Below are 115,343 nucleotides of genomic sequence, written 5' to 3'. Positions count from 1 at the left end.
TACGCACAAGTGCGGCACGGTGTGGACCGGCCACGTGTCGGCCTGCTCACCATCGGCGCCGAGCCGGGGAAGGGCAACAAGCTGATCCGTCGCGCCCATGAGCTGCTGACCGCGGCGCCCCCCGGCATCGAGTTCGTCGGCAACATCGAGGGCGACGATCTGCTGGGGGGCAAGGTCGACGTGGTCGTCACCGACGGCTTCACCGGGAACGTCGCGCTCAAGACCATCGAGGGCTCCGTGCGTCTGGCGCTCGCCGAGGTCGAGGCGGCGATCGGTTCGAGCCGGCGGGCCAGGATGGGCGCCGCGATGCAGCGCCGCCCGCTGCGTGAACTGCGGGACCGGCTCGACTCCGGTACGTACGGCGGCGGCGTGCTGCTGGGCCTGAACGGCACCGTGGTGATCGCGCACGGGGCCTCGAACGCCAAGGCCATCACCTCGGCGTGCGTCCTCGCGCACGACCTCGTACGGGGGAACATCGTCGAGCGCATCCGCGAGCAGGTCGCCGCCGCCCGCCCGCCGCGGTTCGGCCGCAGGCACGGCGACCGTGATCACCCGGCCCCGGAGCGCGACGAGCCGCCGTCCGCCGACTGATCCCGAAGGCATGGGGCCGTGCCGGGGGCTCATATGTTTGGGCGGCCGGCCCGTACCGCCGATAACCTTGGACCATGTCCGATCCGCAACTCGTTCTCGCCGCCCGTGTCCAGGCCGCGCTCGCCGCCGCCTTCGGACCGGAGTACGCGGACACCGACCCGGTCATCCGGCCCTCGCAGTTCGCCGACTTCCAGGCCAATGTGGCCCTGCCCCTGGCCAAGCGCCTGGGCCGAAAGCCGCGCGACGTGGCCGGCGAGATCGTGGCCAGGCTCGACGTCGCGGACCTGTGCACGGCGATCGAGGTCAGCGGGCCCGGCTTCGTCAACCTGACCCTCAGCGAGGAGTGGATCGCGGCGCAGGCCCAGATCATGCACGGCGACGAGCGGCTGGCCGTCCCGGTGACCGACGACCCCCACAAGGTCGTCGTCGAGTACTCCTCGCCCAACGTGGCCAAGGAGATGCATGTAGGGCATCTGCGCACCACGATCGTCGGGGACGCGATCGCGCGGATCCTGGAGTTCCTGGGCCACCCGGTGGTGCGTGACAACCACCTCGGCGACTGGGGCACCCCGTTCGGCATGCTGATCGAGCATCTGCTCGACGTCGGCGAGCACTCGGCCGAGGCCAGGCTGCTGGAGACGGATCCGAACTCGTTCTACCAGGCGGCCCGCGTGAAGTTCGACACCGAGCCCGCGTTCGCCGAACGCGCCAGGGAACGGGTCGTACGGCTCCAGGCCGGCGACGCCGACACCCTGCGGCACTGGCAGGAACTGGTCGATCTGTCCAAGGAGTACCTCCACCGGATCTACGGGCGGCTCGGCGTCAGCCTCACCGACGAGGACATCCGCGGTGAGAGCTTCTACAACCACCTGCTCGCCGCCACGGCGGCGGAACTCCAGGACAAGGGCATCGCAGTGATCAGCGATGGCGCGCTGTGCGCGTTCCCGCCCGGATTCACCGGCCGGGAGGGCGAACCGCTGCCCGTGATCATCCGCAAGCGGGACGGCGGCTACAACTACTCGACCACCGACCTCGCCACGATCCGGTACCGGGCCGACGACCTCAAGATCGACCGGGCGATCTACGTGGTCGGCGCGTCGCAGGGCCTCCATTTCCAGATGGTGTTCGCGGTCGCCCGGATGGCCGGGTGGGTCCCCGAGGACATGCGGCTGGAGCACGCCCAGATCGGCAACGTGCTCGGCACCGACGGCAAGATCCTGCGGACCCGCGCCGGCGGCACGATCAAGCTCAGCGAGCTGATCGACGAGGCCGTCGAACGCGCCGGCCAGGAGTTCGACAAGATCGAGCATGACGAGCCGTTCGACGAGCGCACCAGGCAGGCGATCGTCGAGGCGGTCGGTGTCGGGGCGGTGAAGTACGCCGACCTCTCGGTCGCCCTGGACAGCGAGTACGTCTTCGACTTCGACCGGATGATCTCGTTCAAGGGCAACACGGGTCCGTATCTGCAGTACGCCACCGCGCGGATCAGGTCGATCTTCCGCAAGGGCGGCGTGGACCCGCAGGACACACCGGGCCCCATCGCCCTCGGCACCGCGGCCGAGCGCGCGCTGGCGCTCCGGCTGCTCGGCTTCGGCGGAGCCGTCGCGCTCGCCGGCGAGACGGCCGAGCCGCACCGCCTGTGCGCCTACGTCTTCGAGCTGGCGTCCGCCTTCACCACGTTCTACGAGAACTGCCCCGTGCTGAAGGACGACGTCGAGCCCGCCGTGCGCGCATCACGCCTCGCCCTGTGCGCGCTGACGCTGAGGACCCTGGTCAAGGGCCTCGATCTCCTCGGCGTCACCGCACCGGATCGTATGTAGCCGCGCTCATCGCGGTGTCGTTCGGCGCCGGTCCTGGCCTCCCCTTCCTGATCCGGTTCCGAGCCCGGTCCCCGGGCTCACTCATGGTCGGTCATGCTCGACGAGGCCCGAGAGAAAGCCGCCGTTCTCGCCGGCCGACTGACTCGCGCGCACATTCGCGGGCCGGTCCGTCGAAGAGCCGGGTGCCATCGAGCCGCCGGGACGTTCCATGGCGCCCCTGGACTCGGCCGGCATCGGCCTGGCGGTGGTGCTCTCGGTTCCGCGCTCGGCCGCCTTGGCCTTCGGCGACGGCCTCGCCGGCGTCCTGGTCTTGGCGGCCGGTTTCGCCGGCGCGGTGGCCTTGGAGCGTCCGGCGGTGGCGGTCGTGCGCTTGGCGGTCGTCTTGGCCGCACCGGTCGTCTTCCGACCCGTGGTGGCCGTCGCCCGCTTCGGCGCGGTCTTCGCCGTCGCTGTCGTCCTCGACCGCCCGGCGGCCGCCGACGTGCGCTTGGCGGTCGTCTTGGCCGCACCGGTCGTCTTCCGCGCGGCGGTGGCCGTCGCCCGCTTCGGCGCGGTCGCCGACGTGCGCTTGGCCGCCGTCTTCGCGGCACCGGTCACCTTCCGTGCGGCGGTGGCCGTCGTTCGCGTTCCCGACGGCCTAGTGGCCGCGGCGGTCTTCGCTCGCCCGGTCGCCTTCGGTCGCGCGGCCGCCTTCGCCCTTGAAGTGATCTGGGTTGTGGCGGTCGGCTTGCGACGGGTGGCCGCCGCCGTCGTCCGCGTTCTCCTGCGTGCGGCCGGTTTCCGCGCCGTCGTCGATCTGGCCCGTGGGGCCCTCTCGACCGAGATCTCGGGCTTGGCCGCTCGCATCGCCGACGCCAGCGAGTTCAAGGCCCTGGCCGTGGCGGTCATGGCCTTGGTCGCCGTCGTCATCACGGTCATGGCGACGTTCATCGTCCGCTCGGACGACGCCACGTTGCCCATGGCCGACATGGCCTTCGAGGCCACGGACGTGGCCTTCTTCGGCACCTCTCTGACCGCCTCGACCGGTGGCATGGCCTCGGCCTTCCTGGCCGCGGTCCTCGCCCGGGTCGCCGTGGCGGTCCTCGCCCGTGCGGTGGTGCTCCTCGCCCGTGCCGTGGTGCTCCTCGTGCGCGCCGTGGTGCTCTTCTTGCGGGCCGTGGTGCCCCCCGTGCGCGCCGTCGTGGCGGTGCGCCCGGTCGACCTCGCTGCCGAGGTTCTTCGGCTCGGAGCCTTTTTAGCCGTGGATTGCCTCGTCGTGGCCTTCTTGGCAGCCGCCTTGCCGGCTGCTCCGGCGCTGGCCGAAGTTCTCCTCGCGGCCGTGCTCTTCGTGCGACTCGCTGCCGTCGTTCGACCGGCGGTCGCCGACATACCTGTTTTGGTAGCCACTGATCTCCCCCCCGTGACGATCAGTTACGGGGACATCTATTCCACAGTTGGGGACTATCTACACACCGTGGTCTTCTGCGTCTTTCCACGTGAGGCACAGATTCGGCACCACGTAACCCCCGGGTGCCGCCCTGAGCCCCACGCCCGCATCGGGTCCCCGGACTGGCCAGTTAATCCTTATCTTTTTCCACCATATGCTGGCATCCTTGGGCACGTGAGTGTGCGCGTCGTCAGCCCCATGCTCATCGGCCGATCCCCTGAACTCCAACGCCTCGGCGAGGCGCTCGCCCGCGCGCCGAGCGCGGTGCTGGTCGGCGGTGAGGCCGGTGTCGGGAAGACCCGGCTGATCCGGGAGTTCGGTGACCGCGCCCAGTCCGCCGGGGCGCGGGTGCTGCTCGGCGCATGTCTCGAACTGGGCGCCGACGGTCTGCCGTTCGCGCCGTTCACCACGGTGCTGCGGGGACTCGTACGCGAGATGGGGGCCGACGGCGTCACCGCGCTGCTGCCCGACTCGGCGGCGAGCGGGCTGGCCAGGCTGCTGCCCGACTTCGGCGAACCGGAGCCCGACGCGACCAGCGGAGAGGCACGAGCCCGGCTGTTCGAGGTGGTCCTGACCCTGCTGGAGGGGCTGGCCGAGGACACGCCGACCGTTCTCGTCATCGAGGACGCCCACTGGGCCGACCGGTCCACCCGCGATCTGCTCACCTTCCTGATCCGCAACCTCGACGGCGCCGCCGCTCTGCTCCTGGTCGTCACCTACCGTTCCGACGAACTGCACCGCTCTCATCCGCTGCGCCCCCTGCTGGCCGGGTTGGAACGCGTCGACCGGGTCGACCGGGTCGAGCTCTCGCGGCTCAGCCGGCGCGAGGTCGCCGATCTGGTGCACGGAATACTCGATCACGAACCTTCGGCGCAGCTCGTCGAGCAGGTCTACACGCGCAGCGAGGGCAACCCGCTGTTCGTGGAGGTGCTGCTGAACTCCGAGGACGGCGGCCCGGCCGGTGAACTGCCCGAGTCGCTGCGCGATCTGCTGCTGGCCGGCGTGCGGCGGCTGCCGGAGGACGCGCAGGAACTGCTCCGCGTGGCGAGCGGCGGGGGCGACCACATCGAGCACGCCCTGCTCGCGGCCGTGTCCGGGCTCGACGCCGCCGCACTGGACCGGACGCTGCGGCCGGCCGTCGCGGCGAACGTTCTCGTCGTCGAGGGGGATCGGTACGCGTTCCGGCACGCCCTGATCCGCGAGGCCGTGCAGGACGATCTGCTGCCCGGCGAGCACAGCCGGCTGCACGCCCGCTACGCGGAGGCGCTGGAGGGCAATCCGACGCTGCTGCCGGCCAGGAGGCTCGCGGTCGAGCTGGCCCATCACTGGTATCGCTCGCACGACGCCACCTGGGCCCTCATCAGCGCCTGGCGGGCGGCGGGCGAGGCCCGGAAGGCGGCCGCCTACGCCGAGGCCCTGGAGATGTTCTCACGCGTGCTGGAGCTGTGGGACCGGGTGCCCGGAGCGGCCGAGCACATCGGCCGCGAACTGGGCGAAGTGCTGGAGGACAGCGTCTCGGCGGCGGACCTCGCGGGGGACGGCGAGCGCGGGATCAAACTCGCCACCGCGGCGCTCAAGGAGATCGGCGACCCGGTCCGGGCGGCCGGGCTGCTCGAACAGCGCGGCCGTATGTCGCTGAGCCTCAACCGGGCCGAGGGGCTCGAGGACCTGCGCGAGGCGATCCGGCTGATCCCCGCCCGGCCGCCCAGCGTGGTCCGCGCGCGGGCGCTGGCCAGCCTGGCCGAGAAGACCTACAAGTTCGCCGTCTCGGATGAGGCGGGCCGCATCGCCGAAGAGGCCGCCCTGGCGGCCCGCGAGGCCGGTGACGCCGCCGCGGAGGTGAGCGCCCTGCTCACCCTGATCTACCTGGACGAAGAGGCGGACGACGAGAAAATGCTCGCCCGCCTGGACGATGTCGCCCTACTGGCCGAACGGGCGCGGTCCTACCGCCCGGTGCTGCGGGTGGCCGTCAACCGGTCTCATCTCCTCGAGGGGATGGGCCGGCACCAAGAGGCCATCGAGGTGGCCCGGCTCGGTGTCGAGAAGGCGCGTCACCATGGGCTGGCCCGGGTCGCGGGCACCGGGCTGGCGATCAACCTCGCCGACCCGCTGGTGTCGGTCGGCCGCTGGGACGAGGCCCTGGCCGTGATCGAGCACACCCTCGAGCAGGGCCCGGCGCCGAACCCCCGAGACTACCTGCGGCAACTGGCCGCAGAGATCGCGCTCGCCCGAGGCGATCTCGACAGGGCCGACGCGGCACTCGCGGCGGTGTCGAACCCGGCCGCGCGCGGCGCCGGCCCCCGTGCGGAGAATCACTTCTACACCGCCCGGCTCGAGGCGGAGCTCCACCTCGCGCGCGGGAATCCGCACGAGGCGATCTCGGCCGTCCAGCCAGTGATCGCGAATCCCGGTCTGGTGGACGACGGCCGGTACGCATGGCCGGCCCTCGTCGCCGGCGCGCGCGCGTGCACGGAGGCCCGCGACGCGGATGCCTTCGCGGCCATCGAGGCGCGTGCCGCGGGGCTGGCCGCGCGCGGCCCGGTCCAGCGGGCCCACCGGCTGGCCTTCGCGGCGGAGGCCGCCGAGTTCCGCCGTACCCCGTCGCGCTCCGCCTGGGACGCCGCCGCGGACGCGTGGGAGGCCCTCGGCCACCCCTATCGGCTCGCGTGGGCCCTGACCCGGGCCGCCGAGGCCGCCGCGGCGGAAGGGCACCGGGACGGTCTGGCGCCCCGGCTGCGCCGGGCCGCCGAGCTGGCCGACGGGCTCGCCGCCCACCCCCTGCTGAAGCGGATCGACGAGGTGTCGCGGCGCACGCGCCTCAACGTCACCGCGGGTCCCGCCGACGCCGCCCCGCTCGGCCTGACGCCACGTGAGCTCGAAGTGCTCCGCCTCGTGGCCGACGGGCGCAGCAACCGCGACATCGCCGAGACGCTCTTCATCTCGGTCAAGACGGCGAGCGTGCACGTCTCCAACATCCTGAGCAAGCTCAACGTCGGCGCACGCGGCGAGGCGGCGGCGACCGCGCACCGCCTGCGGCTCTTCGAGCCGGACACCGCACAAGATCGGCGAAGACGGGTGGCCAGCGGGAAGACCCCGGCCACGAAGCAGGCCCCGGCCACCGGGCGAGGCACGACTAAGACCCCGCACAAGACCTAGATAGGGCATCTGCCCGAAGCGGCACCGGTGGCCTTAGGGCGACCCTGGTGTGAGGTTGCCGCCGAGGATCGGGTGCCCGAGATGACCGAGGTACTGGACGACATGAACCCCAGCGTGGTGAGCCCCGTGTTCGTGGGGCGAACCGCCGAACTCGCCATGCTGACCGACCTCTACACGGCGGTCCGCCAAGGAGCACCGGCGGCGGTGCTGCTCGGAGGCGAGGCCGGGGTCGGCAAGACCCGGCTGGTGAACGAGTTCGTCGACCTGGTCGGCTCCGCCGACGGCTCTGACGGCTCGGATGACGGTGCGCACGCGACCGCCCGCGTCATCGTCGGCGGCTGTCTCTGGCTGAGCTCGGCGGGCCTGCCCTACGCACCTTTCACGGCCATGCTCCGCCAGCTCGTACGCGATATCGGCCTCGATGAGATCGCCGCCCTCATGCCGGGTGGCACCACCCGTGATCTGGCCAGGCTTCTGCCCGGATTCGGCGAGATCGCCGCCGAGCCCGACGCCGAGACCGGGCGGGTGCGGTTGTTCGAGCAGATGCTCACCCTGCTGGAGCGGCTCGCCGAGCGGGCACCGCTCGTTCTCGTGATCGAGGACGCGCACTGGGCCGACCGGTCCACGCGCGACCTCCTCACGTTCTTGATCCGCAATCTGCGGCACGGCCCCGTAATGCTCCTGGTCACCTACCGGTCGGACGATCTGCACCGCGCGCACCCGCTGCGGCCGATGCTGGCCGAGCTGGGCCGGGTCGGCGGCGTCGTGGGGCTCGACCTCCCTCGCCTCGCCCGGGGCGAGGTGGCCGCGCAGCTCGGCGGAATCCTCGGCCGCCCGGCCGAGCCCGGCCTGGTCGAAGCGGTCTACGGTCGTAGCGAGGGGATTCCGCTGTTCGTCGAGGCGACCGCCGGGTGCGCGGGCGATCCGGGCGGCGGGGTGCCCGAGTCCCTGCGCGATCTGCTCCTCGCCGGAGTGCAGCGGTTGCCGGAGGAGACTCAGGAGCTGCTGCGTACGGCCAGCGCGGGCGGAGAGCGCGTCGGGCACGAGCTGCTCGCCGCGGTGTCGGGCCTGGACGACCGGGCGCTGACCGCCGCCCTGCGCCCGGCCGTCGACGGCAACGTGCTGGTCGCCGGCACCGACGGCTACACGTTCCGGCACGCCTTGATCCGCGAGGCCGTCCACGAGGACCTGCTGCCCGGCGAACACAGCCGCACGCACCGCAGATTCGCCGAGGTCATCGAGACGGAGCCGGGCATGGCCGCGACCCGTGACGCCGCCGTCACCCTCGCCCAGCACTGGTACGCCGCGCACGACAACGAACGCGCCCTGCTCGCGGCCTGGCGGGCCGCCGCCGCTCTGGCGGCCTCGCTGGCGTACGCGGAGCAGGTCGAGATGCTCGGACGGGTCCTCGAACTGTGGGACCGCGTCCCGAACACGGCCGAACTCGTCGGCAGCGACCAGGTGGACGTGCTCTTGCTCACGGCCGAGGCGGCCACCGCGTGCGGCGAGGTCGAGCGCGGCCTGGCCATGGTCCGGGCGGCGCTCGCCGAACTCGATGAGGAGCGCGACCCTGAGCGGGTGGCCCTGCTGCTGACCTGCCGCGCGCGTCTGCGCGGCTACAAGGGGATGCTCCCGGAGCAGCTACAGGACCTGCGGAAGGCCGAGCGGCTCGCCGCGGGGCCGACCCTGGCCCGGGCCACGGTGCTGGCCCGGCTCATCTGCCAGCTTCTGCTGCGCGGTCTCGACGAGGAGTGCCAGGCGTTCAGCGCGGAGTCCCTGTCGCTGGCACGACGGCTCGGCGACCGGACGATCGCGGTCGACGCCATCGTGACGCTCGCCACGATCGCCGCCGGCGAGGGCGGCGGCGACATCGAGGAGAACCTGCGGGATCTGTACGAGGCCCATGCCGAGGCCAAGGAGCTCGGCTCCGACTTTCTCGTGCTGCGAAGCCTCATCAACATCTCCCACATGCTCGAGAGCGCGGGCCGCCATGACCTCGCGATCGAGGCCGCCCGCGAGGGATTCGAGCTGACTCAGCGGGTCGGCCGGGCCCGCATACAGGGACCCTTCCTGGCCGGCAACCTCGCGGAGTCGCTGATCTCGGCGGGGCGCTGGACCGAGGCCGACCAGGTCCTCCAGAAGGGCCTGGAGCTCGATCCCGCGGTCTCCCTGTCCGGCTACCTGCTGTTGGCGGTCGGCACCCTCGCTCTCGCCCGCGGTGAGATGGCGGCCGTGGCGGACGCGATGCGGGCGATGCCCGCGTCGTTCACCTCCGACCACGCCATCCCGCAGGACGGGCTGCCGTACATTCGGCTGCTCATCGACTGGCGGCTCGCCGAGGGTGACATCGCGGCGGCACTGGACCGGGTGCATCATGCCGTCTCGACCCTGGACCTCACCGTGCGTCCGCGGTTCTCATGGCCGGTCCTAGTCTCGGCCATGAGGGCCTGTGCCGAGGTGGCGACCGACGCCGACACGGTCCGTGACGACGCCCTGCTCGTACGCGCGACCGTGCTGCGCACGGAGTTGCGCGGGCTCGCCGACCGCCTCTCGGCGAGCGGGCGGGCGATGGCGGCCTACGCCACGACGTTCGCCGCCGAGTCCGCCCGCGCCGCCGGCATGCTCGACCGTACGGCCTGGGACGCGGCCGCGGGCGCCTGGGAGGACCTCGGCGATCCGTACCCGTTCGCGTGTGCGCTGGTCCGGGCCGCCGAGGCCGCCGCGGGCGACGGCGACCGCGAGGGCGCGGCCGGACGGCTGCGCCGCGCGGCCGAGGTGGCCGACCGGCTGGGAGCCGTACCGCTGCGCGGGCAGATCGACCACCTGGCGCGGCGCGCGAGGATCTCGCTGACGGACCGGTCACCGGCACCGGACTCGTCGGCCGGACTGACGCCCCGGGAACGCGAGGTGCTGCGGCTGGTGGCCGAGGGCCGGAGCAACCGGCAGATCGCCGACGAGCTTTTCATCTCGGCCAAGACGGCGAGCGTCCACGTCTCGAACATCCTCGGCAAGCTGGGCGTGGCGGGCCGCGGCGAGGCCGCCGCCGTGGCGCACCGGCTTCAGCTCTTCGACTGAGGGCCACCCCCACGTGGTGACCTGGACGCCGGTGACCGGACGTCGGTGACCGGACGCCGGTGGACGGACGTCGGCCACGGGGAGCCCGGGACGGGGATTCGGTGGCAGGAGCCTCCCCTCCCACGCTCCCGCCACCGAACCGGTCGGCCGCACGGGTGCTGGGGGCCTGCGTCCGGCGGGGCGATCGACGCGGCACGTATGCCGCCTCTGGTCGCCGGCACCGGCCGGTGACCCGTGTGGCCACTCCGAAGTCTCGGCCCGCGGACATGCCGCCGGCATCGGGACGATGCCCGATGCGGCTACCTATCTTTCCGCTGGTGGCGTGGCCGGCCGCCGTGCTCAGCGCTCAGCCGGGTACGCGAGCGACGCAGAAGACCGTCTGGCCGAACGGGGGCTTGATCACCCGCTCGATCGCCCGCGTGGTCGGGATCACCGTACGGTCGTAGATCTTGACCAGCCTGGGGTCGGGGTATCCGGCGCCGCCGCGCCGGACGGCCAGCCACCACGCGATGCCGCCGAGGAAGTTGATCGGCTTGAGCACGCCGGGTTCGAGCCCGGCGGCCCGGACCGACGCCTCGAGGGTCTTCGGGGTGTAGCGGGTGACGTGACCGACCTTGCGGTCGAAGTCGCCGTAAAGCTGCATATAGCCGGGCACCCAGATCACGATGCGCCCGCCGGGCTCCACGATGGACGCCAGGTCCTTGAGCGCCTGGACGTCGTCCTTGATGTGCTCAAGGACGTTCATCATGACGACGGTGTCGACCTTGCGCTTGATCTTGATTTCCGCGGGCAGCGCGAGGTCGAGCACCTCGACCTCGTCGTCGGTTCCGTAGCGCTTGCGCAGCTCACCGACACAGTACGGGTCGTTGTCGCTGACCACGAGGTAGTCGAGCCGCCCGGCGAACTGCTCCGAGAAGTGCCCGAGGCCCGAGCCGACCTCGAGCAGGGACCGGCCGACGTGCGGGGCCACCATGTCGTACTCGTACTGCCGGTAGTTGCGGGCCTCATCACCACCGAGATGGTTCTCCAGCGCCCCTTCGCCGGCCGCCGGCTGCACGACGTCCCCGGCGGCCGGCTGGATGCTCTCGCCCTCGCTCGCGGTGGGGGTGGTCGGCGGGCGGCTGCCCAGAAGCTTGACGAGGCTACGGGCGACAAGGTTCTTCTTCGGTGGTGACTGCATACGTTCCGCTCGCTGGAGTGCGCTCTTCGGACTGCTGAGAGGGTGTGGCCGTCTGCCGACGCGGCCAGGCATCGGGCAAGACTATCGGGAGCCGGGACCGCTGAAGCAACGCCGGTCGATCGGCGCCGCTTCCATCACACCCCATCCCGGGTTTCGCCCAGGTGACAGGCGAGTCGCCGCGGCCGGGAGTTCCTAGTCCCTCGAAGGTAAGGATTTCATATCGTGAGAGACAGTGTCCGCTGAATGCGGGCCGCCGACGCGCGCATCCTGTGCAACGACGCCTCTATCTTCGGCAACCTGCTCGTACGGCACGAGACCGCGAGCGTTCCCACCACGGTTCCCGAGGCGTCGATGACCGGAACCGCCGCGCAGCCCGTACCGATCGCGTACTCCTCGCGGTCGAGAGAGTGCCCCGGGGACAACCGCAGCCGCCGGACCAGTTCGCGCGGATCGGTGATCGTGTTGGGCGTCAGCTCGACCAGGGGGTGCCTGGCGAGATAGTCCTGGCGAGCCTGGTCGTCGAGGTGGGCCAGCACGCACTTGCCGATCGCGGTCGCGTGCGCCGCCTCGTCGAAGCCGACCCACAGATCGACGCGAGGGGTCCGTGGACCGTCGGCGATGTCGATGACGCGGATCTCGCCGTCCTCGTGCAGCCCGAAGTACGACGCCATCCCCAGTTCGTCACGCAGAGCGGTCAGGGTCGGCCGGATGCGGGTCAGCAGCACCTGTGGGCGACTCTGGCCGTGCAGTGCCTCGAGCCGGTCCCCCAGCACCCACAGACCGTCCTCCAGCCGGTTGGCATAGCCCTCGTACGCGAGGGTGCGGAGCAGGTGATAGGTGGTCGCGAGCGGCAGCCTCGCCTCACGGGCGAGTTGTTTGGCGGGCGCGCCACCGGGGTGCGAGGCCACGGCCTCCATCAGATGCAGCGCTCGTCGCACCGAGGCGATCAACGTGGGTTTGCGACCCTCTTCCATCACGCACAGGGAAGCCCTGCGGCCGGGCCCGGTCAAGCCCTTTGCGGATAATGGTCACGAGGACATCACGAACCGTGGCGCGCGACGCCGAATTCGTACGCTACCCACGGGTATAACTCACGCGAAACTTACTGGAGCATGCGACACCCCGCAGGAGGAGTCGACATGAATCAAGAGAGCGCCCACGTCGACGAACGCACCGCCCGCAAGGTCGCCGAGGAGGCACGCGAGACCGAGTGGCGGCGGCCCAGCTTCGGCAAGCAGCTCTTCCTGGGCGACTTCCGGCTGGATCTGATCCACCCGCACCCCGGATCGGACGACGAGGCGCGCCGCAGGGGCGAGGAGTTCCTCACCCGGCTGCGGGAGTTCTGCGCGACCAAGATCGACCCGATCGCCATCGAGCGCGACGCGCGCATCCCCGACGACGTCGTCGGCGGCCTCAAGGAACTCGGCGCCTTCGGCATGAAGATCCCCGAGGAGTACGGCGGGCTCGGCCTCACGCACTTCTACTACAACCGCGCCCTCATGCTCGCCGGCTCGGTCAGCGCGGCGCTGGGCGCGATGCTGTCCGCCCACCAGTCGATCGGCGTGCCGCAACCGATCAACCTGTTCGGTACCCCGGAGCAGAAACGCGCCTTCCTGCCCCGCTGCACGAAGGAGATCAGCGCGTTCCTGCTCACCGAGCCGGACGTCGGATCCGACCCGGCGCGGCTGCACGCGACGGCGGTGCCTTCTCCCGACGGCGGCGAGTACGTGCTGAACGGCGTCAAGCTGTGGACGACCAACGGCGTGGTGGCCGACCTGCTCGTCGTCATGGCCCGGGTGCCCGCTTCGGAGGGCCACCGGGGCGGGATCTCGGCGTTCGTCGTCGAGGCCGACGCGCCCGGCATCACCGTCGAGAACCGCAACGCCTTCATGGGGCTCCGGGGCATCGAGAACGGCGTCACCCGGTTCCACGACGTACGGGTGCCCGCCGCCAACCTCATCGGCAGGGAGGGCGCCGGTCTCAAGATCGCCCTCACCACGCTGAACACCGGGCGGCTGGCACTGCCCGCCTTCTGCGCGGCGGCGGCCAAGTGGTCGACCAAGATCGCGCGCGAGTGGTCCAAGGCGCGGGTGCAGTGGGGCCATCCGATCGGGAAGCACGAGGCGATCGCCAAGAAGCTCTCGTTCATCGCCGCGACCTCCTACGCCCTGGAGGCGATGGTCGACCTGTCCAGCCAGCTCGCCGACGACGAGCGCAACGACATCCGCATCGAGGCGGCACTGGCCAAGCTGTACGCCTCCGAGATGGCCTGCCGGATCGCCGACGAGATGGTGCAGGTGCGCGGCGGGCGCGGCTACGAGACCGCGGAGTCACTGGCGGCCCGGGGCGAGCGCGGCGTACCCGCCGAGCAGCTCCTGCGCGATCTGCGCATCAACCGGATCTTCGAGGGGTCTTCGGAGATCATGCGGCTGCTCATCGCCCGTGAGGCGGTCGACACCCATCTGTCCGTTGCGGGCGACCTCATCGATCCCGAGGCCACCAGGCAGCAGAAGACGCACGCCGTCGCCAAGGCCGGCGGGTTCTACGCCAAGTGGCTCCCGACCCTGGTGGTCGGCGCCGGCCAGCGACCCGGGGCCTACGCGGACTTCGGCCCGCTCGCCGGTCACCTTCGCTACGCCGAGCGCGCCTCTCGCAAGCTGGCCCGATCGATCTTCTACGCGGCGAGCCGGTGGCAGGGACGGCTGGAGCGCAAACAGGGCTTCCTCGGCCGGATGGTCGACATCGGCGCCGAGCTCTTCGCGATCAGCGCCGTGTGCGTACGCGCCGCCAAGGACGCCGCCGAGGACCCGACGCGAGCGCGCTCGGTGTACGAACTGGCCGACGTGTTCTGCCGGCAGGCTCGGACCCGGGCCGAGGAGCTCTTCGACGGGCTCTGGCGCAACACCGACGCGATCGACGTCCGGTTGGCCGAGCGGCTGCTGAACGGCAATTATGCGTGGGCGGAGGAGGGTGTGCTCGACCCGTCGATCCCCGGGCCCTGGATCGCCGACGTGGAGCCGGGACCGGCGGAGCGAAAGGACGTGCACCGCACCATCGGCTGAAGGGTGAGCATGTACGAGACCATCGTCTACGAGGTCGGGGACCGGATCGCGCACATCACGCTGAACCGGCCGGAGGCCCGCAACGCGCTGAACGACGTCATGATCGAAGAGCTGCTCGACGCGTTCGGCCGGGCCAAGGCCGACGACGAGGTACGGGTGATCGTCCTCACCGGCGTCGGCGATCGGGCCTTCTGCGCCGGGGCCGACCTCGGCGGCGCCGACCGGGCACGGCGCGCGGGCCGCTCGATCGCGGGGGTGGACGGCACCGGCCGCTCGATCGCGGGAGTGGACGCGCAGGACACGGGCGCCCCCACGGGTGACGGCGCGGACGGGCCCGCCCCCGCCACCGGTGCCATTCGCGCCAGCGCGCCGTACCGGCTGTTCACCGCCTTCCCGCGCCTCGGCAAGCCGATCATCGCGCGGCTGGCCGGGCACGCCATCGCCGGCGGGCTCGGCCTCGCCGCGTCCTGCGACCTCGTGATCGCCGCCGAGGACGTCAAGCTCGGCACTCCCGAGGTCAACGTCGGCCTCTGGCCGATGATGATCATGGCGATCATCAACCGCAACGTCGCACCCAAGCAGGCGTTCAAGCTGTACTACACCGGTCAGACGATCAGTGCGCGGGAGGGCGTCCAGGTCGGGCTGGTCACCGAGGCGGTACCCCGCGACCGGCTCGACGCGCGAGTGGACGAACTCGCGCGGACCATCGCGGCGAAGAGCCCGGTGGGGTTGCGGCACGGCCGGGACGCGTTCTTCGCCATCGACGGGCTGCCCTTCGACGACCAGATCGCCCACCTGCTCGGCCAGCTCGTCGTGGTCGGTGCGACCGAGGACGCCAAAGAGGGCATCACCGCCTTCCTCGAGAAGCGGTCACCCGAGTTCACCGGCCGCTGAGCGACCACCGGCGGCCCGGGCACGTACGCCCCGGCGAGCGGCCCGCCCGGCCCGGGTCAGTCGCGTCCGCGGGCGTAGTGGCGGCGTGCCTTCGTTCGGTTGCCGCAGCGGCGCATCGAGCACCACTGGCGATTGCGGGCGGGTGAGCGGTCGACGAACCGGACACCGCAGTCGTCGGCCGCGCACACCCGCAGCCGGGCGAGCTCGCCATCGGTGAGCAGGCCGATCGCGTCCACCGCGATACCGGCCAGCGCCGTGGGCACGGCCGCCGCCGCGTTGCGCGTGAGCACCGGCCGTCCGTGCGCGTCCAGGCCGAGTGACGGCGCCAGGGAGGCCCCGGACGCCATCGCGTTGATCGTCGCCACCGCGCCCGCCGGCACGGGCCGCTCCTCGATGACCGCGAACGCGGCCGTGTCGACGGCGGCGCGCAGTTCGCGGGCCGAGAGAAGATCACGCTCGGTGGCCCGGACCGGTGCCGACACCTGTCCGGCCGCCATCGGCCCGGCCTTCGCCGGTCCGGCCCCCGACAGGCCGGCCGCCGCCAGCCAGGCCGACAGATCCGCAGAGGTCCGCAGCGTCTCGCGACCACCGGACATCCGATCGCGCAACGTGTTCAGCAGATCGACGGCCGGCCGGCCGCCGTCCCAGATCCAGCCTTCGGACATCTTGCGCGCTCCCTTCACTAACCAGATCATAGGGTTTAGGTACCTAACCGTCTGAAGGGGTTAGAGATGGCGATCGCGCGTGTGAACGGAATCCGGATGTACTACCACGTGGCAGGTGAAGGACCACTGATCGTGCTTCTGCACGGCTGGCCGCAGACCGGTCACTGCTGGCGGCACCTGATGGGACCGCTGAGCGAGAACCACACCGTGGTGGCACCCGATTTGCGCGGGTACGGCCGTACCGACAAACCCGCCGGCGGGTACGACAAGCGCACGATGGCCGACGACGTGCACCGGCTGGTGGGCTCTCTCGGGTTCGGCTCAGCGACCGTGATCGGCCATGACCGGGGCGCCCGGGTCGCGCACCGCTGGGCCCTCGACCACCCCGGCGACGTGGAGCGGCTCGTCGTCATGGACATCATCCCGACCCGGGAGATGTGGCGCCGGATGGACGCGGACCTGGCCCAGCGCACCTGGCACTGGCTGTTCCATCTGCAACCGGACCTGCCGGAGCTCATCGATATCGGCGCCTACGTGCGTCACATGATCCGGCAGTGGGCGCACATCCCACTGCCGGACGAGGACGTCGAGGAGTACGTACGGGCGTTCTCGGCGGTGGGCGCGGCACGGGCCGGCTTCGCCGACTACCGCGCGGCGTTCGCGGGCGACGCCGAACACGACGAAGACGACGCGGGGCGCCGGCTGACGATGCCGGTGCGGGTCCTCTGGGGAGAGCACAGCTTCCTGCAGACCCTCGACCCGGTGGCGATCTGGCGCGACTACGCCGAGGACGTGACCGGGACGGTGATCGAGGACTGCGGGCACTTCCTCGCCGAGGAGCAGCCCGCCAGGGTCCTCGAAGAACTCGCCCTTCCCGCCCGGCGAGGGGTCAGACGCGTTCGATGATGGTGGCGTTGGCCTGGCCGCCGCCCTCGCACATCGTCTGCAGGCCGTACCGGCCGCCGGTGCGCTCCAGCTCGTGCACCAGCTTGGTCATGAGCACCCCACCGGTGGCGCCGAGCGGGTGGCCGAGCGCAATCGCGCCGCCGTTCGGGTTGGTCTTCTCCAGCGAGGCGCCGGTCTCGCGTGACCACGCAAGCGGCACCGGGGCGAAGGCCTCGTTGACCTCGAAGACATCGATGTCGTCGATGGACAGCCCGGAGCGCTTCAGCGCCTTCTCAGTCGCCGGGATCGGGCCGGTCAGCATGTAGACCGGGTCCGAGCCGCACACCGAGAGCGTGTGGATGCGCGCCCGTGGGGTGAGGTTGTGCTGCTTGACGGCCTCCTCGGAGGCGATGAGCAGTGCCGAGGCGCCGACCGAGATCTGCGAGGCCACCGCCGCGGTGATCTCCCAGCCGTCGCGCAGTGCCTGGAGACCGGCCATCTTCTCCAGCGAGGTGTCGGCGCGTGCGCCCTCGTCCTTGACCAGCCCGGCCAGGGGTGCGATCTCGCGATCGAAGTATCCGGCCTCGATGGCCTTGACCGCGCGCCGGTGGCTCTCCAGCGCGAAGGCCTCCAGGTCACCGCGCTTGAACCCCCACTTCTCGCACATGAGCTGCGCCCCGCGGAACTGGGAGACCTCCTGCTTGCCGTACCGCTCGGCCCACCCTTCACCCCACGGGAGACCGGTGTTCGGCGCGACGGAGGCGCCCATCGGGACCATGGCCATGTTCTCGACGCCGGCGGCCACGACGAGGTCCTGCGTACCGGACAGCACCGCCTGAGCGGCGAAGTGGATGGACTGCTGGGACGAGCCGCACTGCCGGTCGATGGTGACACCGGGCACGTTCTCGGGCAGGCCCGCGGACAGCCACGCGGTGCGGGCGATGTCGAGGGTCTGCGCACCCACCTGCATGACGCAGCCCATGATCACGTCTTCCACGGCCGCCGGGTCGACCCCCGTACGGTTCACGAGCTCCTTGAGCACATGAGCGCCGAGGTCGGCGGAGTGAACGTCTTTGAGGGCGCCCTTCTTGGTGCCCACGGGGGTACGGACCGCACCGACGATGTATGCCTCGGCCACAGCGCCTCCAAGTCGAGGTAGGTTTTCCGTGCGAGAAACCGAGCGGGATTCGGTCAGTACGAGGTTACCCCGATCCGGCCGGAAATCCGTATGACCCTCCTCTCTCCGGCATCGCCGGGCACGCGCGAGGATCCGGCGGCCCGCTCACGTGGCCAGTGATGCCCTGCCGGTCGGGAGCAGGTCGGCGTCGTCCCACAGGGACTCCCGGGACAGCCGGACGAGCAACTCCAGCAGTTCGGGACAGTCCTCGGGCGACCAGTCCGCCAGTAGCCGGACCAGCACCTCCCGCATCGACTCGTGCAATCGTTCCGTGACCACCTTCCCCGCATCGGTGATCAGAAGATCGGCGTCGCCATGGCTGACCAGGCCTTCGGCGATGAGCCGATTGACGTACGGGCGCCCCTCGTCCACCGTCTCGCCGGCCCACTCGGCGAGTGCGGTGGGTGAGACGGCCCCGAGCCGTTCGATGCGGCACAGCATCCACAGGCTGGACGGAGGGCAGTCGACGCCGATCTGCGCGCCGAGGTCGCGATACACCTCCCGCACCGCCTGCCGGGCCTCCGGGTCATTGCGGAGCAGCCGGAAGATCATGCGTTCGATCTCGCTCCGCGATGAGCAACCGGTCGGTGCGCCACCGAGGCAGTGACCGAGATCGGAACCCTGCATCGTGACACGCGCCGACACTTCGCGCAGGATGAGCGCGAGGAGCACCCCGGCCAGCACGACGGGAATGGCGACCTCGAACATCGTGTGGAACGACCGGGCATAGGCGTCGATGAACTCCCCTCGCTGGGCCGGCGGCAACCGGCGGAGCGCCGTCGGGTCGTGCTGGATCGACTCCGGGTTGAAGCCCACCGGCAGCGTGGCGCCGCTCAGCGCCTCGGCCACCCGGAGGTTCAGCCGGTGGCTGAAGATCGCGTTGAAGATCGTGATGCCCATCAGCGCGCCGATGGACCGCAGCAACGTCACGCCGGAGGTCGCCACCCCCAGGTCGCGATAGTCGACCGCGTTCTGTACCGCCATCACCGGCACCTGGACGGCCAGACCGAGCCCGATCCCCAGCATGCAGAGGGAAAGGGCCATCTCGAACGTCGACGTCGTCGTGCTCACCCCGGAGAGCAGGATCAGCGCCATCGTCGTGATCAGCATTCCGGCGACCAGGTAGACGCGGTACCGGCCGCTCGCACCGATCAGGTAGCCGGTCAGGACCGAGAACGCGAGCAGGGGCAATACCAGCGGAAGCAGATGGACCCCGGAGATCGTGGCGGATGCTCCGCTCACGGCCTGCAGCAGGGCCGGCAGGTACGTGATGCTGCCGAACAACACGAAGCCCACGACGAAGTCGATCGCACCGCCGACGACGAAGACCGGGTTGCGGAACAGCCGCGGAGGCAGAGCGGGCTCCCGCATGCGGCGCTCGGTGAACCACCAGGCCAGCGTCATCACCACGCCGGCCGAGCCGGTCAGGAGCACCCGGTAGTCGGACCAGTGGTAGCGCACCAGGCCGAGGACCGTCAGCAGGATGAGGCACATCGCGACGGCCAGCAACGCCATGCCCATGTAGTTGACGGAACGTCGCTCGCGCTCGGGCCGCTCCGGTAGCACGATCGCGAGCGTGGTGAGGATCACCACGCAGATCGGCAGGTTGACAAGGAAGATCCACCGCCACGACAACTGGTCGGTGAAGAACCCTCCGAACACCGGCCCGGTGACACTGCACACCCCGTAGATCGCGCCGAGGATACCCAGATAGCGGCTGCGCTCACGAGGCGGGAACAGTTCGCGGACCATGGCGAGGGTCAGCACGATGACACCACCGGCCCCCAGCCCCTGCAGGACCCGGAAGCCGATCAACGAGTCCATGCTCCATGCCTGGCCGCAGAGAGCCGACCCGGCGAAGAAGAGCCCGATCGCCACCATGAGCAGCGGCTTGCGGCCGAGTTGATCACCGAGCCGGCCCCATGTCACCGCAGAGGCGATCATGGCCAGCAGGTACGCGGTGATCACCCAGCACTCCGGCCGCAGGCCCTTGAACTCACCGTTCATCACCGGCAGCGCCGTGCACGGGATCGTCTGATCCAACGCGGCGAGCAGCATGGCGACCATGAGCACACCGACCGAGACCGTTCGGCCCTGTGCGCTCAAGGGAGTGTGCTCAGGCTGGACTTGCATCCCCCGCGATCCCCCGGTTACGTACGGCAACGAAGACCTACCCGGTTCCCCGGCACCCTGACCACACGAACCGGCGATGAGCGGGTCCGGATGCGGTGATCTGTCGATAATGGAGGCCGGCATTGACGGCACAGGGTGGCGAACGGCCCCCAGAGGAGGCGACGCGATCATGAGCGAACCAGGCGAGCCGCCCCGCGAGGTGTGCTCGTGACCACCGACCTGATCGCACTCCTCGTGGTGGCGATCCTCTGTGCCTTCTGCATCCGGTGGGTCAGCGTGAGGTTGCGGTTCCCGGTGCCCGCGTACATGACCGTCATCTTCGTGTTCGTGCTGGTGGTCGCGGCTCTGTACGGTCGAAGCCTCGATTAGCCCAAAATGGTCTGAACTTCCGCACAATTCGCGGAGTCTTACCCATAAGGGCTTTACGCCGGGCGACGGGAGACCAGACGTGCCCCACAGGACCCTCGGGACGGAGGCGACGGTCACTGACGATGCGCTGAGCGCCGACCTCAGCCGTCTGGTGGACTTCGCCGAACCGGCTCTCGACGATGTGTGCCTCGACATCTCCCTCAACTGCCGGCGGCTCGCCGAGGCGATGGCCCCGCGCACCCGCGCCGTCACCGTCGTCGACGCGGCCCCCCAGCCGACGCGGCCGGCGGGCCCGCCGGCCCTGACGGTACGGGCCGACGCCGGCGCCCTCCCCTACCGCGACGACTCGTTCTCGCTGGTCACCGTGCGGTGGTGCCTGTACCGCCTGGCCGACCCGCGCCAGGCGCTGCGCGAGATGCTCCGCGTGTGCCGGCCCGGCGGCCGCCTGATCATCGCGGACATGGTCCGCAGACCCTCGACCGGCGACCGGGATCGGCTCGAACGGCTCCGCGACCCCGGCCACCCGTCCACTCCCTCCATGGACGGGCTCACCGAACTGCTCGCCGACGTGGGCGCCGAGGTCCGCCGTCTCGACATCTTCACCATCGAGCGGCCCGCCGAGCCGTGGCTGGCCGGCGCCTTCGACGAGAGAGCCGCCGTCCAGGTCCGCCAAGCGCTCACCGCCGAGGTCGACGGGGGACCCAAGACGGGTGCCCGGCCACGAGTGATCGGCGGAGAGCTGTGGTTCACGCAGTCACTGGCCCATGTCGCCGCCGCACCGGTGGGACGGCCGGATCGAGCCGACGAGCCGGGCCCCCCACACCTCACCAGCGGCCACTGAACGACGACGACCGAACGACCGGCCACTGGACGGCGGGCTACCGAACGACCAGGACCGCGGCGCCGTTCACCCGGTCCGCGGCCAGATCCGTGAGCGCCCGGTCGGCGTCGGCCAGATCGTACGGCGTGGTCGCCACCGAGAGCCGCGGGGGCTCGGCCCGCGCGAATGTGTCGGCGAGACGAAGGAACTCCTCGCCGTCGGCGCGGGTGTTGGCCGTGACCGACCGGATCTGCCGCTCCTGGAACAGATGCCGCTGGTAGTCGAGTACCGGCACATCGGAGAGGTGGATTCCGGCGATCGCGAGCGTGCCGCCCCGGTCGAGCCGTTCCAGCGCGGCCGGTACGAGCCCGCCGGCCGGCGCGAACATGATCGCCGAGTCGAGCGGCTCGGGCGCCGCGTCGAAGGAGTCGCCGGCGGAGGACGCCCCGAGGGCCAGCGCCAGCGACCGCGCTTCGGCCGACCGGGTGAAGACGTGCACCGTGGCGCCCTCGGCCAGCGCGACCTGCGCAGCGAGATGGGCTGATCCGCCGAATCCCCAGATGCCGAGCCGCCCGCCCGGAGGCAGCGCGGCCCGGCGCAACGCCCTGTAGCCGATGATCCCCGCGCACAGCAACGGCGCGACGTCGACGTCGTTCCAGGCCGGCGGCAGCGCGTAGACGTACGCCTCGGGCGCGACGGTGTACTCGGCGTAGCCGCCGTGCGCGTCCCACCCGGTGTACGTCGATGACGGGCACAGGTTCTCCGCGCCCCTGCGGCAGTACGCGCACGAACCACAGGTACCCCGCAGCCACGCCACTCCGACGCGGTCTCCGACGGCGAACCGCCGCGCACCATCGCCCGTGCCGACGACCTCGCCGACGATCTCGTGTCCCGGGGTCACGCCCGGCAGGTGCGGCGGCAGGTCACCCTCGGCGACGTGCAGGTCCGTACGGCACACCCCGCACGCGCTCACCCGCACCAGCAGCTCCCCCGGCCCCGGCTCCGGCACGTCCCGATCGATCAGCCGAAGCGGCCCGCCGGCCATGGCCCCCGGCCGCTCGACCACCCAAGCCCGCATATGCCCACCGTAGAGCTCGCACGAAAGAAACCAGGACAGCAAGCGCGGCAACGGCGAGCCACCACCACGCGAGCGACCCCTGCTCATCGCGCCGAAGGCGCTCCAGGCAGATCCCGCGCGATCGCGCCGAAGGCGCACCAAAGCGGGATGCGGAGCGAGCTCGCAGGCCGAGCAGCCCGAGCCGTTAGGCGAGGGCGTCGTGAGGAATGCCGTTAACGCAGCGGCAGTTCGAACCACACCGCCTTGCCGTCCTTGGTCGGCCGTGATCCCCACCGGGTCGCGAGCTGGTCGACGAGGTAGAGCCCTCGCCCGCCCTCGTCGGTCTCGCCGGCGCTGCGAATGCGCGGAAGCCGCATGTCGGAGTCGAACACCTCGACCCAGATCGATTCGGCGCCGCGGCGCAGTCGCAGCCGGAACTCCTTGGACACCGGTTCACGGCGGTGCAGGTCGCCAAGGTCCCATGGCGTCTCGTCGAACGCGAAGACCTGGGCGCCCTCGAGGACGAGTTCCCGCGTGGGTGCCGGCGAGGCGGCGTGCAGGACGACGTTGGTGACGACCTCGGACACCAGCAGGCAGGCGAGTTCGGCCTTGTCGTCGACCATGCCCCAGGCGGCGAACGTCTCAGCGGCCATCCGCCGCGCTTCGGACACCATGATCGGCTCGGCGGAGAAGGCGCGTTGCTCGACCGCGAGCTCCTCGGCGGACGTGCGGACCACAACGATGGCGGCGTCGTCGTCGATGTCACCGGGGACGGCCTGGTAGGCGGCGTCGGCGATGCTCTCGACGTCGCGCCGGGCCACCGCCGCGACGGCGTCGCGCAGCATCTGCCGGGACTGCTCCCGGGTGTAGTAGTCGCCGTCCTCCTTGGGCCGCCGCTCGATCAGCCCGTCGGTGTAGAGGATGAACGTGGCCCCCGGCTTGAGCTCGCAGGTCTCCTCGTTGAACAGGATGTCGCCCCCGACGCCGGGGCCGCGCACGCCGAGCATCGCGCCCTTGCTGTTCAGCTCGAGGTCGGAGACCTCACCGTCGACGATGAGCAGCGGTGGATCATGGCCGGCGTTCGCGAACGACAGCGTTCGCGACCAGGCGTCGTAGACGAAGTAGGTGCATGAGACGAGTGGTGGACGTACGGTCTCGTCGCCGTAACGGGGACGGTCCGGACGCTCCATCGTGCGCACCCACTCGTCGAGCTTACGCAGGATGTCGGCGGGCGACTTGTCGTCCTGGGCGAAGGCGCGCAGGGCCGCGCGCAGCTGTCCCATGATGGCGGCGGCCCGGGCGCCGCGGCCCTCGACGTCGCCGATGACGATGCCGACGCGGCCGGCCGACAGCGGGATGACGTCGTACCAGTCGCCCCCCACCTGGGTCTGGACCCCGTGACCGTGCGACTCGAGCGGTTTCGCGGGCTCGTAGCGCCATGCGATCTTGAGCCCGTCGAGCTTGGGCGGCAGGTCACCGGGCAGCAGGTTCTTCTGGAAGGCCAGGGCGGTCTCGCGCTCCTCTTCGAAGAGCATCGCGTTGTCGATGGCCAGCGCGACCCGGCTGGCGATGGCGCCGACCAGGTCGCGGTCGAAGCCGTCGTAGTGCGGGTCGGGCCGCTTGCTGAGATTGGACAGCGCGAGGCTCATGACCCCGAGGAGCTCACCGCGGGCCAGCAGCGGGGCGGCGATCACCGAGGTGATGCCCATGTCGTCACCGAGCCGCTGGCTGGACTCGGTCGGCGCGGAGAACCGGTGCTGCACGATGTCCTCGACGAGCACGGCGTCGCGCCGGTTCATCGCCTTGGCGCAGAAGTGCTCGGCCGGATAGAAGATCGGTTCGTCGACCTCGGCCCACGTGCCGGGCGGCGGGGCCCAGCCGGCGGCGTGCCGGGAGACCCTGCGGAAGAGCCGGTCACCGGCGAAGAGGTCGATGAAGACGTGGTCGGCGAACTGCGGGACGAGGGTGTCGGCCACGCGGCGCAGCGTCTGCTCCAGCTCGAGTGACGCCGAGAGGCGCTCGCCGATCCGGTCCAGCAGCCCGTACCGGTCCTGGTCGCGTTGGTTGCTGCGAAGCGCCTCACGGGCGAAGATCACGATGCCGTCGATGGCACCGGAGGGGTGCCGCAGGGGTACGGCGTGCGCACGCGTGTAGACGGTGCTGCCATCGCCGCGCACGTTTGAGAAGGTGCCTTCCCAGACGCCGCCCTTGAGCACGTGCCGGGCGAGCTCGGTCGCCTGGTCGTGGTCCTCTTCGGCGATGCTCAGGGACAGCACGGAGTGGCCGACGTACTCCTCGCCGTAGCCGAACAGATCCGCGGCGAACGCGTTGCCGTAGATGACGTTGCTGAAGCGGTCACAGACGATGACCGCCATCTCCATCTGGCCGAGGACGGTCTCTGGCGGCAGCAGGGACTCGAAGGGCGACTCCCCCCAACGCTTCATATGGCTGCCACCTTGCCGTCGATCACCGGGCGCGACATCGCGGATACTGCACGGACCTCCCCTGTATTGAACGACGCGCAGGCGGTCCGGATACGTGGGAACAGCGTCTCGGTAAGGAGATTTTCGGTACAGACCGCGGGCACCGGAGGGAGATTCTCAACGCTTCGTGACGAAGACGTGCTCGGCGATATGGCGGGACAGCTCGGTCGCAGGAAGGTCGGGCTCATCGTCACGCGTCACTCGCACACCATCGTCGCCGATCGCGAGAACCACCTCGCGTCCAGGTTGTATCCCGACCAGTTTGAGTCTAAGCATCAGGTCGCTGTCGCTTTGGACCTGTTCGCTGATCCGGCGCACGACGGCCGGCGTGCCACTCGTCGTGGCGACCCGGGTCATGGCGATCAGGGCCTCCTGCGAGGCGTCCTCGGACTGACCGCCGAGCTCGTCGAGCGCGGGGATGGGGTTGCCGTGCGGGCACCGGGTGGGGTTGTCCAGCAGCGCGACCAGCCGCCGCTCGACCTCCTCGGACATCACGTGCTCCCAGCGGCACGCCTCGATGTGCACGTCCTCCCAGGGCAGACCGATGACGTTGACCAGAAGGCACTCGGCCAGGCGGTGCTTGCGCATCACCCGGGTGGCCAGACCGCGTCCGGACTCGGTCAGCTCCAGGTGGCGATCGCCCTCGACTCGGAGCAGTCCGTCGCGCTCCATTCGCGCGACCGTCTGGCTCACCGTCGGGCCGCTCTGCGACAGGCGCTCGGCGATGCGCGCGCGGAGGGGGATGATCCCCTCCTCCTCAAGCTCGAAGACCGTACGGAGATACATCTCCGTTGTATCGATCAGGCCGTGTGAGGTCATTTCCCTCCAGTCTCGCCCTCAGAGTCTACTTCCTCCCGCCGCCTCGCGCGGGCTCCCGGCACATCCGCTGAACACGATCGAACCCGAGGTCCGGACCTTGGGACGCACCCGGAGATCGGACCTAGGGAGAGAGTCGCTCCACCGCCCACTCCGCGCCGGCGCGGCGATAGCGAAGCCGGTCGTGCAGACGGTCCACCCCACCTTGCCAGAACTCGAGCGCCGAGGGGACGACCAGATAGCCGCCCCAGAAATCCGGAAGCGGCACCGGGCCGGGTTCCGGCCACGCCCGCGCCGCGCGCGCGTATCCCGCCTCGAGTTCCTCGCGCGACGGGATCACCGACGACTGCCGCTCGCTGGCCCACGCCCCGATCTGCGAGCCGTACGGGCGGGAGTGGAAGTAGGCGGCCGACTCCTCTCGCGGCAGGCCCTCCACGGCCCCCGCGACGATCACCTGCCGGCGCATCGGGTGCCACGGGAACAGCAGTGTGGCCCGTGGGTTCTCCGCGAGATCACGCGCCTTGCGGGACAGGTGGTTGGTGAAGAACCGGAAACCGGCCGGGCCATGCCCTTTCAGGAGCACCGTCCGCGCGCTCGGCTCTCCGTCGGCCGAGGCGGTCGACAGCACCATGGCGTTCGGCTCGGGCAGGCCGGCGGCGATCGCGTCGGCGAACCATCGCTCGAACTGCTCGAACGGATCGGCCGCGAGCTCGGACTCGATCAGACCATGACCCTCGTAAGCTCTCCTGAGCTGAGCCGGGTCGCGTGACGTGGGCTGCACAATCGGTAAGCCTCTCACCAGGGGATTGCCAATCTCACACGGCCTGGGGGTACTGAGCGGTAACCCAGACAGGGTTGAATAGCTCGTTAACGTGTTTTCACCACAAGTGGGGACGAAAGGCAGGACGTAACATGTCCGACTTCAAACCCGGGCTCGAGGGAGTGGTCGCCTTCGAGACTGAGATCGCCGAGCCCGACAAAGAAGGCGGGTCCCTCCGCTATCGCGGGGTCGACATCGAGGATCTCGTCGGCCGCGTCTCTTTCGGGGACACGTGGGGCCTGCTCGTGGACGACAGCTTCAGCCCCGGGCTCGCTCCGGCCGAGCCGTACCTTCTCCCCTTGCACTCGGGTGACGTGCGCGTGGACGTGCAGAGCGCCCTGCCGACCATCGCACCGGCGTACGGCATGCGCCCGCTCCTCGACATCTCCGACGAGCAGGCCCGTGAGGACCTCGCCCGCACCTCCGTGACGGCGCTCTCGTTCGTCGCGCAGTCGGCCCGCCCCCTCGGCCTGCCGATGGTGCCGCAGAGCCGGATCGACGAGGCGGGGACGATCACCGAGCGGTTCATGGTGCGGTGGCTCGGTGAGCCCGACCCCCGGCACGTCAAGGCCATCGACGCCTACTGGACCTCCGCCGCCGAGCACGGCATGAACGCCTCCACGTTCACCGCCCGGGTGATCGCCTCCACCGGCGCCGACGTCGCGGCCTCGATGTCCGGCGCCATCGGCGCCATGTCCGGCCCGCTGCACGGCGGCGCTCCGGCGCGCGTGCTACCGATGATCGAAAAGGTCGAACAGCTCGGCGACGCCCGCAAGGTCGTCACGGACATCCTCGACAACCACGAGCGGCTGATGGGCTTCGGCCACCGGGTCTATCGCGCCGAGGACCCGCGCGCCCGGGTGCTGCGCCGGACCGCCAGGGAACTCGACGCGCCCCGGTACGAGGCCGCCCAGGCTCTTGAGGACGCCGCCCTCGCCGAGCTGCGCGAGCGCCGCCCCGACCGCCCGATCGAGACCAACGTCGAGTTCTGGGCCGCCGTCATCCTCGACTTCGCCGAGGTTCCGCCGTCGATGATGCCCGCGATGTTCACCTGTGCACGTACGGCCGGATGGGCGGCGCACATCCTCGAACAGAAGCGCACCGGCAGGCTGGTCCGGCCGAGCGCCCGTTACATCGGCCCGGCGCTCCGCCCGGTCTCCGACGTCCCCGGCGCCGAGGCCCTTTCCCAGTCCTGATCTCCACCCGCGCCCCCCGCCACCCGATCCCCCGCCGCCCGGTCATCATGAGCGGGCGACCCCGAGACCAGCGCACCGCCGGCCTGAGCGTTCCCGGCTGTTCGGGGGGTCGGGTGCGTCCAGGACGGCGGGCGTTCCGGGGCATGGTCGGATCGGTCGTGTTCGCGGTGCCACCGGCTGCTGAGATCAGGGCCCTTGTGCTGAGATCAGGAGTCCTTCAAGCCGGGGCAGGACCACGACAGCCGCTCCGCCTTCTCACGGACCTCGGCGACGAGTTCGTCGTCGCTGAGCAGTGGCTGCGGATCGGTGCTCATACGGAAGGCGTCGAAGAGCCGCGTCACCTCGTCGACCGCACCGTCGCCGTAGGGCACGGCTTGGGAGTGGTCGGGATGGGTCTCACTCATCGGTCATGTCGCTTCCATCGGACCCGGTGAGCCGCGACCCCGCGGGAAGGGTCTCTGCCCGGAGGATCGATCGCAGCCGAGCCAGAGCACGAAAGGCCTGGCTACGGACTGTCGACACCGAACAGTCTAAAATATCCGCGGCCTCATTCGCGCTGAGATGTTCCCAGTAAAGCAGGACGATCGCCGCTCTCTGCCGGAGCGTCAGCCGGGCGAGGGCATCGAGCAGCAGGAGCCGATCCGCGACGCCTTCTTGAGCACCGTGTTCGGGGTCGGGCTCGGGTAGCCGGTCGTAGGGGAACTCGCGTGACCACCGGGGTGCTCTGTGGTCACTGATGAAGGTGCGGACCAGCACTGTTCGGGTGTAGCCCGCCAGTTCGTCTCGTCGATCAAGACCCTGCCACCGGAGCAGCACCTTGATCAGTGTCTGTTGGACCAGGTCATCCGCCTCGTACCAGTCCCCGCACAACAGATAGGCCTGACGACGCATGTCCGGCCGGATCGCCTTGACGAAATCGGTGAACCCGCTGTCCGACATGTAATGACAATATAGGCAAAAGAATCTTGACCCAAGGTGCAATGGATCGGGCGTCCGCCGCGTGTAGATACGTGGAGGGCGACTCACACATCGGCAGGCGGCAGGTCGGCCGATCCATGCCGGCATCGTGGAGTCGCTGACGCATGCCCTGATATCGCTACTGCGCCATTCGCACGGCGATGACGCGGGCATGAATCGAGCCTCGGGTCGCGCAAGCCTCGGTCCGGGAGAAGGGAGGACAACGTGACCGGGGCGTTGGCAGCCGACCCGATATCGGCACTGGCGGAAACGCCGGGCCTCCTCGATCCTTACCCTGTCTATGCACGGCTGCGTGAGTCCGATCCCGTGTATTGGAGCGATCGCATCGAGTCCTGGGTTCTCACCCGTTATGACGACTGTGTGTCGGTGCTGCGCGACCCCGCGTCTTTCGCGTCCGACTGGCGGCGGATAGGCGAGCGCATACCCGAGCCGATGCTCAGCATCCAATCGCTGGATCCACCGGCGCATACTCACATCCGGCATCTCATGGTGGACGCCGTCCGCGCGTTGGACCAGCGCGCCCTGGAGCGGACGATCGCAGATCAGGTCCGCGCCCGAGCCGACCGGCTGCGCGGCCGGTCCGGTTCCGACTACGTCGCCGAGTTCGCGGAGCCTCTGGCGCTCGAGACGATCACCGCCGTTCTGGGTGTGCCGCCGCTCGAGCCCGCATGGTTCCTGCCCATCTCCCAGGCGATCGTCGACGGAATGGACGCCGGAGTCTGGCCCGAGACCGGCGCTCCCGCGGTGGCGGCCCGAGCGGAACTCGCCGAACTCGCCGCCGGCTGGCTCGCCGACCCACCGAAGGAAGGCCTGGTGGGCTATGTCGCGGCCCACGCGGCGGACTCCGGTATCCCCCGCCCGGTTCTGCTGAACACCCTTCGGGCTGTACTGCACGCTGGATTCGAATCGGCGGGCAGACTGCTCGGCAACGGCCTCCTCGCGCTCCTGGCCGAGCGGGACGCGCTGACGTGGCTGGCTCAAAGCGACCTTTCCCGTGCGGTCGACGAGCTCGTTCGCTTCGACGCACCAGTGCAGGCGGACGGCCGGGCATGTGTCGTGGAAACGCGTATCGGTGAGCAGGTCATAGCGGCCGGCGACCCCGTGACGATGCTCCTGGGCGCCGCCAACCGCGACCCCTCCCGGTTCCCCGATCCGGACATGCTGGACTTCGCACGTCATCCCAATCAACACCTGGGCTTCGGCCGCGGCGCCCACTCATGCCTCGGACAATCCCTGGCCATTCTGCAGGCGCGTGTCGTCTTCGGCATTCTGGCGGCCGAGTACCCGGGAATTCGGACCGTGAGCGAACCCGTCCACCGGCGTAACCTCACGCTGCGTGGGCTCGCCGAACTCCATATCAGTATCAACTAGATATCAGTATCAACCAATATGAAGGAGGTGACCGCAATGCGTTACATCCACTGAAAACCGTAGCGGATGCCCGGCTGTACCAGCGCATGGAGACGACATTGCGCAGTACAGCCGGGCACCACGGTTCGCTCACCATTCCTTCCGTGCCTCGTGCTCCGTGCTCCGTGCTCCGTGCTCCGTGCTCCGTGCTCCGACCAGAGGAGATAGCGATTTTCAGCGCGCTCGATCATCCCCGCCCTTCTCGTACCGGCTCCGCCGTCGGCCGATCCCGCGCACTGCGTTCTGATCGCCGGGAGACGCCATGAGGATCGCTTCGCGTACCGCGACGGCCGTCATCGCCGCGACCGCCACCCTCGTGGCCACGGCTCCGGCGGCAGGTGCCACGGGTCCCGCTGACGGGCAGTGGCTGGCGCACCGGCTCGCGCAGACCACCACCGGAGCGGACGCCTGGGGGCATCTGCGGGCCTTCGACCGGATCGCCGACGGGAACGACGGCGTGCGGGCCACGGGTACGCCGGGCTTCGCCGCATCCGCCGACTACGCCGCCGCGGTGCTCAAGGCCGCGGGATACCGGGTGCGGCAGCAGGCCGTTCCGTATGCCGACTTCCACTTCGACGCCGAGAACGCCCGGCAGATCTCGCCGGCGGCGCGGCAGGTGCGCACGCTCGCGATGAGGTGGACCCCGGTCACCCCGCCCGGCGGTTTCACCGCTCCGCTCGTGGTGGCCCCGACGACATCGGGGAACGTTGACGGCTGCTCGGCGGCGGACTACGACGGCCTGCCGGTGCAAGGGTCGATCGTCCTCGTCAGACGGGGCTCCTGCGGCTATGCCAACCAGCAGAAGGTCGCGGCCGCCCTGGGCGCTCGGGCGATATTGATCTATCTCGCCACGCCGAGCCCGGAGAACATCTACCGGCTGTACGCCTTCAACCGCCCGGACTTCACGATCCCGGTGGGCACCGTCTCGCAGGCACAGGCCGAGGCGCTCGCGGCCGACGCCGCCCAGCAGGAGGTACGGCTGCACCTCGAACTGCGCGGCCACGAGGTGACCGGAACGACCACCAACCTGCTGGCCGAGACGCGCGGCGGCCGCTCCGAGCACACCGTGATGGCCGGCGCGCATCTCGACAGCGTGTCCGAAGGACCCGGCATCAACGACAACGCCTCCAGCGTCTCGGCCCTGCTGGCCACCGCGTTGCGGCTGGCGCCGCACCAGCACCGGGTGCGCAACAAGGTGCGGTTCGCCCTGTGGGGAGCCGAGGAGCTCATCGACGTCGGCTCCAAGTACTACGTGGCGAACCTGTCGTCTCGCGAGCGGGCCGACATCTCCCTCTACATCAACTTCGAGATGATCGCCGCACCCAACTTCGTGCGCTTCATCATGGACAGCGATGCCAGCGACCAGCCGCCCGGCAGCCCACCGGGACCGCCTGGCTCGGGGGCCGTCGAGGAGGTCTTCAAGCAGTACAGCAGTAGGGTCGGCCTCCCGTTCGCTGCGCACAACATCGCGGCCGTCGGGTCCGACCATGAGCCCTTCATGGCCGCCGGCATTCCGGTCGGCGGAATGAACGGCGGCGCGTTGGGGGTCAAGACACCTGCCGAGGCGGCGAACTTCGGCGGTCAGGCCGGTCAGCTGTACGACCGCTGCTACCACCAAACCTGCGACACGCTCAGCAGCCTCAACCGCCAGGCGCTCAATGAGAACGTGCCCATCATCGCCTGGGCCGTGGGGCGCTTCGCCACCGACGTCTCCGACGTGGAGGCGGGCAGCGGCGAAGCCGGCCCGCATGGCACCGGCGCACCGCCGGACGTCCAGGTCCTCGACCGGGCGCGGACACCGCATCGCACATGAGTCCCGGGAGGTCGCCTAATGATCACTTATCCGGAGGCGGCGCCGCTGGCGTCCTTCTTCGACGTCGCCCGGCTGAACGCCGATCTCGACGTGCTGCGGCATGAGCGCTGGGGTGCCCAGCGGCCGTTCGGACAGGACGGCCTGCACCGTCAAGCGGAGATCGACTGGCAGATCCTGCCGTTGCGCAGCATCGGCGGCGATCCGGCGCGCACCGACGCCGGCGGGGCCGGTTTGGCGGATTACGCCGACACGCCATGGCTCGCCAAGTCCCCGTACCTCGGCGAGACGCTCGCCGCCATTCCGGCACCCGTGCGGGGCGTACGGCTGATGGCCCTCGGCGTGGGCACCACCGTGCACGAGCACCGCGATTCGAAGTACGGGTTCTCGTACGGGACGCTGCGCCTGCACGTGCCGATCGACACCAACCCGGAATCCATCGTGGTCATCGACGGCCGACCTCGTCACTGGGACGCGGGCCGACTCTGGTTCGGCGATTTCGGCCGGCTTCACTACGTCGCCAACACCGGGGACCGGGCCCGCGTCCACATGGTGATCGACTGTCTCATCACGCCAGAGCTCATCGAACTGTTCCCCCCGGACTTCCGTGAGCGGCTGCCCCGAAGCGAGGTGGTGTTCGCGAGCGACCCGGTCCCGCTCACGGCGGCCGAGGTCGCCGGGTTCCGCTGTCGCTTCGCCGTGCCCGGCGAGTTCCCTCAGTGGTCCGAGGACGAGACGACCGCCGAACCCGACGTCGAAGGTGCGATCGAGGTTCTCGACGGCCGCCTGGTGCTCACGATCGGTGGTGAGCCCGCCTTCGGTCTCGTACACCTGGGGCTCGGCGAGTTCCGCCTCGTCGGGTGGACCGGGGAACGCACGATCGTCGTCGACCCCGCTTCGACCGTGCGGTTCCGGGTTCGCGAGGGGCGGCGGCTGGACGAATCGATCCGCCCGGCGCGGCCGGCGTAGCGGACCGGTCCGGTAGGGCGGCAGGACAGGTTCGCCGGTCCTGCCGCCCTGGGGCGGTACTGACCGCTACGACGGGGGCCGGCGCCGCCGCACCACCCAGGCCGTGAGCGCGACGACGGTGCCGATGGCGGTCACGGCGATCGCGCGGGGGACGAGCGCACGGGTCAGCGCGTCCCGCTGGCGGCGTTGGAACGTCGCGGTGTCGTTCTCCCGGGGGAACGGATCCGCCGGCTCGGGTACGCCCAGGAACGCGCAGAGCGGCGCCCACCCCTCACGCACGTCGAACACCAGCAGCCGGTCGGCCGGTACGTGCGCCCGTACGTTCGCGATGTGCTCCTCGAAGGACGCGAGCGAGTGATCCCGGTCCGCGAACCGCCCGCCGACCTCCTTCTCCCACGTCAGCCGCTGTACTTCCTCGAGGACCTCGTCCTCGGCGCTGTGACCGCGTGGCCCGCGCCAGCTCAGCAGGCGGACCAGGAGCGGCTGTGGCGCGATCGACGCGGAGACCGTACGGGCCGCGCTGTCGTACCACTTCTCGGGGTCTCGGACCGTGAGGACGACCTTCGCGGCCGGAAACGCGTCAACGATCTCTCGCCAGAACGCGGTGCCCGGTGAGCCGACGCTGGACTCATAACCGGCGAATACCCGGTCCCAGTCGACCGATTCAGCGTCTTTGGCCGCGGCGGCCCAGTCGGCCGCCCGTCGCGGCTCGGAAGTGAGGGCCCGCATGTTGTAGCACGGACCGTATCCGAGCTTATCCAGGGCCAGCGCAAGTGTAGTAGTGCCAGTGCGTAGTAGACCAACTCCGATGATCTGCACGCGAGAAGAATACTACACAAACTGCGCTCAAACGACTAAGGAGAAGAATCGAATATGGAGCCTAATATCGGATAAATCGTGCATTTCGGCGAGTTTCAGCGACGGGCGACGAGCGTGCCGGGATCGTCGTCGCGGTCCGGTGCGGGAGCGAGGGCGGTGCCCGCTATCGCATTCAACCCGGCCTTCGCCAGGTCGGACAGAACGGCGTCCGGGCGGTGCAGATAATGGGCGCGCTCGACGACCTCGGTGGCCACCAACGCGTCGCCGTGGTAAGTACGGTAGACAAATCGCAGGTGGGCCTGTTCCTCGTCCACCCGCCGGGCCGTCGAGGACATCTCGTACCGGCATTCGCCGACTGCCGCACGATCCACGACGCGCTCGGGCCAGTCCGGCACCGCCTCGGCCAGCACCATGTCCATGGCGACCTCGCCGTCGTCGGCCAGGTGCTCGACCAGCGTCGCGAAGAGTGTGCCCCGGTCCCGCGGAGGGACATGTTCCAGCACGCCGGCCAGGTATACGAAGTCGAACCGGCGGCCCAGCCGGAACGTCGGTGCCGCGCTCTCCAGCACTGTGACGCGGTCCAGCAGGTGCGGACGTTCGGCGAGCTTGGCCAGCAGCACGGCGCGCATGGTCGCCGAGCGTTCCAGGCACACCACGCTCGCGACGCGCTCGGCGACGGCCAGGGTGACCCGGCCGGTACCCGGTCCGATCTCCAGCGCGCTCCCGCCCTGCGGTGCGCGGTCGGCGAAAAAGCGCGGGTTCGGCAGGGCGCCTTCACCACGTACGGCGCGGAAGAGATCGTAGTAACCGGGCTGGAAGACGTAGGGATCGGTGCCCAGTGGGGCTATCTGCGACGGGCTCACCATCGGTCGTCACCTGTCTTTCGAAACTCCAGAAGTGCGTCGCTAATTGCGCGGGTGTCAACAGCAGCGGTACGAGAAGTGGGACCAGTTGTGGACGGCCTCCCATGTCATGCGTTACGTGTTCGGCTCGCCGGCGCCCTTCGGCTCCGGGGCCGCCGCCGGTATTTCCGGCTGGGCTTCGGTCGAATACCGGGCAAGCCATATCGCGCAGCCGCCGGTGACCACGGCGATCAGGACCAGCATGACCCGATAATCCACGACGAGCGACAGCCCGGCACCGAGCGCGATGGAGATCGTTTGTGGAGTGCTCACGAGACCCATCGCCGCCGTCAGGGCCCGGCCCTGAATCTCGGCGGGCGATCGGCGCTGCACCACCGTGATCATGCCCACCGTCGTCCAGCAGATACCGGCGCCGAACACCACCGCGCCCGCCGCCACCACGAAGACGTTCGGAGCGAGGTAGAGGACGGCGGACACGGCGATGAACGCGATCCCGATCATCACCTCTCTCACGTCGCCCACCCGCCGGCTGAGCCGGCCGGCCGCCAGCCCGGCGGCGATCGCCCCCGCTCCCTGCAAGCTGCTCAGCACACCGATGAAGGCGGCCGCACGGTGCAGCCCGTCATCGACGATCGAGAAGATGAGCGTCTGGGTGAATCCGGTGACCAGCAGGGCGGTGCCCAGTGCGATGACGACATTGCGGAGGGCGGGCGTACCGAACACGTGGCGCAGACCGGCAAGCATCTCGTCGCGCAGGGACACCGATTTCTCAACACGTCGTTCTTCGTCCGGAGTTCGGATACGCCACACGCACAATGCCGCCGCGAGGAACGTCACGGCGTCGAGCATGGCGATGGTGTGTCCGCCGACGAGCGTGAAAAGCGCCGCGCCGATCAGCGGCGCCAAGAGCTTCACACCGTCGCTTACGGTCTGCAGGAGACCGTTCGCATCCGGCAGTTCGGAGTCGTCGACGATCGACGTGATGAGGGCCGCCTGGGTCGGCGTGATGATTATGCCGGAGACGCCATAGCAGAACGTTACGGCGTACAACAGCCAGACCTGGTCGGAGTTGTGCACCAATAGGGTCAGGAGCAGGGTGAATGCCATCGTCACGTTGGCGACGATGAAGACCAGACGCCTGGGGAAGCGGTCGATGATGACACCGGCGAACGGGGCGAACAGATAGGGGAATGCCACAAAAAAGAACGCTCCACCCGCGGCGGCATTGCTGCCGGTCAACTCCTTGACCCAGATGCCGAAGGCGATGATGAGCGCTCTGTCCCCGAGCGTCGAGAGGGCCTGCCCGAAGAACAGCAGCAGGAAGCCACGGTTTCGCAGCAGAACCTTCAACGCCGGACCCTCCCAGACCTAGGTCGCAATCCTCCCGCAACACGGTCACGCGATAGCCGTACAGATCAAATCATGTGATCGGCCGAACGTCGATGGGCGCATTGCGAATCCACTGCGGGCGCACCGGGTACGGCGTTCTCGCGAAATCGGGCAGGCCTATGCGTGCGCGACGGTAATTCGCCCGGTCCGGAACCCGACCTCAGCGCGGGTGACCTGGTGATAAGTGGAATCAGCCGGGTGATGGGCAGTCGGCGGTGTGCCGGTCGCCCTTCACGAGCCGCCCGCACACCGCCCGTACCCGCTGGGTTCCGTCCGGTCGGACCTGCACGAGCAGGACGGGCTTGTCCATGACCTCGTGGCCGGCCGACCGGGGGCCGAAGCGGAGCAGACCGCTCGCGCCCTGCGGGGAGGGCGCGGAGTCGTCCGGCTCGGTCAGCGCCGCCAGGACCGCTCCCGCCGTCGGCAGTGCCAGGCCCTGCTCGCCGTAGATCTGCTCTGCCACACTGCTGACCAGGAGGGCCGCGTCATAGGCGATGGCCGCGTGGGTCCGTGACGGGCGAGCGTTCGGCGCGACGTCCTTGCCGATCAGCTCTTGGACGACGGGCTCGAAGTCGCGGTAGAAGATCGGGACCGGCTCCTGCCCCACCCACTCCTCCTGCCAGGCCTCGCGGGCCGCCAGCGGGGTGAAGAAGAGCCGTACAGTGTCGGTCTGGCCGAGCTGGGCGGCGTTGTCGCTGACGTACTTGGTCACCTCGTCGGCGCCGAGCACGATGCGACGTCCGCCGCACGACGTGGTCGACAGCCTGGTGACGAACGACCGGAACTCGTCCGACCGGCCCGCGTAGTAGAAGACCTGGGCGGGCCTCGCGCACGCCTCCAGCACTTTGCCGGGGATCTGCGTCGGGTCGGTGTAGGGCAGCATCATCACACCCTCGCCGAACGCCGCCTCGAAGTCCTTCGCGAGGTTGGTGCTGTAGAGGTCGTCGGCGCCGGCGTCGTAGAAGACCGCCGCGGTTCGCGCCCGCACACCGAGCAGGCCGCTCTTCGCCCAGTGCGCGGCGTGGGCCGCGAGGCGGCGGTTCGGCGGTGCCAGCCGGTAGTAGTACGGGGAGTAGTTGCCCGCCCGCTTGGCGGTGTCGTCGAAGGTGTTCGTCGTCCCGATCATCGGCAGCGCCGCCTCGGACAGCACGTTGATGGCGTCCTGCGTCGGCTTCCTGCTCTGGCCGAACCCGACGGCGGCGACGATGGTGCGATCCAGCGCCGCCCTCTCCCTGACCCGCTCGGCGACCTCGTGGGCGTAGCGGAATCTCGATCCGGTGTTGGCGAGCAGCACGCGCAGCCGCGGCTGCGCCCCCGCGTCGTTGTGCGCCTGCTGCGCGATGGACAGCCCGACGAGCTCGCCGTGAATGCCCGCGAGCAGGTCGGCCTGCGGGTTCCTCGTGGCCGGGTCGACGGTCATGGGGCCGAGATAGACGACCGTGACGTACGGCTTGCCGGACCTCAGCACGTCGTCGTTCAGCTTCTCGATCCGCCGTTCCACACCGGCCAGCCGCTCGCTGAAGACGTACGACCCGTCGGAGATGCCGACGCACTCCCCGTTCCGCGCGTGCCACACCACGTGCGGGTCGCAATAACGTACGGTCTCGAAGACGATCATGCTGAGCGACGCGGCGAGGATGGCGCCCATCACGAGCCAGGGCAGGAACGGGTGCGCCGACCGGGGTCTGCGGCGAGGCCGGTGAACGGGCACGGTGTCGGAGCCGTCGCCCGAGTCGGTGCGCACCCGTATCTCCCGCCGGGTGCCGAGGACGGCGACCCGGCCCTGCGACTCGAGGTGCGCCGTCCACGCGGCCCGCACGCCGGACAGGTCCACCGGCCCGGCCGGGGTCTCGACCCGGACGGCCTCGGACAGCTCGTCGGCGAGCGCGGGATCCTCGGCGGCGTCGAAGCCGGCGGCGATCACCAGTGGATCGAAGACGTCCGTGGTGGCGCGAACCTTCTCGATCAGCTCGACCAGCCGGAGACCGACATGGCCGGCGGGGACCCGATCGATGATCAGGGCGGGGTAGCGAACCCGGGCCCAGTGCGCCCGCAGGATGCCGCGCCGGTAGGCCTGCCGCAGGTCCTCGAGGAACGCGGCGACGAGGAGCAGGTCGAGCTGCTGCGCGACCCGCTCCCGCTCCTCGGGATCCTCGATGTCCTCAAGGGCCGGGAGGTCGAACACCCCCAGGGCGAAGCGGAGGAACGACCTCGAACCGCCGAAGTACGGCTGCCGCGTGAACCAGCGGTACCGGCGCCGGCCGGCCCAGTCCCGGGTTCGGGCCAGGATCTGCCCGGCGAGCAGCGACAACCCGAACCCACCCGCCAGCATCGCCGCCGCCAGGTCGAGCGTGCTCGCCGCCGTCGCGCTGAGCAGCGCCACCCCGGCGATGCCGAGCGGCGCCACCTGCTCCAGGTAGGTGAAGAGCGTGGCGACCTTGCCCTTCTCACCGGCCCGGTCGGCGGGCACCACGACCCGGCCGCGCCGCCGCACGCCCTTCCCGAGCACATCGCGCCTGCGGTGGTCCTCGTCCACCCCGACCAGTTCATCGACGAGCTCGCGGTTCTCCTGATCATCACGGCTAGAACGCGCCGATCGCTGCTCGTCCCGGGCTCCCCTGAGCCGGATCTGACGCAACTCCTGGAGCCACAGGGCCATGCTGAGCAGCGCGAACCTGATGGGTGGCTCGCGCCGCGGGTGGTGCTTGGAGATCTCGCGGCTGGCGAAGCGCAGCAGCAGCGACACGTCGGCCGACGCGGAGGGGGCGGCGAGGTGGGCGTGCGGGTCGCGCCCTTCCTTGCAGCGTTCGACGAACAGATGGGCGAGCTGGCGGGTCTCGGCGCGGGATCCGATCATCAGCAGCAGCGGGCGCATCCGGTCCCCCGCCTTACGCCGGGGTCGTTCCCGCATCCGCTCGAAGACGCTGAGCAACCCCTCCCACCGAGGATCGATCTGAGCCTCACCACCGCCAGAGCCCACGCGGCACCTCCCGCACCCTCTGCCGCCAATCCACCGTGAAGTAGATCTATACCGTGTCTTGGCCCACCTTTTGCCATCATGGCCGAGTGGGCGAGGGCATCGGCGCCGAGGAACGGCGCTACGAGGAGGAACGGCGGGCGCGGATCCGGCACCGCAACCGGATCTCGGGTCGCCTGGTCCTCGTGATCATGGCTGCCGCACTGGCGCTCCTCGGGTACGACTCCGCGATTGCGGCCCTGGCCGCGCACCGTGACGGCAGGTCCTTCGGCTATCCCCTGGCGCTCTCCGCCGGCTGCGCCGCCGTCCTGATCGCCGCCGGCCTCCGAACCTTCGCCCACCGCCGCCGCCGTTGAGTAAGCGGCGCGGACTGGCCGGGAACGGCCAAGGCCGAGTTCTTCGCCGTGATCATGCAGTTGTTCGCGTGAGGCCCCAGCGCGTTGGCCGGGGTCGCGCGTCGTGCCGCCGGGCGGTGGCGGGCCGATGGGACGCACATCTCAACATGCGGACCCGGCGATACCCGATCCCGCAGGTCAACTACGCTGGGTCGAGTGACCGACATCGTTATTCCCGAGGACATGAAGCCCGCCGACGGACGTTTCGGCTGTGGTCCGTCGAAGGTCCGCCCCGAGCAGCTCGCCGCCCTGCACGAGTCCGGCGCGACGTACATGGGGACCTCCCACCGCCAGAAGCCGGTCAAGTCCCTGGTCGGCCGGGTCCGCGAGGGCCTCGCGCAGCTGTTCTCGCTGCCGGAGGGGTACGAGGTCCTGCTGAGCAACGGGGGCACGACCGCGTTCTGGGACACCGCCGCGTTCGGCCTGGTGCGCGACAGGTCGCAGCACGTGACGTTCGGCGAGTTCTCGAGCAAGTTCGCCAAGGTCACCAAGGGCGCGCCCTGGCTCGCCGACCCCTCGGTGATCTCCTCCGATCCGGGCACGCACCCGGTGCCGCGCGACGAGGACGGGATCGACGTCTACGCCCTGACCCACAACGAGACCTCGACCGGCGTCGCCATGCCGATCAAGCGGGTCGGTCAGGCCGGCGACCTGGTGCTCGTCGATGCGACGAGCGGCGCCGGTGGCCTGCCGGTCGACGTCAGCGAGTGCGACGTCTACTACTTCGCCCCGCAGAAGTGCTTCGCCGCCGACGGTGGCCTGTGGGCGGGTCTGTTCTCGCCCGCGGCGCTGGCCCGGATCGACGAGATCGCGGCGACCGGCCGGTACGTGCCGGAGTTCTTCAGCCTGCCGACGATCGTCGACAACTCCGGCAAGGACCAGACCTACAACACCCCGGCGGTGGCGACGCTGCTGCTGTTCGCCGAGCAGCTCGAGTGGATGCTGGAACAGGGCGGGCTGGCCTGGACGACGGCGCGCACCGCCGACTCGTCGCAGCGGCTCTACGCCTGGGCCGAGAAGTCGCCGTACGCGTCGCCGTTCGTCGCCGACCCGGCACAGCGCTCCCAGGTCGTCGGCACGATCGACTTCTCCGACGAGGTCGACGCGGCGGCGGTCGCCAAGGTCCTGCGGGCGAACGGCATCGTCGACACCGAGCCCTACCGCAAGCTCGGCCGCAACCAGCTGCGGATCGGCATGTTCCCCGCCATCGACCCCGACGACGTCGAGGCCCTCACCGCCTGCGTCGACCACGTCGTCGAACGCCTCTGACGGCTGCTCCCCGGGACGCTCAGAGTTCGGGGGGCGGAGGGGCCGGGCGGCCGGCGTCGGGCGGCCCCCACGGCAGTCCGTAACGCTCGCAGGCCCGCCGCAACTTGCCCAGGTCCGGCGGGAACGCCACCCGGCGCAGCACCCGGCCGGCCGGGCTCCACACGACGAGCTTCGGCATCCCGTCCTCGGACTCGTCGAGCCCCACGCCGCCGACCGCGTCGCGACGCAGATTCCAGTCGATCCGGCCGAGAGCGGTGACCGCCATGATGCCGGTGGTCGAGACGCGCAGCTGGGATCGGTTCCGGTCGTACAGCCAGGCCCCGACCAGGCCGAGCAGCAGCCCGGCGGGCGCGGCCCATGCCACCGTCAGCGGGAAGCCGCCGAGGTCGTCCCCCAGCCAGAGTGAGCCGACGACGGCGACGATCTCGCACACTCCCGCCGTGACGCCGTACGACCAGATCCGGGAGCGGCGCGGCACGTCCAGCAGCACGCCGGACTCCACGCCCGGCTCCGTGCCCGACTCCGCGCCCGCCTCGGCCGCCGGCCCGGCCGGCTGCGCCGGCGCGGGGTCAGCCGGGGCCACCGAAAGCCCGGACACGGTGCCATGGAACGCGGCGCTGAGGTAGGCGTCGTACTCCGCGTCGTTCACCGGCAGCCCGGCCCGGCGGGCCGACTCCCGCAGATCGGTACGGGCGATGCGCAGCGCGGTCAGCGGCGCGGCGAAGAACTCGTCGCCGTCGGAGTCGTACACCCTCAGCCATGCGTGCCCGCCGATGGTCAGCAGTTCGATGCCGCCGATCCGGTCGTGCGGCATCCTCAGCACGACCTCACCCGCCGCGTCGGCCCAGCCGAGTCCTTCCTCGGCCACGACCAGGCGGCCGCCGGGCACCTGGGCGAAGATCTCCGGAAGCCCGTCGAGGCCGTACTCCGAGGGTCGCAGCAGCTGGGCGTCCGGGGTGATGACCCGGTAACCGTGCTCGTCCAGCGCGTGGGCGAGCTGGAACTTGTCGAGCCCGCGGGCGGGAAGACGGGCCAGCAGCCGCAGCCGGTGGTCGAAGGCGAGGACGCACAGCGAGTCCGCCACCGGCTCGCCCGTGCCCGGGCGCAGCGTCACCCCCGGTCCGATGACGAGCGCCGCGATGTCCCCTGCGGCCACCTCCTGGCCGCTCGCCCACAGGGACTCGGCGGTGATCGTCCAGCGGACCGGGGTGGTCCGCTCCAGGCGGCGCCGGGCCACGAGGAGCGCCGCGGTGCCGATGAGCGCCCAGCATCCCGCGGTGAGCCGGTCGCTGAAGTGGACGTGGCCCTCCAGGGCGATCCGTACGATCATCAGCAGGCTGAGCACGGCCGCCAGAACGCCCAGAGCGGTCGTACGGGCCCTTCCGGGGACCGGCCGGGGCGACTCCAGCCGCACCGGAGCTCCGCGCGGCTCGGTGGGCTCGTGGACGGCGGCGAGCAGTTCGGCCTCCTGGTCGAGCAACCGCCGCTCGGCCGCCTGCCCTGGAGGCGGTGCCTCGTCGTCCTTGAGCGCCGAACTGTCGCCGTCGAGCACATGGATCGGGATGCCGAGACGCCGTGCCGTCAGGAAGAACGTCAGGGGCTCGAAGCCCATCCCGGTGAGCGCGCCGACCTCGGTCGCGCCGAACTTGTGGAAGACGGTCAGGACGCCGTCCTCGGCCGTGAGGGCGAGTTCCTTGATGCGATCACGCTCGTAGCCCGCCACGATCTCACCCGACGGGCCGACGTGCTCCAGGCCGGCGTGCGACAGCCGCCAGAACGACGCCGGGCGCCGGTGCCGGGTCCGCAGGAGCAGCCAGGGCAGCGCGTTGCCGGCGACGATGAGCGCCGCCCACAGCCACGCGGGCCGGACCGGCAGCAGGGCGATGGCGAACGACAGCAGGGCGAACGGCCCGCTCGCCGCTGAGGTGCTCCGGCGGCCGTCCGGCATCCGCGGGCCGATGAGCTCATGGTCCACAGCCACAGATCCTGACATGTCGCGCGGTGGGGGGACTGCCAACTTGTCCCGGGAACGTTTCCTTGTGATCGTCGCACCAGGTCGGGTGGCCACGTGACAGCGGTCCGGCGCAGGCCGTTTCGGGCGATCTCACCCGGCTCAGGAACGACCGCGCAGCCGGCGGTACGCGAAGAAGCCGCCGATGGCGACGACCCCCAGCAGCACGGCGCTCCGTACGCCCGACCCGTCGCTGCGGGCGGCGGGATCGCCCGCCGCGGCCGGCGGCGACGACGCCGCGCTCCCCGGCTCGGACGAGGCGTCGCCCGGCAGAGGCACCCGGTACACCGGCGACCGCGGCCCCTCCGAGCCGGCGAGCAGCGAGTGCCCGTCCGCGGAGTAGGTGATCGACTCGCCCTGCTCCTGGTTCGGCAACGAGACGATCCGCAGCAGCCGGCCCGGCGCCGAGTAGATGTGCGCCGCGTAGTAGGTCCGGATGACGAAGTGGCGTCCGTCGGGCGCGTAGGCCCCGTCGGTGGCGAGCAGGGGTGCCGCGCCCACCCTGCGCAGCACGTTGACGCGGTCAGCGCGCAGGTTGGCCGGTGCCTCGTAGAGCCCGCCGCCGAACTGCTTGCTGGCGATGTAGAGCCGGTTCGTGCGCGGGTTCACGAGCAACGACTCGGCGTTGCGCGGCCCGTCCTCGTATTTCAGCCGGAACGCGGTCGCCGCCAGCGTCTGGTCGGCCAGCCGGGCCGGTTCGGGCACCCGGTAGACGGTGACGTACGGCTGGGCGCCGCCCGCGTTGTCGCCGATGTCGCCCACGAAGATCGCAGGACCCGCCTGATCCCGGCCGACGGCGATCCCCTCCCAGTCGCGGTTGTACGCCCGCGACACGGTCAGCGTGGCCCTCGTGCGGCCGTCCGGGCCGATGGCGTAGATCGCGGCCGATCCGCCGGAATCGTTGTGGGTGTAGACGACGCCGGGATGCCGGGTGCTCAACGCGAGCCCGCTGGACTCGGTGACCCGGCTGTCGGAGATGGTGAACGCGATGCCGGGATCGGGCACCACCCTCGCGTACGCCGCGCCCGCCCCCAGCAGCGAGAACGCACCGATCAAGGCCACGAGCACTCGCATGTGTCGATCTTCCCCCATCGTCGCGGCGTCGACACACCACCCCGCTCACAGATCAGCTCAGCAGGCTGCCGATGATCACGGCGAGGATCAGCGCGGTCAGCACGGTCGGCAGCAGCCATCGCGGTGGGCGGTTCACGGATGGCAGCCTATGCGGCGGGACCGCGTGCCTTGTTGCCGGGAGCCCGTTCACCTGATCTCCCATCACGTCGGGTCGGCGGACGTCTCGGGCCGGCCGAGCGGCCAGGTCCGCAACGTCTCGTGCCGGACCTGTGCACCGAGGTGGCTGCGTACCAGGCAGATCGAATCGGCGATCCACGGCGACCCGGCGAACGAGGACAGCTCGTCCAGAAGCGGCCGTACGTCCGTGGGCCGGCGGCAGCGGGCCAGGGTGAGATGGGGCCGGAAGGACCTGTGCTCACCGAAGGGGGACCCCGCCCTGCTGCCCGCCGCGGTGACCGAGGCGGCCAGCCTGGCGAGGGTGCGCCGATCACCGTACATGCCCGTCCACAGCACGCGGGCGTGCGCGCCGCCCCCGGGAAAGGCGCCGGCTCCAGCGAGCGACAGCGTCAGCGGGTCGTAGCGGCGCGCGGCGCGTTCCAGGCGGGGGGTGAGCCGGTCGAACGTCCGGTCGTCGATCTCGCCCAGGAAGGCCAGCGTGACGTGCATGAGATCACGGCGAAGCCATCGAAGATCGGGCCAGCTGATCCTGAGCGGGGCGACGACCTCCTCGAGTTCGCCGAGAACCCGCGATGGCAACGGCAGCGCGACGAACAGCCTCATGACGACGACGCCGGATATGCCACGGACAAAGCCTGTCAGCCGAGGTGCCGCCTGTCACTCCCGGGTGAGGTCAGGTGACCAGACCCCGGGTGTGCTCGCCGAGGAGGTGCGAGAACAACGCGGGAGCGCGGGTGCCGTCGCCGGCGTCGGGCAGTAGGTCGGGGGTCAGCGTCCAGTCGCCGCCGACCCACGGGTCCGCCACGATTCCTTCACCGCACGGCAGGTTGTGGCAGGTCTGGCGCACCCGCACCGTACGGACGGACTCGGGGACGGGGGTGTCGGTCTCGACCAGCAGCACCGGGACCCCGGCGAGCGGGCCGTCCTCGACCAGCCGGACCAGCTGGTGGGACTCGTCCCCGTCGGCGAGGGCCGCGCCGGCGTCGAGCACGACGACGAGCCGCACCGGGGGCCCGCTGACGGGGGCGGCGGGCGTCTCGGTCTCGGCACCACCGATCATGCGCAGATCGACCATGTCGAGCAGGCGCCGTACCCGCTCGGTCGCGGCCGGCCCCGTGGCCACGCCCCCGCCGAGCAGGTGGTGCACCGTCGCCGGGGGAAAGCCGTGTAGCCAGCCGGCCCCGGACAGCCCGGACGCGTCGATCACGTCGATCCCCACCGTTCCCGGCGGGAACGCGGCGAGCAGCCGGCTGACCAGCGACCACGCGAAGACCAGCGACTCGCCGGGCACCACGCCCCTGGAGATCCAGGTCGCCCGCCGCAGCGGCATACGGAGGATCAGTGGCACCCGCAGCCCGGGCAGCTCCGGGGCGCCGAGATGACCCAGCAGGATGCCCTCGGCCAGATCCGCACGCGGCTGCCAGGTGAGCCAGGAGACCCCGCCGAACGGGGCGATCTCGGCGCTCGCCTGGTGCTCGGCGGCGACCAGTTCGTCGCGGAGCTGGCCGACGTCGGCGTTCAGCCGCTCGGCGGCCGCGTCGAGGAGCTCCTGGTAGCGGCCCTTCGGCACCCGCCCGGTCAGCTCGTCGTTGCGGATGGTCAGCGCGTGCTCGCCGGTCGAGCGATAGGCGGCAAGTGAACGGCTGGCGTCCTCCCACACCAGCCAGGCGCGTTCGACGTACCCGACCTCGCCGTCGGGGGACGCGGGCGGCAGGTCCTGCTGGGACGGCCGGGGCGATGCCGCGGAGCGGGCGGGGTCGTCCCGCCGGTACGGGACGTTCGGCCGCGGCGCACCGTCGGGCCCCGGTGTGCCGGCCCCTGGTACGGCGGCCCCGACGGCCATCCCGGCGGGCGGAGCGGCCGCGTCGGAACCCGCCTGCTCCCCCGGATCGTCGACCTCGACGCCGTGTGCGGTGACGAGATCGACGAGCCCGCCGTCGTACCCCTGGCCGACCGCGCGGACCTTCCACCCGGTGCCGCGGCGGTAGACCTCGAGCCCGATGATGGCCCGTTCCGAACTCAGCCCGTCGGGGGTGAACACCGCGACGGTGCGGCCGCCCTCGGCCGTGAGCTGCAGGCGCGGCGGCGGGATCGCGCCGAACGAGGCCGCTCCGGCGAGGCTCACCACCAGCAGGATCGCGTGCACGTCGGCCGCGACCGCGGCCAGATCGAGATCGATGCGCTGACCGCCGCCGCCGTCCGACCACCGCACGCCCCCGCTCTCGGGCGCGTTGTAGAACACCAGGTCGGCGTCGGACCGTACGCGCATGTCCGCGCCGACGAGCAGGGCGCTGACGTCGGCAGGGAGGGCGCACAGGACCGCCGCGGCGACGCGCGGGGCATCGAGCGGCGCGTTGGCACCGCTTATCAGGTCGGGCACGGCCGGGCTCAGACGTACGCGGCGAGTTGCGGCAGCATGTCCTGGAACGTACGGCCTTGACCGGGCTCGCCGATCGCGGCCATCTTCCAGGCGCTGCCGTGCCGGTAGAGCCGGGCCATGACCATGGACGTGTGACCGCCACCGCCGGTGAGGGTGTAACGGGCCAGTTCGGCGCCGCTGGTCTCGTCCACGAGCCGGCAGAACGCGTTCTCGACCTCGTTGAAGTTCTGGCCGTTGAACGAGCTGACCGTGAAGATCAGCGAGTTGATGTGCACCGGTAGCCGGTTGAGGTCGACGATCACCGATTCGTCGTCGCCGTCACCGTGCCCGGTCAGGTTGTCGCCGGTGTGGCGGACCGAACCGTCGTCGCTGACCAGCTTGCCGAAGAAGACGGCGTCGGTGATGCGGCCGTCCGCGAACAGCACGCAGGACGCGTCCAGGTCGATCTCACGCTCGCGCGAGCCGAAGAACCCGCGCTTTTTCACCGCGTCCCAGCCGAGCCCCATCCGGACGAGTGTCAGGGTTCCGCCGGGCTTCTCCAGCGAGATCCGCTGACCCTTGACCATCGAGACCGTCATCGCCGCCTCCTCGTTAACCGTCCGGGTACGGTTCCGCCGCTACGGCATGGCCCGGCACGCCCCATATGGCAAGCTTTCCAGCCGCCATGGTCCATTGTCAGGCACGTTGGAAACTTAGGGCATCCGGCAATGAACGCAATATCCTTACGATTGAGGCGAACGGCACCATCACCACGATGACCGCGGTCGCGGCGGCCGTCGCGATGAGACCGCCGGCCACGATGCTCAGGCGCGGCCCGAACTGCTCGGCCAGCCAGCCCACGATGGGCGCGCCGAACGGGTTGGTGCCGAGGAAGACGAACATGTAGAGGCCCATGACCCGGCCGCGCATCTCGGGTGCGACGCTGAGCTGCAGGGTCGCGTTCGCGGTGGTGGTGAAGGTCATCAGCGCGATGCCGGTGGGGACCAGCAGCACCAGGAACGACCAGTAGGTCGGCATCAGGCCGGCCAGGACCTCGAAGACGCCGAACAGCACCGCCGCCATCAGCATCATCCGCCGGCTCGGGCTGACCCGGCGGGCGGACAGCAGCGCACCCGCCAGCGCACCCACCGCCAGCATCGTCGAGGCGAGCCCGAACGACGAGGCTCCGCTGTGGAACACCTCCCTGGCCATCAGGGCGGTCGTCAACTGGAAGTTCATGCCGAACGTGGCGATGAAGCCGACCAGGACCAGGACCAGGACGAGATCTCGCCTGCCCTTCACGTAGCGCAGTCCCTCGCGCAGTTGCCCCTTGGCGCGCGGTACGCGTTCCGCCACGTGGTGCAGATCGCTCTCACGCATGGCCTTCAGCCCGAGCAGGACCGCGCCGAACGAGGCGGCGTTGATCAGGAAGACCGGCCCGGTGCCGACGAGCGCGACCGCGAGGCCCGCGATGGCGGGGCCGACGACCCGCGCGCCGTTGAAGGTCGCGCTGTTCAGGGCGATCGCGTTGGGCAGGTCGCCCTTGCCGACCATCTCGATCACGAAGCTCTGCCGGGTCGGGTTGTCCACCACCGTCGCGAGGCCCAGGCCGAACGCCAGCAGATAGACGTGCCACACCTGCGCCACGCCGCCGATGGAGAGGACGCCCAGGATGAGGGCGAGCGCGCCCATCGCCACCTGAGTGATCATCAGGACGCGCCGCTTCGAGTAGCGGTCGGCGATGACTCCGCCCCACAGGCCGAACAGGAGCAGCGGCAGGAACTGCAGCCCGGTCGTGATGCCGAGCGCCGTGCCACTGCCGTGGGTGAGGTCCAGGACCAGCCAGTCCTGTGCCACCCGCTGCATCCAGGTCCCGGTGTTCGACACCACCTGACCACTGGCGAACAGCCGGTAGTTGCGATTGCCGAGCGAGCGGAACATCCCGCCGCGCGCTACGAGCGGCTCAGCTTCTCCAGGATCGGCGCCGCCTGGCGCAGGACCGCCCTTTCCTCCGGTGTCAACTCCTCCAGCCGCTGCGACAGCCAGGCCTGCTTGCGCCGCCGCTGCTCCTTCAGCAGTTCCCGTCCCTGATCCGTCACGTTCAGCACGACCTGGCGGCCGTCCGTCGGGTGAGGGGTCCGGACGAGCAGGTTCTGCTCCTCCAGCGCGGCGATCACGCGGGTCATGGACGGGGGCTGCACCTTCTCGTGCTCGGCGAGCTGCCGGGGACTCATCGACTGGTGCCGCTCGACGGCCGCCAACGCGGCCTGCTGCGTGATCGATAGACCGCTTGTGCTTTGCGCGCGCAGCCGGCGCGACAGGCGTGCGATCGAGATGCGCAGGTCCTGGGCCAGGCCTGCGCGGCTTCTGGTCTGCGACATTGCCATGTTCATTCGCTGAAGTCATTACTCTTGCTAACGATACGGCGTGTTGGGCTATTCCGCCAAATCCTTAGCAAAGCGTACGATTTCGGCATCCTCCGCTCGCTCAACTGGGAGCAGCATCGTCGCACGGCGAACCGCGGCGGCGTCGTCACACCCCGAGCAGTGTCTTCACCGGGTCGAGCGCGAAGTAAAGGACGAACAGCGCCGCGATCAGCCACATCAGCGGGTGGATCTCCGCGAACCGCCGCCTGGCCGCCTTGATCATGACGTAGCTGATGAAGCCCGCGCCGATGCCCACCGTGATCGAGTACGAGAAGGGCATCAGGACGATCGTCAGGAAGGCCGGGATCGCGACGTCGTAGTCGCCGAAGTCGATGTGGCGGATCTGGGTCATCATCAGGAAACCGACGACCACGAGCGCCGGCGTCGCGGCCTCGAAGGGCACGACGCTCACGAGCGGGGCGAAGAACATCGCGACGAGGAACAGCCCACCGGTGACCACGCTGGCCAGGCCGGTGCGCGCCCCCTCGGCGACGCCCGCCGCCGACTCGATGTAGGTCGTGTTGGACGACACCGACGCCGCCCCGCCGGCCGCGGCGCCCACGGAGTCGACCAGCAGCACGCTCTTGACGCCCGGCAGATCACCGTCCTCGTCGACCAGCTCGGCCTCGGCGCCCACCCCGACGACGGTGCCCATCGTGTCGAAGAAGTCCGCCAGCATGACGGTGAAGACGAAGAGCAGCGCCGCCACGACGCCGACCCGCTCGAAACCGCCCAGCAGGCTGAAGTCGCCGAGCAGGCTGAGGTCGGGAGTTCCCGTGACGTCGTCGGGCAGGCTGGGCACGCCGAGCTGCCAGCCGTCGGGGTTGACGAAGGGCTTGCCGTCGGGGCCGATCCCCTTGTACGGGCCGATCTCGGCGAGCCACTCGACGACGATGGCGAGGACCGTGGTGGCCACGATGCCGATGAGGATGGCGCCCTTGACCCGCTTCGCCACCAGCAGGACGGTGACCAGCAGGCCGAGGACGAAGACCAGCGTCGGCCAGCCGGACAAGCTGCCGCTTCCGCCCAGTTGCAGGGGGACCGAGGCGTCGCCCTCCGCGCCCGGGATACGCCGGACGAAGCCCGCGTCGATGAAGCCGATCAGGGCGATGAACAGGCCGATCCCCACCGCGATGGCGGTTTTGAGCTCGGCCGGGATCGCACGGAAGACGGCCACCCGGAACCCGGTGAGCACCAGGACCGTGATCACCAGCCCTTCGAGGACCACGATGCCCATCGCGTCCTCCCAGGACATGCCGCCGGCGATGCCGAACGCGACGACGGCGTTGAGACCGAGCCCCGTGGCCATCGCGAACGGGTAGCGGCCGATCAGGCCCATGCCGATGGTGAGCACCCCGGCGACGAGCGCGGTGGCGGCCGCCACCAGCGGGATGCTCGCCCCCGGCTCGGTCAGATCACCGAGGAACTGCCCGTCACCGTCGGCGACCGTGCCGATGATCAGCGGGTTGAGGACGACGATGTAGGCCATCGTGAAGAAGGTGGCCAGCCCGCCGCGCAGTTCCCGGCCCATCGTGGAGCCGCGCTCGGAAATCTTGAAGTATCTGTCGAGCCCGCTCGCGGGCCGCTGCTTCTCCGCCGCTTTCTCGATCACGGCACTGCAGAGTGCCAGATGCCCGGTAGACCGGGAAAGCGGTCAACGGCACCAAATGCACAACAAAACTGTGAGCGGCGTCGGTCATGCGCGGCGTGACCACCGCCGTGGTACTCGTGCACCACCGCGTGTCGCCGCCCTGGCCTCAGCGGCGGCGACCGCCCACCGGCGGTCGTCTAACCTGATCGCATGGCCCGACCACGGCGCCCGCCTCCGCCTCCACTCGAGACCAACGACGTCCGCCTCTCCGCGGCCGGCGCGGCGGCCTGGGCCGTCGCGCTCGTCGTACTGCTCCTGATCGGATTGCCCGAGGACGAGCGCTGGTGGCTGTGGGTCTGCGTGACCGGCATGGCCATCGGGCTGTTCGGCATCGTGTACATCCCCCGGCTGCAACGCAGCCGCACCGCCCTGATCGCCAGCCACCAGAGGACCACGGCTCAGACCGACGACCCCGATCAAGGCAGGCCCGGCAGCGAGCAGCCCGCCCGGCGCGAGACCGATCAGGCAGATCGCGGCGACCAAGGCACCGCCTGATCGAACCTCTGGCGATCCGGGCCGGCCGCCGCGCGGCGACGACACGTGCATGATCACGACGGGGGTTGGTGCTCGTCCAGGTCGGCCTCGGCGAGCAGTACGGGCAGGTCACGCGGATCCCGCAACACGGCTTCGACGAGCAGCCGATCCGCCCAGCGGCCGGCCGCCCAGGCCAGACCGCGGGCCAGCCCGGCCGGGCCGCTCGCGTGCAGTGTGACCCCGTCGTATCGCCACTGCACGTCGAGCCCGTCCACGACCAGCGGGTGATGTTCGACGTAACGGTCGGGCGCGCCCGGCAGGATTTCGCGTACGACGTCCGGCACCGGCCGGACGGTGCCGCGCGACTCCACGGTGCCCGGGATCTCCTCGCTCGCCTGCGAGATGTCCAGCAGTTCCGCGAGTCTCCCCGCGCCGTCGTACCCGGCGAGGATCAGCGGTTGTCCACCGAGCAGCGGCAGCAGATCGGGGCTGTCGAGGATCAAGGCGTCCTCAGCCGGGACGACCTCGGGCTCATGGCCGGTCACCGCCCGCACCCGGGCCGGCGGATCGACGTCCGCCGGGTCGAGATGGGACAGCTCCGTCCACAGCGCCCGCAGTTGCGCCCGCGAGACCGTACGTTCGGGATCGGCCAGGAGGTTGAGCAGCTCGTCGGCACCGCCCGGCTCGGCCAGCAGCTCGGCCAGCGATGTGCGTACGCCGAGCACCCGGAGCAGGCCCGGGTCGGACCCGGCGGGTGCGAGGTCGTACAGCCCGGCGAGCAGCGGATCCGAACCCGGCGCGGCCAGATCGGCGGGCCGGCGTCCGCCCAGCACCGGGTGCCTGCGCAGCCACCACGCCGTGTACGAGGGCACGGCGACCCGCCGGCCGTCGTCGAGCACGACGTACGCCGGATCGGCGACGGCCGAGCGCAGCGGAGGCTCGGCGAGCATGCGTAGCGCGGCGTCCCATTTCTGTACGAGCTCCAGGTCGCGCACCGCGACCAGCTCCGGCAGCAGCGGCGGCACGTCCTGCTCGGGCAGCCGGGCCAGTACCTCGCGGGCCCACGCCTCCTCACCGTCGAGGTCGAAGGCCAGGTCGGTCAGGGGCACGTCGTGTTCACGCACCAGTGCGAAGGTCCCGAGGACGCCGACCGCCTCGAGGGCCTCGGCACCGTACCGCTCCACGAGCGCGGGGTCGGCCACCCCGAACGGGGCATCGGCCGCGACGACGTCGTGCAGCGGACCGCCGGGGAGCAGCAGTTCCCCCGCCGCGTAGAACTCCCCGTCGGCACCGGGCAGCGTGAGGTCGGCCAGCCAGGGCTCCTCCCCGGGCGACGGGCGGGCCGCCGCGACGAGGCCGAGCACCGCCCGCGCCACCGGCTCGGGGTCATCCGAGTCGTAGGACCCCGCGACGGCGGCGCGTACGGCCGGATCGGCGAGGATCGCTCGCGGACCGGCCTCGACGGCGCCGAGCCGGTGCAGCAGCGGATGGGCCGCTTCGGGGTGAACGAAGCGCAGATCGAGGGCGGCGAGTTCCGCCGGGTCCACACCGGGTCCGGCGATCAGCAGCCCCCGCGGCCCGCGCCTCATCCGCACCCGGCCGGCCGGCGAGCGTGGACGCGGGGAGAACCCGGCCCCCTCGGACGTCTCGGCCTCGTCGTCTCCGGGTGGTTCGGCCAGCGGCACCGGCAGCGCGCCGAGCGCATCGGCGTCGGCCCCCGACAGCGCGTCGTAGAGGCGGTGCCACCAGGAGGCCTCACGTTCCAGTCCGGCGAGCGCGTCGATCACGTCGGCCAGTTCGATCCGCCGAACGCCGAGCGCGGCGAGCGCCGGGTGCCGGACCGGCCAGCCCGCGGGCAGCAGGCCGGGTAGCACGGGCGCGAGCAGGCCCAGCAGCGCGGGCGAACCGTCGACGGCCACGGCATCGCGACCGCGCTGAAGAGCGGACCGAGGAGCAGGCCCTGGAGAAGGCTGGAGATCGGCGTCCGCGGGCTCGGGGCCCGAGGCCACGGGCATCAGCGGGGTGCCGGGAAGCTCGGCCAGAATCTCGCCACGGAGCCTGGCGTCCAGCTCGCCGGAACCGACCCGGCCGGGGACCAGATCGAGCAGGCGTGGGGTCACCGGCATCGCGCGCAGCAGATCGACATAGCCCCGCGCCGCCCGCTCGACGAGGAAGTCGGTGAGCGGCCCCGGAGCGGCGTGCCGCCGGTCGGGGGCGAGTGGGAACGAAGCGATCAGCAGGGCCGGCAGGCCGAGCCGCTCGTCGCTCGGAGTCGGGGCGTGGATCACGGCCGGTACGTCGGCGGGCAGGGCCGCCCCGTCCGCGAGCGCGGCCCAGCGCAGCCGCCAGTACGGCCGGGTCCGCTCCTCGGCCGGCCGGTCCGCCAGCAGCTGCGGCGGGATCTCGCCGTGCGCCTCAACCGTGCGCCATTCGGTGCCGTTGATCGTCGCCATGCCGTCGCCGTGCGTCGCCGTGAGCGTGCGGGTGGTCCCGTCGACCTCGATCTCGACCTCGGCGAGCGCGGGCAGCCCGAGCATCAGAGCCGGGCCCAACTGATCGAGCGCACGGCGTACGGACCGCTCGGCCTCGGCGTCCCGCAGCGGCAGCCGCACGACCGTGTCGTACCGCTCGTCCCCCCGCCGCTCGTCCCCCGGCTTCGCCTCGGCCTCATGGGCCGCGCCGTGACCGGCCGTCGCGAATTCCTCGAGCCGGGCCGGATCGGCGGGGAAGGGCAGGCGCAGAACGGGAACACGGCCGGCCCGTCGCGACAGTTCGTCGGCGAGAGCGGGAATCCCCTCCACGAGCTCTCGGGTGCGCGCCGCGGACCACTGGACACCGGCGACCTGGCCGGAAAGGTACGGATACGCGCCGCCAGGCTCGGCGGAGATCATCGATGGTTCGTCGCTGACCGCGACCACCGCGGCGAAACCCACGCCGAAGCGGCCGGCGGTGCCGATCTCATCGCGTTTGGCCGAGGCGCGCAGCGTCGACAGCGCCTCCACCCCGGTGGCGTCGAGCGGCGTGCCGGTGTTGGCCGCGGTGAGCACGCCGCCGCGCAGGCTGAGCCGCAGCCGTCCGGGCACACCCGCGCGGAGGGCCGCGTCGGCGGCGTTCTGCGCCAGTTCGATCACGACCCGATCGCGATAGCCCCCGAGCGCGTAGTCCTCTTCGGCATTGGCGTCCTCGCGGAATCGCGCCGGCGCCGCCGCCCATGCCCGGAGCACCCGCTCACGCAGGTCGCCGGTTCCGAAGGGATCGTCCATCACCACGTCACCGCCAGCCGCCGTACATGCCCGGCGGCCGCTCCCGCCCGCGTCCCGTGGTGCCCGGCGATGCCCACGCGCTCCTGAGGTGGCCGACCCGGCTGTGGCTCGGGCCACGGTCGCCGCCACACGTGCGCCGCCTCCACCGCTCGCCACAGCGTCCGTCGGCCCTGTCCAGAGGCTGTACGCGTCCCTCGGCCAGGACCGCGGAGGCCCCTCGCGGGCACCCACCTCGCCCCGCGGTGGCGGTTCAGCTGTGCCCCAGGGCCTCTTCGTCGGCCATCGCACCGGCCGCCACGACGTCGTAGCCGAGCTCGTCGACGATCGGCGGGGCGTAGTCGACCGCGGAGGGCGCGACGACCGCCTCGGAATGCGCGCCGCAACCGTGATCGACCGCGACGACCTTGCCGTCGTCGGGGGCGTACTCGTTGGAGCAGACCCCGAACAACTGCCGCAGCGAGCCGGCGAGCGGCACGAAGAATCCGCAGGTGGAGCAGGGCGCGGGGGCCGACGCGGCGATGGGGGTCCGCGGCCCGGCGGTCCCCTCGTACCAGCGCGTGGCGACCTCGTCGCGGCCCTCGGCGGACAGCACCCGGGCCCGGCCGAGGCCGAGTTCCCACAGCATCTGCCGATCGGTCGAGTCGTCCACCTGCGTGAAACCGGGGGCCAGCCGTGCGTCGTCCACCGCGGTGGGCAGCAGATCACCCGGGCCGAGGTCGCCCGGGCGCAGCCGATCGATCCACGGCACCCATTGCGGAGGCATCACGGCCGCCTCGCCCGGCATCAGCACGCACTCGCTGACCGTCACGGCCTTCGCGCGTGAGGCGCGGGCCACGGTGACGGCCCAGCGCCAGCCGTTATAAGCCGGGTCAAGGCAGGCGAAAAAGTGGGTGACCACCCGGTCTCCGTCGGCCTGCAGACCTTGGTGTTCACCGACCTTCCCAGGCCACGCCGTCTCCTCGGCGGTTGCATGGGCGAGGTCGACCGCATCCGCGCATGCGGCATCGACGACGGGGGTACGGGTCCGGCGCGTGGGCGCGGCACTCGATCGCGGCAGTGGGCTCACATACACGATTGTCCCCCATGGATGGGCATGACAGCGCACCATGGGCCACGGTTAGGACACGGATTCCGTGGAAGGGCCAGTGTCGGAGAGACTGTTGAGATGGGAGTGAGGGCGCACATGAACAGCGCTGGGCGATCGGTACGCCGCGCCGGGCGATCGATTCGCGGCGCCACCCGCCGGATCGCCCGCACCACGAGGCGTGCGACGCATGCCCAGGGGGCCGGGCGCAGTGGCCTGGGCGGCCTGATCGAGGCCCATGCCGTCAACAGCGCCGGTGACGCCCTCGTGGCCGTGGCGCTGGCCGGGACGATCTTCTTCGGGCTCGACGTGAACCAGGCTCGCGGCCAGGTCGCGCTCTACCTCGTCGTGACGATGGCGCCCTTCGTCTTGATCGCTCCACTGATCGGCCCGGCTCTGGACCGGATGCGCTCGGCCCGCCGGGCCGCGATGGCCGGCACGATGCTGGCCCGCGGCCTGCTGTGCTGGGGGATGGCCGGCGCGGTGTCGCACGGCGACGCGGTGACCTTCCTTCCGGCGGCGTTCGGCGTGCTGGTGCTGTCGAAGGCCTTCGGCGTCCTGCGCAGCGCGGTCACACCGCGCGTGCTGCCCGATCAGATCACACTCGTGACGGCGAACGCCCGAGCGTCGTTCGCCGGGTTGATCGCGGCCTCCATCACCGCCCCGGTCGGAGCGGGCCTGGGGGTGCTGATCGGTCACGACTGGCTGCTGCGCATCGCCATGCTGGTGTTCATCCTGGGCGCCGTCTTCAGCATCCGGCTGCCCAAGCACGTCGACACGCCCGAGACCGACACCGAGCCGGCACAGGCGGGCGGTCGGGCCCGATGGCGGACCCTGCTGCGCGTGGGCCCGGTGGTCGGCGACGCGATGCTCGCCAATGCGGCGCTCCGCGCGTTCTCCGGTTTCCTGATCCTCTATCTCGCCTTCCTGCTCCGGGAGCAGCGCTTCGACCCGGTCTCGCCGAATCTGGCCCTCGGGCTGCTCGCCGCCTGCGCGGGGGCGGGCGGCATGGTGGGCACGGTGCTCGGTGCCCGGGCGAAGGCCCGCGCGCCACAGCTGATCGTGTTCGGCACGCTCGCCTTCGCGACGACCATGGCCGCCGTGGGCGCCGTGTTCTTCGGGCTGTGGGCGGCCCTGGCGGTGGCGTTCGTGGGCGCGTTCGGCCAGTCGCTGGGCAAGCTCTCACTGGACGCCGTCGTCCAGCGGGAGATCGGCGAGGAGGTGCGCTCCTCGACCTTCGCGGTCTCGGAGACTCTGCACCAACTGGTGTGGGTGCTCGGCGGGCTGATCGGGCTCGGAATGTCCACCGGCTTCGACGGACGGGTGGCGCTGTCGAGCGTCGCGGCGGCGCTGGGCCTGTCGCTGGCGCTTCTGCTGTCACAGCGGGTACGGCGGCGGCGGCGCGCCACGTCCCGGCGGGCTCGTCGTCCCGTCAGCGGCGAGGCGGCGGAGGCCACCGCGAAGTCACCGTGAACTCGCGCGGGCCCGAGGAATCACGGAATCCCCCGGAAACACACGACACGTCGAGGCACACGACCCGTTGAAACGCCGCGAGCGCCCGCTACGCGGACAGGTCGTCGGCGACGGCATTCAGGACTGTGGCGATCTTCTTCGCGTCGCCGGGTGACGGGTGCTTGCCACGCCGGTAGGTGTTGGAGATCCCGTCGAGCAGTTTGATGAGATCTTCAATGATCATCACCATCTCGTCGGGCTTCTTGCGCCGGGCCTTGGCCACCGACTTCTCGACGGAGGGTGGCGCCTCGAGGGTCCGCACGGAGAGCGCCTGTTGCCCCCGCCGCCCTTCGACCACGCCGAACTCGACCCGCTGCCCCGACTTCAGCGATGTGACGCCGCTCGGCAGCGCGGTGGAGTGCACGAAGACCTCTCCGCCGTCATCGCGGGTTAGGAATCCGAAACCCTTGTCGGTGTCGTACCACTTGACCTTGCCAGTGGGCACAGGTGACCTCGTCCTGCTCTCGTGTGAATTGCTTCAAGGTTAGTGCCTCGACCGCAAAACGGTGAACACGGTATCGGGGGTCAGGGGAGCACGCCGAGCTCGGAGAGCCGGTCCGGAAAGGTGAGCAGATCCGGAAGCACCAGGTCGGCGCCGTAGGCCCGTAGCGCCGCAACATCGAACGGCCCCGTGGCCACCGCGACGCTGCAAGCGGACGCGGCGCGCGCCGCGTCGATGTCCCCGGTGTGATCACCGACATAGGCCGTGGCGCCGTGCTCCGTCAGGGCGACTCCCTTTTCGGCCGCCCACAGCGACCCGACGACGCGATCGACCGGCAGGTCCAGGAAGCGGACGGTGCTCTCGGCGTCGCGCTGGTTCTTCGCGGTGACGACGACGACCCGCCCACCCGCGGCACGCACGGCGGTGAGAGCGGCCGCGGCACCGGCCATGGGCGTCGTCGCGGGAATGGCGATTCCGGCATAGAGCTCTCTGAACCGGGCGACCATCACCGGCACCTCGTCGGGTGTGAACCAGTGGGCCAGTTCGATCGCCAACGGGGGGCCCAGGCGGGTGACGCTCAGGGTGCTGTCGATGAAGACGCCGCTCTCGGCACTCAGCGCGTCGAGAACGGCGCCGATGCCGGCCCTGGTGTCGGCGAGCGTCATATCCAGATCGAAACCCACGGTGAAATCACGGTCGTACACGATCGACAGGGTATGAGGTGCATTTGGTGGATTTGCCACTGCCCTGGTGCGGTGCGGCGGTGCACACGCACCCGCGCCCCCCTGGTAGTGGCGATGCGACGGGATCCGAGTAGGAGGGCGCGGGAGTCTGGCGTGAAATGCAACTCTGATTTCTATCGACCGGATCTGGCGAATCCGCCCGTCCGAAACAACAGTTTCGTGATCCGGGATATACCCCGGTACCTGCCCAGCGAACCGCGCTGAACCTCGGGCGGTCGCGCCGGACGACGCGACGGAGAAGAGGACGTCATGGCGGAACATCCGCACGACGATCGGGCCGGCGGCCAGATCAGGGGTGCTCGACCGACGGCAGCGCGTGCCATTCGTCCCAGGAGATGTCCCGCCCCGGGTAGCGAACGGTCTTGAACGGCCAGGTGGTGGTCACCCACTCCCGGACGAAGTCCTCGAGCTCCGCCGCCACACTCGATCCGTCCTGGTCACTGCGCACCCAGAAGCCGGCCTCGGCGTCCACGCCGAGCTTGCCCGGTGGATCGATCCGGACCGCGCCGAGCAACCGCGACTCGTCCGTGGTCAGGACCGCGAAGCTGAACGATCGGCGCAGCTCGCCCTCCCGCTGACGCCACGCCACGTCGATCAGGGTCTCTTCCAGGGTCAGGCCGGCCCGCGGCCAGCCCCAGACATCGCCGAATTCCGCCCAGAGGTGCTCACGGCTGCTCATGACCGCGTCGTACACCTTCACCACGTCGTGCACCGTGATGGGCCGAATCCGGAACCGCAGTCCGGCCACCAGGGTGGGCACAACGAAGTCTTCGGGCAGGAAGGTCACCTCAGACCCCTTCCATCGACGAGCGGTCACCGAACTCTAGTGGCCCTACGGGCGGACGCGGGAGATCACCACGGCAACATGCTTCGAACGCCGGGCAAGTGCCGGCCGTGCGGGAGAGCCGTGTTTCACGCACGTGTCCGTCCATCCCACCATTCGTCCGGCCATACATCCGGTCGGCCCATCAGGTCAGCGGCCTGGGCCCCGCATAGAAGATCATCGACCGGGGGGCGTATCGCGGGCATAAGTCTTACGAGACGGCAGTAGTGTCTTGCCGGAGGAACACGACGATGACGAGATCCACGCGCGAGCGGATCGTGGCCGAGGCGCTGCGGCTGTTCGCCGATCGGGGTTATGCCGCCACCTCGGTGGCGGAGATCGAGGCGGCCTCGGGGCTGTCGCCCGGCGCGGGCGGCCTCTACCGGCATTTCCGCTCCAAGGAAGAGGTGCTCGCCGCGGCCATCCGCGAGCACATCACCCGGACCAGGGAGCAGCTGAGCACCTACCTGCAGCAGGCGAGCGCACTCCACGACGAGCCGCTGGCATCCCGGCTCAGCCTCGCCTGCCAGGTCGGGCTGGCGAAGATGCGCGAGGAGCAGGACCTGATCAGAGTGCTGTTCCGCGACCTCGATCAGTTCCCCGACCTGGTGGCCGAGATGCGCGAAGGCATCGTCAACCCGCTGTACGACGGCATCGCGACCTGGCTGTCGGCCCAGCCCGAATTCGCCGGCGCCGACGAGGACTGGCCCGCGGTCGCCTCGATCCTGGGCGGGGCGGTCGTGAACTACTGGCTGGCCAACGAGTCGCTCTACGAGCCCCCCAAGCGGATCGACGAGAAGCGGTTCGTCGCCGCATGGGCCCGCCTCGCCCTCGGGCTGGTCAGCGGCGACCGTACCCCCGCCTGAGCGCCCCGCACCTCACCTGTGCCGTACGTTGACCGTGCTTCACCGAAGCGCTTCGGCGCCCGGTTACTTTGTACGGATGGACTCCTACGCGGACTGGTTGCGAGCGCGCGGTGACGACGACCTGCGCACCTTGCTCGCCCTGCGGCCGGAGTTGATCACCCCCGTGCCCGCGGACCTCGGCGCCCTCGCCGCGCGGGCGGCCGCCCCGGCCTCGCTCTCCCGCGCGCTTGACCGGCTCGACCGGTTCACCCTGAACGTGCTCGAGGCCCTGCTGGTCCTGACGCAACCCGTGACCCACGAGATGCTCGCCGGCACCCTGGCCGGCGATCCCGCGGGCAACGCGGGCACGGACCGCTCTGGCACGGACCTCTCTGGCACGGGCGCCTCTGGCACGGGCGTCTCCGGCACAGGCGTCTCCGGCGCAGACGTGCGAGCCGCCGTCGACCGCCTCCGCGCGCACGGCGTGGTCTGGGGCGACGACGACGCTCTGCGCACCGCTCCGGGCCTGCGGCAGGCGCTCCCGCACCCTGCCGGGCTCGGCCCGCCCGCGCGCGAGGCCTTCGCGAGCTACTCCGCCGACCGGCTCCGGATGCTCTTCGACGCCCTGGGGCTGCCGTCGGTCAACGCCTTCGCCGACCCCGCTGAGCTGACCACCGTGCTCGCCGACCGTCTCACCGCTCCCGATGATCTGATCCATGCCGCGGGCCCGGCTGCGGCCGGCGCCCTGAACGAGCTGGCGTGGGGGCCCCCGATCGGCCGGGTCGACAACGCCCGCCGGGCGGTGCGGGTCGACTCCGCGAACAGCCCGATCGAGCGGTTGCTGGCACGCGGCCTCCTGGTGGCCACCGACGACCGGACGGTCACGCTCCCGCGTGAGGTGGCCCTCTTCCTGCGGAAGGGCCGGCTCTTCCGCGATCTCACGACCGAACCGCCGCCGCTCGAGGGTGCCGTACGCGACCGAGCACTGATCGACCGGACGGCGGGCGGGGCGGCTTTCACCGTCGTACGGCTGGTCGAGGACCTGCTGGAGCGCTGGGGCGTCGATCCGCCGGCGGTGCTGCGCACCGGTGGTCTCGGTGTACGAGATCTGCGCGCGACGGCCGCACTGCTCGACGTCGAGCAGTGGAGAGCCGCGCTGCTGATCGAGGCGGCCTACACGAGCGGGCTGCTCGCCCGTACCGGCGACACCGACGGCGAGTGGCTGCCCACCAAGGCGTATGACGTGTGGCGCATGCGCGACACCGCGACTCGGTGGGCCGAACTGGTCACCGGATGGCTGAACGGCGACCGGGTTCCCGGACTGGTCGGCGAACGGGACAGCCGGGACAAGGCCATCAACGCGCTCGCCGACGAATCGGTGCGGGGCATCGCGGCGCACACCCGCAGAGCGGTACTGCTCGCGTTGGCCTCGGCCGGGGCGGCACCGGACGCCGACGCCGTACGCGAGCATCTCGCGTGGCGCGAGCCACGGCGCGGGCGGCGGCTCCGGGATCAGCTGGTCGGATGGACGCTGCGCGAGGCGGAGATGCTGGGCCTGACCGGGCTCGGTGCGCTGTCGTCGCACGCGCGGGCGTTGCTCTCCGACCGGGCATCGTCCGGCCGGGACGCGACCAACGAGCTCGTCAAGGTCCTGCCGGAGCCGGTCGATCACGTGCTGGTCCAGGCCGATCTCACGGCGATCGCCCCCGGCCCGCTCGTCACCGAACTGGCCCGCGAGCTCGCGCTGATGGCCGATGTGGAGTCGACGGGCGGAGCGACCGTCTTCCGGTTCACCGCCGAGTCGGTACGGCGCGCTCTGGACGCGGGACGCACGGCGGCCGAGTTGGCCGACCTGCTCACGCGGCATTCGGCGACGCCGATCCCCCAGCCGCTGACCTATCTCATCGAGGACGTGGCCCGGCGGCACGGGCACCTGCGGGTCGGCATCGCCTCGTGCTACATCCGGACCGACGACCCCGCGACGCTCGACGAGCTCATGGCCGACCGGCGGGCCGGTGCGCTGCGGCTGCACCGGCTGGCGCCGACCGTGATCGCCTCGCGGCTGCAGCGGCACGAACTCCTGGAGGCGCTGCGCGGCCTCGGCCTCGCCCCCGTCGCGGAGTCATCGGAGGGCGGCGTGGTGATAACCCGGCTCGACACCCACCGCGCCGAGCCGACGGCCCGGTTGTACCCCGAGACCGCGGCGGACGGCCTTCGGCTGTCGCTCGACCCGTCGGTCATCACGGCCGCCGTGCGGGCGCTGCGCGCCGGAGAAGAGGCCGCCCGGCTCACGGCCCCCGCCGGCGAACCACCGCGTACGCCCTCGATGGCGACGATCGAGGAGCTGCGCGGCGCGGTCGAACGAGGCTCACGCGTATGGATCGGCTATCTGGACCAGCAGGGCCAGGCGTCCAGCCGCATCGTCGAGCCGGTCCGGGTCGAGGGCGGGTTCTTGACCGCCTACGACGCCACCCGCGCCTCGGTGCAGCGCTTCGCCCTGCACCGCATCACCGGAATGGCCGAAGTCGACGCCCCCGACTCCTCCGCGCCCTGACCGCGCAACGTTCGCCTCGGGCCCGATCCGTCACTAATCCCATCCGTGCGCCCTCTTTGGCTGCCGGAGGGAACCAGGAGATAGCGGATTCAGTCCAACCATTGACACCATCGAGCGAGTAATCTTCAGATCTTGGCCGGTAGGGGGAAGGACTGCTGTGAGCGGATATGGAGGTCAACCTCCGGGCTGGCAGGACCCGTACGGCCAGGGTTACGGCCCTCCGGGCGTCCCCCACGGCTCGTCCGGCAGCGGTTCGGCGATCGGCGCGATGATCTGCAACATCCTGTTCACGGTGCTGTGCTGCAACCTCTTGGCCATCCCGGGCATCGTCACCTCAGCGATCGCCGTCAACCGGTTCGCCACCGATCCCGAGTCTGCGCGCTCTCTGACCGCGTGGAGCTGGGTGATCTTCGCCGCCAACGTCGTGATCGTCATCACTGCGATCGTGGTGCTCATCCTGATCGGCGGGTTCGACAGCGGCTCCTCCAGCAGCGACTTCTGAGAGCGGCCGCACGCGGGAGAAACACGGGCGGGAAGTCACCGGGGAAGACACAGGGGGTCTCCGGCTGTTGCACACTTGTTGTCCTCAGTCTGAAAGGCAGCCAGTGACCGACGGCCCGCTCATCGTCCAGTCCGACAAGACCCTGCTGCTCGAGGTCGATCATGACCTCGCCGACCAGTGCCGCAGGGAGATCGCCCCGTTCGCCGAGCTCGAGCGGGCACCCGAGCACGTTCACACCTACCGGGTGACCCCGCTCGCGCTGTGGAATGCCCGCGCGGCCGGGCACGACGCCGAGCAGGTCGTCGACGCGCTGCTGAAGTTCTCCCGCTATCCCGTGCCGCACGCGCTGCTCGTCGACGTGGCCGACACGATGGCGCGGTACGGGCGGTTGCGGCTGGAGAAGCACCCGATGCACGGGCTCGTGCTGCTGTCGACCGACCACGCGGTGCTCGAGGAGGTCGTCCGCGCCAAGAAGATCAAGGGCCTGCTGGGCGCCCGCCTCGGCCCGGACGCCGTGGCCGTGCACCCGTCCGAGCGGGGAACGCTCAAGCAGGCACTGCTGAAACTGGGCTGGCCCGCCGAGGACCTCGCCGGGTACGTCGACGGCGAGAAGCACCCGATCTCGCTGGCCGAGGACGGCTGGGCGCTGCGGTCGTACCAGAAGCACGCCGCCGACGCCTTCTGGCACGGCGGCTCCGGTGTGGTGGTCCTCCCCTGCGGCGCCGGCAAGACCATCGTCGGGGCGGCCGCGATGGCGCACGCCGGGGCGACGACCCTGATCCTGGTGACCAACACCGTCTCCGCGCACCAGTGGAAGCAGGAACTGCTGAAGCGCACCTCCCTCACCGAGGACGAGATCGGCGAGTACACGGGCACCAAGAAGGAGGTCCGCCCGGTCACGATAGCCACGTACCAGATCATGACCACCCGGCGGCAGGGCACCTACCGGCACCTGGAGCTGTTCGACGCGCGCGACTGGGGACTGGTGGTCTACGACGAGGTGCACCTGCTGCCCGCGCCGATCTTCCGGATGACCGCCGACCTGCAGGCCCGCCGCCGGCTCGGGCTCACGGCGACGCTGGTACGAGAGGACGGCCGCGAGGGCGACGTCTTCTCGCTGATCGGCCCCAAGCGGTATGACGCCCCGTGGAAGGAGATGGAGACGCAGGGCTGGATCGCGCCGGCCGACTGCGTCGAGGTGCGCGTCACGCTCACCGACTCCGAGCGGCTGGCCTACGCGACCGCCGAGCCGGAGGAGCGCTACCGGTTCTGCGCCACGACCGAGACCAAGTCCCAGGTGGTCGAGACCCTGGTGACCCGGCATGCCGGAGAGCAGACCCTGGTCATCGGCCAGTACATCGACCAGCTCGACGAGCTGGCCGAACGTCTCGACGCCCCGGTCATCAAGGGCGAGACCCGGATCCGGGAACGAGAACGGCTGTTCGATGCATTCCGATCCGGTGAGATCTCCTGTCTGGTCGTCTCCAAGGTGGCCAACTTCTCCATCGACCTTCCCGAGGCCTCAGTGGCGATCCAGATCTCCGGCGCGTTCGGCTCCCGACAGGAGGAGGCACAGCGGCTCGGCCGGGTGCTGCGGCCCAAGGCATCCGGCGGTGGCGCCCGCTTCTACGCGGTGGTCTCCCGTGACACCCTCGACCAGGACTACGCCGCCCACCGGCAGCGCTTCCTCGCCGAGCAGGGCTACGCCTACCGCATCGTCGACGCCGACGCGGTGCTGGCCGGCGACGAGATCTGAGCCGATGATGCTCGACGTGGTGGCGTGGGTGCACGCCGTCGACGGCCGGATGCTCGCGGTACGGGCCCGCGGCCGTGACCTGCTCTATCTGCCCGGCGGGAAGCGCGAGCCGGGCGAGGACGACCTCACCGCCGTGTCCCGGGAGGTTCGCGAGGAGCTCGGCGTCGAGCTGACGCCCGCCTCCGTCCGCCCACTGGGCGTCGTCGAGGCGCCGGCGCACGACCAGCCGGACGGCGTCCGGGTGCGCATGGCCTGCTTCGCCGGAGTCCACACCGGCCTTCTCGCGCCGAGCGGAGAGGTGGACGAGGTCGTCCTGGTCGGCCCGGACGAGCGTGAGCTGCTGGCCCCGGCCGGGCGGCTCGCCCTCGACCTCGCCGAGCGGCACCATCTGCTCGGCGGCCCGGCCACGACGCTCTGACCCACCGCCTGCCCTTCCCTGCCACGACGCTCTGATCCACCGCCTGCCCGGCCCGGTCAGGCCTTGGCGAGCAGCCCGCCGACGAACAGCACGGTCACGGCGGCGAACCACACGAGCGCCGAGATCGTGAGCGCCCGATCAAGCCGGGCATCATCGCGGCGGATCCGCGGCAGCATCCACGCGGCGAGCGCGATGGCGGCGGCGACCGCCGCGGGCACCAGCGAGACGGCGACCGCGTCGCCGAACCGGGCGACGCAATGCGGATCACGGATGGCGTCGCCGGCGCAGAAGGCCGACTCGCCCCATCCGCCGAAGCCGGAGAAGCCCCAGAGCAGCGCCAGCGTGCAGTTCGCCGTGGTGGGTATCGCCGGGGATACCCACCAGCCGTTGGTGTACCTGGACGGTCCCTGCACGCACGGAACGTACCGCGCAGGACCATCCGGCTAAACCCGAAGCGCCGCATCGATCGGAACGCGTATGGATCGCGGCCGGTTCGACCACCGGGCGGGGCTCACCAGTGGCGGTGAACGGTGACGTCCGCGGAGCGCGGCTCATCTCCCAGCCGCCTCGACGTACGCGTAAGGGGGCGGCCCCTGAACGGGACCGCCCCCCTTTTACGGAGCAGAAGGAATGGACTCAGAAGTCCATGCCGCCGTCGCCGCCGGGCATGGCGGGCGCGGCGTTCTTCTCCGGCTTCTCGGCGATGACCGCTTCGGTCGTCAGGAACAGCGCCGCGATGGACGCGGCGTTCTGCAGCGCGGAGCGCGTGACCTTGGCGGGGTCGAGAATGCCCGTCTCGAACATGTTGACGTACTCGCCGGTGGCCGCGTTCAGGCCCTGGCCGGGCTCGAGGTTGCGCACCTTCTCCACCACAACGCCGCCTTCGAGGCCAGCGTTGACGGCGATCTGCTTGAGCGGCTCCTCGAGCGCACGGCGCACGATGGTCGCACCCGTGGCCTCGTCACCGTCAAGCTCGATCTTGTCGAAGGCGTTACGGCCCGCCTGCAGCAGCGCGACGCCACCACCGGGCACGATGCCCTCTTCGACGGCCGCCTTGGCGTTGCGGACGGCGTCCTCGATGCGGTGCTTGCGCTCCTTGAGCTCGACCTCGGTGGCCGCGCCCGCCTTGATGACCGCGACACCGCCGGCCAGCTTGGCGAGCCGCTCCTGGAGCTTCTCGCGGTCGTAGTCGGAGTCGGTGTTGTCGATCTCGGTACGGATCTGGTTGACCCGACCGGCGATCTCCGACGCGTCTCCGGCGCCGTCGACGATCGTGGTCTCGTCCTTGGACACCACGATCTTGCGGGCCCGGCCCAGCATGTCGAGCGAGGTGGACTCGAGCTTGAGACCCACGTCCTCGCTGACGACCTGCCCACCGGTCAGCACCGCGATGTCGGCGAGCATCGCCTTGCGGCGGTCACCGAAACCGGGCGCCTTGACGGCGACCGACTTGAAGATCCCACGGATCTTGTTGACCACCAGCGTCGCCAGGGCCTCGCCCTCGACGTCCTCGGCGATGATCAGCAGCGGCTTGCCCGCCTGCATGACCTGCTCCAGAACCGGCAGCAGGTCCTTGTTCGCCGAGATCTTGGAAGCGACGATCAGGATGTAGGGGTCCTCGAGGACCGCTTCCATGCGCTCCGGGTCGGTGACGAAGTAGGGCGAGATGTAGCCCTTGTCGAAGCGCATGCCCTCGGTGAGCTCGAGCTCGAGCCCGAAGGTGTTGCTCTCCTCGACGGTGATGACGCCTTCCTTGCCGACCTTGTCCATCGCTTCGGCGATCATCTCGCCGATCTGCGGGTCGCCCGCGGAGATCGAGGCCGTGGAGGCGATCTGCTCCTTGGTCTCAACGTCCTTGGCGAGCTTGGACAGCTCCTCGCTCACACGCTCGACGGCGGACTCGATGCCCCGCTTGAGCGACATGGGGTTGGCGCCGGCCGCGACGTTGCGCAGGCCCTCGCGCACCAGCGCCTGGGCCAGAACGGTGGCGGTGGTCGTACCGTCACCCGCGACGTCGTCGGTCTTCTTGGCGACCTCCTTGACGAGCTCGGCCCCGATCTTTTCCCACGGGTCCTCGAGCTCGATCTCCTTGGCGATCGACACACCGTCGTTGGTGATCGTGGGAGCGCCCCACTTCTTCTCCAACACAACGTTGCGGCCCTTGGGCCCAAGCGTCACCTTGACGGCATCGGCAAGCTGGTTCATACCGCGCTCGAGGCCGCGGCGGGCCTCCTCGTCGAACGCGATCATCTTTGCAGCCATAGGCTCCAGTCCTCCCGGAACAGGGTGGCCATAATGGATCGAGCCGACGCCCGCGACGGACGACCCGACCCAACGACATCCATGCCGCCGCAGAGCACAGGCCTCATCACCTCGACCCAGACTGTGGAATTATCACTCTCCACATTAGAGTGCCAACGACTGTTTAGCACTCTCCTTGGTCGAGTGCAAGCGGGACCCCGCCCCACCAGGCCCGATGTCCTCAGCCTGGTCACTCTCTGGCTGACCTGGCGACACGCCGCCGACACCTCCGTCAGGCGTGTGCCGCCCTGTTCCGCTGTCCCGCGCCTCTACCTGCTGGAGTGAGCAGGACCGCAGGTCGGGGGTCACCACATCCCGTGAGGATGAGCATCACTGTGCAGGCGCCACAGATCGACGAACGCGCGAAGGTGCCGCCATCGCTGGGCGGAGGGGCGCGCGGCGGTGCGGGAATCGGTCTCCGGGGGTGTGAGACCGATGCATCCGCACCGCCGCGCTGTGGAGTCGTACGGCCCGGTCCCGTTGCTCCGGCGGTCACCGGGCCCTACGACATCGCCTGGGCCTTCCCCTGCCCCAGACGACAAAAGCGCACGCCGCCCGCACCACTCACTGGCGCGTACACGTCCAGAAACCAGACCACCCCCATGCCTACCGCCCTCCGGCGTGGGCACCATCCACAGAACCGAACCAGCGGCCTCCCCGCTCAACGCCAACGTTCGATGAGGCGAACACGCCGTGTCCGGCCGCACGGGCATAAGCCAGCTCCGTCAGCCGCATCTGGTCCACTAACCGCTCAGGCGTCGGCTCATCGATCACTACCGGATCAGGCGCGAAACAAGCGAACGCGGTCAGCATCCGCCGCCAGGGCGACCAGATGACCACCCACCCCGGCCGAGTCATCTGTACCTGAGCGGCCACGACGGCCGAGCGTGATCGAGGCATCATGACCCCGGCTCCCCGCCAGCACCGGAAGGCTTCCGGCGAAGGAACTCCACGATCGCCTGGGCCGCTCCATCGACATCATCGACCGGGTGATGATGCTGCACCGACCACCACGAGAACCGCGCCCCGTGATGAATCACCACGTACGCCGCTGCGCCGCCCGAGCCGTCGCGGTTCGCGCTCACGATCAACCCCGGCAGCGCATCCCGGAACTGAATCCCCGGGTATCCCAGCTTGGCCAGCGCCACGCACAGATCACCCAGGAGCCGCAACTCCCGATCCTTGCTCGTCTCACCGCACATCACGCCACCTGATCCCCTCGACCAGGCCGACACCACGAACACGGCACCCGCCGCACCTCCGGACCCGGAGTCGAGCCCGGTAGCCCCACCAGCACGGCCCGACGCGGATGACGGAACTTCCACCCACGCCCACCACAGGACCGGCACGGAGTGTTCTCGTCTGCTCGATCGCTCGCCATACAGCCCAACATCGACCATTCAGGCCCACGAACCCATTCCCGGGCGATATCCCGCGACGGGATATACGCTCGCAACGTACGGTTACGACCGGTCAAGAAGGAGTTGCGATGCCGGGACGGGCTACAGACCCGATCGTGATCCCGGATTCCCTCTGGCAGCGTCCACAGACCCTCGAAGCTCTACGCGAGCGCGACATTGGCCGCTTGTTTCACCTTTTGCGGCAATACGCCGGAGCCAGCCAAACGCAGATAGCGATTCTCTGTGGAATGACGCAGGGCAAGGTCAGCGAGACCATGAAGGGCGGGCGCCAGGTCCTCACTCTGGAGGTCTTCGAGCGCATCGCGGACGGCCTGGAGATGCCGGACGCCGCCCGCATGACTCTGGGCCTGGCACCGCGCATGTTCACCCTGCCGCCCTCTGTGAACGCGACGGTCATCACACCCCGGGATGATCCCGCGGACTTGGCTCCCCCCGTGTTTGTGGGTTCCCTAGACGTAGATCCCGACGTCAGGGAGGAAGGGGACCCCTTGCGCAGGAGGAGCTTCACCAAGCTCGCCGGGGCGAGCATGTTCAGCGCGATCCTCGCCGACCTACCCGGAGACGGCGCACCCCTGCAAGGTGTCGAGGCATTCGCTGCCGCTCTCGCCGGATACCCCGGCATCAGCAGCAAACCAGGCTCCACCACGCTCAGCATGGACCGACTGGACACCGCCGTCGCCACCGCCAAGCGCAACTACCAGGACTGCCGGTACTCCACGGTCATCAACTCCCTACCACAGCTCCTCGCCGACCTCCGGAACGCATGCGCCACCTACGAGGGCGACACGCGCCTCCAAGCCGAAGGACTCTCGGCCGAAGCCCACCACGTCGCGGCGAGCATCCTGCTCAAACTCGACCATGACGGCCTGGCATGGATCGCCGCCGACCGCAGCATGCAGGCAGCACGCAACAGCCAGGACCTCACGATCATCGGATCAAGCGCCCGCATCATCACCCACGCCCTGATGAACGACGGCCACCACGGTGCAGCGACCAAGACCGCCAGCACCTACGCGCAGCAGATCGACCACGACACCAACGAGCACACACCCGACTTCCTGTCGGTCTACGGCTCACTCCTCCTACGCGGAGCCGTCGCCGCCGGCCAACGTAGCGACCGGCACACCGCCGCCACCCTCCTTGATGAAGCCCAAGATGCCGGTAACCGACTCGGTGGGGACTTCAACTACCGATGGACCGCGTTCGGCCCCACCAACGTTCAGCTCCACCGCGTCAACATCGCCCTCCAACTGGGCGATGCTGGAGCCGCCATCCAGGAAGCTCGCAGGATCGACCTGGACCGCATCCCCCTGACCGAGCGCAAGGCCACCCTTCTCATCGACACCTCACGAGCCCTCACCCAGTGGGGCAAGCACGAGAAGGCACACGACATCATCCGCGTCGCCCACCAGCTAGCCCCCGAAGAGATCTCCGCACGCCCAGCCGTCCACCGGACATTGCGTGACCTCATGGCCACGTCCCCACCTAGCATCAAAAGACAGCTCAGGGAGTTCACCACAGAGATCGGGGTTCGTCTGTGACCGAGGCCAACCGCCGCCGGATGCTCTACGTCATCGTGTGCGCAGCAGGCCCCGCCAGCGACGTCGGAAAGCTCGTCACCCTCGCCCAACAGCGCGACTGGGACGTCCAGATCATCGCCACCCCATCGGCCCTGGACTTCGTCGACGTTCCCCTCCTTGAAACCCAGACCGGCCGCCCTGTCCGCAGCCGATACCGCAAGCCAGACGAACCCCGCTCACCCAAAGCCGACGCCATCATCGTCGCCCCCGCCACCTACAACACCATCAACAAATGGGCCAACGGAATCAGCGACACCTACGCCCTAGGCATCCTCGCCGAAGTTGTCGGCCTAGGGGTACCCGTGGCCGTCCTTCCATTTGTGAACTCCGCACTAGCTTCACGCCTTGCTTTCAAGCAATCTATTAGCCAGCTTCAGGGTGAAGGGGTTTGGCTTAGTTCAAATCAGCCAGATTTCCAGCCACATGCTCCGGGAACCGGGGATCAGCATGTTGCAACCTTCCCTTGGCACCACGCACTAAAAGAAGTCGAAAAAGCACTCACATAATTCACCTATTCGAGTCCCTGTGATCAGAGAAGGTCAAATTGGATTCAATCGATGTCGGGCGCCTGACGGATGTCGACTTTGAACTTCTATGCAAGGACCTTTTTGAAGCAAAGCTCGACGTCAGGCTGGAAATATTTACGCGGGGCCCAGATGCTGGCATTGATATTCGCTACGCGTCAATGCCAGGAAGTGCCGATATAGTCATCCAGTGCAAGCATTGGATGCACTCAGGGGCAAGAGCGCTTATTCGTCACATCAAAACCAAAGAAAAGCCAAAGGTCGCTACCCTTAAGCCTAATAGATACATCCTCGCAACGACGGCCTCTCTATCCCGCTCAGCAAAAGACACTCTTTGTGAAATCCTTGCGCCGTATGTAATTGGACCAGGCGATATCTACGGCATAGATGAGATCGTAAGCGAACTGCGCTCAAGGCCAGAGATAGTTAAACGGCATTTCAGACTGTGGCTCAGCAGTACTTCGGTACTCCAGGGAGTGATAAACAGGGAAGCGCTGACTCGTTCCGCTTATCTCCTGACCGACGCACACGAGTCAGCGATAACCTATGTTCCCAATGAGACTTTGGAAAGAGCGCGCGACCTACTAGAGCGACGGAGAGTCTGTCTGATAGTAGGCATCCCTGGCATCGGGAAGACTACACTCGCCAATATCCTTCTTGCCGTCTATGCCTCTAAGGAATGGGCGATATTTGACGTTGCAAAAAGTGTGGACGAGATATACGCACTGTGGAATGACAGTCAGCATCAGGTATTTTACTTTGACGACTTCCTGGGCCAGACCTCCCTACAGGAGAAGTTTTCGAAGAACGAGGACGCTAGGCTAATAAAGCTCTTTGCACTGATTAGCAAGAGTCCAAATAAGAGGTTGATTCTTACTACGCGAGAGTATCTACTCGAGCAAGCACGGATTAATTACGAACCTCTGGCGAGGCAAGACTTTAGCCCTTGGAATTGCATTGTCTCAATAGAGAGTTATACGAGGCCGATCCGAGCAAAAATCCTCTACAACCATCTCTTCTTTACGAACCTATCACCCGAGGTGCGACGAGCCTTTGCGAACGAGGACGCATATGCCGAGATAATTGATCACCCGAACTTTAGTCCTAGGCTGATACAGCAGAGTCTAGCCGTGTCGGAAAGCCTTGGAGAGGACGGGAAGTTCGTCCGCAAGCGAGTGCTAGCAGCACTAGATCACCCTGCAGGCATATGGGATCACATTATTCAGCACCAGGTCGAACCAACGTGCTCCTATCTGCTCATGGTTCTCCTGACGCTCAGCCAGCCGGTTAGGATATACGATCTCTACAATGCACTGACCAAATTCCTTATAGCACTTGGTGAAACACTCGACGATCGAGCCTTTAAAAGAGCACTGAAGATAACACAAGGAACGATGCTCAAGCCCCCATGGCCTGGCGATACAGACCTAGTTATGTACCATAATCCATCGATTCGGGATTATATGGAGGCCCACGTTAGGTCAGATGACAGGTCAATCTACGCTCTACTCATATCTGCAATACACTTCGAGCAGATAGCGGCTCTTTATCGAATAGGCGAACCTCGATCGATTGAGCCTGAACCTGACTACTTGACTCCCTATCGGGAAGAACTATCTGCCGCTTCTATCCGGACCTTTACGTCGGCCCCCACGTTCTGGCGAGGGCTTATGGATGACTGGACCGACGAGGAGGCAATTATCGTTCGCGCTATAACGACATTGGAGATTTCTCTAGACTATCAACTGTCCGAGCTTGCAGAATATACGGGGGACAAAATTCTAAGCATCGATTTTGACATCGAAGTTTTGGATCCTAGACTGATAGAAACCTTGGCCGATTATGTGAACATGGCACACATGTGCGTTAGTGATGGCATAGCCGTAGATAAGATGATTAGGTCAGAAGGGCTCGTTGCTGGCAAATTGGATTCTTGGCTCTTTAATACATCAGATGAGTGGTTCGGGGCCTGGGAAGCTGATCGCATCATCTATAGGAATGGATTCACCGCAACCAACGAAACGCTAAGTCGCATTGAAGAGACTCTTCAAGAAACGGCACAAGAGTGGCTCGAAGGGCTCGCAGAGATCACCAGAGAGCCTGATTGGGACGTAGCTATAGACGATCTGTTTGAGTATTTGGAGAGATTCCCGAATCCTGGGCAGATCTTTCCGCACTTTCAAGCTGCTAAAGATAGAGTTGAATCACTAGGCCTCCTAGGCGGTCCAGAGAATTCGGTCTCAGAAAAGGCAGGTTCGCCTGAGTTCGAGGAAATAGACATAGCATCACTATACAAATCATTCAGTACGGGCGACGATGATGACCTCCTTTAGCAGGGTGGTCCGCCCGTCCGTAGCGGCTGTCTAGCCCCAGGAGATCCGATAAACTCCGGGTAGTGCCGAATTCAGCCGTTTTAGATCAAGAGCGGCGGCGCGTCGCGTCGCCGCCCCGGCCGCCCGGCACCGCCGCTCCGGGCGTGCGGCGTGGGCGCCGGTCCCTACGCGCCGGACCAGGCGGCCGCCCACCGCGCAACCGCGCCGACCGCGCCCGCTCTGACCGCTGTCACCGGGTCCGCGCCGCCGCCACCGGTTCACCGCCGCAGGCCCGCCGGCCAACTCGCATCGCTCGCCCCTACGGGATGCCTACAGCATTGGACGGCAGCCCCGCTTCCGATGCGCCTGGTTCAGTTCGAACATGCCTCCGGCGGGGGCTCGGGCTCCGGGATGGTCGACCAGGCTCGCCGTCGCAAGGTCTGTCGGGGTTGAGGTAGAAGCCTGGTCATCCCGCCTGCCTTCGCCTAGGACAAGCCGAGCAGACCAGGGCCCAGGGGCGAAGGTCGTTCGTCCAGTGGGGCGCTCCACCTTCACCCCTGGGCCCTGCCCCGCTCCCCGGAGGGTGGGCGAAGGCAGACAGGATGACCAGGCGGGAAGCGTGCGCACGAGGCGCCATGCCTAACATGTGATCTGCGAGTTTCGCTGTCAGCCAGGCACTGCACGATAGGGAGGACCCACCCGCGTGATCAACTCGCCATTCGAGCGCACCATCACCTACGCCGAAGATCTCACGCCTGAGGACATCCGCGGGCTGGAAACGTTCCTCAACGTCCAGTTGGGACAGGTGTACGAAGAGGTCGGCGAAACCGGTGAGATCTCCTTCGCGATGAGGGCCCTGCTCCGTCTGGTCTCCGACTCGGCCGGGCTTCTAGACACGCTACTCAGAGTGGAGCGGCCCGATACGTGGCAGCGGGCAATGATCGTGCGGGAATGGCAGCGGCTGCGCAGCACGGCCAGCGACTTCAACCACTGCGACGGCTACGACCATGGTCGTTGGTGGTATCAGGTGCGGCACTTCGACGCCGCCGACGAGGCCGCCGAGCAAGAGCAGATCCGCCAGTTCGCCGAGACCGGGCCGTACATAGACGAACAACGAAAGCGGCAAGGCCAAGCGGATTGATTGAGGCGGCACGCAACCGAACGGCGGCGACAGGCTCGGGGCCTGCGGCTTAAGCTCGGCCAGTGGACTACGAGATGTGGTACGGGAGCAACTCCCGCTTCGTCCCGAAGGACCCTTCGAGACCCATCAAGGTTGACGGTCGGTACACCAATTGGAAGTGGATCGAGAACGGCCCCGCCCTCACCCACGCGGTCACCCCAGGTGAGTCCGCACCCCAGTGCGGAACCAAGCTCCACAGGTTGGCTCGCTACTCGACCTCATGGCGAGACGAGTCTCCGTTCGACCGATGCTCCACCTGTCTGGAACTGCACCCCCTGTAACCAAGATCCGGAACATATGCGGAACGGGAGATACTCTGCGGTCCTCGATGCGGCGTTCGTTCGCAGGTCATCCGTACTGTCCACGATGATCGGGGAAGCGCCCTCCGGAGCCGCATGCGCCACGCCGACACGGAGGTGGCTTCCGCCGCCACTGGTACAGTCCGGCTATTGCGACTGCTGCCCTCCAGCGGCGCAGAAGCCTGGTTGCGAGGTCCGTTTTGATCAACACGTCACGGGTGAGACTCCGGTACGACCTGCTCACATACGGTGAAGAGGAGCTTGCCGAAAAGGTCAGGGATCTCACCGATGACGAGGTGCGCGCAATCGGGAAGAGAGCCTTTGACCTCACCTTCTCGACGACCAAGGGACACCTGGATCTCGCCCTGACACTGGCGGCAGTGGAGACCATGGAAGGCGGCCCTCGACCACTGCGACGCACCACCCCCATGAAACACGAAGAGATCGCGACCAAGTCTGCGATGGAGACCCGCACATGCACGCGCCTGTCAGGCGAGCACCAGAGCACGGCTACGCCACAGAGCCCACCGAGGACCGTGCGCTCTGACGGCAATGACGGCAACGCGGCCGGACCCCGCCCCACCCGACCACACCGCCGGGGAAGATCACGCGGTGGCCATAGCTTGAGCACCTTGGAGGGGAACGAGCTGATAAGGATGAGGTCCCCCGGTCAGGATCGGTAGCAGCAGCGCCGTGCCCGTTGCGTGCCCGTCGGGATGGTGATCAAGGGGAGCCACGGTCACTCACGGGCAGACGGCTGACGAACCAGCAGTTCAGCGGATCGCCAGGTCAGCGACCAAGATCAATCTCTCCCTTTCAAGCCGGTGGCTTCAGACGATCGCCCGATCACGGGCAGCCGAAGCACTCCCCAGCTACACGGAACAGGCACGGAACGAACGGCCCCGACAACACAGGCCAGGGCCGTCCGTGCGCAGGTGAGCGACTTTAAGTCATTCGTCTTTCTCACTCTCCTTGGTCGAGCGCAAGCGGGACCCCGCCCCACCAGGCCCGATGTCCTCAGCCTGGTCACGCTTTGGTTCACCTGGCGACACGCCGCCGACACCTACGGGCGTGCCGCGTGGGCGCCGGTCCCTCCGGCCGTGCCGGTCGGGCGGCCCGCCGGGTGTGCAAAATGTCGCCATGCCGCAGCCGCACCAGCCGTTCTACAGTGAAGCGTGGCCGACGACTGGACCGAAGACGAGTACGTCGAATATTTGCACGGCGAGCGTCGGAGCTTCGCGTGGGTGATGCAGCGGTACGGAAGCTTCACGCCGGCTGAGGCGGAGGCGGCAGCGCTGAAGCACTATCCCTACGAGGCGAGCGATGCGCCGTTCCGCGGGCTCATCTTCCATGACCTCTCGTGGCACTGGGCGATGTTGGCGATCCACGGAGGTAGCTACTGGGTGGAGCACCCAGAGCTGGTGAACCCATCGCCTGAGTACGAAGCCCTCGACTGACACGCGGTACAGCAAGCCTCCGGCGGGGGCCTCAGGCTCCGGGATGCCGCGCCGACGGGGCCTGAACTGGACCGCCTGGTCAAGGACGGCGACATCCCCACGCACACTGGGACGAGATCGAATAATCGACAAGGAAGCACCTCCATGTCCCCAACAACGGAGATCCCCGCCGCCTTCCGGACCGACGTCGAGACCCTCTGGGACTACCACGACATGCACCACACGATCCGACCGACAGATGTCGGGATCGGACTAGGCAGTCATGACTTGGGCGTCGCCACCTTCACCGCCGAGCTTTTCCAACAAGGAATGTTCCCTCGCATCGTTTTCAGTGGCGCCAACGCCCCAACGACCGTCGAACGCTTTCCCCGAGGTGAAGCCGTTCACTACCGCGAACACGCCATTGAGCTGGGCGTTCCTACCGAAGCGATTCTGATCGAAACGCAGGCGACCAACACAGGCCAGAACGCCGAACTTACCCGGAAGCTTCTCGCGGAGCACGGAATAAACGTTAACTCTGCCATCCTCATCTCTCGCCCATACCAGCAGCGCCGCGTCTACTCCACCGCCAAGAAACTCTGGCCCGAACTTAAGGGAATCTGCGCGTCCCAACCCTTGCCCTTGGATGAATATGTCGCCGGCATCGGTGACGTAAACCGCGTTATCAACATGCTGGTCGGTGATACGCAACGCATCGTCGAGTATCCAAAGCGAGGATTCGCAATACCGCAGCACATGCCGAGCGAGGTAGAGGCGGCCTTCAGACGGCTTGGAGAGGCCGGATTCACCGGCAGACTGATCTAATCCCGCGACAACGCACGCAGCCAGCCTCAGCCATCTCTGGAGAGACGATCACGGTGAAGGTGGAAGTCTGGTGGGACGTATGTGCTATCTGCGCCCCCACTTGAGGAGCGTCCGGGTGACGGCGGGCACGTCCTCAGGACGCGCTCTAAGCAGCGCTACGAGGCCGAGCACGAACCAACCCGCGCAGAGCAAGACAACAAGGACAACAGACACGACAGACCGCCCTTCGAGACCGGTTCCTGTCGCTGACCCGATTCATGTTGCAGGAACACCCATTGTGTGTGCGACTGCAACACCTGCAATGCGTTGTGCACCGAGGCAGGAGCACTACACAAAACAGACGCCAGCTACAGCATTGAACGTAGAATCACACGCGCCGCAGCATCCGTCAATCGATCGCACGGAACAATTGCGGAACGGACGGCTCCGTTCGTGCGAGGTGGGGCGCCCGTGTGCAGGTCGGAGCGTGGCCGTACCGTTGCGTGACTGCCGCGTGTCAGCCGCCACCTCGTCACGGACCTGTCACCGCGGGCACGCTTCGGACGAGCCGAGCGGCACGGGGAAAGGCGATGGGCCCGGCCGTCACCGGGCCCATCGCTCTTCGGTCAGGCCCCGCGGACGACGTCCGCCTGGGGTCCGCGATCACTCTGTGTGATCTCGAACTCGACCCGCTGCCCCTGTTCGAGGCTGCGGTAGCCATCCGACTGGATGGCCGAATAATGAACGAAGACGTCATCGCCGCCGTCGACGGCGATGAAGCCATAGCCCTTGTCCGCGTTGAACCACTTGACAGTGCCCTGCGCCATACCAATCCTGCCGACGAACCGCGACCGCGCCGGCCACGGCGGTTCCGCGGGCCGCACCCCGGCTACCGTGAGACCCGTTGATCAGACCTCGGGTACGCCTGCCCCCGCGGCGATCGGGCAAGACCATACCCACGACCTCCGGTGGCACAGCGCCGAACGGCCGATAATGGTCAACCGGCAGCCGTCTGATCCCCATCAAGATGGACATGTCCGGCAGGCGGGCTCGCGGGTTCTCGGCTCAGCCGCCGGCGACGGCCGGGATCACCGAGACCTGAACGCCCTCTGGGGTCGCCGTGTCCAATCCGTCGGCGAACCGCACGTCCTCGTCGCCCACATAGACGTTCACGAAGCGGCGGACCTTGCCGGCGTCGTCGAGGATCCGGGCCGCGATGCCCGGGTGGTTGGCGTCAAGGTCGGCGATGACGTCACGCAGCGTGGCACCGGCGGCCTTGACCTCTGATTCCCCCCCGGTATAGGTCCGGAGGATCGTCGGGATTCGGACGGAGACCGTGCTCATTGTCGGATCACATCACTCTCAGGCTCTGAGCGGGTTGCGGGATTCGCGGCGGACGTGGGTTCAGGCCAGCCCCGAGGCGCGGAAGGCCTCAAGGGTGGGCGCGATGTCGGCGGACGGCCGGGCCACCGGCGCGACCGCGTTGAGCGTCTTCAGCCCGTCGCCCGAGTTGATGATCACGGTTTCGGCGTCCGGGTCGAGCAGCCCCGTCTGGACCAGCTTGCGGAGGGTGGCGACGGTGACTCCCCCCGCCGTCTCGCCGAAGATGCCCTCGGTACGCGCGAGCAGCTGGATGCCCTCGACCACCTCGGCATCCGTCACATCCTCGACCGCACCACCGGTACGGCGCGCGACGTCGAGCACGTAGGGTCCGTCGGCCGGGTTGCCGATCGCCAGCGACTTGGCGATGGTGTCCGGCTTGACCGGCCGTACGACATCGTGGCCGGCCTTGAACGCCGCCGCGATCGGGCTGCACCCGAGCGCCTGCGCGCCGAAGACACGGTAGGGCTTGTCCTCGACCAGGCCGAGCTTGATGAACTCCTGGAAGGCCTTGTCGATCTTGGTGAGCTGGGACCCGGACGCGACCGGGATCACGATCTGGTCGGGCAGCCGCCAGCCGAGCTGCTCGGCGATCTCATAGCCCAGGGTCTTGGAGCCCTCGGCGTAGTACGGGCGCACGTTGACGTTGACGAAGGCCCAGTCGTCCTGCTCGCCCGCTATCTCGGAGGCGAGCCGGTTCACGTCGTCGTAGTTGCCGTCGACGGTCACGAAAGTGCCGCCGTAGACCGCCGTCGTGATGATCTTCTGCTCCTCGAGGTTCGAGGGTACGAAGACGGCGGAGCGGATCCCGGCCCGGGCCGCCGCCGCGGCGACGGCGTTGGCCAGGTTGCCGGTGGAAGGACAGGCGAGCACCTTGAAGCCGAGCTCACGGGCGGCGGCCAGCGCGACGCCGACCACCCGGTCCTTGAACGAATGGGTGGGGTTTCCGCTGTCGTCCTTGACCCACAGCGTCCGGATCCCCAGGGACTCGGCGAGGTGATCGGCACGAACGAGCCGGGTCCAGCCCGGCTCGGTGTTGGGCGTATCGATCACATTGGGCGGCACCGGCAGCAGACCGCGGTAGCGCCAGATGTTCGCCGGGCCGGCCTCGATGCCGGCGCGGGTGACGTCGCCGAAGTCGTACGAGATCTCGAGTGGGCCGAAACACTCTTCACAGGCGTAGTGGGGGCCGAGCGCGGCGGACGCGCCGCACTCACGGCAGACGAGTGCCTTGGCGGGTCCGAGAGCGGGTGTCGCAGGGGTTTGTGCCATGGAAGCGAGGCCTTCCCTCATCTGCCCTGTGCCACCTTGGTCACAGGTCGGATTTGGCACCTGTCCCGCGCGGCCTCGCTGCTGATTAACGAGTGCGACGGGAGGGTTGCCGGGGCTTCGCAGGGCCGATCCCTCCACCCCTCTGGATGAGCAATATGAAGTTGTACGCGAAACTGTACCTGAACCGTCCGGAGACCGGGCAAGCGTGTCTCACCGGTCGGGACGCCACCCGTCCCAGACGGGTTCGCGCTCCCGCCGGGTCGGGTCCACGGACATGTGCCGGACGATCGAGACGGATTCCCGCAGGCGCCTGGTCGATCCGGTCCGCGACCAGCCGCCGGCATCACCGCCTTTACCTGCTCGACCCATGGACCAGACCTCTGCCCTCGGACCTGGTGCGAAACTCACCGAGCGCTGGGGCGCACCGACATCGAACCTAGATCCGCTGGCGGGTTACGCTGCCGCATATGAGTCATGCGCAGGTCCTTGTCGCATCCAACCGCGGTCCGGTGTCTTTCTCACTGTCCGAGGATGGAACTCTCACCTTGCGCCGAGGCGGCGGGGGACTCGTGTCCGCCCTGGCGTCCGTGGCCGGGCGCGCCGAATCCCGGAACGGTGCCCAGAGCGGCGCCGAGGAGGGCGCGGAGAGCCGTGCGGAGGACGGCGCGGGGGTGGGTGCGGCCGAAGCGGATGCGCTGTGGGTCTGCGCGGCGCTCTCCGACTCCGATCGCGCGGCCGCACGGCAGGCCCCGGACGGCCGCCTCGACCTGGCGGGTCATGACACCGGCGGCGGCGCCGTGCGCATGCTCGACATCCCGCCCGCCACGTTCCACCGGGCCTACAACTCGGTGGCGAACGCCACCCTGTGGTTCGTACATCACCTGCTGTACGACACCCCGAACAAACCGCATTTCGACGCGGGCTTCCACCGGGACTGGCAGGCCTACAACGCCTACAACGCCGCCTTCGCGGACGCGCTGGCGCGTGACGCGGCCCGCGGCGCGAAGGCGGCCATTCAGGACTACCACCTGACGCTGGCACCGCACATGCTGCGTGAACGCCGTCCCGATCTGCGGATCGCCCATTTCTCCCACACCCCGTGGGCGCCGCCGGACTACTACCGGCTGCTGCCCGACGACATCGGCGTGCAGGTCCTCGAAGGCATCCTCGGTGCCGACCACGCCGGATTCCTCACCGAGCGCTGGGCGAAGGCCTTCATGGACTGCTGCGAGGTGATCCTCGGCGCGAAGGTCGACCGCATCACCCCAACGGTCACCTACAAGGGCCGCGCCACCAGGATCGGCGTGCACGGCCTCGGGGTCGACGGGCCCGCTCTCCGGCAGCGGGCCGCCGAACCGGATGTCGCCGATCGCGCCGCCACGCTGCGTGAGCGCGTCGGCGACCGGAGAGTGCTCGTACGGATCGACCGGACCGAGCTCTCCAAGAACCTCGTGCGCGGCCTCGCGGCATACCGGGAACTGCTCGTCAACCACCCGGAATGGCACGGCCGGGTGGTGCACGTGGCGTTCGCGTACCCGTCGCGGTACGACCTGCCGGAGTACCGGGAGTACACCGACGCGGTCCGGCGAACGGCCCAGCAGATCACGGACGAGTTCGGCGACGAGAGCTGGGAACCGCTGATCCTCGAGGTCTACGACGACTATCCCCGATCGCTCGCCGCCTACCGAATGGCGCACGTCCTGCTGGTCAATCCGATCCGGGACGGCATGAATCTCGTCGCCAAGGAGGGCCCGGTCGTGTCCGAGCACGGCTGTGCCCTCGTACTGTCACAGGAGGCCGGGGCCGCCGCCGAGCTCGGCGAGGACGCGCTGCTGGTCAACCCGTTCGACGTCTCGCAGACCTCCGAGGCCCTGCACCACGCGCTGCTGATGCCCCGCGACGAACGGACCGCACGGTGCGAGCGGCTCGCCGCCGCGGCGATGGCTCTTCCCCCGCGGGAATGGTTCGCCGAGCAGCTGGCCGCGCTGGACTGAGCCGCCGGGTGGGCCGATGCCCAGGCCCGATGCCCAGGCCCGATGCCCAGGCCCGATGCCCAGGCCCGATGCCCAGGCCCGATGCCCAGGCCCGATGCCCAGGCCCGGTGCCCAGGCCCGGTGCCCAGGCCCGGTGCCCAGGTCAGGCGTCCGCGTCAGGCGTCCGCGTACGCCGGTGTGGTGAGCTGCGAGGCCACGGGATTGGGCTCGCAGCGCCGCCGTACCTGGTCGAAAGCGTCGCACTTGCGCGCCGCCAGCCGCCGGTGTGCGGCGACCCGCAGGTAGCGGGCCATGTGCGCCGCGGACGGGCGGGGCACGCCGGTGCGCTCGTATCCGTTGTCGGTCAGCCGCGAGCCCATCGCGCTCTCGCACAGCGCGATCTCCCACGGCTCAAGCCGCCGGGACCAGGAGCCGACCCGGTCGGTGCCCACCGAGTCGTAGGTGCGCGCGTGCCATTTCTTGTGCGCCGGTACGGCCACCTTCGCCATGTGGTGCGGCTCCGCCATCACCGGGTCGTACTCCTCACCGAGGAAGTCGCACAGCCGCATCAGCTCGGTCTGCGGGTCGGCGACCAGCCGCTCGTAACCCATCTCGTAGTAGGCGGTCGGGCCGAGCCGCCGCGCCGCCCGCCGGCCCGCGTCGATCGCCTCGTTCCAGGTGGAGATGGCGTGGGAGGTGCCCATGTGGAACCACGGCATCTCCTTGAGCGACGCCACGCAGTCGCGGCCGTCACGCACCAGGTGGACGATCTGCGCGTCGGGGAACATGCGCAGCAGCACGTCGAGGCGGCGGAAGTAACTCGGCCGCTTGTCCCCCCACCGAGCGCTGCCGAAGCGCCTCGCATAGGCCCGGAACACGATGCCGAGCGCCGACCCCACCGTGGGCGGGCCCGCGGCGATCTCCTCGACGACCTGGTCGGGATCGAGGCCCAGGTCCGCGAACTTCGTCTCCTTCACGTCGACGATCGAGCGGGCCAGCTCGCGGCGGTTGGCCGGCTCGCGAAGATCACCGAAGTCGCACCGGGACTCATAGACGGGCAGCAGGAACCGCGTCTCCGGCGGAATGGCGATCCTCTGATGAGCGTGCAACATCAGCTGCAGCATCGTCGTGCCCGAGCGAGGGCACCCGACAACGAAGATCGGTCGATCGGAAGGCATACCAGGGATGCTGGCCCGGTACGCCGGACACCGCCTCGAACCTTCGCCCAACCTTGCCGCGACGTTACCCACTCATGACCGGTCACCGGTCATCGCGCGGGTTCGACCACCGCTTCGACCACCGCTTCGACCACCGTGCGGAAGGTGACCGACACCCGTCGGCCGCGAGGGACGCGACCCGCCGGGCCCGGGTCGCTCTTGCGGGCGGCGATGCCGTGACGCCATGTGTAGCGGGCGGGCCCGGTCATGACGCACAGGCTGCCCGGGGCGAGCGGTACCGCCACCTTCGTACCGTCCCCGGGGTCGGTGAAGTCCATCACGCACGCGGAGCCGAGGGATATCGCGGCCACCACGGGACCGAAGCACGGCACGCAGTCGACGTGCGGGCTGATGCCCTGGCCCGGGTGGTACTCGTTGATGATGGCCTGGTCGGCCGCCTGGTCCAGGATGCCTTCACGCACCAGGCGTACGGCTTGTTCGCGCGCCCATGCAGGGAGCGGCGGAGCGACGCCGGCCCGTGAGTCCGCGGCCACGCTCCGGCGACCGTAGTCGTACCGGTGGCCGTAGTGCTGCACTCTGCGCCGCAACTCCTCCGACCACTCGGCGGCGTCTATGGACGAGAGCAGGGTCTCTCCGGCATCGGGGGTGAGCCAGCCGGGAAAGTACCGCAGCCCCGGAACCGCTTCCGGCGCCTGCGGCGGGGCGCCGTCACCGGCGCGCACCGCGTCACCGAGCCCATCACGACGAGCACCGTCGCCGACGATGAAGGACATCAGTAGTCGTCGCCGAGCGCCTGGCGGAACTGCTTGCGAGCCTCGTGGATCCGCGACTTGACCGTGCCGAGCGGCAGGCCGAGCTGCTCGGCGATCTCGGAGTACTCGAGCTGGGAGACATCGCGGAGCACGAGCGCCTGGATGAGGTCGGGCTTGCGCGCCTCGAGCTCCTCCATCGCGTCGAGGATGTCGACCCTCGAACCGGCGATCACACTCGTGCGGTGCGGGTCCGGTCGCTGCTGCGGCAGCTCGCCGGCCTGCTCGACCGAGCGCCGCTTCAGCGACCGGTACGTGGACCGCGCCGAGTTGGCCACGACGACGTGCAGCCAGGTGCTGAACCTCGAGCGCCCCTCGAACCTGTGGATATTGCGGGCGACCTGCAGCAGCGCGTCCTGGCAAGCCTCCTCGGCGTCCTGGCGGCACGGCAGGAACCGCGCACTGTGCCGCATGACGTCCGGCTCGATGGCCCGGAGCAGCTCGTCCAGAGCCGCCTTGTCACCCTTGGAGGCCCTTACGGCCAGGGCCTCGGTCCGCTCATCGAATGCCATGCTGCCCTCGCTGTGTTCTTTGCACGCTCGGCAATCGCTCGCCTTCGCTCGACGCACGCCTCGGTCCGGTCATCGCCGCCTTCCGTCCGGCCGGTTCCCAGCAAGACCCGGTTTTTGGGCATGATACGGGGGTGTCCATGCCTACATCTGTCGGTCGTTATCGAATCGACCGCGTCCTCGGCTCCGGGGCGTTCGCCTCAGTGTGGCTGGGCCATGACGACGCGCTCGCCGCCCCAGTAGCCATAAAGGTCCTGTCCGGAAGCCTTCTCGACGACCTCGACGTGCGCAACCGCTTCCTCGAGGAGGCCCGGATACTGCGCCGGGCGGACTCCGAACGGCTCGTGCGGGTTCACGACATCGGTGAGCTGCCGGACGGCCGTCCGTACTTCGTGATGTCGTACGCCGACAAGGGCACGCTCGCCGACCGGATGCAACACCGGCCGGTTCCGGTCAACGAAGCCCTTGCGCTCGCCCAGGAGATCGCGTATGGCGTCGAGGTCATCAACCGGCTCGGCATCATCCACCGGGACCTGAAGCCGTCCAACGTGCTGTTCCAGTCCACGCCGGACGGCGGCGAGCGGCTGCTCATCGCCGACCTCGGACTCGCCAAGGCGCTCGCGCACGCCTCGGGCGCCTTCACGCTGCCGGTGGGAACCCCGGGCTACATGTCGCCCGAACAGGCCCGGTTCGGCGGCGGCCTGGACGTGCGCGCGGACGTGTACGGCCTCGGCGCGCTGACCTATCACATGCTCGCGGGGCGCGCCCCCGGTGTGGCGCCAGTGAAGATTCCACTGACTCGGCTGCGACCCGAACTGGGACCAGAGTTCGACCAGGTGGTCATGCGCGCACTCGACGTACAACGCGAGAACCGGTGGCCGACCGCGGACGCGTTCGCCGAGGCGCTGAAGACGCTCAGGCCTCCGGGCGCCCCGCCCTGGACGGGGCAGGAGGACTCCTACGGCACACCCGGCCCTCCGCCGCCGCCTCAGCAGGGGCCGCTGGGCCCGCAGGGGCCACCACCGGCGTCGTACGGCACACCGGGCCCTCCGCCGCCCCCTCGCGAGCCGTACGGCGACTCACGGCCGCCCACGCCGGCCCACGGATCCACGGGGCGGCCCCCAGCGACTCAGGATGAGATCCACACCTCGGAGGTGCGGGTCCCGGGCCAGAGCCCGTCCGGCGACGAGACGATGGTGGACCACGGCACCGACGGGGAACAGACCGTACGGACCGACGGCACCGCGATCCTCCCCCAGCCACTGCCGCACGGCCCACAAGGCCCACAGGGTTTCCACGGCCGGCAGGACTCCGGCACACCACCCCGCGGTCACCCGATGCAGCCGCCCCCCGGCGGCGCCTACCCCCAGGGCCCTCCCGGCCCCCCCATGCAGCCGGGCCCGGGCGGCCCCGCCGGTCCGCACGGTCCGGGTGGCCCCGGTGGGCCCGGTGGTGGAAGCGGCAGGTCCGGCCGGTCGCCCGGACGCCGTCGACGCACTCCCGACCCGGGCGGAGCGGACGGCGCGGGAAAGAAGAAGTGGCTGATCCCAGCCGCGATCGCGGTCGGGATCCTGGTGGTCGCTCTGATCGCCGGGCGGCTGCTCGGTGTCTTCTTCTCCGGCGACGACGAGAAGCAGCAGGCGAAGCCCGACCCCAACTTCACCACGGTGAGCGACGGGTCCGGCAAGCTGACCGTGACGGTTCCGAAGGCCTGGCCCAAGCAGCCGCAGGCGACCTGGCTGCCCACGGAGGTGGCGCTGGCCGACGCCCAGCAGCGACCGGTGCTGCGGGCCACGCCGAGCTTCACCGAGTTCCGCAACTCGGCCGGCAAGACCCCTGGCGTCTTCATCGGGCTGACCACCGACGTCGCCGCAGGCAAGCTGCCACCGGCCAACGCCTCACAGCACCCCCAGTGCACCAAGAGCGGGCCGGAGGACTACGCACGCGGTCAGCTCAAGGGCACGATCACGCGCTACACGAAATGCACCACCGGCACTCCGTCGATCAGCGAGATCGGCCTCACCGACGCGGGCGGCAAGTTCGGCCTGTGGATCCGGATCAAGCAGGTCGACGGCAAGGACCTCACCAAGCAGATCCTGGACAGCGTCGTCGCCAAGGGCCCCTAGCCCTGGACCGATCGGCTCGATGACCGAAGCCGGTCGGTCAGTCCTCACCGATTCCGGCGCGTACGGCCAGGACGGCCAACCGGATCCGGCTTCGGGTGCCGGTCTTGGCCATGAGGCTGCCGACGTGCGTCTTCACCGTGGTGACACCGAGATGGAGCCGGTGGGCGATCTCCTGGTTGGAGTGGCCTGCGGCGACCAGCGCGAGGACCTCACGCTCCCGGGGGGACAGGCCCGGGAGCACCACGGCCGGTGCTTCACGCACCGCCCCACGCGCCCGTACGGCCTGCTCCACCAGGCGGTTGAGAACGCTCTGGCTGAACGGGCTGTCGCCCTCGGCCGCCCGGCGCACCGCGTCGAGCAGTTCGCCCGGCGGCGTGTCCTTCACCACGAAGCCACAGGCCCCGGCGGCGAGTGCCGGATAGAGGTGGTCGTCGTCATCGAAGGTCGTCAGTGCCAGCACCCGCGTGGCCGGCCGGGCCGCCATGATCCGTTCAGTGGCGGTCACCCCGTCCATGCCCGGCATGTGCAGGTCCATCAGCACCACGTCGGGCAGGAGCCGCTCGACCAGCCGTACCGCCTCGTGTCCGTTGCTCGCCTCACCCGCGATCTCCATATCCGGATCGGACTCGCACAGCATCGTCAGACCCATGCGGACGAGGTGCTGATCGTCGACGAGAAGGACCCGAATCACGGCTGCGGCTCCGGCGCCAGGGCCGGCAGTTCCGCGGACAACGACCACCCGGATCGGCTCGGTCCCGCGGCCAGCCGGCCACCGAGCAGCTCCACTCGTTCCAGCATGCCCGTCAGGCCGTGCCCCGACCCTCCCTGCGTGGTCGACCCCGCACGGTGACCCGCGTCGACGTCATTGTCGAGCCGCAGCGTGACCGTACCGCTCTCCACCCGCACAGACAGCCGAGCGTGCGCGGACGGTCCCGCGTGCTTGGCGACGTTGGCCATGCCTTCCTGGGTGAGCCTCAGCACGGTGAATCCGCGAAGAGTGTCCAGCCGGGCGACGGCCGGATCGATCGAAGCGTCGACCGTGAGCCCCGTCTTCCGGCCGTTCTCCACCACGGCGCTCAGGGCGGCCGGCAGGGCCCCCGGATCGATCAGCGGTGGGCTGTCGTGCACTGAGGCGGGATCCCGCAGCACTCCCACCAGGCGGCGTAGATCGGCCAGAGCCGCCGTGCCGGAGGTGTGCAGATCCCTGAGCACCTCGGCGACGCGCGGGTCGGAATCCGGCAGGACATGCCGCGCCACCCCGACCCGGAGCACCATCGACGACACGTGATGGGCCACCAGGTCGTGCAGTTCACGGGCGATGGCCGTACGCTCGGCCGCGCGTACGGCACGCGTCTGCGACAGTCGGCGCCGCTCCTCGTCCGCGGCCTTCTCTCTGGCCTTCCGGGCGCTCTCCCGTATCGAACGGATGTAAGCGCCGACCAGCAACGGCACACCCATGACGGTTCCGACGCGGAACAGGACAGGCGCCACCTCCGCGGGAGCCCGCCCGACCCACTCGGCCGCGATGGCGATCGCGAGCGCGCATCCGCCGGCGGACAGTTGCCGGCCGGATCGGCGTACGGCCAGCTCGAACAGCGCGATGCCGCACATCACCTTCACCGGCATCACGACACCCGCCTCGGTGGCGCCGGCGGTCCCGAGCAGGGCGGACAGGCCGAGCAGGGCGGGCAGCGGCCACACGCTCGCGCTCAAGAGCAGCAGGAACCCGGTCAGTACGAGCCCCCAGTCCCAGGCCGTACCCGGGTGATGCAACAGCGCCAGATCACCGACCGCCAAGGCGGTGAGCAGCGCCACCCGAGCCGGGCTGAACCTGCCGACGGCGGCCCGTTCCACCCATACAGCGAGCACGCCTCGATCATAGGGAGAGCCGTCTCCACCGGTATCCCGCCGCGGGAGGAGGGAGGGTCCTCCAAGTGGCCGCCATGACCGGCCGAACGGCCGGCACGGGCGGGCTCGTCGGCGGAGGCGCCCGGACATGAGCGCTGCTTGGGTCAGAGCCATGAGCACTCAACAGCACCAGCCGCCTGTTCGCGTACATGACGGGTGCGTCCGTACTCATCGACGGCGGTCTCACGGCAGGCCGGGAGATGGACCTGCCGCCGGGGACCGGGCATTGACGGCGCAATCGGGAGGATCAGTGAGATCACGTAAAGCGGAGGTCGCCGTCCGAGCGGCCTTGGCGGTGCTCGGCGTCATCACGGCGACACCGGCGCTCGCGGTCGGCTGGCAGGGGGCGCTGGAGTTCGGGTACGGCCTCGGCGACGAGCCGGACCCCATGGTCCTGGCGCTGCTCCAGCACAGAGGCGTGCTTCAGGGGGCACTGGGCTCGGCGCTGATCTGGGCGGCATACCGGCCGGCGGTCCGGGTACCGGTGGCCGTCACCGCGATCATCACCAAGTCGTCCTTCATCGCGCTCATGTTCTCTCTTCCGGACTCCTCGTGGCGTGACGCCGCGTCGGGCGTGCTGTTCGACGTGGTGACCATTGCGCTGCTCGCGTTCATCGCGGTGCGGCAGGTACGCGCCGGGCGCACAGTCGTCGCGGCAGGGGAGAGCGGCCGCCACCGGCCGCATGCTCATCGGGATTGACACGTTTATCGGGATGGAGCGGCATGCCGGGTCCAGACCGGGCCCGGTGGACGCGACCGGCGAACAAGCGGTGCGGTTTCTCCTGCACCTCAGCCTGGCTACGGCACCGTGGGTGTCCCCATCGCCGGTGTTCACTTGACCCAGCCGAACCGACCCGCACACCGGCCGGATCACTCTGGCCACCGGGTCATGGTGCCCGATCAGCGGGTCGAGCAACCGTCATCGAACCGCGCCGGACATGGTGGCGCGGGCCGATACCAACCGGCCGGCACCGGGCGGTCCGCGGAGCGTGCCCACGCTCACCCTTCGTGCCGGACGGCGGGGATCCGTACGTGCTCGGGCAGCGGGCCATAGCCGAGCAACCGCGCGAGCAGCCGGCGCAGGGGCCGCACCTGCCGGACCAGCTGAAGCCCCCTGGGCGGCCGGGACGGCCGGTCACCGCGCAGCGTCGGGCCGATGAAGGCGTCCTGCAGGGCGATCTGGAGGCGTTGCACGGCGATGGTGGGCGGCTTGCGGCGTCGTTGCACGGCTGCCAGATCCTCAGTGCGTACGACGCCTCGGCGCAACGGCCCGGCCAGGCGGTTGGCGGCGGCCACCGCGTCCTGAACCGCGAGGTTGATGCCGACTCCCGCGACGGGTGACATGGCGTGAGCGGCATCGCCGATGACCAGCAGACCTGGTCGATACCAGCGGTGCAGCCGGTCGACCCGTACCTCCAACACGCTCACCGCGTCGAAATCGAGCCCCTCGACGCGGTCGGCGACGAACGGCGCCAGCTCCGCGATGTGCCGCCGGAACTCCTCTATGCCCTTCTGGCGGACCTCACCGAATCGGCCCTTGGGCACCAGATATCCGAACTGCCAGTAGCTCGTGCGGTTGATACTGACGAGAAGATGCCCGGCGCCGACCCGCAGGAACGTGTCGAGGGGATCGCCCTCCGCCTGATCGAGCCGGAACCACGCGACGTCCATCGGAGCGCCGTAGCTGCGGCTCACCAGTCCCGCCGCGCGCGGGAGCGTGGAGTTCCGCCCGTCCGCCACCACGGTCAACGCGGCTCGGATCTCATGCTCCTCGCCCTTCTCGTCCCGGTAGCGCAGGCCGGCGATCCGGCCGCGCTCACATACGAGGTCGTACGCCTCGGCCCGCATGAGCAGCCGGAAGTTCGGATACCTGGCCGCCTCCTCGGTCACCATCGTGAGGAAGTCCCACTGCGGGATGAAGGTGATGTAGGGATGCCGGCTCTTCAGCAGGTCCAGTTGGACGACCCCGAGCTCCCCGTCGTCGGTGACCACGTTGAGCCGGTCGACTTTGCGCTGCGGAAGCTCTTCGAAGCGGGGACCGAGCCCAATTTCATCGATCACCTCGCGCGTGCTCGGATGGATGGTGTCGCCGCGGAAGTCGCGCAGGAAGTCGCCGTGCTTCTCCAGCACCATCACATCGACGCCGGACCGGGCCAGCAGTAGCCCGAGAACCGCTCCGGCCGGTCCGCCTCCGGCGATGCAGCACGTCGTGGACTCGCTCATGGGAGCCTCCAGCTAATTAACCGCCTGTTCAAATCTGCTCGAGGGTTTCGTACCCGGTCCACGACCCCCCACGCATCGAACGTCGGTTCCCCGCCGTGATCATGCACTTGTACGCCCCCCGCAGCACCCGGTTCCCCGCCGTGATCATGCACTTGTTCGCACCCGGGGCCCACGCCAGGTACGCGACAGCGTGCACAACTGCATGATCACGACAGGCGGTAGCGGCCCGCGGTTTACACAACTGCATGATCACGGCGGGGATTCGCGCGCTCGCGGGAGGTGCGACGTGGTCAGCCGGCGGCCAGGTCGGCGAGGAGCCGTACGACTCCATCCGGACCGTCGACGACCAGGTCGGCGCGTTCGGCGAGCGCGGTGACCTCGGCCGAGCCGCTGCAGACCTTCACGCCGGGCATTCCCTCGGCGCGAAGCGCGTCGACGGCGTCGTAGGCGGCCAGATCGCCGAGGTCGTCGCCCGCATAAAGCACGGCTCCGGCCTTTTTCTCGGCGACGATGCCACGTAGGGCGATGCCCTTGTCCATGCCCGGTGGCCGCAGTTCGAGCACGAAGCGGCCCGGTTCGACCACGAGGCCCGCGTGCTCGGCGAGCGCCCCGAGGATGCTGCGCAACCGCTCCAGGGCGACCTCGGGCTCGGCCGCGCGGCGGGTGTGCACCGCGAGCGCATGGCCCTTGTCCTCGATGTGCGTGCCGGCGGGCGCCTTGGCGGCCTCGAGCACCCTCGGCAGCTTCTCCCGTACTTCGGCGACGCCCGCAGGCGGCTCCGGTGTGGTGAGGACTCCCGCCTCCCACCGCTCCCGGCCGTAATGCCCGAGCACGGTCAGCCCTTCGACGGCGGCGAACCCGCCGTGCTCCACGGCGAGACCGGCGGGACGGCCGGTGATGATGACGACCGCACCGACGAGCGGGCTGAGGCGGGCGAGAACCGCCGCGGCCTCGGGATGGGCACGGGCGGCGGCGGGGTCGTCGACGATCGGGGCGAGCACGCCGTCGAAGTCGAGGGCGATGAGGGTCTCGCCGAGGTTCCGCCGGATCGCGGCAAAGGACTCGGCACCGGCATGGGTACGAAACTCGTTCAGCACGTCACCAATCCTGGCCGGGTCAGGGCTGAATGCCGAGGCGGCGCGCGGCCCGCTGCCGCTGCCGCTGGGAGCGGACTCGGCGCAGCCGCTTGACGAGCATGGGGTCGTGGGCGAGCGCCTCGGGTCGGTCGATCAACAGGTTGAGGAGCTGGTAGTACCGCGTCGCCGACATGTCGAAAATCTCGCGGATGGCCTGCTCCTTGGCTCCGGCGTACTTCCACCACTGCCGCTCGAAGGCGAGGATCTGGCGGTCACGCTCGGACAGGAGGTCGGTCGGGAAGCCGTCGTCTTCAGGGCGTTCGTTCACGGTGCCGTCCTGAACGGGGACATCCGCGGAGGCTCTCGCCGCACCCATGAGGTCCCCTCTGTGGTTACTGGTCCCGGTCGTCCGGGTTCGGCCGGTGTAATGGTACGCGCCCCGGCGGACGTCTTCCGGGGTTCCGCGCGAACGGGTGAACGTTACGAGGAGCGAGCGACAGGCGGCCCGGCGGCGGTGTCCAGGGCATCCCGCCGGGCTCGCACGAACTCGCACGAACTCGCACAAAGCGTCCGCCGCGTCACACGTCAGAGCACCTTGACCGGCTTGGCCTCGGGCTCGGCCTGGTCAGGAGCGGGAGCGCTACCCGGGCCGCCGCGCAGCGGCTCCTCCTTGAGGAACCAGGCGACCACGAAGGCGACCGCGATGAACGGCGTCCCGTACAGGAACACGTCGGTCAACGCGTTGGCGAAGGACACCAGGATGCCGTCGCGCACGGGGGCGTCGAGCTTGTCGATGGTCTCGCGCGTGATCGAGGAGATGGGCGGCGGCCGCGTCCCCGCGGGCAGATGGGCCGCGAGCTCGTGGGCGATCCGGTTGTTGAAGATCGCGCCGAACACCGCGACACCGAACGACGCGCCGATCTGCCGGGCGAAGGTCACCGTGGACGTACCGCTGCCGAGGTCGCGTGGCTCGACCGTGTTCTGTACGGCGAGGACGACCGTCTGCATGACCAGCCCGAGGCCTGCGCCCAGCACGAACATGAAGCCCATGGCGGCGACCCGGCCGGTGTGCACGTTCATGCTGGCGAGCAGCAGCAGGCCACCGGTCGCGATAGCGGTACCGACGATGGGGAAGACCTTGTAGCGGCCGATCCGGCTGATGATGGTGCCGGAGACGATCGAGGTGAGCAGCACGCCGCCCATGAACGGCAGGAGCAGCAGACCGGAGTTGGTGGCGCTCACCCCGGTCACGATCTGCAGGAAGAGCGGCAGGAACGAGACGCCGCCGAACATCGCGAAGCCGACGAAGAAGCTGACCGCGCTCGAGGAGCTGAACGTACGGTTGCGGAACAGGCGGAGCGGGATGACCGGCTCGGAGACCCGCGTCTCGACCAGGACGAACAGAGCGAGCAGCACGACACCGGCCACACCGAGCGCGATGATGATCGGGTCACCCCACTCGTACTGCGTGCCGCCCCAGCTCGTCAGCAGCACAAGACACGAAGCGGCCGCCGCGATCAGGATCGCGCCGACATAGTCGATCTTCACCTTGCCGACCGGACGGGGCAGGTGGAGCGCGAGTACGGTGACGACCAGCGCCGCAGCGCCGAGCGGCAGGTTGATGTAGAAGATCCAGCGCCACGTCAGGTGGTCGGTGAAGAACCCTCCGACCAGCGGGCCGGCGATGGAGGCCAGGCCGAACACCGCGCCGAACAGCCCCTGGTAGCGGCCTCGGTCGCGGGGCGGAACCACGTCTGCGACGATCGCCATGGCGCTGAGCATCAAGCCGCCGCCACCCAGTCCCTGGATGGCCCGGAAGATGATCAGTTGAGTCATCGACTGGGCCATCCCGCAGAGGACGGAACCGACCAGGAAGATGACGATGACGCAGAGGAAGACCGGCTTCCGGCCGATGATGTCGCCGAGCTTTCCGTAAAGTGGCATGGCCACCGTCGAGGCGAGCAGGTAGGCCGTGATGACCCACGACATGTGCTCGAGACCGTTGAGGTCACCGACGATGGTGGGCAGCGCGGTGGACACGATCATCTGGTCCAGCGCCGCGAGAAGCATGCCGAGGAGGAGCCCCGACAGCACCACCAGCGTCTGCCGGTGGGTCAAGGCGGGACTTGTTTCAGTCATCGATTTCCTCACCCGAAGAACGCATGTACGGTACACATAAGAACGCCAACTGTACATCTGTATGTTGCATGCAATCAAACGGAGGCATCGGATGGGGGCGAACAGCGTCCCAGAGGGCCTTACGGACGAACTGCTCACCGAGATCGGTGTTGCGCTCTTCCACCTGAGACGGGTGTGGGCGAAGCCCGACCTCATGCGGAAGCTGCGTGAGCAGACCCACTGCGAGCGGCCGCTCCAGATGTCCAACCTGTCGGTCGTCTCCGCCGTCTTCCGGCTGACGCCCGAGACCGGTGGCGAGGTCACCGTGGGCGGCGTCGCCGATCGGCTCGATGTCGACCCGTCCACGGCGAGCCGGCTGGTCGGTCACGCGATCGACGCCGGCCTGGTCTCGCGCCGACCCTCGCCGTCGGACGCTCGCCGGGCCAACCTGCAGCTCACCGATGCGGGCCTGCGCGTCGTGGAAGCGGCGGATCGGTACCGCAGGCTGTACATCGCCGAGTTGATGAACGATTGGACCGCCGGCGAGTCCAAGGAGTTCGCGCGTCTACTGTCCCGTTTCACCGAGGCCGCCGCGAAGCGCCCGATCGACCCCTCCGGGATCGACCTGATCTTCAAGGAGGCCGAGGCGAGGACGCCGGTTCCCGAGACATAGTGAGCAACCGCTCCTCACTCGGATCCTCCACGCTCATGGCTGTACGACGTCAGCGCCACGGCAGGCGATGACCCTCGTCCTCCACGGGATCGACTCTGGGGGCGTAGTGAGCGCCGTCCATGTTGCGCCCCGCGAGACCGCCGACCGGGCCGCCGAGCGGATCATTGGCCGCCCCGTTCAGCGGGCCGTCCAGAGGATCACCAAGGGAGTCACCGAGGGGATCGCCGGGCGGCCTGCTTCCGTTGAGCGGATCGGGGAATGATCCGGCGGGCGCACCGCCGAGCGGATCACCGGGTGGATCCGCCGCCCCACGGGCCGGCCGATCCCCGAGCGAACCGCCGAGTGAACCGCCGAGCGGGTCGCTGAGCGCGTCGCTGACGCGTTTGCCGAGCGGATCGCTGAGCACGTCATTGACGCGTCTCCCCAGTGGATCGTGGAGAGGGTCATCGGTCAGAGGGGCACGGCCACGGTCGTCGGCGGGCGGGTCCCCCAGGGCATCGCTCGAGGGCTGGTTGAAGGGAGCGTCGAACGGGTCGCTCAGGGAGTCGCCGAAAGAGGCACTGAAGGAGTCGACAGGTTCGCCGGCGCGACGCCCGGGCTGTTCGCTCACCGGCCCCGGCGACGGGTCGCCGACACGGTGGTCGAACGACTCACCCAGCGGATCGGGGAACCGCGCGTTCGCGACCTCGTCCAATGGCTCCCTCTGCAGCGGATCACTATGCGGAGCAACAGGCCGCTCACCCAGCGGACCACCTAGAGGATCACTGAGGGCATCAGCGAGGCGATCACCTCGCGGAGCGAAGAGGGGGTCCTCGAGGGCCCGGTCCGGCGCCGGATCGGGGTGGGTGAACAGATCGGCGCGCGTCTCCCCCGACGGGTCGCCGAGGTGGTCGGCCGGCGGAGCGCTGGGAGCCTCGTCAGCGGGCTCGGCGGGCGGTATGTCGACCGGAGCGTCGGGCGCCGGGTCCGCGGGGGCCACCATACGGAACGCGGTCGTGGGCACTTCGCTCAGCGACTCGGGCGGCGGGCTGAGCGCGGCCGTGGTGTGATCATCCGCCGGCATGAGCGCCCCCGTCGTGTGATCATCCGGGGGCGGCGTGAGGACCCTGGTCGTCTCGTCGCCCATCCCGTCCTGCACGGCGTAGAACGCGCCCGTCGGCAGTTCGTCGGGCGACGCCGGCACCGCCTTGAAGGTGCCCGTCGGCTGCTCCTCGGGAAGAGCCGGTACCGCCGAGAAGGATCCCGTCGGCTGTTCTTCCAGGGGTACGGCCGGGTGGCCGAAAACCGCCGGCTTGCGTCTCACCGGCCGGGCGGGGCGCCAGCTCTCGTCGACGACCGGCGGCTCGATCGACGGCAGTCCTCTCGCCGTACCGGCCTGATACCGGTCCTCGTCGAAGCCGGCCGAGACGCCGTCCTGCCCGCCATCGGGACCATGCGTCCACGTGGCGGCGCGCCCATCCTGCCAGGACGACGGTGCGTCGGGCTCGTACGGCCGGTGCGTTCCGGGTGGCAGCCGGTCGCCGGCGCTCGCCCACTCGTCCTGTCCCTCGTGCCCGTGCCGGCCTGTCCCGGCCGGAAACCGCGGCTGCTGCTGGGCGGGCCAGGGCGTCTGGTCCTCGTAGTCGTCGTCATAGTCGTAGCCCCTGCGCCGACGGCGCTGGACGAGGCCCATCACCAGACCGACGACGACGAGCACGCCACCGACGGCGAGAACACCGACGAAAATCAGGTTCGGTCCCCCCGCACTGGCCTGGGCCTCGGTCTGGGGAACCGGCTGCGGCGGGGCCACGGCGCGGCCGGTGTTCGCGGCCTTGCTGATCCTGTTCGCGGCGTAGAGGGCCTTCACCGCGTCGGTGACGCCGGCGCCGACCGCCGGGGTGGCGCCGGTGGAGGCCGTACGGGTGGCGCCCTCGGCCATCGCCTCCGCCACCTGTACGGAGGTGAGGTCCGGATAACGAGATCGGATGAGCGCGGCGATCCCGGCCACGATGGCCGCCGACGGGCTCGTCCCCGTCCCGAGCACGTAGCCGCCGCCCGCGTCGGCGCTCACGATCTCAACCCCGGGCGCGGCGACCTTGACGTAGTCATGCCGGTTGGAGTCGCGCCATGGACGCAGACTTCGATCGACGGCGCCGACGGCGAGGACGCCTGGATAGGCGGCGGGGAAGTTCTTGCGGTTGAGGCCGGCGCCATCGTTGCCGGCCGAGGCGATGAGCACGATGCCCTTGCTCAGGGCGTACCTGATCGCGTTCTCCTCGGTGGGGCTGCCGTTGTAGAAGAGCTTGCCGCCGCCCAGCGACATGTTGATGATGTTGGCCCCGTTGTCGACCGCGTAGCGGATTCCCTTGGCGACGGCATCGCGGTTGCGGTTCACCTCGGCGCCCGACCGAAGCGGGTCGTCGTTCTCCCAGGTGACGCGGATCGAGAGCACCTTGGCGTGTGGGGCCACCCCCATGATGCCGGCGCTCATCCCGGCGCCGTGCCCGTGCCCGGCGATGATCCCGGCCATGGCACTGCCGTGGTGCCCCCAGTACTTGTCTCCGGGGCGCCGCGCGCCGCCGGTGAAATCCTCACCGGTGATGATCTGCCCGGTGAGATCTGGATGGCGCGCGTCGACGCCGGTGTCGAGGACGGCGACGGTCACGCCCTTGCCCTTGGACCACCTCCACGCGCTCGGCGCCTGTACGGCGGACAGCCACCACTCGCGGTTGCGGATCAGGTCCGCGGAGAAGGAACCGGCCCGTAGACCCGCCGCCGGCGTAGGCCCGGCCGAGCCGGCCGACAGCGCGCCGAGCGCGCCGAAGGAACCGTCGGCGGCACCGGGGCCGGATGGCGAGGGGACGACGACGGCGGTGACGAGCACCAGGCACACCGCCGAGGCCGCGATCTTGGCACTGAGCGGGGCGCGGACGCCCCCTGCGGATGTACGGGCCTGTCCTGGTCGGCATCGGCCGGCATGGGACACGGCACCGAACCTCCTCCCCAGTAGCGGCGGCGGTCGAGCCGGGCGCCGCCCCCGTCATCGAACCGGGGAGGGGCTCATGGCGAGACACCATGTTCCAGCGGTACTCGAGCTCTTCCGTCATACGCGGCCATCATTGTGCCACGGCGGAGTCAAGCGCCTCGGGCGCTACGCCCATTCCGGCACGACTCTGGCGCCGGTCATGGGGCGCGCCCGCCGGACGTCACGTGGAGCCGGTGGACGGGTTCGAACCGACGACCTGCCGCTTACAAGGCGGCTGCTCTGGCCTGCTGAGCTACACCGGCATGGCGCTCATAGGCTAGCAGCGGGCCACCGCCGGGAGCCAAACCGTTATCCACGGACATGCCCGCGACCGCCCGTGAGGCACGATCCGTCAGGACACCGGACACGATCCTCCAGGACACCATCTCGGGCAGGATCTCGGACCGGATCCGCCGGCGCGACCCGACGGCACGGCGACCGCCACGCGGCCGCCCCACCGTCACTCACCGTCACTTGACCGCGCGCCGGCGGGCCACCTCGTACAGTGCGATGCCTGCGGCTACGCCGGCGTTCAGCGATTCCGCCCGGCCGCTCATCGGGATGGTCACCAGCATGTCGCAGGTGTCGGCGACCAGCCGGCCGAGGCCCTTGCCCTCCGAGCCGACGACGAGCACGAAGGGGTCCACGGCCACCTCCAGGTCACCGACCGCCGCCCCGCCCCCCGCGTCCAGGCCCGCGACGAAGCAGCCGGCCTGCCGGTAGGACTTCAACGTCCGGGCGAGGTTGGTGGCCCGGGCGACCGGTACGGACGCCAGCGTCCCCGCTGACGCCTTCCACGCGCCGGCGGTGACCCCCGCCGCGCGCCGCTCGGGCACGACGACGCCGTTGGCGCCGAACGCCGCGGCCGACCGGATGATCGCGCCGAGATTACGCGGATCGGTGATCCCGTCCACAGCGACGATCAGCGGTGTCGACGTGCCGCGCAGCAGATCGTCGGGATGCGCGTACCGGTACGGCCGTACCTGGAGCGCGATGCCCTGGTGCACGCCGCCGTCGGTGAGCCGGTCCAGCTCGGGCTTGCCCACTTCGAGCAGCGGGATCCGGCGGTCGGAGGCGAGCTGGATCGACTCCCGTACGCGCTCGTCCGTGTCGGACATGACGTACAGGGCGGTCCCCGGCACCGCAGCGCGCAGCGCCTCGACCACCGCGTTGCGGCCGGTGACCAGCTCTGGCGCGTCAGGTGAACGGCGCGACGCGGGCACAGGGGCCCTTCCGCCCGGACGCGCCGCGGAGGCGCCGCCCTCGCCGGACGCCCTCGACTCGGCCGGGCGTTTGCCGCCCCGGCCGGTCGTGGGGTTTCCGGTTCGCGACGCCGACTTGGCGTTGCGGGCCGACTGGCGCTTGCCGTACCAGTGGCGGTCCTCGGCCTTCGGGGTGTTGCCGGACCCCTTCTTACGACGCTTGGTCATCGGACCTTTGCCTTCCATGATTTCGGGTGCGACACGCCGACCGGACGCCCCCGATCACTGAGCGTACGCGTCGTGCCGGATGGCCGGGTCAGCCGCGCTTGAGCTCCCACCGCGGGCCGTGCGGTGTGTCCTCGACCAGGATCCCAGCGGCGCTGAGGCCGTCGCGGATGGCGTCGGCGGCGTCGTAGTCCTTGCGGGCGCGGGCCGCCTGGCGCTGTTCGAGGGTGACCGCGACCAGCGCGTCGACGACGGAGCGCAGGTCGTCGCCGCTCTGGTCGGCCCACTGTTCCGACAGCGGGTCGAGGCCCAGCACGTCGAGCATCGCGCGCACGGAGGCGACCCGTTCCCCGACCTCGTCGTGATCACCGGCGGCCAGCGCGTTGTTGCCGGCTCGTACGGTCTCGTGCACGACCGCGAGCGCCTGGGGCACGCCGAGATCGTCGTCCAGGGCCGCGGTGAACGCCTCGGGCGGTTCCGCGGCCGGGGCCACGGAACCCATGGTCTCGACCGCGCGGGTCACGAAGCCCTCGATCCGCTGGTAGGCCGTGGCGGCCTCGGCCAGCGAGGGCTCGGTGTAGTCGATGATCGACCGGTAGTGCACGGTGCCGAGGTAGTAGCGCACCTCCACGGGGCGGGCCTTTTCGAGCAGATCGGTCAGCAGCACGACGTTGCCGACCGACTTGCTCATCTTCTCGCCGTTGACGGTCAGCAGCCCGTTGTGCAGCCAGTAGCGGGCGAAGCCGTCACCGGCGGCCTGCGACTGGGCGACCTCGTTCTCGTGGTGCGGGAAGATCAGATCGACCCCCCCGCCGTGGATGTCGAACGTGGCTCCGAGGTACTTCGTCGCCATCGCCGAGCACTCCAGATGCCAGCCGGGGCGGCCGGGGCCCCACGGTGTCTCCCAGGTCGGCTCGCCCGGCTTCGCGCCCTTCCACAGTGCGAAGTCGCGCGGGTCGCGCTTCAGATCGGTGCCGGCAGTGTCGTGGCTGTCGAGCATGTTGTCGAGTTTCTGGTTGGACAGCGCGCCATAGCGATCTGCCCAGGACGTCACGTCGAAGTAGACATCGCCTCCGGCGCTGTAGGCATGACCTGCCTCTGTCAGCCGCCGCATCAAGGTGATCATCTCGGGAACGTGCCCGGTGGCCCGTGGCTCGACGGTGGGCGGGAGGCAGCCGAGCTCCTCGTAGCCACGGTTGAAGACACGCTGGTTGGCCTCTGCCACGGCGAACCACGGCACGCCGCCGTCCGCCGCCACCGCGAGGATCTTGTCGTCGATGTCGGTGATGTTCCGGGCGAACGTGACGTCGTAGCCCGAGCGGAGCAGCCAGCGGTAGACGATGTCGTAGATCACACCGGAGCGCATGTGCCCGATGTGCGGGGCGGCCTGCGGGGTGGCACCGCACACGTACATCCCCGCCCGGCCCGCCTCCAGCGGGCGGAACTCGCGGATCGTACGGGTACCGGTGTCATAAAGTCGCAGACTCACAAGGCCAAGGCTAATAGACCGGCCGTACCATTCCGGCGGAATTCCCGGCGAGCGGCGGTGCGGCCCGTTCTCAGTGCGCTATCACCTTGTCCGCACTGATCCGGACGATCACTCGCCGGTCGGGGTCGCTGTCCGGCCAGGAACCGCCGGTGTACTTGTGCGCCAGTTCCTGGAGCAGCGAACCGCCCGGGTCGTCCTCGATCGTCACCGTGCCCCGTACCTCGGCGTAGTGGTACGGATCGGCCGGGTCGAAGACGATCGCGCTCACGCGCGGGTGCCGTGCCAGGTTCTCGTGCTTGCGACGGCCCTTGATCGTCGAGAACACGATGTCGTCGCCGTCGGGCCTGGCCCAGACGATGCTCGTCTGCGGGCCGCCGTCGGGGTCGACGGTCGCGATGGTGACGAAGTTGGTGCCGTCGAACAGCCTGCGCGCCTCGTCCGGCAGTCGCTGAGGCATCGTGGTCCCCCCGGGGTGGTCGTGAACCTTGCGTTCATCACATTTCGATCATCACGAGTGTTCGTGATCGTGGCCGCCGAGACGGCTCAGGCGCGCGCCCAGCTCCACGCGTACTCCGGATCTTCGCACTGGCGGGCGGCGGGACCGATCAGCAGGGGACGGAACGTGTCCACCATGACCGCCATCTCGGACGTCTCGGTGCGACCCTGGCGCAGGCCCTCGATCGAGGCCTCGACCGCACCCGGCTGCGGCCCGTGCGTGAACCCGGACGGGTGCAGCGACACGGACCCGACGCCGATGCCCGAGCCCTTCCGGGCGGAATAGTCCCCGCCGACGTAGAACATCATCTCGTCGGAGTCGACGTTGTGATGGTTGTACGGGATCGGGACCGCGTCCTCGTGGAAGTCCAGCGGCCGGGGGCAGAACGAGCAGATGACGAAGTTCGGCCCCTCGAAGGTCTGGTGCACCGGCGGCGGGGCGTGGGTGCGCTTCACGATCGGCTCGAAGTCGCGGATGTTGAAGGCGTAGGGGTACAGGCAGCCGTCCCAGCCGACCACGTCGAAGGGATGCCGCACGTAGGTCAGCCGGGACAACCCGCCACGTCCCCGGACCAGCACCGGTACCTCGCCGCCCTCCAGGACCAGTGGCTCGGCCGGGGCCCGCAGATCCCGTTCACAGTACGGCGCGTGCTCGAGGAACTGGCCGTACTGCGACAGGTAGCGCTTCGGGGGGCGGATGTGCCCCCGGGCCTCGATGACCAGGGCGCGCACCACACCGCCGGGGGCGACGTCCGGGCCGGCCTGTGCCCCGGGCTCGGCGCCGGCCGGCAGCCAGCGGTGGATGGTGCCCGCCGGGATGACGACGTAGTCGCCCTCGGCGACCTCCAGTGCGCCATAGGTCGACTCGAACCGGGCGGAGCCGGACTGGATGTAGACGACCTCGTCGCCCGCGGAGTTGCGGTAGAGGTCGCTGCCGGTGCCGGCGGCCGCGAACGACAACCGGACGTCGTCGTTTCCGTACAGCACCTGACGGCCCAGTACGAGATCGCCGCCGATAGGGAGGTCCTGCGTGCGGCACGCCCGCGGCTGCAGCGGGTGGTTGGGCCGCAGCTCGGCCTCGCCCACCGGGTCCTGCACTCCCTCGCTCTTCATGATCGCGGTCGGCGCGTGCCGGTGGTAGAGCAGGCTCGAGTCGGACGAGAAGCCCTCCTCGCCCATCAGTTCCTCGGCGTAAAGGCCGCCGTCCGGGCGGCGGAACTGCACGTGGCGTTTCCGCGGGATCTCGCCCACGGCCCGGTAGTACGGCATCGTCGCCCTCCAGATCCGGACTTATGCGTCTAGTTCACCGTACGACGAGCATCGCGAAGACACGACACGCGCCGGTTGTTCCGGGCCGGACGGGATCAGCGGAGTCAAGATGGAACCCGAACCGACGGCCTCTTGGTTACCCTCCCCACAGGGCCGCCGGCAAGACGTCCCCCACATATGTGGCCGCCCTCCCCCCGAGATGAGTCAGATGCCCTCTGGTTCTTCCGTCCCCCCCGAGGTCCCGCGGTACACGACGTTGCAGCGGCGACTGCTCACGCTGTCCGCCGGCGCCGGCGTCGCCGTGCTCGCCGGCGTGCTCTTCGCGCTGTCCTACGACGACCTGCGTGCCCTCGCGCTCGCCGGCCGTGCCGCCAGGCGGTTCGCGTCGGCCTATCCCGTCATGTACGACGCGCTCGTCGTGGTCACGATCCTTTCGCTCGTCGTCGCCAGGCATGCCCGCTGGTGGTCGCGCTGGTCGCGCTGGCTGCTGCTGCTCGTGCTCGTGGGCGGCGCGGCGGCGGCGAGCGTCCAGCGTGCGATGAACGGTTATGACGAGCTGCCCGACGACGCTCTCGTGGCCGGAGTCGCGGCGGCCCCGCACGTGATGTTGGTGATCGCGGTCATGCTGTGGATCACGATGTTCCGGCAGGCGCGGGCGGCGCTGGCCCGGCGGAGCGGCGGGTCCCGGCCTGAGACGTCGGCTCCGGATGCCGACGCCGAGACCGACGCCGGATCCGAGGCCCGGTCCGATGCCGGAATCGCGGACTGGAGCACAACGGACTGGAGCACGAGGGGTCCCGAGACGCGCGCCGACCACGTTCCCGCGACGGGCACCGTGTCCGCGGGCGCTGTTCCGGTGGCCTCGGCGGGGTCCGTCCCAGAGCGGCACCCGGCGGGACCCGTCAGCGATCAGGCGGTCGAATACGACGACCGTCCGAGCATGGACCTCGTCCCCGGCATGAGGGAACCGCACGTGTCGCCGACGGTGACGAAGGAGTCCCAACGAGCGCAAGAGCACCGGGAGCCGGAACAGCGTGATCATGGAGTCGAGTCCTGGCTCGACGCCGGCGACCCCGACCCGATCGAGCACGACCCGATCAAGCACGAACCGATCGAGCGCCACCCGATCGACCCCGAACCGATCGACCCCGAACCGATCGACCGCCACCCGATCGAGCACGAACCGATCGAGCGCGAACCGGCCCGGCCCGACAGCGGCGAAGCGGAGTGGCCGTTCGGCGACTCGTCCGAGCACGTGGAGCACTCCGGGTCGTTCGCGCCGTCCGACCCCGTTGAGCGCCCACGGCCTGCGGACGAGGTCGCGCCCCCTTCGGACGGGTCAGAGCCGGAGCCGTCAGAGGCCGACGAGGCCCACCAGACCGACGAGGCGGGCCGGAAAGCCACGGCCGACCAGAAGGATCAGGGGACCGGACCTGATGAGCCGGAGCCGCACCTCGGCGTCGTTCACGAGGAGCCTTCGCGTCCGGCCCCGGCCAGTCTGCCGACCGATGTCAAACTGGTCGGCCGCTCCACGGCCGGAGCCGCCGCCACCACCTGGCCCGACATCGTCATCGCGGACGCGCCCGACCCGGCCGAGGACGACGTCGACGCCACTGGCGCCGACCGAGCCGAGGACCCGGATGCCGGCGAGCACGAACCGACCGAGCCGGGAACCCCCGAGCACGAGCGCGAGCACGGTACGGGTGCTGCGGGTCGGCCGGCCGGTGACACCGTGGACGACGCCGACGACCGGTGGAGCGCCGCGGACGCTGAGGACGTCCAGCGCTGGAGCGCCGAATCGGTCGACGGTCGCGCTCGGCAGTACCGCGAGTCCTCCGCAGAGCCCGCGCGGAACGTCGAGTGGCCGCCCTCGAGCAAGTTCCGAAGTTCTCCGACGCCGCCGACCGACTAGGGCCCGGCCGGCTCAAGCCGGCCGGGTCGAGCCGACCATTGGGCCGGGCCGATCGGAGGTTGCGGCCCGGCTAGGAGCCCGGCTCCGCGATCGGCCAGACCAGCGCGGTCGCCATCGCCGCCAGGCCCTCGCCACGGCCGGTCAGGCCGAGCCCGTCGGTCGTGGTTGCCGAGACGCTGAACGGGGCGCCACCGACGGCCTCGCTCATGACCTTCTCGGCCTCGGCGCGGCGTCGTCCGATCTTGGGACGGTTCCCAACGATCTGTACGGCCACGTTGCCGACGGCGTAGCCCGTCTCGCTCAACAGCCGTACGACCTCGCGAAGCAGATCGACGCCGGACGCACCGGACCAGCGAGGGTCGGCCGTACCGAAGACGGCACCGAGGTCGCCCAGCCCGGCGGCGGACAGCAGGGCGTCACAGGCGGCATGTGCCGCCACGTCGCCATCGGAGTGGCCGGCCAGACCGTCGCCCTCGCCCGGCCAGTCGAGGCCGGCGACCCTGAGTCGCCGGCCGGACGCGAACGGGTGGACGTCGATACCGACGCCCACCCGTGGAGTTCGTGTGTTCATGTGCTCGCCGAAACCCACTGATCGCGGGCCTGCGCCCGCCTCAGCCGGTCAGGACTTCGTCGAGGAGAGCCTCGGCCTTGTCCTCGTTGGTCTTCTCCGCCAGCGCCAGCTCACTGACCAGTATCTGCCTGGCCTTGGCCAGCATCCGCTTCTCGCCTGCCGACAGGCCGCGTTCCTTGTCGCGACGCCACAAGTCGCGCACGACCTCGGCGACCTTGTTGACATCCCCGGAGGCGAGCTTCTCTAGATTCGCCTTGTACCGCCGAGACCAGTTAGTCGGTTCCTCGGTGTATGGTGCACGAAGCACCTCGAATACCTTCTCCAGGCCTTCCTGACCCACCACGTCACGAACGCCAACGAGCTCGGCATTGTCAGCAGGGACGCGCACTGTAAGGTCACCCTTGTCGACCTTCAGGACCAGGTAGGTCCTTTCCACATCTTTGATGGTGCGAGTCTCGATGGCTTCGATCCGAGCAGCCCCATGATGGGGGTAGACGACGGTGTCGCCGACCATGAAAGTCATATGACAAGTACCCCTTCCGCTACCTCAAGGGTAGCACGGGCTGCGCGGTGGCCGCACAGGCCTTAGGGACATATGCGCAGGTCAGCACCCTAATTGGGGTCTTGACAAAGTGTCGGCTTGGTGTATGGGAGGTCTGCCCCCATCGTCGTTTTCATGTCGAGACGCGATCGCAACGTGATCGCAATGCGCCTGCGCGGCCTCACGAACGCGCACCAGTGAGGGCGATTCATGCGGAGGACGTTACTTCCGAGCACTCGCGCTGTCGTGGATGCGGCTCATACTGGAGATGAACGGGCCGAGCCACGCGAGCCAGCTGGCGGGGCTGGCGGAAGGGCGAGGTGCGGCGTGAGGCAGAGCGGCGACCCCGACGACTACGGACTACCGCACGTCGACATCGTGGTGCCCGACGACGCCCGCGAACTCGGCTCCGAGATCCTCGCCTACCGGCGTGAAGAGCGCCGGCAGAGGCGTCGGCGCCGCTGGCGGCGACTGACCGCACCGATCACCCGCTACGGGCCGGCCGTACCGATCATCGCCTGCGCGCTGCTAATCGCCCTGGTCAGCGGCACGGTGATCACCGTGTTCGGCCCCGACCCGGCTCCGCGCGCACCCAGCGATCCCGTCGCGCAGCGGCCTACGGCATTGCCGGGCCAGGTAGGCGGAGTGCTCCCCGATGCCGAGGTCGCCGTCCCCGGGCATCGCAAGAGGTTGATCGACCTGCGTCCGGCCGTACTGGTGATCGTGCCGCCCGGGTGCGGCTGCGAGACGACGATCGACGAGCTGAGCCGGCAGACCAGCACCTATCGGATCGGTCTCTACCTGGTCGCCGACCGGCGCGATACCGACGTATCGATCGAGCAGTCGGCCAAGGAGATGCGAAAGCTCGCCGGGGCGGCGAGGCACGCGGTGGCGATCGTGGCCCGCGACGACGACGCCTTGCTCGCGAAGACCTACCGGGCCTCGGGCCTCACCGCCGTGTTCGTCCACGCCGACGGGGTCGTCGAAGACGTGGTGCGCGGCCTCGCACCGGGCCAGAACCTGGAGAAGCGGCTCCAGAGCCTCCAGAACTGACGCCCGCGCCCCTGGCACCGATACCCGGAACGGCGCGGCGTCCCGCCTCATTTCGCGGACCCCGGGGAGGGATCTCGAGACGCACTCGCTACTCTTCCGTCTGACGACCCCCTTGCCCCGACTCCCCCCGAACCATCCCCGACCCCCGACGAGGAGATCGACGCCGTGAGCCGCAACAACCGCCGAGTGGCCGCACTCGCCATCGCCGGTGCCCTCACCCTCGCCCCGGCGGTGTCCGGTTGCGGTGCCGGCCACAACCCGCAGACCGCGCAGCCGGTGAACCTCACCGAGGGCGTCAACGTCTCGACCGACTCCGGGGTCAACGTCCGGAACCTGTTCGTCCTCGGCCCGGCACCCGGTCGGCGGCTCACTCCCGGCGCCTCCGCCCCCGTCTACGCCGCGGTGATCAACGACACCACAGACGGGCAGCCGGACCGGCTCGTCGCCGTCGGCTCCCCGGACTTCCAGCAGCCCGCGCCGCTGACCGGCGGCGGCATCGATCTCCCGGCCCGGCAGCTGGTGCAACTCGGCGCCCAGGCGCCAGGACAGCCCGGGACCGCCATCGTCCTCGGCGGCCTCGGCAAGGAGCTGCTGGGCGGGGAGTCGATCGAACTGACCCTGCGCTTCCAGCGGAGCGGCGACCTCAAGGTGCTGGTTCCGGTCGTGCCCCACGCCGACGCCTACGCCACGTACTCCCCCGCGGCGCCCCCGGCGCCCACCCCCAATAGGACGGCGCCCGCCTCACCCGGCACTCCCGGGGAGCCGGCCTCGTCCACCGTGCCTGCCGGCGGGTCGCCCACGGAGCCGACGCCGTCCGGTGACACCGGCGGCGGTTCCTCCCCGGACCCGGTCACCCACGGCTGACCGGGCCGGCCCCGGCCGGACCGGCCCACGGCCGATCCACGCACGCGTAAGGCCCCCGGCTGGACATCTCCAGAGGGGGCCTTTGCCGTTCTCGCAGCTGTTCTCGCAGACGCCGGCGGCTTCGGCGTTGCGGTCGCCGCCGGACCGGGCCGCGGATCACGGCTCGAACTTGTAGCCCAGACCTCGCACGGTGACGATGTAGCGCGGCATCGACGGAGTGGGTTCGATCTTGGCGCGGAGCCGCTTGACGTGCACATCCAGCGTCTTCGTGTCGCCGACGTAGTCAGCGCCCCACACCCGGTCGATCAGCTGCATCCGGGTGAGGACCCGTCCGGCGTTGCGCAGCAGCACCTCGAGCAGCTCGAACTCCTTCAGCGGCAGCTGTACGGATCCGCCGCTCACGCTGACGATGTGCCGCTCCACGTCCATCCGGACCGGGCCGGCCTCGAGCGTCGCGGGCGCGAGCTCTTCGACGTCGCCCTGGCGACGCAGCACGGCCCTGATCCGGGCGACCAGTTCCCGCGAGGAGAACGGCTTGGTCACATAGTCGTCGGCGCCCAGTTCGAGCCCGACCACCTTGTCGACCTCACTGTCCTTGGCGGTCAGCATGATCACTGGCACGTTGGAACGTGCCCGTAGCTCCCTGCACACCTCGGTGCCGGGCAGTCCGGGCAGCATCAGGTCGAGCAGCACCAGGTCGGCTCCGTTGCGCTCGAAAGTGTCCAGCGCGTCGGGGCCGGTCGCCGCGATGGCGACTTCGAACCCCTCCTTGCGCAACATGTACGAGAGGGCGTCGCTGAATGACTCCTCGTCTTCAACAACGAGCACGCGGGTCACGGTGTGGCCTCCTGGACGGGTTCTTTCACAGATGCGCTGAGCAGTGGCAGGCGGAGGGTGAAGGTGGATCCGGAGCCTTCTCGACTCCAGACGGACACCTCGCCGCCGTGCTTGGTCGCAACATGTTTGACGATGGCGAGCCCGAGCCCGGTCCCCCCGGTCTGGCGGGAGCGGGCGGGATCCACCCGGTAGAAGCGCTCGAAGATACGCTCGAGATCGGCGTCCGGAATTCCGATGCCCTGATCGGTGACACTGACCTCCACGTGCCCCGGATCGGCGCGGCGGGTGGCGATCACGACCCGGGTGTTCTCGGGGCTGTAGGCCACCGCGTTGTCGACGAGGTTGCGGAGGGCGGTGACCAGCAGTTCATCGTCACCGCGAACCTCGAGGCCGTCGCATCCGCCGATGGCGAGTTCGATGTTCTTCGCGCCGGCCTTGAGCCGGCAGCGATCCATGGCCTCGGCGGCCACCTCGTCGAGCCGTACCGGCTTGAGCTGGGGCAGCGGCTCGTCTCCCTGAACCCTGGCAAGGGTGATCAGGTCGTGCACCAGGTTGGTGAGCCGTACGGACTCCTGCTGCATCCGGCTGGCGAAGCGCCGCACCGCTTCGGGGTCGTCCGCGGCGCCCTCCACGGTCTCGGCGAGCAGCGAGAGCGCACCGACAGGGGTCTTGAGCTCGTGGCTGACATTGGCCACGAAGTCCCGGCGGATCGCCTCGACCCGCCGCATCTCGGTCAGATCCTCGGCCAGGACCAGTACGAGACCGTGGGTGCCGAGCGGAGCCACCCGGACGGCGAACCAGCGCCCGTCGCGACGGCCCCGGGTGGAGCCGAGCTGGATCTCGATCTCGCGTATCTCACCGTCGCGGCGGACGAGCCGTGCCATGGCGAGCAGCTCGTCGACCACCAGTCGATCACCGCTGACCATGCCGAACGCGCGCGCGGCCGAGCTGGCGCGCAGCACCCGGTCCTCGGCGTCCACCACGACGGCCGAGGAGGAGAGGACGCTCAGCACCGAAGCCACGCCAGGAGGCAGCGCGGAGGCCGGTGGCTGGGTGTGCACAGAGCCTTGAGCGCGTTCGCTCACCCGCACCGCCAATCCGGTCACCAGTCCGGTCGCCAGCCCGGCCAGCGCGGCCAGACCAGCGACAACCTCGACGTCCACACTTTGGATCGTAGGTGCCATTCGATGCGTTCATGCACCACAGTAGGACGTAACGCGATCGCGTTCGTCCAGAGTTCACCTCTTTATCCGGGTTCGTTCACGGCGCGAGGACATCCTGTGCCCTGGATAATCAGGGGGTTCGCCATGACCCCACCATGGAAGGATTTGAATTGCGAGACGCCTACCACGAGGAACTCGACGGCCTCTCGGATCGGCTCGTCGAGATGACCCGCCTGGTGCGCTCCGCCATGGCCCGGGCGACGACGGCCCTTCTCGACGCCGACCTGCGGCTCGCCGAAGAAGTGATCAGCGCCGACGAGCAGGTCAACAAGATCGACAATGAGATCGAGGAGGTCGTCTTCGAGCTGATGGCCCGCCAGCAGCCGGTCGCCGGCGACCTCCGCACGGTGGTCACGGCCCTGCGGATGAGCGGTGACCTCGAGCGAATGGGCGACCTGGCCGTCCACCTCGCGAAGACCGCGCGCAGGCGCCACCCCGAGTCGGCCATCCCGCCCGAGCTGCAGGCCACTGTCCTGGAGATGGGCCAGATCGCCGAGCGCATGATCGCCAAGGCCGGCAGCGTGATCGCCTCGCAGAACGTCGAGCTGGGCCTGGAGCTGGACGCCGACGACGACGCGATGGACCGGCTGCACCGCAAGCTGTTCGACCAGCTGCTGGCACCGACCTGGAAGTACGGCGTCGAGCCCGCCGTGGACATCTCCCTGGCCGGCCGCTACTTCGAGCGCTACGCCGACCACGCCGTGCACGTCGCGGAGAACGTCGTCTATCTCGTCACCGGCCGGCGCCCGGACGAACTCATCAATCCTTGACGGGCCGCTCGCCGGCGTACATGGGGGTCGGAGCCGACCGTGGGCGGCTCACCGCCGTTCCCGCACTCTCCTGAAGCGAAACCCGCAAGATCACAGACCTGAATCGTCGTGATCTTGCGGGTTTTCCGCGCTGTGACCGGTTCAGGCCTTGGCCGTGGCGGTTCCTTGGTTCTTGACCGCCTCGATGGCCGCCTTGGCCGCTTCTGGGTCGAGATATTCACCGCCGCGCTTCAGCGGCGCGAAGTCGTGGTCGAGTTCATAGACCAGCGGAATCCCGGTCGGGATGTTGAGGCCCGCGATCTCGGCGTCGGAGATGCCGTCGAGATGCTTCACCAGGCCGCGCAGCGAGTTGCCGTGCGCGGCGACCAGGACCGTCTTGCCGGCCGCCAGATCCGGGACGATCGCGTCGTACCAGTACGGCAGCATGCGGTCGACGACATCGGACAGGCACTCCGTGCGCGGGATCAGCTCAGACGGAAGCCCGGCGTACCGCAGGTCGCCGACCTGCGACAGGGGGTCGTTGTCGGCGATCGGCGGCGGTGGCGTGTCGTACGAACGCCGCCAGATCTTGAACTGCTCCTCGCCGTACTCCTCGCGGGTCTGGGCCTTGTTCTTGCCCTGCAGGGCCCCGTAGTGCCGCTCGTTGAGCCGCCAGGTCCGGCGGACCGGGATCCACAGCAGGTCGGCCACGTCCAGCGCGATGTTGGCGGTACGGATGGCCCGTTTGAGCACCGAGGTGTGCACGACGTCGGGCACGATGTCATTGTCCAACAGCAGGTCACCGCCATTGGTCGCCTCTGCCTCGCCCTTCTCCGAGAGGTCGACGTCCACCCAGCCGGTGAACAGACCCTCTGCGTTCCACACGCTTTCGCCATGCCGCAGCAAAACCAACGTCGCCATGCGCCCGAGCCTATCCGGTCATCGTGACGCCGCCCGCAGGCATCCGCCGCGACGCGACCGTCCTCCGCCACATCGCGACCGGCATCCGCCGCGACGCGACCGGCGCCGGCCTCGACGCGGGTCAGCGGCGGTCAGCGGCGGTCAGCGGCGGTCGGGGTCGGCGAAGGAGGCGAACGCCTGGAGGTTGGCCAGGCTCTCGCCGCGCTTGACCCGCCAGTCCCACTCACGCTGGATCGACGACTTGAAGCCCAGTTCGAGGGCCTTGTCGAAGTTGTCGTCCGAGTAGGTGAGCACACAGCCGAGCAGCCGGTCGATCTCCTCCGGCCCGATCGAGTCGAGCGACACGCGGCCGGTGAGATGAACGTCGCCGACCTCGTCGAGCGCGAAGCTCACGCCGTACATCCGGCCGTTCTTCTCCAGCAGGAACCGGTAGAAGTCGGCATGGTTCTCGTCCGGCCGGCGGCAGAAGAACGCCTCGATGTGCAGGCTGTACTCCCTCACGATGAGCCAGGTCATCGTCGCGAGCTTGTGCCGGCCGGGCAGCCTGACGAGGTAGGCGCCCTCGTTCGGATGGTCGTACTCCAGCTCCGCGGCGTCCAGGGCCGCCTGGATGACGCGCGACACGTCGCTCATGCGCTGACCACCGACCGGGTGACTTTGACATCCATGGCCCCGGTATACACCGAGAGCAACCGCTCCACGGTGGAGTCCCAGCCGAACGTGGCGGCGTGCCGCACGGCGCCGCGCGAGAGCCGTGCGCGCAACCTCGGCCGGGCGAGCAGCCGCCACAGCACCTCGGCGTAGTCGGCCGGATCATGGCCGTCGATCAGTACGCCCGACTCGGCGTGCCGTACGGCGGTCCGCAGCCCGCCGGCCGCCGCGGCGACCACCGGGGTGCCACAGGCCTGTGACTCCACCGCGACCAGCCCGAACGACTCGCTTCGGGAGGGTACGACGGTGACGTCGGCGGCCCGGTACCATTCCGCGAGCTCGGGCTGGGGACAGGGCGGCTCGAAGCGCACCACGTCGGCGATGCCGAGATGGGCCGCCAAGCGCTGCAGTTCCTCCGGACGCGACCGCGCCCACCCGCTCGGCCCGCCCACCACGGCCACGACGAGTCTGCCGCGCAAGGACCGGTTCCCGGCCAGCATGCGAGCGACGGCGCGCAGCAGCACGTCAGGGGCCTTGAGCGGCTGGATACGGCCCACGAACAGCAGGACGTGCGCGTCGGGCGGCAGGTCGAGCCGCTTTCGCGCCAACGCGGCCGAACCCGGCCGGAACGTCGACAGGTCCACGCCAGGGGACACGGTTTCGACCCGCGAGGGGTCCGCGCCGTAGAGGTCGACGAGCTGACCGGCCTCGTCCATGGTGTTGGCGAGCAGCAGGTCGGCGGACTCCACGACCTGCTCCTCGCCCAGTACGCGCTCGGCCGGCTCGGGGGTGTCGTCATCGGCGAGCGAGGTGTTCTTGACCTTGGCGAGGGTGTGCATCGAGTGCACCATGGGCACCCCCCACCGCTGCCGGGCCACCCATGCGGGCTGGCCGGACAGCCAGTAATGCGAGTGCACGACGTCGTAATGACCTGGTTCGTACGCCGCCTCGGTGCGCAGCACCCCGGAGGTGAAGTCGCACAGCCGGCCGGGCAGCTCGGTCTTGTCCAGTTCCTCGAACGGGCCGGCGACGATGTTGCGCACGAGCACGCCGGGGGCGAGCTCGGTGATCGGCGGCAGCGCACGCGAAGTGGCACGGGTGAAGATGTCGACGTCGATCCCCCGCGCGGCCAGCCGCTTCGCGACCTCGACGATGTAGACGTTCATGCCGCCCGCATCGCCCGTCCCCGGCTGGTCCAGCGGCGACGTGTGCATGCTGATCGTCGCGACCCGGGCGATTCGCTGCGACACGGGCACCACCTCCGATACGGGAACCCCTCCGAGCGACCTGGTGTTCCCGTTACAAATCACCTCATGCCGGGCGGGAACGGCCGGATGTCCTTGTAAAAGAACGGGACGGGCCTGGAATGATGGTGGTCGTGCGCAAAACGGCTTTGATAACGGGAGCAAGCAGCGGCATCGGCGCGGCGACCGCCAAGCGTCTCGCGGCCGAGGGGTTCAACGTGGTGCTGGCCGCGCGCCGGCGCGACCGGCTGGAGAACCTCGTCAAGGAGATCCAGGCCGCCGACCCGGCCGGCCGCACGGACGGGGCCGTGGCGGTGACCCTGGACGTGACGTCGCAGGAGTCGGTCGACGCGATGGCGGCCGCCCTCTCGGACTGTCATGTCCTGGTCAACAACGCCGGCGGCGCACTCGGCCTGGAGCCGGTGGCCAAGGCCGACCCGGCCGACTGGCAGGCGATGTACGACACCAACGTCCTGGGCCTCCTGCGCGTGACCAAGGCGCTGCTGCCCAAGCTCATCGCGGGCGGTGCGGGCCACGTGGTGAACATCACGTCCCTGGCCGCGCACGTGCCGTACGAGGGCGGCGCCGGGTACGTTGCCGCCAAGCACGCGGCGGCCGCGATCAACGACACCATGCGGCTCGAACTGGTCGACCAGCCGGTCCGGATCACCGAGGTCGCGCCGGGCCTGGTGCAGACCGAAGAGTTCTCGCTGGTCCGCTTCCGCGGCGACACATCCAAGGCCGACAAGCCCTACGAGGGCGTGCCCGACCCGCTGACCGCGGACGACGTGGCCGACTGCGTGGCCTGGGCCGTGACGCGGCCCGAACACGTCAACATCGACCGCATCGACGTCCAGCCCCGGGTCCAGGCCGCCCCGTACAAGATCCACCGCATCCCGTCGTAACTCCTGCTCCGTGGCCCGACCGAACAAGCCCGAAGGGGCGATCACCCGCGGCACCACGGCGCCGAACCGGCTGCGGCGGGTGGACCGGTGGATCGCGGTCACCCAGGCGTCCCAGCTGCGCGCCGAAGACCGGCCGCTCGTCGTCGACCTGGGCTACGGCGCCTCGCCGATCACCACGGCCGAGCTGTACGCACGGCTCCGCGCGGTGCGCCCGGCGGTCGAGGTGGTCGGCCTGGAGATCGATCCCGTACGGGTCGCCGCGGGTCAGGCCTTCCTCGTCGCGTCCGGGCCGCTGAGCGCGCTGGCCCAGGGCGGGCTGACGTTCCGCCGGGGCGGCTTCGAGCTGCCCGTGGACCGCGCGCCGACCCTGGTCCGGGCGTTCAACGTGCTGCGGCAGTACGAGGAGAACGCCGCTTGGGCGGCTTGGGAGCGGCTGTGCTCGCGGCTGGCGCCCGGCGGCGTGCTGGTCGAGGGCACCTGCGACGAGATCGGCCGCCGCTCCGTATGGGTGGCGCTCGGCCGCGAGGGGCCGCGCACCATCACGTTCTCAGCGCACCTGCCGTCATTGCCCCGCCCGTCGGAGCTGGCCGAGCGGCTGCCCAAGACGCTGATCCACCGGAACGTACCCGGCGAGGGAGTGCACGCGCTGCTGACCGACTTCGACCGCTGCTGGGCCGCCGCCGCCCCGCAGTCGGTGTTCGGTCCCCGGCAGCGCTGGCTCGCCTCGGTCGAGTCCCTCGCCCGCTCGTGGCCGGTGATCACCCGGCCGCCCACCGGCGGCCGGGCCCGGTGGCGCCTCGGCGAGGTGACCCTGGAATGGAGCGCCGTGGCTCCCAAGGCATGAACGGTGTACTGGATGCGCCGCTGCATTCTCAGCGAGCCGACCCATCCGCAGACCGTTATGGCCTCGGCGGCGTCGATGCTGAGTGGCCTCTATCAGAGATATCGGCCCGGCGGCGAATCAATTGAACCAAAGCGACCGATTCGTACCGTTAAGAGTATGGGAATGGATGCCTAACCGGCGGGATAGCGAAAATAATCGCAGCATTCGCTAGTGTTTTCGAAGGCGGGCAATACTATCTGAGGGTATGGCCCCGAAAACTGCGAGGGGAGGTGCTCTGCCGATGCCACCGGCCGTGGTCTTCGATATCCTTTCGGGGTCGGAATGGGAAGGGCGGGCGGAGTTCCCTCCCGGGCCGCAACTCGCGTGCGCGCTGGCCGGACAGCGACTGAGCGAGCTGTCCGATGTGGAGCTGACAGAGCTGATGGCCGCGGCCCACCGCCAGACCTCCTGGGCACAGGCGCTGGAGCTGTCGGCGGTGGCCGAGCTGTCACGCCGCCGCCACCACGACGATCACGGCCCGGCCGCGGCCGGGCACTGGACCTCAGAGGTCCACGAGATCGTCACCGAAGAGGTCTCCCTTGCCATCACCGTGACCGGTACGGCCGCCTCCGCGCTGGTCGTCCTGGCCGAACAGCTCGCCGAGCAACTCCCCCGCACTCATGCCGCTCTGGAGAAGGGGCGCATCGACCTCCCTCGCGCCAAGGTCATCGCCGATGCCCTCCGCGGCGTCGACGACGCCCTTGCCCGCTCGGTGGAGGCGGCGGTGATCGACGAGGCCGCCGCGATGACCACCGCCAAGCTCCGCCATCGGGTGAAACGAGCCATCAAGGCCGCCGACCCCGACGCAGCCGAACAGCGCACCAAGGCCGCCGTCAAAGACCGTCGGCTGGAGTTGTTCGACAACAGCTCGGGCACCGGCGACCTGGCGCTGCGGGATCTACCCGCGGAGGACGCCCATGCCATCTACAACCGGATCAACGCCGCCGCCCAGGCCCTCAAAGCCGACGGCGACGAGCGGCCGATCGACATCCTCCGGGCCGACCTCACCCATGCGCTCCTACGCGGACTGCCGCTCCCGGAGGCCGTCCGCCACCTGCTCATCGATCCCGCCGGCGACCTCGACCCGGACAGATCCCGACCAGCCGACCCCCGCGACGACGGCACCGCCCACCATGCCGGCACTCACTCTCAACGGGAAGCCGCTGAGCAGGCGCCCGCCGATTCGGCGGCGGCCATCGAGCGGTGGATCGACGACGCTCTCTCCCAGAGCATCGACTGGTACCTCAAGTGGCTGCTGGACCGGGCCCGAACCGACGGGCGTCTCGACGGCCTCGACCTGCTCATCGCCCAAGCCGTGCAGGCAATGCACGATGGCCTTTCCGAAATCAGGGAAGCCTGGTGCCGAACCACCGGGCCAGGCCCCGGAGAACACGGCCACAAGGGCTACCGGCCACCGGCGGGAATGCGCCGGCTCATCGAACGTCGGCATGCCACGTGCGTCTTCCCCACATGCAACCGCCAGGCTGGCCGTTGTGACATCGACCACACCATTCCCTGGCACAAAGGCGGCCTCACGTGCCGTTGTAATTTATCGCCTCTGTGTAGACGTCATCATCGCCTGAAA

General features: G+C 69.5%; 95 protein-coding genes, 1 tRNA gene and 1 riboswitch (1 of these 97 running past the window's edge). Of the genes, 39 read left to right on the top strand and 57 right to left on the bottom strand.

The features are described 5' to 3' along the window. From plsX to HKK74_RS40755, 4 genes are all read left to right on the top strand, one after another. Positions 1 to 591, top strand: partial view of a phosphate acyltransferase PlsX gene (gene plsX, locus HKK74_RS09230; RefSeq protein WP_187242694.1) — the 3' portion only. Its footprint begins 501 nt before the window's first position; the window shows 591 of its 1,092 coding nt (coding positions 502-1,092); the start codon falls outside the window, past its left edge; it ends in the stop codon at positions 589 to 591. A 74-nt stretch (positions 592 to 665) separates the two neighbouring features. Next, a complete protein-coding gene (gene argS / locus HKK74_RS09225; protein WP_187242693.1) occupies positions 666 to 2,411 on the top strand; it encodes an arginine--tRNA ligase in 1,746 nt (581 codons plus the stop codon). Between the two features lie 208 nt (positions 2,412 to 2,619). Beyond that, entirely contained in the window at positions 2,620 to 6,993 is a 4,374-nt protein-coding gene (locus tag HKK74_RS40760; RefSeq protein ID WP_281397713.1) for an ATP-binding protein, read from the top strand. Positions 6,994 to 7,074: 81 nt separating this feature from the next. After that, positions 7,075 to 10,068, top strand: coding sequence for a helix-turn-helix transcriptional regulator (locus HKK74_RS40755; RefSeq protein ID WP_281397712.1), 2,994 nt, complete (start codon positions 7,075 to 7,077; stop codon positions 10,066 to 10,068). A gap of 346 nt (positions 10,069 to 10,414) precedes the next feature. Here HKK74_RS40755 and HKK74_RS09210 read toward each other — a convergent pair whose 3' ends face one another. Beyond that, positions 10,415 to 11,248: a class I SAM-dependent methyltransferase gene (locus HKK74_RS09210; protein WP_187242692.1), complete on the bottom strand. Its 834-nt coding sequence runs from the start codon at positions 11,246 to 11,248 to the stop codon at positions 10,415 to 10,417. Between the two features lie 215 nt (positions 11,249 to 11,463). Beyond that, the gene (locus HKK74_RS09205; RefSeq protein ID WP_187242691.1) at positions 11,464 to 12,222 is read right to left on the bottom strand and encodes an IclR family transcriptional regulator; all 759 of its coding nucleotides are present in this window, start codon (positions 12,220 to 12,222) and stop codon (positions 11,464 to 11,466) included. 165 nt (positions 12,223 to 12,387) lie between these two features. On the opposite strand from HKK74_RS09205, the gene HKK74_RS09200 reads away from it, so the two are divergent. Continuing rightward, positions 12,388 to 14,310, top strand: coding sequence for an acyl-CoA dehydrogenase family protein (locus tag HKK74_RS09200; RefSeq protein ID WP_187242690.1), 1,923 nt, complete (start codon positions 12,388 to 12,390; stop codon positions 14,308 to 14,310). A gap of 9 nt (positions 14,311 to 14,319) precedes the next feature. Beyond that, positions 14,320 to 15,204 (top strand): enoyl-CoA hydratase/isomerase family protein, encoded by an 885-nt coding sequence (locus tag HKK74_RS09195; protein WP_187242689.1) that lies wholly within the window; start codon positions 14,320 to 14,322, stop codon positions 15,202 to 15,204. 56 nt (positions 15,205 to 15,260) lie between these two features. Here HKK74_RS09195 and HKK74_RS09190 read toward each other — a convergent pair whose 3' ends face one another. Further along, positions 15,261 to 15,887, bottom strand: coding sequence for a CGNR zinc finger domain-containing protein (locus HKK74_RS09190; protein WP_222722062.1), 627 nt, complete (start codon positions 15,885 to 15,887; stop codon positions 15,261 to 15,263). Positions 15,888 to 15,935: 48 nt separating this feature from the next. Between HKK74_RS09190 and HKK74_RS09185 the strand changes: the two genes are divergently transcribed. Next, the gene (locus HKK74_RS09185; RefSeq protein WP_187242687.1) at positions 15,936 to 16,775 is read left to right on the top strand and encodes an alpha/beta fold hydrolase; all 840 of its coding nucleotides are present in this window, start codon (positions 15,936 to 15,938) and stop codon (positions 16,773 to 16,775) included. On the opposite strand, the gene HKK74_RS09180 is transcribed toward HKK74_RS09185, so the two are convergent. Both HKK74_RS09180 and HKK74_RS09175 read right to left on the bottom strand, forming a co-directional pair. Then, entirely contained in the window at positions 16,759 to 17,892 is a 1,134-nt protein-coding gene (locus HKK74_RS09180; protein ID WP_187242686.1) for an acetyl-CoA C-acetyltransferase, read from the bottom strand. The genes HKK74_RS09185 and HKK74_RS09180 overlap by 17 nt on opposite strands. 144 nt (positions 17,893 to 18,036) lie before the next feature. Next, complete coding sequence (locus HKK74_RS09175) at positions 18,037 to 20,037, bottom strand: MFS transporter (protein WP_187242685.1); 2,001 nt, start codon at positions 20,035 to 20,037, stop codon at positions 18,037 to 18,039. A gap of 234 nt (positions 20,038 to 20,271) precedes the next feature. On the opposite strand from HKK74_RS09175, the gene HKK74_RS09170 reads away from it, so the two are divergent. Both HKK74_RS09170 and HKK74_RS09165 read left to right on the top strand, forming a co-directional pair. Then, complete coding sequence (locus HKK74_RS09170) at positions 20,272 to 20,433, top strand: hypothetical protein (RefSeq protein WP_187242684.1); 162 nt, start codon at positions 20,272 to 20,274, stop codon at positions 20,431 to 20,433. Between the two features lie 79 nt (positions 20,434 to 20,512). Continuing rightward, complete coding sequence (locus HKK74_RS09165) at positions 20,513 to 21,274, top strand: class I SAM-dependent methyltransferase (RefSeq protein WP_187242683.1); 762 nt, start codon at positions 20,513 to 20,515, stop codon at positions 21,272 to 21,274. Between the two features lie 37 nt (positions 21,275 to 21,311). Here HKK74_RS09165 and HKK74_RS09160 read toward each other — a convergent pair whose 3' ends face one another. The 4 genes from HKK74_RS09160 to pdxH all read right to left on the bottom strand — a co-directional run bounded on the left by HKK74_RS09160 (position 21,312) and on the right by pdxH (position 26,390). Next, entirely contained in the window at positions 21,312 to 22,331 is a 1,020-nt protein-coding gene (locus tag HKK74_RS09160; RefSeq protein ID WP_187242682.1) for a zinc-dependent alcohol dehydrogenase family protein, read from the bottom strand. Positions 22,332 to 22,543: 212 nt separating this feature from the next. After that, positions 22,544 to 24,754 carry an ATP-binding SpoIIE family protein phosphatase gene (locus HKK74_RS09155; RefSeq protein WP_187242681.1) on the bottom strand — a complete coding sequence of 737 codons (2,211 nt, stop codon included), beginning with the start codon at positions 24,752 to 24,754 and terminating at the stop codon, positions 22,544 to 22,546. Positions 24,755 to 24,910: 156 nt separating this feature from the next. Beyond that, positions 24,911 to 25,612 carry an iron-dependent transcriptional repressor DtxR gene (locus tag HKK74_RS09150; protein ID WP_187242680.1) on the bottom strand — a complete coding sequence of 234 codons (702 nt, stop codon included), beginning with the start codon at positions 25,610 to 25,612 and terminating at the stop codon, positions 24,911 to 24,913. 121 nt (positions 25,613 to 25,733) lie between these two features. Then, positions 25,734 to 26,390 carry a pyridoxamine 5'-phosphate oxidase gene (gene pdxH, locus HKK74_RS09145; protein WP_187242679.1) on the bottom strand — a complete coding sequence of 219 codons (657 nt, stop codon included), beginning with the start codon at positions 26,388 to 26,390 and terminating at the stop codon, positions 25,734 to 25,736. Between the two features lie 131 nt (positions 26,391 to 26,521). On the opposite strand from pdxH, the gene HKK74_RS09140 reads away from it, so the two are divergent. Then, positions 26,522 to 27,625, top strand: coding sequence for a citrate synthase 2 (locus HKK74_RS09140; protein ID WP_187242678.1), 1,104 nt, complete (start codon positions 26,522 to 26,524; stop codon positions 27,623 to 27,625). 206 nt (positions 27,626 to 27,831) lie between these two features. Here HKK74_RS09140 and HKK74_RS09135 read toward each other — a convergent pair whose 3' ends face one another. Further along, positions 27,832 to 28,029, bottom strand: coding sequence for a hypothetical protein (locus HKK74_RS09135; RefSeq protein WP_187242677.1), 198 nt, complete (start codon positions 28,027 to 28,029; stop codon positions 27,832 to 27,834). Next, a complete protein-coding gene (locus HKK74_RS09130) occupies positions 28,022 to 28,564 on the bottom strand; it encodes a SigE family RNA polymerase sigma factor (protein ID WP_187242676.1) in 543 nt (180 codons plus the stop codon). Before HKK74_RS09130 ends, HKK74_RS09135 begins: the two co-directional genes overlap by 8 nt. A gap of 243 nt (positions 28,565 to 28,807) precedes the next feature. Here HKK74_RS09130 and HKK74_RS41320 point away from each other — a divergent pair, with 243 nt between their 5' ends. The 3 genes from HKK74_RS41320 to HKK74_RS09115 all read left to right on the top strand — a co-directional run bounded on the left by HKK74_RS41320 (position 28,808) and on the right by HKK74_RS09115 (position 32,792). After that, positions 28,808 to 29,974: a cytochrome P450 gene (locus HKK74_RS41320; protein WP_187242675.1), complete on the top strand. Its 1,167-nt coding sequence runs from the start codon at positions 28,808 to 28,810 to the stop codon at positions 29,972 to 29,974. A gap of 301 nt (positions 29,975 to 30,275) precedes the next feature. After that, entirely contained in the window at positions 30,276 to 31,826 is a 1,551-nt protein-coding gene (locus HKK74_RS09120; protein ID WP_187242674.1) for a M28 family peptidase, read from the top strand. Between the two features lie 18 nt (positions 31,827 to 31,844). After that, positions 31,845 to 32,792, top strand: coding sequence for an aspartyl/asparaginyl beta-hydroxylase domain-containing protein (locus HKK74_RS09115; RefSeq protein ID WP_187242673.1), 948 nt, complete (start codon positions 31,845 to 31,847; stop codon positions 32,790 to 32,792). 66 nt (positions 32,793 to 32,858) lie between these two features. Here HKK74_RS09115 and HKK74_RS09110 read toward each other — a convergent pair whose 3' ends face one another. From HKK74_RS09110 to HKK74_RS09095, 4 genes are all read right to left on the bottom strand, one after another. Continuing rightward, a complete protein-coding gene (locus HKK74_RS09110) occupies positions 32,859 to 33,611 on the bottom strand; it encodes a sulfotransferase family protein (protein ID WP_187242672.1) in 753 nt (250 codons plus the stop codon). 95 nt (positions 33,612 to 33,706) lie between these two features. Then, positions 33,707 to 34,477, bottom strand: coding sequence for a class I SAM-dependent methyltransferase (locus HKK74_RS09105; RefSeq protein ID WP_187242671.1), 771 nt, complete (start codon positions 34,475 to 34,477; stop codon positions 33,707 to 33,709). A 111-nt stretch (positions 34,478 to 34,588) separates the two neighbouring features. Continuing rightward, positions 34,589 to 35,824, bottom strand: coding sequence for an MFS transporter (locus tag HKK74_RS09100; protein WP_187242670.1), 1,236 nt, complete (start codon positions 35,822 to 35,824; stop codon positions 34,589 to 34,591). 229 nt (positions 35,825 to 36,053) lie between these two features. After that, positions 36,054 to 38,843: an ABC transporter substrate-binding protein gene (locus HKK74_RS09095; RefSeq protein WP_187242669.1), complete on the bottom strand. Its 2,790-nt coding sequence runs from the start codon at positions 38,841 to 38,843 to the stop codon at positions 36,054 to 36,056. Between the two features lie 86 nt (positions 38,844 to 38,929). On the opposite strand from HKK74_RS09095, the gene HKK74_RS09090 reads away from it, so the two are divergent. Both HKK74_RS09090 and serC read left to right on the top strand, forming a co-directional pair. Next, a complete protein-coding gene (locus tag HKK74_RS09090) occupies positions 38,930 to 39,196 on the top strand; it encodes a hypothetical protein (RefSeq protein WP_187242668.1) in 267 nt (88 codons plus the stop codon). Between the two features lie 195 nt (positions 39,197 to 39,391). Then, complete coding sequence (serC, locus tag HKK74_RS09085) at positions 39,392 to 40,504, top strand: phosphoserine transaminase (protein WP_187242667.1); 1,113 nt, start codon at positions 39,392 to 39,394, stop codon at positions 40,502 to 40,504. Between the two features lie 19 nt (positions 40,505 to 40,523). On the opposite strand, the gene HKK74_RS09080 is transcribed toward serC, so the two are convergent. The 9 genes from HKK74_RS09080 to HKK74_RS09040 all read right to left on the bottom strand — a co-directional run bounded on the left by HKK74_RS09080 (position 40,524) and on the right by HKK74_RS09040 (position 50,082). Beyond that, positions 40,524 to 42,479 (bottom strand): hypothetical protein, encoded by a 1,956-nt coding sequence (locus tag HKK74_RS09080; protein WP_187242666.1) that lies wholly within the window; start codon positions 42,477 to 42,479, stop codon positions 40,524 to 40,526. Positions 42,480 to 42,617: 138 nt separating this feature from the next. Beyond that, the gene (locus HKK74_RS09075) at positions 42,618 to 43,589 is read right to left on the bottom strand and encodes a YjiK family protein (protein ID WP_246491368.1); all 972 of its coding nucleotides are present in this window, start codon (positions 43,587 to 43,589) and stop codon (positions 42,618 to 42,620) included. A 52-nt stretch (positions 43,590 to 43,641) separates the two neighbouring features. After that, positions 43,642 to 43,779, bottom strand: a complete 138-nt coding sequence (locus HKK74_RS09070; RefSeq protein ID WP_187242854.1) for a hypothetical protein — start codon at positions 43,777 to 43,779, stop codon at positions 43,642 to 43,644. 11 nt (positions 43,780 to 43,790) lie between these two features. Then, positions 43,791 to 44,369 (bottom strand): RNA 2',3'-cyclic phosphodiesterase, encoded by a 579-nt coding sequence (thpR, locus tag HKK74_RS09065; RefSeq protein ID WP_187242664.1) that lies wholly within the window; start codon positions 44,367 to 44,369, stop codon positions 43,791 to 43,793. Positions 44,370 to 44,439: 70 nt separating this feature from the next. Next, positions 44,440 to 46,146 carry a TerD family protein gene (locus HKK74_RS09060; protein WP_187242663.1) on the bottom strand — a complete coding sequence of 569 codons (1,707 nt, stop codon included), beginning with the start codon at positions 46,144 to 46,146 and terminating at the stop codon, positions 44,440 to 44,442. A gap of 8 nt (positions 46,147 to 46,154) precedes the next feature. Next, positions 46,155 to 46,724, bottom strand: coding sequence for a TerD family protein (locus HKK74_RS09055; RefSeq protein WP_187242662.1), 570 nt, complete (start codon positions 46,722 to 46,724; stop codon positions 46,155 to 46,157). Between the two features lie 97 nt (positions 46,725 to 46,821). Beyond that, entirely contained in the window at positions 46,822 to 48,066 is a 1,245-nt protein-coding gene (locus HKK74_RS09050) for an MFS transporter (protein WP_187242661.1), read from the bottom strand. Between the two features lie 11 nt (positions 48,067 to 48,077). Next, a complete protein-coding gene (locus HKK74_RS09045) occupies positions 48,078 to 48,506 on the bottom strand; it encodes a MarR family winged helix-turn-helix transcriptional regulator (RefSeq protein ID WP_376771519.1) in 429 nt (142 codons plus the stop codon). 151 nt (positions 48,507 to 48,657) lie between these two features. Next, positions 48,658 to 50,082: an NCS2 family permease gene (locus HKK74_RS09040; RefSeq protein ID WP_187242830.1), complete on the bottom strand. Its 1,425-nt coding sequence runs from the start codon at positions 50,080 to 50,082 to the stop codon at positions 48,658 to 48,660. Between the two features lie 270 nt (positions 50,083 to 50,352). On the opposite strand from HKK74_RS09040, the gene HKK74_RS09035 reads away from it, so the two are divergent. Continuing rightward, the gene (locus tag HKK74_RS09035; protein WP_187242659.1) at positions 50,353 to 50,697 is read left to right on the top strand and encodes a DUF2530 domain-containing protein; all 345 of its coding nucleotides are present in this window, start codon (positions 50,353 to 50,355) and stop codon (positions 50,695 to 50,697) included. Positions 50,698 to 50,750: 53 nt separating this feature from the next. Here HKK74_RS09035 and HKK74_RS09030 read toward each other — a convergent pair whose 3' ends face one another. Further along, a complete protein-coding gene (locus tag HKK74_RS09030) occupies positions 50,751 to 53,939 on the bottom strand; it encodes a sacsin N-terminal ATP-binding-like domain-containing protein (RefSeq protein ID WP_187242658.1) in 3,189 nt (1,062 codons plus the stop codon). Positions 53,940 to 54,189: 250 nt separating this feature from the next. After that, positions 54,190 to 55,005, bottom strand: a complete 816-nt coding sequence (locus HKK74_RS09025; RefSeq protein ID WP_312881362.1) for a DUF3027 domain-containing protein — start codon at positions 55,003 to 55,005, stop codon at positions 54,190 to 54,192. Between the two features lie 117 nt (positions 55,006 to 55,122). On the opposite strand from HKK74_RS09025, the gene HKK74_RS09020 reads away from it, so the two are divergent. Further along, positions 55,123 to 56,496, top strand: coding sequence for an MFS transporter (locus HKK74_RS09020; RefSeq protein WP_187242656.1), 1,374 nt, complete (start codon positions 55,123 to 55,125; stop codon positions 56,494 to 56,496). Positions 56,497 to 56,584: 88 nt separating this feature from the next. On the opposite strand, the gene HKK74_RS40750 is transcribed toward HKK74_RS09020, so the two are convergent. From HKK74_RS40750 to HKK74_RS09005, 3 genes are all read right to left on the bottom strand, one after another. Beyond that, a complete protein-coding gene (locus tag HKK74_RS40750) occupies positions 56,585 to 56,980 on the bottom strand; it encodes a cold-shock protein (RefSeq protein WP_187242655.1) in 396 nt (131 codons plus the stop codon). Between the two features lie 80 nt (positions 56,981 to 57,060). Beyond that, entirely contained in the window at positions 57,061 to 57,681 is a 621-nt protein-coding gene (locus tag HKK74_RS39720; RefSeq protein ID WP_312881360.1) for an HAD family hydrolase, read from the bottom strand. A 328-nt stretch (positions 57,682 to 58,009) separates the two neighbouring features. Further along, positions 58,010 to 58,507: a GNAT family N-acetyltransferase gene (locus HKK74_RS09005; RefSeq protein WP_312881359.1), complete on the bottom strand. Its 498-nt coding sequence runs from the start codon at positions 58,505 to 58,507 to the stop codon at positions 58,010 to 58,012. A 287-nt stretch (positions 58,508 to 58,794) separates the two neighbouring features. Here HKK74_RS09005 and HKK74_RS09000 point away from each other — a divergent pair, with 287 nt between their 5' ends. The 5 genes from HKK74_RS09000 to HKK74_RS08980 all read left to right on the top strand — a co-directional run bounded on the left by HKK74_RS09000 (position 58,795) and on the right by HKK74_RS08980 (position 64,618). After that, positions 58,795 to 59,409, top strand: a complete 615-nt coding sequence (locus HKK74_RS09000) for a TetR/AcrR family transcriptional regulator (protein WP_187242654.1) — start codon at positions 58,795 to 58,797, stop codon at positions 59,407 to 59,409. Between the two features lie 76 nt (positions 59,410 to 59,485). Next, complete coding sequence (locus tag HKK74_RS08995; RefSeq protein WP_187242653.1) at positions 59,486 to 61,942, top strand: helicase-associated domain-containing protein; 2,457 nt, start codon at positions 59,486 to 59,488, stop codon at positions 61,940 to 61,942. A 157-nt stretch (positions 61,943 to 62,099) separates the two neighbouring features. Beyond that, entirely contained in the window at positions 62,100 to 62,444 is a 345-nt protein-coding gene (locus HKK74_RS08990) for a hypothetical protein (protein ID WP_187242652.1), read from the top strand. 103 nt (positions 62,445 to 62,547) lie between these two features. Next, complete coding sequence (locus HKK74_RS08985; RefSeq protein WP_187242651.1) at positions 62,548 to 64,200, top strand: DNA repair helicase XPB; 1,653 nt, start codon at positions 62,548 to 62,550, stop codon at positions 64,198 to 64,200. Between the two features lie 4 nt (positions 64,201 to 64,204). Then, positions 64,205 to 64,618: an NUDIX hydrolase gene (locus tag HKK74_RS08980; protein WP_246491367.1), complete on the top strand. Its 414-nt coding sequence runs from the start codon at positions 64,205 to 64,207 to the stop codon at positions 64,616 to 64,618. Between the two features lie 56 nt (positions 64,619 to 64,674). Here HKK74_RS08980 and HKK74_RS08975 read toward each other — a convergent pair whose 3' ends face one another. From HKK74_RS08975 to HKK74_RS08965, 3 genes are all read right to left on the bottom strand, one after another. Then, complete coding sequence (locus tag HKK74_RS08975) at positions 64,675 to 65,031, bottom strand: hypothetical protein (RefSeq protein ID WP_187242650.1); 357 nt, start codon at positions 65,029 to 65,031, stop codon at positions 64,675 to 64,677. A gap of 223 nt (positions 65,032 to 65,254) precedes the next feature. Continuing rightward, a complete protein-coding gene (groL, locus tag HKK74_RS08970; RefSeq protein ID WP_187242649.1) occupies positions 65,255 to 66,880 on the bottom strand; it encodes a chaperonin GroEL in 1,626 nt (541 codons plus the stop codon). A 938-nt stretch (positions 66,881 to 67,818) separates the two neighbouring features. Then, entirely contained in the window at positions 67,819 to 68,163 is a 345-nt protein-coding gene (locus HKK74_RS08965; RefSeq protein WP_187242648.1) for a hypothetical protein, read from the bottom strand. Positions 68,164 to 68,408: 245 nt separating this feature from the next. Here HKK74_RS08965 and HKK74_RS08960 point away from each other — a divergent pair, with 245 nt between their 5' ends. From HKK74_RS08960 to HKK74_RS08935, 6 genes are all read left to right on the top strand, one after another. Continuing rightward, complete coding sequence (locus tag HKK74_RS08960) at positions 68,409 to 69,881, top strand: helix-turn-helix domain-containing protein (protein WP_187242647.1); 1,473 nt, start codon at positions 68,409 to 68,411, stop codon at positions 69,879 to 69,881. Then, positions 69,878 to 70,426: a flavoprotein gene (locus HKK74_RS08955; protein WP_312881358.1), complete on the top strand. Its 549-nt coding sequence runs from the start codon at positions 69,878 to 69,880 to the stop codon at positions 70,424 to 70,426. Before HKK74_RS08960 ends, HKK74_RS08955 begins: the two co-directional genes overlap by 4 nt. 38 nt (positions 70,427 to 70,464) lie before the next feature. Beyond that, positions 70,465 to 72,777, top strand: coding sequence for an nSTAND3 domain-containing NTPase (locus HKK74_RS08950; protein ID WP_187242646.1), 2,313 nt, complete (start codon positions 70,465 to 70,467; stop codon positions 72,775 to 72,777). A gap of 682 nt (positions 72,778 to 73,459) precedes the next feature. After that, complete coding sequence (locus tag HKK74_RS08945) at positions 73,460 to 73,897, top strand: hypothetical protein (protein ID WP_222722059.1); 438 nt, start codon at positions 73,460 to 73,462, stop codon at positions 73,895 to 73,897. Between the two features lie 1,513 nt (positions 73,898 to 75,410). Beyond that, positions 75,411 to 75,692 carry a hypothetical protein gene (locus HKK74_RS08940; protein WP_187242645.1) on the top strand — a complete coding sequence of 94 codons (282 nt, stop codon included), beginning with the start codon at positions 75,411 to 75,413 and terminating at the stop codon, positions 75,690 to 75,692. A 144-nt stretch (positions 75,693 to 75,836) separates the two neighbouring features. After that, the gene (locus HKK74_RS08935) at positions 75,837 to 76,496 is read left to right on the top strand and encodes a YdcF family protein (protein WP_187242644.1); all 660 of its coding nucleotides are present in this window, start codon (positions 75,837 to 75,839) and stop codon (positions 76,494 to 76,496) included. A gap of 605 nt (positions 76,497 to 77,101) precedes the next feature. Here the strand turns inward: HKK74_RS08935 and HKK74_RS08930 are convergent. The 3 genes from HKK74_RS08930 to thrC all read right to left on the bottom strand — a co-directional run bounded on the left by HKK74_RS08930 (position 77,102) and on the right by thrC (position 79,127). Further along, entirely contained in the window at positions 77,102 to 77,302 is a 201-nt protein-coding gene (locus tag HKK74_RS08930; protein WP_187242643.1) for a cold-shock protein, read from the bottom strand. Positions 77,303 to 77,540: 238 nt separating this feature from the next. Continuing rightward, the gene (locus HKK74_RS08925) at positions 77,541 to 77,819 is read right to left on the bottom strand and encodes a MoaD/ThiS family protein (RefSeq protein WP_187242642.1); all 279 of its coding nucleotides are present in this window, start codon (positions 77,817 to 77,819) and stop codon (positions 77,541 to 77,543) included. 60 nt (positions 77,820 to 77,879) lie between these two features. Continuing rightward, on the bottom strand, positions 77,880 to 79,127 hold the full coding sequence (gene thrC, locus HKK74_RS08920; RefSeq protein WP_187242641.1) for a threonine synthase: 1,248 nt from the start codon (positions 79,125 to 79,127) through the stop codon (positions 77,880 to 77,882). Positions 79,128 to 79,141: 14 nt separating this feature from the next. Next, positions 79,142 to 79,280, bottom strand: a riboswitch (SAM riboswitch). Positions 79,281 to 79,594: 314 nt separating this feature from the next. Here thrC and HKK74_RS08915 point away from each other — a divergent pair. Beyond that, positions 79,595 to 81,121, top strand: a complete 1,527-nt coding sequence (locus tag HKK74_RS08915; RefSeq protein WP_187242640.1) for an alpha,alpha-trehalose-phosphate synthase (UDP-forming) — start codon at positions 79,595 to 79,597, stop codon at positions 81,119 to 81,121. Positions 81,122 to 81,276: 155 nt separating this feature from the next. Here HKK74_RS08915 and HKK74_RS08910 read toward each other — a convergent pair whose 3' ends face one another. The 3 genes from HKK74_RS08910 to HKK74_RS08900 all read right to left on the bottom strand — a co-directional run bounded on the left by HKK74_RS08910 (position 81,277) and on the right by HKK74_RS08900 (position 83,599). After that, positions 81,277 to 82,278: a sulfotransferase family protein gene (locus HKK74_RS08910; protein ID WP_187242639.1), complete on the bottom strand. Its 1,002-nt coding sequence runs from the start codon at positions 82,276 to 82,278 to the stop codon at positions 81,277 to 81,279. Between the two features lie 89 nt (positions 82,279 to 82,367). Then, positions 82,368 to 83,051: an alpha-ketoglutarate-dependent dioxygenase AlkB gene (locus HKK74_RS08905; RefSeq protein ID WP_187242638.1), complete on the bottom strand. Its 684-nt coding sequence runs from the start codon at positions 83,049 to 83,051 to the stop codon at positions 82,368 to 82,370. Next, on the bottom strand, positions 83,051 to 83,599 hold the full coding sequence (locus HKK74_RS08900) for an RNA polymerase sigma factor (RefSeq protein WP_187242637.1): 549 nt from the start codon (positions 83,597 to 83,599) through the stop codon (positions 83,051 to 83,053). The genes HKK74_RS08905 and HKK74_RS08900 overlap by 1 nt, the downstream gene beginning before the upstream one ends. Positions 83,600 to 83,736: 137 nt before the next feature. Here HKK74_RS08900 and HKK74_RS40745 point away from each other — a divergent pair, with 137 nt between their 5' ends. Further along, positions 83,737 to 85,722: a serine/threonine-protein kinase gene (locus HKK74_RS40745; RefSeq protein ID WP_222722058.1), complete on the top strand. Its 1,986-nt coding sequence runs from the start codon at positions 83,737 to 83,739 to the stop codon at positions 85,720 to 85,722. A gap of 37 nt (positions 85,723 to 85,759) precedes the next feature. Here the strand turns inward: HKK74_RS40745 and HKK74_RS41315 are convergent, their stop codons facing one another. Both HKK74_RS41315 and HKK74_RS39710 read right to left on the bottom strand, forming a co-directional pair. Next, on the bottom strand, positions 85,760 to 86,413 hold the full coding sequence (locus tag HKK74_RS41315) for a response regulator (RefSeq protein ID WP_187242635.1): 654 nt from the start codon (positions 86,411 to 86,413) through the stop codon (positions 85,760 to 85,762). Continuing rightward, the gene (locus HKK74_RS39710; RefSeq protein WP_222722057.1) at positions 86,410 to 87,591 is read right to left on the bottom strand and encodes a sensor histidine kinase; all 1,182 of its coding nucleotides are present in this window, start codon (positions 87,589 to 87,591) and stop codon (positions 86,410 to 86,412) included. Before HKK74_RS39710 ends, HKK74_RS41315 begins: the two co-directional genes overlap by 4 nt. Before the next feature lie 289 nt (positions 87,592 to 87,880). Between HKK74_RS39710 and HKK74_RS08880 the strand changes: the two genes are divergently transcribed. Continuing rightward, a complete protein-coding gene (locus HKK74_RS08880; protein ID WP_187242634.1) occupies positions 87,881 to 88,330 on the top strand; it encodes a hypothetical protein in 450 nt (149 codons plus the stop codon). A gap of 299 nt (positions 88,331 to 88,629) precedes the next feature. On the opposite strand, the gene HKK74_RS08875 is transcribed toward HKK74_RS08880, so the two are convergent. The 4 genes from HKK74_RS08875 to HKK74_RS08860 form a co-directional block, all read right to left on the bottom strand. After that, positions 88,630 to 89,853: an FAD-dependent oxidoreductase gene (locus HKK74_RS08875; RefSeq protein ID WP_187242633.1), complete on the bottom strand. Its 1,224-nt coding sequence runs from the start codon at positions 89,851 to 89,853 to the stop codon at positions 88,630 to 88,632. A 290-nt stretch (positions 89,854 to 90,143) separates the two neighbouring features. Then, positions 90,144 to 90,950 carry a trehalose-phosphatase gene (gene otsB / locus HKK74_RS08870; RefSeq protein ID WP_376771518.1) on the bottom strand — a complete coding sequence of 269 codons (807 nt, stop codon included), beginning with the start codon at positions 90,948 to 90,950 and terminating at the stop codon, positions 90,144 to 90,146. Positions 90,951 to 90,969: 19 nt separating this feature from the next. Further along, on the bottom strand, positions 90,970 to 91,305 hold the full coding sequence (locus tag HKK74_RS08865; protein ID WP_187242632.1) for a DUF3263 domain-containing protein: 336 nt from the start codon (positions 91,303 to 91,305) through the stop codon (positions 90,970 to 90,972). Positions 91,306 to 91,514: 209 nt separating this feature from the next. Continuing rightward, positions 91,515 to 93,068, bottom strand: coding sequence for an MDR family MFS transporter (locus tag HKK74_RS08860; protein ID WP_187242631.1), 1,554 nt, complete (start codon positions 93,066 to 93,068; stop codon positions 91,515 to 91,517). A gap of 91 nt (positions 93,069 to 93,159) precedes the next feature. Here HKK74_RS08860 and HKK74_RS08855 point away from each other — a divergent pair, with 91 nt between their 5' ends. Next, entirely contained in the window at positions 93,160 to 93,720 is a 561-nt protein-coding gene (locus tag HKK74_RS08855; protein ID WP_187242630.1) for a MarR family winged helix-turn-helix transcriptional regulator, read from the top strand. Between the two features lie 49 nt (positions 93,721 to 93,769). On the opposite strand, the gene HKK74_RS08850 is transcribed toward HKK74_RS08855, so the two are convergent. The 6 genes from HKK74_RS08850 to HKK74_RS08825 all read right to left on the bottom strand — a co-directional run bounded on the left by HKK74_RS08850 (position 93,770) and on the right by HKK74_RS08825 (position 101,404). Next, complete coding sequence (locus HKK74_RS08850) at positions 93,770 to 96,685, bottom strand: S8 family serine peptidase (protein WP_187242629.1); 2,916 nt, start codon at positions 96,683 to 96,685, stop codon at positions 93,770 to 93,772. A gap of 225 nt (positions 96,686 to 96,910) precedes the next feature. Beyond that, positions 96,911 to 96,987, bottom strand: a tRNA-Thr gene (locus HKK74_RS08845). A 207-nt stretch (positions 96,988 to 97,194) separates the two neighbouring features. Beyond that, a complete protein-coding gene (gene rlmB / locus HKK74_RS08840) occupies positions 97,195 to 98,154 on the bottom strand; it encodes a 23S rRNA (guanosine(2251)-2'-O)-methyltransferase RlmB (RefSeq protein WP_187242628.1) in 960 nt (319 codons plus the stop codon). Positions 98,155 to 98,242: 88 nt separating this feature from the next. Next, on the bottom strand, positions 98,243 to 99,640 hold the full coding sequence (gene cysS, locus HKK74_RS08835; protein WP_187242627.1) for a cysteine--tRNA ligase: 1,398 nt from the start codon (positions 99,638 to 99,640) through the stop codon (positions 98,243 to 98,245). A 70-nt stretch (positions 99,641 to 99,710) separates the two neighbouring features. Then, positions 99,711 to 100,097 carry a PPOX class F420-dependent oxidoreductase gene (locus HKK74_RS08830; protein ID WP_187242626.1) on the bottom strand — a complete coding sequence of 129 codons (387 nt, stop codon included), beginning with the start codon at positions 100,095 to 100,097 and terminating at the stop codon, positions 99,711 to 99,713. An 86-nt stretch (positions 100,098 to 100,183) separates the two neighbouring features. Then, on the bottom strand, positions 100,184 to 101,404 hold the full coding sequence (locus HKK74_RS08825) for a homogentisate 1,2-dioxygenase (protein WP_187242625.1): 1,221 nt from the start codon (positions 101,402 to 101,404) through the stop codon (positions 100,184 to 100,186). 208 nt (positions 101,405 to 101,612) lie between these two features. Between HKK74_RS08825 and HKK74_RS08820 the strand changes: the two genes are divergently transcribed. Next, positions 101,613 to 103,316, top strand: a complete 1,704-nt coding sequence (locus HKK74_RS08820; RefSeq protein WP_187242624.1) for a DUF2637 domain-containing protein — start codon at positions 101,613 to 101,615, stop codon at positions 103,314 to 103,316. Between the two features lie 70 nt (positions 103,317 to 103,386). On the opposite strand, the gene ispF is transcribed toward HKK74_RS08820, so the two are convergent. Further along, complete coding sequence (gene ispF, locus HKK74_RS08815) at positions 103,387 to 103,887, bottom strand: 2-C-methyl-D-erythritol 2,4-cyclodiphosphate synthase (RefSeq protein ID WP_187242623.1); 501 nt, start codon at positions 103,885 to 103,887, stop codon at positions 103,387 to 103,389. Between the two features lie 40 nt (positions 103,888 to 103,927). Next, entirely contained in the window at positions 103,928 to 104,410 is a 483-nt protein-coding gene (locus HKK74_RS08810) for a CarD family transcriptional regulator (RefSeq protein ID WP_187242622.1), read from the bottom strand. Positions 104,411 to 104,755: 345 nt separating this feature from the next. Between HKK74_RS08810 and HKK74_RS08805 the strand changes: the two genes are divergently transcribed. Together HKK74_RS08805 and HKK74_RS08800 are read left to right on the top strand one after the other, a co-directional pair. Beyond that, a complete protein-coding gene (locus tag HKK74_RS08805) occupies positions 104,756 to 105,481 on the top strand; it encodes a hypothetical protein (protein ID WP_187242621.1) in 726 nt (241 codons plus the stop codon). A 165-nt stretch (positions 105,482 to 105,646) separates the two neighbouring features. Further along, complete coding sequence (locus HKK74_RS08800; protein ID WP_187242620.1) at positions 105,647 to 106,345, top strand: copper chaperone PCu(A)C domain-containing protein; 699 nt, start codon at positions 105,647 to 105,649, stop codon at positions 106,343 to 106,345. Between the two features lie 156 nt (positions 106,346 to 106,501). On the opposite strand, the gene HKK74_RS08795 is transcribed toward HKK74_RS08800, so the two are convergent. Both HKK74_RS08795 and HKK74_RS08790 read right to left on the bottom strand, forming a co-directional pair. Next, positions 106,502 to 107,173: a response regulator gene (locus tag HKK74_RS08795; protein WP_486303387.1), complete on the bottom strand. Its 672-nt coding sequence runs from the start codon at positions 107,171 to 107,173 to the stop codon at positions 106,502 to 106,504. A gap of 5 nt (positions 107,174 to 107,178) precedes the next feature. After that, positions 107,179 to 108,345, bottom strand: a complete 1,167-nt coding sequence (locus HKK74_RS08790; protein WP_312881356.1) for a sensor histidine kinase — start codon at positions 108,343 to 108,345, stop codon at positions 107,179 to 107,181. Between the two features lie 170 nt (positions 108,346 to 108,515). Here HKK74_RS08790 and phoU point away from each other — a divergent pair, with 170 nt between their 5' ends. Then, a complete protein-coding gene (gene phoU, locus HKK74_RS08785) occupies positions 108,516 to 109,175 on the top strand; it encodes a phosphate signaling complex protein PhoU (protein WP_187242822.1) in 660 nt (219 codons plus the stop codon). Positions 109,176 to 109,316: 141 nt separating this feature from the next. On the opposite strand, the gene HKK74_RS08780 is transcribed toward phoU, so the two are convergent. From HKK74_RS08780 to mshA, 3 genes are all read right to left on the bottom strand, one after another. After that, the gene (locus HKK74_RS08780; RefSeq protein ID WP_187242617.1) at positions 109,317 to 110,075 is read right to left on the bottom strand and encodes a phosphoglyceromutase; all 759 of its coding nucleotides are present in this window, start codon (positions 110,073 to 110,075) and stop codon (positions 109,317 to 109,319) included. 141 nt (positions 110,076 to 110,216) lie between these two features. Beyond that, positions 110,217 to 110,708, bottom strand: coding sequence for a type III secretion system chaperone family protein (locus HKK74_RS08775; RefSeq protein ID WP_187242616.1), 492 nt, complete (start codon positions 110,706 to 110,708; stop codon positions 110,217 to 110,219). Then, positions 110,705 to 111,976: a D-inositol-3-phosphate glycosyltransferase gene (gene mshA / locus HKK74_RS08770; RefSeq protein WP_187242615.1), complete on the bottom strand. Its 1,272-nt coding sequence runs from the start codon at positions 111,974 to 111,976 to the stop codon at positions 110,705 to 110,707. The genes HKK74_RS08775 and mshA overlap by 4 nt, the downstream gene beginning before the upstream one ends. A gap of 128 nt (positions 111,977 to 112,104) precedes the next feature. On the opposite strand from mshA, the gene HKK74_RS08765 reads away from it, so the two are divergent. The 3 genes from HKK74_RS08765 to HKK74_RS08755 all read left to right on the top strand — a co-directional run. Further along, complete coding sequence (locus HKK74_RS08765; protein ID WP_312881355.1) at positions 112,105 to 112,875, top strand: SDR family NAD(P)-dependent oxidoreductase; 771 nt, start codon at positions 112,105 to 112,107, stop codon at positions 112,873 to 112,875. A gap of 10 nt (positions 112,876 to 112,885) precedes the next feature. Continuing rightward, on the top strand, positions 112,886 to 113,719 hold the full coding sequence (locus tag HKK74_RS08760; RefSeq protein WP_187242614.1) for a class I SAM-dependent methyltransferase: 834 nt from the start codon (positions 112,886 to 112,888) through the stop codon (positions 113,717 to 113,719). Between the two features lie 280 nt (positions 113,720 to 113,999). Continuing rightward, positions 114,000 to 115,343, top strand: a 1,344-nt coding sequence (locus HKK74_RS08755; RefSeq protein ID WP_187242613.1) for an HNH endonuclease signature motif containing protein, incomplete at its 3' end; no start/stop codon positions are given.

Origin of the sequence: Actinomadura alba, from assembly GCF_014323705.1 — a bacterium.
Classification (GTDB): domain Bacteria; phylum Actinomycetota; class Actinomycetes; order Streptosporangiales; family Streptosporangiaceae; genus Actinomadura_C; species Actinomadura_C alba.
This window is presented reverse-complemented; position numbering and strand designations above follow the sequence as displayed.

Bases quoted from the DNA above. Each gene is read 5' to 3' on its own strand.
- argS (WP_187242693.1), top strand. From the start codon at position 666: ATGTCCGATCCGCAACTCGTTCTCGCCGCCCGTGTCCAGGCCGCGCTC.
- HKK74_RS40760 (WP_281397713.1), top strand. From the start codon at position 2,620: ATGGCGCCCCTGGACTCGGCCGGCATCGGCCTGGCGGTGGTGCTCTCG.
- HKK74_RS40755 (WP_281397712.1), top strand. From the start codon at position 7,075: ATGACCGAGGTACTGGACGACATGAACCCCAGCGTGGTGAGCCCCGTG.
- HKK74_RS09210 (WP_187242692.1), bottom strand. From the start codon at position 11,248: ATGCAGTCACCACCGAAGAAGAACCTTGTCGCCCGTAGCCTCGTCAAG.
- HKK74_RS09205 (WP_187242691.1), bottom strand. From the start codon at position 12,222: ATGGAAGAGGGTCGCAAACCCACGTTGATCGCCTCGGTGCGACGAGCG.
- HKK74_RS09200 (WP_187242690.1), top strand. From the start codon at position 12,388: ATGAATCAAGAGAGCGCCCACGTCGACGAACGCACCGCCCGCAAGGTC.
- HKK74_RS09195 (WP_187242689.1), top strand. From the start codon at position 14,320: ATGTACGAGACCATCGTCTACGAGGTCGGGGACCGGATCGCGCACATC.
- HKK74_RS09185 (WP_187242687.1), top strand. From the start codon at position 15,936: ATGGCGATCGCGCGTGTGAACGGAATCCGGATGTACTACCACGTGGCA.
- HKK74_RS09160 (WP_187242682.1), bottom strand. From the start codon at position 22,331: ATGCGGGCTTGGGTGGTCGAGCGGCCGGGGGCCATGGCCGGCGGGCCG.
- HKK74_RS09155 (WP_187242681.1), bottom strand. From the start codon at position 24,754: ATGAAGCGTTGGGGGGAGTCGCCCTTCGAGTCCCTGCTGCCGCCAGAG.
- HKK74_RS09150 (WP_187242680.1), bottom strand. From the start codon at position 25,612: ATGACCTCACACGGCCTGATCGATACAACGGAGATGTATCTCCGTACG.
- HKK74_RS09140 (WP_187242678.1), top strand. From the start codon at position 26,522: ATGTCCGACTTCAAACCCGGGCTCGAGGGAGTGGTCGCCTTCGAGACT.
- HKK74_RS09135 (WP_187242677.1), bottom strand. From the start codon at position 28,029: ATGAGTGAGACCCATCCCGACCACTCCCAAGCCGTGCCCTACGGCGAC.
- HKK74_RS09130 (WP_187242676.1), bottom strand. From the start codon at position 28,564: ATGTCGGACAGCGGGTTCACCGATTTCGTCAAGGCGATCCGGCCGGAC.
- HKK74_RS09120 (WP_187242674.1), top strand. From the start codon at position 30,276: ATGAGGATCGCTTCGCGTACCGCGACGGCCGTCATCGCCGCGACCGCC.
- HKK74_RS09115 (WP_187242673.1), top strand. From the start codon at position 31,845: ATGATCACTTATCCGGAGGCGGCGCCGCTGGCGTCCTTCTTCGACGTC.
- HKK74_RS09105 (WP_187242671.1), bottom strand. From the start codon at position 34,477: ATGGTGAGCCCGTCGCAGATAGCCCCACTGGGCACCGATCCCTACGTC.
- HKK74_RS09075 (WP_246491368.1), bottom strand. From the start codon at position 43,589: ATGCGAGTGCTCGTGGCCTTGATCGGTGCGTTCTCGCTGCTGGGGGCG.
- thpR (WP_187242664.1), bottom strand. From the start codon at position 44,369: ATGAGGCTGTTCGTCGCGCTGCCGTTGCCATCGCGGGTTCTCGGCGAA.
- HKK74_RS09055 (WP_187242662.1), bottom strand. From the start codon at position 46,724: ATGACGGTCTCGATGGTCAAGGGTCAGCGGATCTCGCTGGAGAAGCCC.
- HKK74_RS09050 (WP_187242661.1), bottom strand. From the start codon at position 48,066: ATGTTCCGCTCGCTCGGCAATCGCAACTACCGGCTGTTCGCCAGTGGT.
- HKK74_RS09045 (WP_376771519.1), bottom strand. From the start codon at position 48,506: ATGTCGCAGACCAGAAGCCGCGCAGGCCTGGCCCAGGACCTGCGCATC.
- HKK74_RS09040 (WP_187242830.1), bottom strand. From the start codon at position 50,082: ATGGGCCGGGAACTGCGCGGCGGGCTGGCCACCTTCTTCACGATGGCC.
- HKK74_RS09035 (WP_187242659.1), top strand. From the start codon at position 50,353: ATGGCCCGACCACGGCGCCCGCCTCCGCCTCCACTCGAGACCAACGAC.
- HKK74_RS09030 (WP_187242658.1), bottom strand. From the start codon at position 53,939: ATGGACGATCCCTTCGGAACCGGCGACCTGCGTGAGCGGGTGCTCCGG.
- HKK74_RS09020 (WP_187242656.1), top strand. From the start codon at position 55,123: ATGAACAGCGCTGGGCGATCGGTACGCCGCGCCGGGCGATCGATTCGC.
- HKK74_RS09000 (WP_187242654.1), top strand. From the start codon at position 58,795: ATGACGAGATCCACGCGCGAGCGGATCGTGGCCGAGGCGCTGCGGCTG.
- HKK74_RS08995 (WP_187242653.1), top strand. From the start codon at position 59,486: ATGGACTCCTACGCGGACTGGTTGCGAGCGCGCGGTGACGACGACCTG.
- HKK74_RS08980 (WP_246491367.1), top strand. From the start codon at position 64,205: ATGATGCTCGACGTGGTGGCGTGGGTGCACGCCGTCGACGGCCGGATG.
- groL (WP_187242649.1), bottom strand. From the start codon at position 66,880: ATGGCTGCAAAGATGATCGCGTTCGACGAGGAGGCCCGCCGCGGCCTC.
- HKK74_RS08960 (WP_187242647.1), top strand. From the start codon at position 68,409: ATGCCGGGACGGGCTACAGACCCGATCGTGATCCCGGATTCCCTCTGG.
- HKK74_RS08935 (WP_187242644.1), top strand. From the start codon at position 75,837: ATGTCCCCAACAACGGAGATCCCCGCCGCCTTCCGGACCGACGTCGAG.
- HKK74_RS08930 (WP_187242643.1), bottom strand. From the start codon at position 77,302: ATGGCGCAGGGCACTGTCAAGTGGTTCAACGCGGACAAGGGCTATGGC.
- HKK74_RS08925 (WP_187242642.1), bottom strand. From the start codon at position 77,819: ATGAGCACGGTCTCCGTCCGAATCCCGACGATCCTCCGGACCTATACC.
- thrC (WP_187242641.1), bottom strand. From the start codon at position 79,127: ATGGCACAAACCCCTGCGACACCCGCTCTCGGACCCGCCAAGGCACTC.
- HKK74_RS08915 (WP_187242640.1), top strand. From the start codon at position 79,595: ATGAGTCATGCGCAGGTCCTTGTCGCATCCAACCGCGGTCCGGTGTCT.
- HKK74_RS08910 (WP_187242639.1), bottom strand. From the start codon at position 82,278: ATGCCTTCCGATCGACCGATCTTCGTTGTCGGGTGCCCTCGCTCGGGC.
- HKK74_RS08905 (WP_187242638.1), bottom strand. From the start codon at position 83,051: ATGTCCTTCATCGTCGGCGACGGTGCTCGTCGTGATGGGCTCGGTGAC.
- HKK74_RS08900 (WP_187242637.1), bottom strand. From the start codon at position 83,599: ATGGCATTCGATGAGCGGACCGAGGCCCTGGCCGTAAGGGCCTCCAAG.
- HKK74_RS40745 (WP_222722058.1), top strand. From the start codon at position 83,737: ATGCCTACATCTGTCGGTCGTTATCGAATCGACCGCGTCCTCGGCTCC.
- HKK74_RS08875 (WP_187242633.1), bottom strand. From the start codon at position 89,853: ATGAGCGAGTCCACGACGTGCTGCATCGCCGGAGGCGGACCGGCCGGA.
- HKK74_RS08865 (WP_187242632.1), bottom strand. From the start codon at position 91,305: ATGGGTGCGGCGAGAGCCTCCGCGGATGTCCCCGTTCAGGACGGCACC.
- HKK74_RS08860 (WP_187242631.1), bottom strand. From the start codon at position 93,068: ATGACTGAAACAAGTCCCGCCTTGACCCACCGGCAGACGCTGGTGGTG.
- HKK74_RS08855 (WP_187242630.1), top strand. From the start codon at position 93,160: ATGGGGGCGAACAGCGTCCCAGAGGGCCTTACGGACGAACTGCTCACC.
- rlmB (WP_187242628.1), bottom strand. From the start codon at position 98,154: ATGACCAAGCGTCGTAAGAAGGGGTCCGGCAACACCCCGAAGGCCGAG.
- HKK74_RS08830 (WP_187242626.1), bottom strand. From the start codon at position 100,097: ATGCCTCAGCGACTGCCGGACGAGGCGCGCAGGCTGTTCGACGGCACC.
- HKK74_RS08825 (WP_187242625.1), bottom strand. From the start codon at position 101,404: ATGCCGTACTACCGGGCCGTGGGCGAGATCCCGCGGAAACGCCACGTG.
- HKK74_RS08820 (WP_187242624.1), top strand. From the start codon at position 101,613: ATGCCCTCTGGTTCTTCCGTCCCCCCCGAGGTCCCGCGGTACACGACG.
- ispF (WP_187242623.1), bottom strand. From the start codon at position 103,887: ATGAACACACGAACTCCACGGGTGGGCGTCGGTATCGACGTCCACCCG.
- HKK74_RS08810 (WP_187242622.1), bottom strand. From the start codon at position 104,410: ATGACTTTCATGGTCGGCGACACCGTCGTCTACCCCCATCATGGGGCT.
- HKK74_RS08780 (WP_187242617.1), bottom strand. From the start codon at position 110,075: ATGGCGACGTTGGTTTTGCTGCGGCATGGCGAAAGCGTGTGGAACGCA.
- HKK74_RS08775 (WP_187242616.1), bottom strand. From the start codon at position 110,708: ATGAGCGACGTGTCGCGCGTCATCCAGGCGGCCCTGGACGCCGCGGAG.